The 115,343-nt window shown below is 64.9% G+C and carries 97 protein-coding genes and 1 tRNA gene (1 of these 98 running past the window's edge); 47 read left to right on the plus strand and 51 right to left on the minus strand.

Translation table 11 applies throughout. From position 1 onward, the window contains the following. Positions 1-150: IS3 family transposase (locus tag JYP50_RS08665; RefSeq protein ID WP_206560096.1), on the plus strand; the 150-nt coding region annotated here is incomplete at its 5' end. 33 nt (positions 151-183) lie between these two features. Further along, the gene (locus JYP50_RS08670) at positions 184-861 is read left to right on the plus strand and encodes a hypothetical protein (RefSeq protein WP_206560116.1); all 678 of its coding nucleotides are present in this window, start codon (positions 184-186) and stop codon (positions 859-861) included. A gap of 14 nt (positions 862-875) precedes the next feature. Here the strand turns inward: JYP50_RS08670 and JYP50_RS08675 are convergent, their stop codons facing one another. Then, complete coding sequence (locus tag JYP50_RS08675; RefSeq protein ID WP_206560117.1) at positions 876-2,006, minus strand: helix-turn-helix transcriptional regulator; 1,131 nt, start codon at positions 2,004-2,006, stop codon at positions 876-878. 200 nt (positions 2,007-2,206) lie between these two features. On the opposite strand from JYP50_RS08675, the gene JYP50_RS08680 reads away from it, so the two are divergent. Then, positions 2,207-4,423 carry a TonB-dependent receptor gene (locus JYP50_RS08680; RefSeq protein ID WP_206560118.1) on the plus strand — a complete coding sequence of 739 codons (2,217 nt, stop codon included), beginning with the start codon at positions 2,207-2,209 and terminating at the stop codon, positions 4,421-4,423. A 78-nt stretch (positions 4,424-4,501) separates the two neighbouring features. Further along, on the plus strand, positions 4,502-4,930 hold the full coding sequence (locus JYP50_RS08685) for a hypothetical protein (protein ID WP_206560119.1): 429 nt from the start codon (positions 4,502-4,504) through the stop codon (positions 4,928-4,930). A 347-nt stretch (positions 4,931-5,277) separates the two neighbouring features. Here JYP50_RS08685 and JYP50_RS08690 read toward each other — a convergent pair whose 3' ends face one another. The 6 genes from JYP50_RS08690 to JYP50_RS08715 form a co-directional block, all read right to left on the minus strand. Next, entirely contained in the window at positions 5,278-5,820 is a 543-nt protein-coding gene (locus JYP50_RS08690) for a GNAT family N-acetyltransferase (RefSeq protein WP_206560120.1), read from the minus strand. A 211-nt stretch (positions 5,821-6,031) separates the two neighbouring features. After that, positions 6,032-6,107, minus strand: a tRNA-Ala gene (locus JYP50_RS08695). Between the two features lie 125 nt (positions 6,108-6,232). Then, positions 6,233-7,633, minus strand: coding sequence for an L-serine ammonia-lyase (locus JYP50_RS08700; RefSeq protein WP_206560121.1), 1,401 nt, complete (start codon positions 7,631-7,633; stop codon positions 6,233-6,235). A gap of 107 nt (positions 7,634-7,740) precedes the next feature. Beyond that, positions 7,741-8,493, minus strand: a complete 753-nt coding sequence (locus tag JYP50_RS08705; protein WP_206560122.1) for a glutathione S-transferase N-terminal domain-containing protein — start codon at positions 8,491-8,493, stop codon at positions 7,741-7,743. 3 nt (positions 8,494-8,496) lie between these two features. After that, positions 8,497-9,981: a glutamate--tRNA ligase gene (gene gltX, locus JYP50_RS08710; RefSeq protein WP_206560123.1), complete on the minus strand. Its 1,485-nt coding sequence runs from the start codon at positions 9,979-9,981 to the stop codon at positions 8,497-8,499. Between the two features lie 82 nt (positions 9,982-10,063). Beyond that, complete coding sequence (locus tag JYP50_RS08715; protein ID WP_206560124.1) at positions 10,064-10,684, minus strand: outer membrane beta-barrel protein; 621 nt, start codon at positions 10,682-10,684, stop codon at positions 10,064-10,066. 174 nt (positions 10,685-10,858) lie between these two features. On the opposite strand from JYP50_RS08715, the gene JYP50_RS08720 reads away from it, so the two are divergent. From JYP50_RS08720 to JYP50_RS08730, 3 genes are read left to right on the plus strand one after another with little or no spacing between them, the layout of a single operon-like run. Continuing rightward, on the plus strand, positions 10,859-11,887 hold the full coding sequence (locus JYP50_RS08720; RefSeq protein WP_206560125.1) for a Fe(3+) ABC transporter substrate-binding protein: 1,029 nt from the start codon (positions 10,859-10,861) through the stop codon (positions 11,885-11,887). Then, positions 11,878-13,566: an ABC transporter permease gene (locus tag JYP50_RS08725; RefSeq protein WP_206560126.1), complete on the plus strand. Its 1,689-nt coding sequence runs from the start codon at positions 11,878-11,880 to the stop codon at positions 13,564-13,566. Before JYP50_RS08720 ends, JYP50_RS08725 begins: the two co-directional genes overlap by 10 nt. Beyond that, positions 13,559-14,695 (plus strand): ABC transporter ATP-binding protein, encoded by a 1,137-nt coding sequence (locus JYP50_RS08730; protein ID WP_206560127.1) that lies wholly within the window; start codon positions 13,559-13,561, stop codon positions 14,693-14,695. Before JYP50_RS08725 ends, JYP50_RS08730 begins: the two co-directional genes overlap by 8 nt. Here the strand turns inward: JYP50_RS08730 and JYP50_RS08735 are convergent. Together JYP50_RS08735 and JYP50_RS08740 are read right to left on the minus strand one after the other, a co-directional pair. Beyond that, positions 14,685-15,728, minus strand: coding sequence for a YncE family protein (locus tag JYP50_RS08735; RefSeq protein ID WP_206560128.1), 1,044 nt, complete (start codon positions 15,726-15,728; stop codon positions 14,685-14,687). The two genes, JYP50_RS08730 and JYP50_RS08735, sit on opposite strands and share 11 nt — an antisense overlap. A gap of 49 nt (positions 15,729-15,777) precedes the next feature. Next, positions 15,778-16,095, minus strand: coding sequence for an antibiotic biosynthesis monooxygenase family protein (locus tag JYP50_RS08740; RefSeq protein ID WP_206560129.1), 318 nt, complete (start codon positions 16,093-16,095; stop codon positions 15,778-15,780). Positions 16,096-16,314: 219 nt separating this feature from the next. On the opposite strand from JYP50_RS08740, the gene dusA reads away from it, so the two are divergent. From dusA to JYP50_RS08755, 3 genes are read left to right on the plus strand one after another with little or no spacing between them, the layout of a single operon-like run. Continuing rightward, positions 16,315-17,310, plus strand: coding sequence for a tRNA dihydrouridine(20/20a) synthase DusA (gene dusA / locus JYP50_RS08745; protein ID WP_206560130.1), 996 nt, complete (start codon positions 16,315-16,317; stop codon positions 17,308-17,310). Positions 17,311-17,324: 14 nt separating this feature from the next. Further along, positions 17,325-18,278 carry a transaldolase gene (tal, locus tag JYP50_RS08750; RefSeq protein ID WP_206560131.1) on the plus strand — a complete coding sequence of 318 codons (954 nt, stop codon included), beginning with the start codon at positions 17,325-17,327 and terminating at the stop codon, positions 18,276-18,278. Then, entirely contained in the window at positions 18,275-18,724 is a 450-nt protein-coding gene (locus JYP50_RS08755; RefSeq protein ID WP_206560132.1) for a TerB family tellurite resistance protein, read from the plus strand. Before tal ends, JYP50_RS08755 begins: the two co-directional genes overlap by 4 nt. Positions 18,725-19,092: 368 nt before the next feature. Here the strand turns inward: JYP50_RS08755 and JYP50_RS08760 are convergent, their stop codons facing one another. The 8 genes from JYP50_RS08760 to JYP50_RS08795 all read right to left on the minus strand — a co-directional run bounded on the left by JYP50_RS08760 (position 19,093) and on the right by JYP50_RS08795 (position 29,291). After that, positions 19,093-19,575: an STAS domain-containing protein gene (locus tag JYP50_RS08760; RefSeq protein WP_206560133.1), complete on the minus strand. Its 483-nt coding sequence runs from the start codon at positions 19,573-19,575 to the stop codon at positions 19,093-19,095. A 1-nt stretch (position 19,576) separates the two neighbouring features. After that, positions 19,577-20,761, minus strand: a complete 1,185-nt coding sequence (locus tag JYP50_RS08765) for a PP2C family protein-serine/threonine phosphatase (RefSeq protein ID WP_241262994.1) — start codon at positions 20,759-20,761, stop codon at positions 19,577-19,579. Between the two features lie 150 nt (positions 20,762-20,911). Further along, a complete protein-coding gene (locus JYP50_RS08770) occupies positions 20,912-21,649 on the minus strand; it encodes an MlaA family lipoprotein (protein WP_206560134.1) in 738 nt (245 codons plus the stop codon). A gap of 61 nt (positions 21,650-21,710) precedes the next feature. Further along, on the minus strand, positions 21,711-22,451 hold the full coding sequence (locus JYP50_RS08775; RefSeq protein ID WP_206560135.1) for an HvfC family RiPP maturation protein: 741 nt from the start codon (positions 22,449-22,451) through the stop codon (positions 21,711-21,713). Continuing rightward, a complete protein-coding gene (locus JYP50_RS08780) occupies positions 22,451-23,317 on the minus strand; it encodes an HvfB family MNIO-type RiPP peptide maturase (protein ID WP_206560136.1) in 867 nt (288 codons plus the stop codon). Before JYP50_RS08780 ends, JYP50_RS08775 begins: the two co-directional genes overlap by 1 nt. After that, positions 23,317-23,685, minus strand: coding sequence for an HvfA family oxazolone/thioamide-modified RiPP metallophore (locus tag JYP50_RS08785; RefSeq protein ID WP_206560137.1), 369 nt, complete (start codon positions 23,683-23,685; stop codon positions 23,317-23,319). Before JYP50_RS08785 ends, JYP50_RS08780 begins: the two co-directional genes overlap by 1 nt. A 154-nt stretch (positions 23,686-23,839) precedes the next feature. Further along, positions 23,840-27,595 carry an ATP-dependent RNA helicase HrpA gene (hrpA, locus tag JYP50_RS08790; RefSeq protein ID WP_206560138.1) on the minus strand — a complete coding sequence of 1,252 codons (3,756 nt, stop codon included), beginning with the start codon at positions 27,593-27,595 and terminating at the stop codon, positions 23,840-23,842. Positions 27,596-27,611: 16 nt separating this feature from the next. After that, entirely contained in the window at positions 27,612-29,291 is a 1,680-nt protein-coding gene (locus JYP50_RS08795) for an AMP-binding protein (RefSeq protein ID WP_206560139.1), read from the minus strand. Positions 29,292-29,350: 59 nt separating this feature from the next. Here JYP50_RS08795 and JYP50_RS08800 point away from each other — a divergent pair, with 59 nt between their 5' ends. Then, complete coding sequence (locus JYP50_RS08800; protein WP_206560140.1) at positions 29,351-29,827, plus strand: MaoC family dehydratase; 477 nt, start codon at positions 29,351-29,353, stop codon at positions 29,825-29,827. Here the strand turns inward: JYP50_RS08800 and JYP50_RS08805 are convergent. Beyond that, entirely contained in the window at positions 29,824-30,393 is a 570-nt protein-coding gene (locus JYP50_RS08805; RefSeq protein ID WP_206560141.1) for a hypothetical protein, read from the minus strand. The two genes, JYP50_RS08800 and JYP50_RS08805, sit on opposite strands and share 4 nt — an antisense overlap. Positions 30,394-30,612: 219 nt before the next feature. On the opposite strand from JYP50_RS08805, the gene mnmC reads away from it, so the two are divergent. Genes mnmC through JYP50_RS08820 form a run of 3 tightly spaced genes read left to right on the plus strand, consistent with a single transcriptional unit; the run spans position 30,613 to position 36,351 of the window. Then, entirely contained in the window at positions 30,613-32,595 is a 1,983-nt protein-coding gene (gene mnmC / locus JYP50_RS08810; protein ID WP_206560142.1) for a bifunctional tRNA (5-methylaminomethyl-2-thiouridine)(34)-methyltransferase MnmD/FAD-dependent 5-carboxymethylaminomethyl-2-thiouridine(34) oxidoreductase MnmC, read from the plus strand. Next, a complete protein-coding gene (locus JYP50_RS08815; RefSeq protein ID WP_206560143.1) occupies positions 32,592-33,371 on the plus strand; it encodes a glutaminyl-peptide cyclotransferase in 780 nt (259 codons plus the stop codon). Before mnmC ends, JYP50_RS08815 begins: the two co-directional genes overlap by 4 nt. A gap of 40 nt (positions 33,372-33,411) precedes the next feature. Further along, positions 33,412-36,351 (plus strand): insulinase family protein, encoded by a 2,940-nt coding sequence (locus JYP50_RS08820; RefSeq protein ID WP_206560144.1) that lies wholly within the window; start codon positions 33,412-33,414, stop codon positions 36,349-36,351. A 63-nt stretch (positions 36,352-36,414) separates the two neighbouring features. Here JYP50_RS08820 and JYP50_RS08825 read toward each other — a convergent pair whose 3' ends face one another. Further along, entirely contained in the window at positions 36,415-36,888 is a 474-nt protein-coding gene (locus JYP50_RS08825) for a Spy/CpxP family protein refolding chaperone (RefSeq protein ID WP_206560145.1), read from the minus strand. 188 nt (positions 36,889-37,076) lie between these two features. Here JYP50_RS08825 and JYP50_RS08830 point away from each other — a divergent pair, with 188 nt between their 5' ends. The 4 genes from JYP50_RS08830 to JYP50_RS08845 all read left to right on the plus strand — a co-directional run bounded on the left by JYP50_RS08830 (position 37,077) and on the right by JYP50_RS08845 (position 40,487). Then, positions 37,077-37,775 carry a response regulator gene (locus JYP50_RS08830; RefSeq protein WP_206560420.1) on the plus strand — a complete coding sequence of 233 codons (699 nt, stop codon included), beginning with the start codon at positions 37,077-37,079 and terminating at the stop codon, positions 37,773-37,775. Continuing rightward, on the plus strand, positions 37,775-39,139 hold the full coding sequence (locus tag JYP50_RS08835) for an ATP-binding protein (RefSeq protein WP_206560146.1): 1,365 nt from the start codon (positions 37,775-37,777) through the stop codon (positions 39,137-39,139). Before JYP50_RS08830 ends, JYP50_RS08835 begins: the two co-directional genes overlap by 1 nt. A gap of 47 nt (positions 39,140-39,186) precedes the next feature. After that, the gene (tauD, locus tag JYP50_RS08840; RefSeq protein WP_206560147.1) at positions 39,187-40,011 is read left to right on the plus strand and encodes a taurine dioxygenase; all 825 of its coding nucleotides are present in this window, start codon (positions 39,187-39,189) and stop codon (positions 40,009-40,011) included. 308 nt (positions 40,012-40,319) lie between these two features. Continuing rightward, positions 40,320-40,487: a hypothetical protein gene (locus JYP50_RS08845; protein WP_206560148.1), complete on the plus strand. Its 168-nt coding sequence runs from the start codon at positions 40,320-40,322 to the stop codon at positions 40,485-40,487. Positions 40,488-40,707: 220 nt separating this feature from the next. Here JYP50_RS08845 and JYP50_RS08850 read toward each other — a convergent pair whose 3' ends face one another. After that, a complete protein-coding gene (locus tag JYP50_RS08850) occupies positions 40,708-41,079 on the minus strand; it encodes a hypothetical protein (RefSeq protein WP_206560149.1) in 372 nt (123 codons plus the stop codon). 698 nt (positions 41,080-41,777) lie between these two features. Next, complete coding sequence (locus tag JYP50_RS08855; RefSeq protein WP_206560150.1) at positions 41,778-42,938, minus strand: IS30 family transposase; 1,161 nt, start codon at positions 42,936-42,938, stop codon at positions 41,778-41,780. 238 nt (positions 42,939-43,176) lie between these two features. Here JYP50_RS08855 and JYP50_RS08860 point away from each other — a divergent pair, with 238 nt between their 5' ends. Both JYP50_RS08860 and JYP50_RS08865 read left to right on the plus strand, forming a co-directional pair. Then, positions 43,177-44,706: an HNH endonuclease signature motif containing protein gene (locus tag JYP50_RS08860; protein ID WP_206560151.1), complete on the plus strand. Its 1,530-nt coding sequence runs from the start codon at positions 43,177-43,179 to the stop codon at positions 44,704-44,706. Between the two features lie 346 nt (positions 44,707-45,052). Then, positions 45,053-45,373 (plus strand): YceK/YidQ family lipoprotein, encoded by a 321-nt coding sequence (locus JYP50_RS08865; RefSeq protein ID WP_206560152.1) that lies wholly within the window; start codon positions 45,053-45,055, stop codon positions 45,371-45,373. On the opposite strand, the gene JYP50_RS22250 is transcribed toward JYP50_RS08865, so the two are convergent. The 5 genes from JYP50_RS22250 to JYP50_RS08885 all read right to left on the minus strand — a co-directional run bounded on the left by JYP50_RS22250 (position 45,296) and on the right by JYP50_RS08885 (position 50,615). Continuing rightward, positions 45,296-45,538: a VOC family protein gene (locus tag JYP50_RS22250; RefSeq protein ID WP_431311295.1), complete on the minus strand. Its 243-nt coding sequence runs from the start codon at positions 45,536-45,538 to the stop codon at positions 45,296-45,298. The two genes, JYP50_RS08865 and JYP50_RS22250, sit on opposite strands and share 78 nt — an antisense overlap. Positions 45,539-45,588: 50 nt before the next feature. Continuing rightward, positions 45,589-45,999, minus strand: coding sequence for a VOC family protein (locus tag JYP50_RS08870; RefSeq protein WP_347136750.1), 411 nt, complete (start codon positions 45,997-45,999; stop codon positions 45,589-45,591). 71 nt (positions 46,000-46,070) lie between these two features. After that, positions 46,071-48,425 carry a TonB-dependent receptor gene (locus JYP50_RS08875; protein WP_206560154.1) on the minus strand — a complete coding sequence of 785 codons (2,355 nt, stop codon included), beginning with the start codon at positions 48,423-48,425 and terminating at the stop codon, positions 46,071-46,073. 224 nt (positions 48,426-48,649) lie between these two features. Then, on the minus strand, positions 48,650-49,402 hold the full coding sequence (locus JYP50_RS08880) for an SDR family NAD(P)-dependent oxidoreductase (protein ID WP_206560155.1): 753 nt from the start codon (positions 49,400-49,402) through the stop codon (positions 48,650-48,652). A gap of 112 nt (positions 49,403-49,514) precedes the next feature. Continuing rightward, the gene (locus tag JYP50_RS08885) at positions 49,515-50,615 is read right to left on the minus strand and encodes an AraC family transcriptional regulator (RefSeq protein WP_206560156.1); all 1,101 of its coding nucleotides are present in this window, start codon (positions 50,613-50,615) and stop codon (positions 49,515-49,517) included. 123 nt (positions 50,616-50,738) lie between these two features. On the opposite strand from JYP50_RS08885, the gene JYP50_RS08890 reads away from it, so the two are divergent. The 6 genes from JYP50_RS08890 (at position 50,739) to JYP50_RS08915 (ending at position 56,896) form a co-directional block, all read left to right on the plus strand. Next, positions 50,739-51,497, plus strand: a complete 759-nt coding sequence (locus tag JYP50_RS08890) for an SDR family NAD(P)-dependent oxidoreductase (protein ID WP_206560157.1) — start codon at positions 50,739-50,741, stop codon at positions 51,495-51,497. 141 nt (positions 51,498-51,638) lie between these two features. After that, complete coding sequence (locus JYP50_RS08895; RefSeq protein WP_206560158.1) at positions 51,639-52,745, plus strand: AI-2E family transporter; 1,107 nt, start codon at positions 51,639-51,641, stop codon at positions 52,743-52,745. An 11-nt stretch (positions 52,746-52,756) separates the two neighbouring features. Then, positions 52,757-54,274, plus strand: coding sequence for an efflux transporter outer membrane subunit (locus tag JYP50_RS08900; protein ID WP_206560159.1), 1,518 nt, complete (start codon positions 52,757-52,759; stop codon positions 54,272-54,274). Further along, entirely contained in the window at positions 54,271-55,434 is a 1,164-nt protein-coding gene (locus JYP50_RS08905) for an HlyD family secretion protein (protein WP_206560160.1), read from the plus strand. The genes JYP50_RS08900 and JYP50_RS08905 overlap by 4 nt, the downstream gene beginning before the upstream one ends. Beyond that, positions 55,434-56,480: a DUF2955 domain-containing protein gene (locus tag JYP50_RS08910; RefSeq protein ID WP_206560161.1), complete on the plus strand. Its 1,047-nt coding sequence runs from the start codon at positions 55,434-55,436 to the stop codon at positions 56,478-56,480. Before JYP50_RS08905 ends, JYP50_RS08910 begins: the two co-directional genes overlap by 1 nt. Beyond that, a complete protein-coding gene (locus JYP50_RS08915) occupies positions 56,474-56,896 on the plus strand; it encodes a potassium channel family protein (RefSeq protein WP_206560162.1) in 423 nt (140 codons plus the stop codon). Before JYP50_RS08910 ends, JYP50_RS08915 begins: the two co-directional genes overlap by 7 nt. Before the next feature lie 8 nt (positions 56,897-56,904). Here the strand turns inward: JYP50_RS08915 and JYP50_RS08920 are convergent, their stop codons facing one another. After that, on the minus strand, positions 56,905-57,675 hold the full coding sequence (locus JYP50_RS08920) for an SDR family NAD(P)-dependent oxidoreductase (protein ID WP_206560163.1): 771 nt from the start codon (positions 57,673-57,675) through the stop codon (positions 56,905-56,907). A gap of 248 nt (positions 57,676-57,923) precedes the next feature. Between JYP50_RS08920 and JYP50_RS08925 the strand changes: the two genes are divergently transcribed. Continuing rightward, positions 57,924-58,919, plus strand: a complete 996-nt coding sequence (locus JYP50_RS08925; protein ID WP_206560164.1) for an aromatic ring-hydroxylating oxygenase subunit alpha — start codon at positions 57,924-57,926, stop codon at positions 58,917-58,919. A 234-nt stretch (positions 58,920-59,153) separates the two neighbouring features. Here JYP50_RS08925 and JYP50_RS08930 read toward each other — a convergent pair whose 3' ends face one another. Next, positions 59,154-60,878, minus strand: coding sequence for an SLC13 family permease (locus JYP50_RS08930; protein ID WP_206560165.1), 1,725 nt, complete (start codon positions 60,876-60,878; stop codon positions 59,154-59,156). A 125-nt stretch (positions 60,879-61,003) separates the two neighbouring features. On the opposite strand from JYP50_RS08930, the gene JYP50_RS08935 reads away from it, so the two are divergent. After that, on the plus strand, positions 61,004-61,636 hold the full coding sequence (locus JYP50_RS08935) for a peroxiredoxin family protein (RefSeq protein WP_206560166.1): 633 nt from the start codon (positions 61,004-61,006) through the stop codon (positions 61,634-61,636). Here the strand turns inward: JYP50_RS08935 and JYP50_RS08940 are convergent. Next, positions 61,633-63,549 carry a DUF3604 domain-containing protein gene (locus tag JYP50_RS08940; protein WP_347136751.1) on the minus strand — a complete coding sequence of 639 codons (1,917 nt, stop codon included), beginning with the start codon at positions 63,547-63,549 and terminating at the stop codon, positions 61,633-61,635. The two genes, JYP50_RS08935 and JYP50_RS08940, sit on opposite strands and share 4 nt — an antisense overlap. 236 nt (positions 63,550-63,785) lie before the next feature. Between JYP50_RS08940 and JYP50_RS08945 the strand changes: the two genes are divergently transcribed. Together JYP50_RS08945 and JYP50_RS08950 are read left to right on the plus strand one after the other, a co-directional pair. Then, complete coding sequence (locus JYP50_RS08945) at positions 63,786-65,492, plus strand: FAD-binding protein (RefSeq protein WP_206560168.1); 1,707 nt, start codon at positions 63,786-63,788, stop codon at positions 65,490-65,492. Beyond that, on the plus strand, positions 65,489-66,529 hold the full coding sequence (locus tag JYP50_RS08950) for a Rieske 2Fe-2S domain-containing protein (RefSeq protein WP_206560169.1): 1,041 nt from the start codon (positions 65,489-65,491) through the stop codon (positions 66,527-66,529). The genes JYP50_RS08945 and JYP50_RS08950 overlap by 4 nt, the downstream gene beginning before the upstream one ends. Positions 66,530-66,539: 10 nt before the next feature. Here the strand turns inward: JYP50_RS08950 and JYP50_RS08955 are convergent, their stop codons facing one another. The 4 genes from JYP50_RS08955 to JYP50_RS08970 form a co-directional block, all read right to left on the minus strand. Then, complete coding sequence (locus JYP50_RS08955) at positions 66,540-67,010, minus strand: FKBP-type peptidyl-prolyl cis-trans isomerase (protein ID WP_206560170.1); 471 nt, start codon at positions 67,008-67,010, stop codon at positions 66,540-66,542. Positions 67,011-67,149: 139 nt separating this feature from the next. Further along, positions 67,150-67,356 carry a cold-shock protein gene (locus JYP50_RS08960; protein WP_206560171.1) on the minus strand — a complete coding sequence of 69 codons (207 nt, stop codon included), beginning with the start codon at positions 67,354-67,356 and terminating at the stop codon, positions 67,150-67,152. A gap of 232 nt (positions 67,357-67,588) precedes the next feature. Beyond that, a complete protein-coding gene (locus JYP50_RS08965) occupies positions 67,589-68,053 on the minus strand; it encodes an SRPBCC domain-containing protein (protein WP_206560172.1) in 465 nt (154 codons plus the stop codon). A 237-nt stretch (positions 68,054-68,290) separates the two neighbouring features. Continuing rightward, the gene (locus JYP50_RS08970) at positions 68,291-69,292 is read right to left on the minus strand and encodes a helix-turn-helix transcriptional regulator (RefSeq protein WP_206560173.1); all 1,002 of its coding nucleotides are present in this window, start codon (positions 69,290-69,292) and stop codon (positions 68,291-68,293) included. 141 nt (positions 69,293-69,433) lie between these two features. Here JYP50_RS08970 and JYP50_RS08975 point away from each other — a divergent pair, with 141 nt between their 5' ends. From JYP50_RS08975 to JYP50_RS09000, 6 genes are all read left to right on the plus strand, one after another. Then, entirely contained in the window at positions 69,434-70,930 is a 1,497-nt protein-coding gene (locus JYP50_RS08975) for a flavin-containing monooxygenase (protein ID WP_206560174.1), read from the plus strand. Positions 70,931-71,197: 267 nt separating this feature from the next. Beyond that, on the plus strand, positions 71,198-71,938 hold the full coding sequence (locus JYP50_RS08980; protein ID WP_206560175.1) for a hypothetical protein: 741 nt from the start codon (positions 71,198-71,200) through the stop codon (positions 71,936-71,938). Between the two features lie 181 nt (positions 71,939-72,119). After that, entirely contained in the window at positions 72,120-73,592 is a 1,473-nt protein-coding gene (locus tag JYP50_RS08985; protein WP_206560176.1) for an acyl-CoA carboxylase subunit beta, read from the plus strand. A 71-nt stretch (positions 73,593-73,663) separates the two neighbouring features. Further along, positions 73,664-75,490 carry a DNA helicase RecQ gene (gene recQ, locus JYP50_RS08990; protein ID WP_206560177.1) on the plus strand — a complete coding sequence of 609 codons (1,827 nt, stop codon included), beginning with the start codon at positions 73,664-73,666 and terminating at the stop codon, positions 75,488-75,490. Between the two features lie 256 nt (positions 75,491-75,746). Next, positions 75,747-76,931 (plus strand): hydroxymethylglutaryl-CoA reductase, encoded by a 1,185-nt coding sequence (locus JYP50_RS08995; protein ID WP_206560178.1) that lies wholly within the window; start codon positions 75,747-75,749, stop codon positions 76,929-76,931. 119 nt (positions 76,932-77,050) lie between these two features. Then, a complete protein-coding gene (locus tag JYP50_RS09000; protein WP_206560179.1) occupies positions 77,051-77,473 on the plus strand; it encodes a nuclear transport factor 2 family protein in 423 nt (140 codons plus the stop codon). 54 nt (positions 77,474-77,527) lie between these two features. On the opposite strand, the gene JYP50_RS09005 is transcribed toward JYP50_RS09000, so the two are convergent. Further along, positions 77,528-78,655, minus strand: a complete 1,128-nt coding sequence (locus JYP50_RS09005; protein WP_206560180.1) for a hypothetical protein — start codon at positions 78,653-78,655, stop codon at positions 77,528-77,530. Between the two features lie 170 nt (positions 78,656-78,825). Here JYP50_RS09005 and JYP50_RS09010 point away from each other — a divergent pair, with 170 nt between their 5' ends. Beyond that, positions 78,826-79,770 (plus strand): zinc-dependent alcohol dehydrogenase, encoded by a 945-nt coding sequence (locus tag JYP50_RS09010; protein WP_206560181.1) that lies wholly within the window; start codon positions 78,826-78,828, stop codon positions 79,768-79,770. Between the two features lie 16 nt (positions 79,771-79,786). Here JYP50_RS09010 and JYP50_RS09015 read toward each other — a convergent pair whose 3' ends face one another. The 5 genes from JYP50_RS09015 to nirB form a co-directional block, all read right to left on the minus strand. After that, a complete protein-coding gene (locus JYP50_RS09015; protein WP_206560182.1) occupies positions 79,787-81,292 on the minus strand; it encodes an FAD-binding oxidoreductase in 1,506 nt (501 codons plus the stop codon). 125 nt (positions 81,293-81,417) lie between these two features. Then, positions 81,418-83,319, minus strand: coding sequence for a DmsC/YnfH family molybdoenzyme membrane anchor subunit (locus JYP50_RS09020; RefSeq protein WP_241262995.1), 1,902 nt, complete (start codon positions 83,317-83,319; stop codon positions 81,418-81,420). After that, positions 83,319-85,517 (minus strand): molybdopterin oxidoreductase family protein, encoded by a 2,199-nt coding sequence (locus tag JYP50_RS09025; protein ID WP_206560183.1) that lies wholly within the window; start codon positions 85,515-85,517, stop codon positions 83,319-83,321. The genes JYP50_RS09020 and JYP50_RS09025 overlap by 1 nt, the downstream gene beginning before the upstream one ends. Before the next feature lie 14 nt (positions 85,518-85,531). Beyond that, complete coding sequence (gene nirD, locus JYP50_RS09030; protein WP_206560184.1) at positions 85,532-85,882, minus strand: nitrite reductase small subunit NirD; 351 nt, start codon at positions 85,880-85,882, stop codon at positions 85,532-85,534. Between the two features lie 21 nt (positions 85,883-85,903). Then, positions 85,904-88,444 (minus strand): nitrite reductase large subunit NirB, encoded by a 2,541-nt coding sequence (gene nirB, locus JYP50_RS09035; protein WP_206560185.1) that lies wholly within the window; start codon positions 88,442-88,444, stop codon positions 85,904-85,906. Positions 88,445-88,931: 487 nt separating this feature from the next. On the opposite strand from nirB, the gene JYP50_RS09040 reads away from it, so the two are divergent. Together JYP50_RS09040 and JYP50_RS09045 are read left to right on the plus strand one after the other, a co-directional pair. Next, the gene (locus tag JYP50_RS09040) at positions 88,932-90,398 is read left to right on the plus strand and encodes a NarK family nitrate/nitrite MFS transporter (RefSeq protein ID WP_206560186.1); all 1,467 of its coding nucleotides are present in this window, start codon (positions 88,932-88,934) and stop codon (positions 90,396-90,398) included. Between the two features lie 22 nt (positions 90,399-90,420). Then, positions 90,421-92,178, plus strand: a complete 1,758-nt coding sequence (locus tag JYP50_RS09045; RefSeq protein ID WP_206560187.1) for a bifunctional protein-serine/threonine kinase/phosphatase — start codon at positions 90,421-90,423, stop codon at positions 92,176-92,178. A 142-nt stretch (positions 92,179-92,320) separates the two neighbouring features. Here JYP50_RS09045 and JYP50_RS09050 read toward each other — a convergent pair whose 3' ends face one another. The 10 genes from JYP50_RS09050 to JYP50_RS09095 all read right to left on the minus strand — a co-directional run bounded on the left by JYP50_RS09050 (position 92,321) and on the right by JYP50_RS09095 (position 101,957). After that, entirely contained in the window at positions 92,321-93,505 is a 1,185-nt protein-coding gene (locus JYP50_RS09050; RefSeq protein ID WP_206560188.1) for a CmpA/NrtA family ABC transporter substrate-binding protein, read from the minus strand. Then, positions 93,502-94,125 carry an ANTAR domain-containing protein gene (locus tag JYP50_RS09055; protein WP_206560189.1) on the minus strand — a complete coding sequence of 208 codons (624 nt, stop codon included), beginning with the start codon at positions 94,123-94,125 and terminating at the stop codon, positions 93,502-93,504. Before JYP50_RS09055 ends, JYP50_RS09050 begins: the two co-directional genes overlap by 4 nt. A gap of 10 nt (positions 94,126-94,135) precedes the next feature. Beyond that, entirely contained in the window at positions 94,136-95,350 is a 1,215-nt protein-coding gene (locus JYP50_RS09060) for an alginate export family protein (protein ID WP_206560190.1), read from the minus strand. 346 nt (positions 95,351-95,696) lie between these two features. After that, a complete protein-coding gene (locus tag JYP50_RS09065) occupies positions 95,697-96,143 on the minus strand; it encodes a hypothetical protein (RefSeq protein ID WP_206560191.1) in 447 nt (148 codons plus the stop codon). A gap of 165 nt (positions 96,144-96,308) precedes the next feature. Further along, positions 96,309-96,755 (minus strand): regulatory protein RecX, encoded by a 447-nt coding sequence (locus tag JYP50_RS09070; RefSeq protein WP_206560192.1) that lies wholly within the window; start codon positions 96,753-96,755, stop codon positions 96,309-96,311. 108 nt (positions 96,756-96,863) lie between these two features. Beyond that, positions 96,864-97,913: a recombinase RecA gene (gene recA / locus JYP50_RS09075; RefSeq protein WP_206560193.1), complete on the minus strand. Its 1,050-nt coding sequence runs from the start codon at positions 97,911-97,913 to the stop codon at positions 96,864-96,866. Positions 97,914-98,100: 187 nt separating this feature from the next. Beyond that, a complete protein-coding gene (locus JYP50_RS09080) occupies positions 98,101-99,135 on the minus strand; it encodes a succinylglutamate desuccinylase/aspartoacylase domain-containing protein (RefSeq protein ID WP_347136752.1) in 1,035 nt (344 codons plus the stop codon). After that, the gene (locus tag JYP50_RS09085) at positions 99,132-100,601 is read right to left on the minus strand and encodes a glutamate--cysteine ligase (protein ID WP_206560195.1); all 1,470 of its coding nucleotides are present in this window, start codon (positions 100,599-100,601) and stop codon (positions 99,132-99,134) included. The genes JYP50_RS09080 and JYP50_RS09085 overlap by 4 nt, the downstream gene beginning before the upstream one ends. Positions 100,602-100,704: 103 nt before the next feature. Beyond that, positions 100,705-101,013, minus strand: a complete 309-nt coding sequence (locus JYP50_RS09090) for a chaperone modulator CbpM (protein ID WP_206560196.1) — start codon at positions 101,011-101,013, stop codon at positions 100,705-100,707. Further along, positions 101,010-101,957: a DnaJ C-terminal domain-containing protein gene (locus JYP50_RS09095; RefSeq protein WP_206560197.1), complete on the minus strand. Its 948-nt coding sequence runs from the start codon at positions 101,955-101,957 to the stop codon at positions 101,010-101,012. The genes JYP50_RS09090 and JYP50_RS09095 overlap by 4 nt, the downstream gene beginning before the upstream one ends. 222 nt (positions 101,958-102,179) lie before the next feature. Here JYP50_RS09095 and JYP50_RS09100 point away from each other — a divergent pair, with 222 nt between their 5' ends. Both JYP50_RS09100 and JYP50_RS09105 read left to right on the plus strand, forming a co-directional pair. Then, a complete protein-coding gene (locus JYP50_RS09100) occupies positions 102,180-102,680 on the plus strand; it encodes an aminoacyl-tRNA deacylase (RefSeq protein WP_206560198.1) in 501 nt (166 codons plus the stop codon). A gap of 187 nt (positions 102,681-102,867) precedes the next feature. Beyond that, complete coding sequence (locus JYP50_RS09105) at positions 102,868-104,115, plus strand: MFS transporter (protein ID WP_206560199.1); 1,248 nt, start codon at positions 102,868-102,870, stop codon at positions 104,113-104,115. 55 nt (positions 104,116-104,170) lie between these two features. Here the strand turns inward: JYP50_RS09105 and JYP50_RS09110 are convergent, their stop codons facing one another. Then, the gene (locus JYP50_RS09110) at positions 104,171-104,719 is read right to left on the minus strand and encodes a cytochrome b (RefSeq protein ID WP_206560200.1); all 549 of its coding nucleotides are present in this window, start codon (positions 104,717-104,719) and stop codon (positions 104,171-104,173) included. Between the two features lie 16 nt (positions 104,720-104,735). Then, positions 104,736-105,377 carry a hypothetical protein gene (locus JYP50_RS09115; RefSeq protein WP_206560201.1) on the minus strand — a complete coding sequence of 214 codons (642 nt, stop codon included), beginning with the start codon at positions 105,375-105,377 and terminating at the stop codon, positions 104,736-104,738. Positions 105,378-105,639: 262 nt separating this feature from the next. Here JYP50_RS09115 and JYP50_RS09120 point away from each other — a divergent pair, with 262 nt between their 5' ends. The 6 genes from JYP50_RS09120 to mutS all read left to right on the plus strand — a co-directional run. Further along, on the plus strand, positions 105,640-107,079 hold the full coding sequence (locus JYP50_RS09120) for a Wadjet anti-phage system protein JetA family protein (RefSeq protein WP_206560202.1): 1,440 nt from the start codon (positions 105,640-105,642) through the stop codon (positions 107,077-107,079). Then, on the plus strand, positions 107,057-107,740 hold the full coding sequence (locus tag JYP50_RS09125; protein ID WP_206560203.1) for a DUF4194 domain-containing protein: 684 nt from the start codon (positions 107,057-107,059) through the stop codon (positions 107,738-107,740). Before JYP50_RS09120 ends, JYP50_RS09125 begins: the two co-directional genes overlap by 23 nt. Before the next feature lie 82 nt (positions 107,741-107,822). Continuing rightward, positions 107,823-111,470, plus strand: coding sequence for an ATP-binding protein (locus JYP50_RS09130; RefSeq protein WP_206560204.1), 3,648 nt, complete (start codon positions 107,823-107,825; stop codon positions 111,468-111,470). Next, a complete protein-coding gene (locus JYP50_RS09135) occupies positions 111,471-112,574 on the plus strand; it encodes a Wadjet anti-phage system protein JetD domain-containing protein (RefSeq protein ID WP_206560205.1) in 1,104 nt (367 codons plus the stop codon). It begins immediately after the preceding gene. A gap of 306 nt (positions 112,575-112,880) precedes the next feature. Then, positions 112,881-113,264, plus strand: coding sequence for a nucleoside diphosphate kinase regulator (gene rnk / locus JYP50_RS09140; protein ID WP_206560206.1), 384 nt, complete (start codon positions 112,881-112,883; stop codon positions 113,262-113,264). A gap of 159 nt (positions 113,265-113,423) precedes the next feature. Further along, positions 113,424-115,343, plus strand: the 5' portion of a protein-coding gene (gene mutS / locus JYP50_RS09145) for a DNA mismatch repair protein MutS (RefSeq protein WP_206560422.1). It continues 639 nt past the right edge of the window; only the first 1,920 of its 2,559 coding nucleotides appear in the window; its start codon is at positions 113,424-113,426; its stop codon lies beyond the right edge, outside the window.

Here is a 115,343-nt window from a genome sequence, read left to right on the forward strand (position 1 = left end):
AAGCATTATCAAACCCGCGCCGATGCACAGCAGGACATACTGGACTACATTGCGATGTTCTATAACAGCCAACGGCTGCATTCGTACCTGGGTTACACCAGTCCCAGCCAGTACGAAGCGGCTATGCTAGAAATGAAGAAAGCCGCTTAACTGGGTTGTCACAAATCAGTTGACCACTCCAAAATGGGTCACGGATACCTACTCAATCAATTTCTTAGCCCAGACCACAATAGACGACGCGATCAGTATGGCGGCAATGAGGATAATCGCATGAGACTACCATTATCCGTAGTCACTGAAGTCAAGAAAGCCGTCGGTAATAACGCTGCAGTTATCGCAAAGATCAACCTTGATGATGCTGCCAAACATGGGCTAAGAATTGATGACTACCTTGTAATCGGTCGCCGGCTTGAAGAAGCAGGCATTGATGCCATTGTCACCAGTGGTGGCAGGAGTTCTGGTGATACTTCATTTATGTTTAGAGGTGATAATCCAATACCTGCAATGGCTAGACTCCAGAAAAATCCGATTAGCAAGATCGCATTGAAATTGTTTGGTCACATGCAGTACCGGGCAACTCCTTACCATGAACTTTACTTTATGGACATGGCAAAAAAACTACGCTCGGTAGTGGACTGCCCACTGGTGTATCTAGGTGGTGTAAGTAGCCCAGCCTCAGCAATCGAGGCAATGACAGAAGGATTCGAGTTCGTCGCAATGGGAAGGGCATTGATAAAAGACCCCAGCTTCATGAACAATTTGCTACAGAATAGCGAATACAGAAACGGCTGTACGCATTGCAATCAGTGTGTGGCCTTAGTGTACAGCCCTACGGGAGTACACTGCGTACTTAATCAGTAAACGAAATGGACCGCTTAACTCAGCAACACGACACTCTGATAGATCAGTCGAACCAGGTTGGCTTGTCGTTTTATCCCGGTTTTCTCATAAATATTCTTTGAGTGATTCCGGGCAGTTCTCTCAGAAATAGAAAGTTCTTCAGAAATTTCCACCAACGACTTACCATCCGCCAGCAATAACGCGAGACGAGATTCCGCTTGAGTTAAACCAAACAGATCAGAAACCAGTCGAAGTGATGTGGTACGACCACAATAATTACTAGCGCTTAGATACAAGTTTGACAAATAGATAACTATAGCCGGCGCCACATCTCCATAGAAGTAGGCGTGTTGCGGGATGGTGCGCAGTAACACGGAGACAAGATTCTCGCTATCACGATCAAAGCGGCATAATTTCACTGCGTCTTGACCATTATTGCGCAACGATATTAACTCATCAATTGATTTCTGTAGAACTTGGTTGTCAGACGCTGAACTGGCCTTAAGGCGTTCAGAGCGCAACGAAACAACGCCACTGTCTTCAAGGAGTTGCTTGGCGATATCGTTACAATCAATTACTACCCCTCTATCATTAAGTAAGACTAAGCCAATATTCAACTGTGACGTCATATGCTGGTAAAGCTGGGCCTTGTTTTCGCTCAGTTTTAGCTTGGAGAATATTGCCATGGCCTGTTCCAGGTGAGGCTTTATTCGGCCCAACAAATCACGTACATCCTGATCAAACGGTTTGTTTTTTTCGGTTCTTGCCGCGGATATCCAGCAGCGCATTCCCCCTGGTTCAGCAAAGCTCATACGAAACGCGTGGTAAATTCCCAGTGGCTGAAGAAACTCCGTGTAATATAGAGAATCTCGATAATTGGAAACATCACGGTACTCACCCGGTTGAATATCTGTCGAATTGGTCGGGTCAATATCTATGTAGTGTTCGTTGTACTGGCGATTGAGAACAACCCAATCAAAGCCACAATCTTCTGCATCGGCTCTTACACTGATCTCTATGCGGTCACTACTACTGGGCATGAGCACAAGTGCTACAGCTGTAGCGTCTAAATGTATCCTGAGCAGTTCAGTAAAACTTAGCCAAGGCTTTGGTTCGAGTGGCCCTTGATAAATAGCCGAAACCAACCTCTCAAAGAGATCAGGCATACGCCGCTCCAACTTTTCTATTGTTACTGACAATAGTAACCCGGAGTGGGCCAAATGGCTCATGCGCCGTGAGCCATACGCCAATAGAGTACCCAACCAAGTAAGCCACTACGGTAACACCAGCTCACTGCCAAGAGCGGAGAACGGGTCAAGCCCGAGAAAAGCTGGCGTCACATAAAAACTACGCGTGGAGATTGGATATGCCGCAATGCCATAAATTTTTACCTTCAATATTTCCTCAGGTCATTGCTCTTGGACTCAGCTTGCCAGTTGTAGCAGAAAACAACTTACGACTGGAAGAGGTTGTCGTAACGGCGCAGAAACGCAGTGAATCGACCCAAGACATTCCTATTGCAATATCAGCCTATAACAATCACACGTTAGAACTCAAAGGAGCAAACGATTTCGCGAAACTTGCCACTACACTTCCCGCGTTGAATTTTTCTGTGTACCCGAGCAGCAGTGATGCACTGATAATGTATATGCGTGGACAGGGCGTCAATGATGTTGGGCAGATAACGCGTGAAGGAGCCGTCGGCGTCTACATTGATGGCGTGTACATGGTGCGCCCCCAATCAGTAACTATGGATCTAGCCGATATTGAGCGGGTAGAGGTTCTGCGCGGCCCACAGGGCACGCTCTATGGTCGAAACACCACCGGAGGCGCGGTCAATATCATCACAGAGAAGCCAGCCGGGGAACTGGGATTTAAGCAATCATTGAGTATTGGAAATCGCGATTACTGGCGTAGTCTCAGCGTTGTAGAACTTCCTGAAATGGCGGGAATCGCTACCAAATTTTCGTATGTAAGCAGCGATAAAGACGGCTACGTCGATAATATTGGTGGCTCGCCAGATTACGGTGAGAATCGGCAACAGGGATTTCGATTTTCAGCTCGTGCAGATTTAACCGATCAGTTCAGCATAGATTATGCATTTGAAAACACCGAACTAGAATCGTCCCCCATCTACTATCAGAATGACCTGCTTGCATCGCCGACCTATTCGACTTTCCCCCATACAAAAACACCACGCGCTGCAGACATGGAACTCGGCGACACCGAGACTACGGGACATACGTTAACACTTGATTGGTCGATATCCGAGAAACTTACATTGAAATCCATCTCCCACTACAGTGAACTGGAGTCGGTGTACTCTCAGGACTACATGGATGCTGCCTTCGTATATTCTTACTACACGTCAATGGATGATATTAAAAGTAGGCAGTTTTCCCAGGAAATTCAGTTGGTAGGTAATGCGCTCGATCAGCGCTTGGAATATGTGGCTGGACTGTACTATTTTTCCGACAGCGCGAGCCACGCCCAAACTCTCGGATTACTCGACCTACAAGACAACTTTGACCCCGGCAACAATATCCCATCACCGCTCAATTTACGTTATCACCGTTATGTTACCACTGACAATGAATCCAGTGCTGTCTATGGTCAAGGGGCCTATACGCCACCTGTTCTCGATGATCGGTTAACCTTTATTTTGGGGGTACGTTATACCGAGGATACACGAGCCGGTGTCCGTGATCTGTCAGCTGAAGTGTTGGAATATGGCAGTACTTTTCCGGTCGATGTCGATGTTGAGAAATCAGTCAGTTACGAAAGCTTTGACCCCGCATTGTCCATTCAACATCAGTGGACCGATGACATCACCGGCTACGCTAAAATATCTACAGCTTACAAGTCGGGTGGTCTTGCAGAGTCCTCCGCCGACTTCACCATTGCCTACGACCCAGAAGAAATAACCAGTTATGAGTTGGGGATTAAATCTTACTGGCTAGATCGCCGCCTTCGTCTCAACGCTGCTGTGTTTCTCTCCGATTACCAGAACATGCAACTTGATTTGTCTCCCGACCCAACGCAGATACAAGTGGTTAATACCTATAACGCAGGCTCTGCTGAGATTCGCGGATTTGAGCTGGACGTGCTGATGCAGTTAACCCAGAACTTACAGATCGGCGTCGACTATGCTTTTTTGGACTGGACTATTGAGGAAGTTTTAAATCCCGCCAATGGTTCAGACATCACAAACCAGTTCTCACTACCCTATACCCCACGGCACGCTTACAACATTGCTCTTAATTACACTATTGATACTCCGGCTAATAGTCAGACTGACTTTTATATTGCCTACAGCTGGCAAGATGAAACCTACATGAGTGCCAGCACGACCGCAGACAAAACTGTTAAAGGATTCTGGACCCGTGACGACTATGGAGTGGTCAATGCGAGACTAAGTATTGGGTTCAACGAAGTTTACAACGGTAGTCTTCGCTTAGCTCTGTGGGCTAACAATCTTATCGATACCGAGTATGAAGCCCATCGATTTACTGCTGGTATCGGAAGCGCTGTGGCCTGGAACGAACCTAGAACCTATGGATTGGATATTATTTTTGAGTACTGAGCAATGAGTCAATCTACTTGCCAGCGAGAGGTGGTTGGCATCAAAACATATCAATAGTCCCACGGTCAGGAGCAGGCTATGACAATAGTTCTCATTGTTCACCTATTAGCAGTTGGTGTCTGGATAGGGGTGGTTGGCGCTGAGTGGGTGATCGAACGCGATGGGACTGCCAGTCCAGAAGCGAATCTACGAGCCGCGAGTATGCATGCAGTCACCGACCGGTGGATAGAATTACCAGCCCTGCTTGTCATACTTGCCACAGGCTTACTTATGCTACACGAGCGTCACTTCGAAGGGCTGTTTTTATACAAGCTGATCTTCGCAATGCTGGCGATTCTCTTCAACCTGATCTGCGTGTATGCAGTTTTTAAACGAAAAGAATGTCTTCAAATTGACGATGCCAAGGGCTTGGCGAGAGCCGGTCGCTACATGCTGATCAGTGCTGGAGTTATTCCGTCCTTTATATTGGCAATTGGACTGGGAATTTACATCGCCGGCACGGGGTGAAGAAACCTGTCGGTTGCAGTTCACAAATGGTCAGTAGCTGCTGAAAAGAATCCCTCGATATTCATGAGACCTGCCGGGGTCTTATATGCACTCCGGCCACTGATAAAATATCACATAGAATCAGTGGGCTATCCATAAGTCCGTCGTGAAAAAGCTGCTTTCATCATTGTTCTCATAGAGCCGGCGACGGCAATTACAGGCCTGATCGATTTAGAACTGTACAATTCATCAGCCAAAATCGTGAAGCCTGGCTTGTCGACTTTGTGGCGAAAGCCGTCGATTGGGTAGTGCACGTCTACAACAAGCGCCACCAGCGGTGAAGCAGAGAGGACTCTGCCCACTCATATTTATATCTGTATAGCGTTGGCTTTCCAGGTATCCCGGTCCTGCCCCCAGGCTCTTACCTGATACTTTGCCAGTGAACCGGGCATCCGCATCTCCTCACCGGGCTGCGAGCCGAGTCGCTTGGCCAGTGCCTGGGAGCGGCTATTGGTATCGGCAATCAGATGGTCCACACGCTCCCACCCCAGCACGTCAAAGGCGTAATTGATACTCGCAACCGCAGCTTCCAGGGCGTAGCCCTTGCCCTCCGCCGAGCGCAGCAATCCCCAGCCGACTTCCCGCACTGGCCAGTGCAGGGGCGTCCAGGGCCCGATACGGCCTATCCACTGCCCGGAAGACTTCTCGATGACAGAGAACATGGCGGCGGGCTGCAGCTGCCACGCCCCAATGAGCCCGGCAAAAGCGCGCCATGCGTCGGATTCAGCCTGCACTCCCCCCAGGTGCTCCATGGTCACCGGATCGGCGGAGAATTCGGCGAAGCGCGGGAAATCATCGGCTTGCGGAGGCCGCAACAGGAGCCGCGGTGTTTCGAGTTGTACGTTGGTCATGGGGTACCGGACCCGTGTTGCCACTGGGTCGGGTAGCATAAGGGATAGGAATAAAGGCGCAAGTGACCTGAGTGCCTGGAGCCGCTCCTGACGGCTCGAGGGTTTTAAATTGGTGGAGCTATGCGGCCGGCCTCCCGGCGCTAACCGGGTCTGCGGTTCGCCTGGCGGACTAAAAAAAACCCCCGAGCCTAACGACTCGAGGGTTTTAAATTGGTGGAGCTATGCGGGATCGAACCGCAGACCTCAACACTGCCAGTGTTGCGCTCTCCCAGCTGAGCTATAGCCCCAGTAAACTGGTAACTCGTTGAAAAGGCTTGAAATTAATCGTGCTCTGCTCAACGAAGTGGTGCGCATTTTAGTGAGGGGCGCGGGGCCTGTCAACACCTTTGGGCACCTTTTAACAGGCCCTCGTTCAGCACTCGATAATGCTGACCGGCACCTCCAGCACGTTCACCGCCAGGCCGCCGCGGGCGGTCTCCTTGTACTTGTCCTGCATGTCGCGGCCGGTGTCGCGCATGGTCTTGATCACCTGGTCCAGGGACACATAGTGCTCGCCGCTGCCGCGCAGGGCCATGCGCGCGGCGCTGATGGCCTTGATCGCGGCCATGGCGTTGCGCTCGATGCAGGGCACCTGCACCAGGCCGCCGATGGGGTCGCAGGTCAGGCCGAGGTTGTGCTCCATGGCGATCTCGGCGGCGTTCTCCACCTGGGCCGGAGTGCCGCCCAGGGCGTCGGCCAGGGCGCCGGCGGCCATCGAGCAGGCGGAGCCCACCTCCCCCTGGCAGCCGACCTCGGCGCCGGAGATGGAGGCATTGATCTTGTACAGGATACCGATGGCCGCCGCGGTCAGCAGGAAGCGGCCCACATCCTCCTCGCTGGCGCCCTTGCAGTGGCCCAGGTAGTACTTGAGTACCGCGGGGATGATGCCGGCGGCGCCGTTGGTGGGCGCGGTGACGATGCGCCCGCCGGCAGCGTTCTCCTCGTTGACCGCCAGGGCGTAGAGGGTGACCCAGTCCATGGTGGTGAGGGAATCGTCGCCGAAGGAGCCGGAGCCGCTCTTCAACTGGCGGTGCAGCTGGGCCGCGCGGCGCTTGACCTTCAGCCCCCCGGGCATGATGCCCTCGGTGCTGGCGCCGCGACGGATGCAGTCATCCATCACGTGCCAGATCTTCAGCAGACTCTCGCGAATCTCCGTTTCGCTGCGCCAGGCCTTCTCATTGGCCATCATCAGGGCGCTGATCGACAGGCCGTGCTCCCGGCACTGCTCCAGCAGCTCGGCGGCGGAGGTAAAGGGGTACGGCACCGCGGTGGGGTCCTCCACCAGCACATCGCCCTCGGCGGCGGCCTCGTCCACCACGAAGCCGCCACCCACGGAGTAGAACACCCGCTGGCTCAACACCTCGCCACCACCGTCGTAGGCGCTAAAGCGCATGCCGTTGCTGTGGTAGGGCAGCGACTCGGTGCGGTGCATGATCAGGTCGTTGCGGTAACTGAAATCGATCTCGCGGCTGCCCATTAATTTAAGCCGGCTCTGTTCGCGCACCGCGGCCACGCGCCCGGCGATGGATTCCACCGCCACGGTCTCGGGCGACTCGCCCTCCAGGCCCAGGATCACCGCCTTGGGGGAGCCGTGGCCGGCGCCGGTGGCCCCCAGGGAACCGTAGAGTTCCGCGGTGACCCGCTCACAGCGCGCCAGCAGCCCCTCTTCTTCCAGCGCCTCGGCAAACTGGCGGGCGGCGTTCATCGGGCCCACGGTGTGCGAGCTGGAGGGGCCGATGCCGATTTTGAACAGGTCGAAGGTACTGATTGCCACGTTGCCACCACACAAGACACATCTGCGCCCATTGTAGGTGCTGCCCCACCCCTTGCGCCACCAGGTTGACCGGGGCGCGCACAGGCTGGCGCCAGCCGCCAGCGCGGTCAGGGCTCGCCGTAGTGTTCGCGCAGGTAGGCGATGATATCGGCGGACTCGTACATCCCCTCCCCCCTGTTCGGGTCGCGCAGGTAGGGCACCGCCATGCGCCCGGTGTGTTCCAGCAGGTAGCGACGGTTGGGCAGTTCGCCGCCGCTGAGGTCCAGGCGCTCGCGCACCGCCGGCGGCAGCCACTGGGTCGCACGGGTGCGGCCGCACTGGCGCACGATATAGGGAATTTCCAGGGCGCAGAGCTCCTCGCGCACCAGGCGCGCGAAGGGGCTGCTCTCGAAACTGTACAGTTCCAGCATCTGCGGCGGCACCCGCCCGGGCCGCGCCCGCGCCGGCGCGGCCAGGCGCGGCAGGCTGGCGAGGGAGGAGCTGAAGGTCTGCGCCGGCCCCGGCCACCACTTCAACGGCAGGCGGCGCTTGGCGTAGCGGTCGTAGAGGTAGGCGATGATATCCAGCGACTCGTAGCGGCCGCTGTCGTCATTGGGGTCGAACAGGAAGGGAAACTGCGCCTTGCCCCCCATTGCCACCACCTCGGGCCGGAAACGCTCCCCGCCCTTGGGGCAGGGGTAGATTTCCACGTCGAGGTTGAGTTCGGTCAGGGCCTCGCGCACCAGGCGGCAGTAGGGGCAGTTCTCGATATCGTACAAGCGCAGGCGCTGTGCCGGCGGATGGCTCGCGGGGCGGGTATTGATCCCGCTGCTGCCGCGCAGGCCGGTGCTGAGTACTGAGCCGAACAGGTCCGCTGACATCACTTACCCCAGTTGTTGGTAGGTTTTCTCCAGGCGTTTCATCGCTTTCTTCGACACTCCGCCCAGCACTTCGATGGCGTGGCGCAGGCGCGCCCGGCTCATGTCCGGCCCCAGCAGTTCCATGGAGTCCACCACCGAGAAGGACGCGCTGGAACCGGCGATGGCGACGAACAGCGGCGCCAGGAAATCCTTCACTTTCACGCCCTCGGCGTCCGCCAGGCCCTTGAGCGTGTCCCAGATCGTGTCGCGGTTCCAGTGCCGCAGGGCCTCCAGGCGCCACAGGGCGAATTGCAGGTGGCGCAGGATGTCCTCGCGCTCGCCCTTCACCGCGCTGAAACTGTCTTCCGTAATGGGCAGCGTACCCGATACCAAAAAGGCCGCGAGCGGCGCAAAATCGCTCAACACTTCCATGCGCTTTTGCGCGTGGGGCAGCACCCGTTGCAGATTGTCGGCATTGTAGGCCCAGTCCACCAGGCGCTGGGCCAGCTGCGCGGTATCCAGGTCCTCGCGGATCCACAGGCCGTTCAGCCAGCGCAACTTCTCCACGTCAAAGATCGGGCCGCCCAGGGACACGCGCTGGATATCGAAGTGCTCCAGCATGTCGGCAAGGGAGAACTTCTCGCGCTCGTCGGGCATTGACCAGCCCATGCGACCGAGGTAGTTGAGCAGCGCCTCGGGCAGAAAGCCCATGCGCTGGTAGTACAGGATACTGGTGGGATTCTTGCGCTTGCTCAGCTTGGACTTGTCCGGGTTGCGCAGCAGCGGCAGGTGACACAACTGCGGCATGTCCCAACCGAAGTACTCGTACAGCAGCTTGTGCTTGGGCGCCGAGTTGATCCATTCCTCGCCGCGAATCACGTGGGTAATACCCATCAGGTGATCGTCCACCACGTTGGCCAGGTGGTAGGTGGGCATGCCGTCGGACTTGAGCAGGATCTGCGCGTCGACCATGCCCCAGTCGAGCTCGATGCTGCCGCGCAGCATGTCGTCGATTTCGCAGCGGCCGTCGTCTTCCGGCACCATCATGCGGATCACGTAGGGCTCGCCGGCCGCCTCGCGCCGGGCCACTTCCTCCTCGGGCAACTTGAGGTCGGAGGGTTTCAGCGCGGTGCCGTTGCCCGCGGCGCGGCGCGCCTCGCGCAGCGCGTCCAGCTCCTCGGCGCTGCGATAGCAGATGAAGGCCTTGCCGGCCGCTACCAGTTGCCGCGCGTACTGGCCGTACAACTCCATGCGCTCGCTCTGGCGGTAGGGGCCGTGGTCGCCGCCCACGTCCGGGCCCTCGTCCCAATCGAGACCCAGCCAGCGCAGGGAATCCAGGATGGCCTGCTCCGACTCCGGGGTGCTGCGCGCCTGGTCGGTGTCCTCGATACGCAGCAGAAACTGGCCGCCGTGGGCCCGGGCGAAGCACTGGTTGAACAGGGCGATATAGGCGGTGCCGACGTGGGGGTCACCGGTGGGCGATGGCGCGACGCGGGTGCGAACAGTCATGGTTATCCTGGGCTTGTGTCTTCGGGGTGGCGATTATACGGGCTCACCCGGGCAAATCCCACACGCGGCGCGGGTCCCGGACTCAGAAACGAAACAGCAATCCGGCATTCACCTGGAGCTGGGAATAGGTACTGGATTCAAAAGCCACCGCGCAGCCGCCGGAGCAGATTGCGGCGCCGCGGCCGTCGAAGAAAGTCGCCAGCCAGCGCGCCTCGAAGCGCAGCAGTAATGATTCACCGAGACGGTAATTGGCGCCGCCGGCAATGTGGCCGGAGAAACGGGTGGCGCTGTCGAGGGAGCTGTCCCGCGGATTGAAAAAGCCGGCGCCAACCCCGGCCATGGCGAAGGGTTCCCAGTGCCCGCGGGGGTAGTAGCGGGTGCCGGTGAAATGCACGTGGGTCACCTCCATGCCCGCCTCGCGCAGCCCCGCCACATCGTCGAAACGGGTCTGGCTGTGGGTTACCAGCGCCCCCAGTCGCGCATCGGGGTCCCCGGGCAGGGGGAAGTCGAGCCCCAGGGTATAGGCGGCGTCGCTGTCCAGCTCGATGTTGTCGCCGGGCTGCCCCGGGGTGTCCGGCGCCGGGTCCTCGCCGATTTCCATATCGCGATTGTACTGCCAGCCCAGCAGCAGGCTGAGATCGCTCGCCAATGCCGGTGCCGCCAGCGCCGTGCAGCATACCAGGGCGGCTATGCGCAGCTTCATGTGAACGGTCCCCGAGGCTAAAGGGTCACAGTATAGCGCCCACACGGAACGTGCGCCGACTTCGCACAATTGCCGAGCGCACGATTGCCGAGTGACAAGGGGCCCCGTCTGTGTTCTACTAAATGAGAATAGTTTTCGTTTAGCTGTCATCAACCGACACCCTGCGAGGTACCCATGCACTTCCCTTCAACGGCCCTGCGTCGTCTGGCCGCGGTCCTGGCCTTTGCACTGTTCACCCCCCTTGCCCTGGCCGAGCACGTCAATGTCTATTCCGCCCGCCAGGAAGCGCTGATCAAGCCCATCCTCGAGCGCTTCACCGAGGAAACCGGCATCGAGGTCAACCTGGTCACCGGCGGCGGTGACGCCCTGCTCACCCGCCTGCGCAACGAGGGCCGCAACACACCGGCGGACATGCTGCTGACCGTGGATGCCGGCCGCCTGTACCGCGCCCGCGAGGCCGGCGTGCTGCAGCCGCTGCATTCCGACTTCCTCAAGGAAGTGGTCCCCGCCCACCTGCGCGACAGCGCCGACTACTGGTACGGCCTGTCGGTGCGCGCGCGGGTGATTGCCTACGCCAAGGACCGGGTCACCCCGGACCAGCTCAGCACCTACGAAGCCCTGGCCGATGAAAACTGGCGCGGCCGCCTGTGCGTGCGCTCCTCCAGCAACATCTACAACCAGTCCATGGTCGCCGGCATGCTGGCCACCGAGGGCGAGGCGCAGACCGAACAGTGGCTGAAGGGCCTGGTGGCCAACTTCGCCCGCCCGCCCCAGGGCGGGGACCGCGACCAGATCAAGGCAGTGGCCGCCGGCCAGTGCGACCTGGCCCTGGTCAACAGCTATTACTTCGGCGCCATGCAGGACAGCGGCACCGCCGAGGAGAAGGCCGCCGCGGATAAAGTCGCGCTGTTCTTCCCCAACCAGGCCGGTCGCGGCACCCACGTCAACGTCAGCGGCGCCGGCATTACCACGGCGGCGCGCAACGTGGAGCAGGCCAAGGCCCTGATCGAATTCCTGGCCGGCCCGGAAGCCCAGCACTGGTACGCCGAGCGCAACAACGAGTACCCGGTGCGCGAGGACATCGAGCCCAGCGCGCTGATCCAGTCCTGGGGCGATTTCAAGGCCGATTCAGTTGACGTGACCGAGCTTGGGCGCTTGAATGCGCAGGCAGTCATGGCCATGGATCGGGCGAATTGGAAATAAGCGCCAAACTCACTTCCACAAGCAGTTCCGAACGGCGCGTCAGCCACAGCTGGCGCGCCCTGCTATTGCTGACCGCGGCGATCATCGCGGTACCGGTACTGGTCATTGTCGCCAGCCTGCTGCAGGGCTACAGCCCGGTCTGGGAGCACCTGCTGGATACGGTGCTGCGCGACTACGTGGTCAACTCCCTGCTGCTGATGCTGGGAGTCGGCGTGGGCACCCTGCTGCTGGGGGTCACCGGCGCCTGGCTCACCGCCATGTGCGACTTCCCCGGTCGGCGCGTGTTCAGCTGGGCGCTGCTGCTGCCCATGGCCATTCCCGCCTATATCATCGCCTACACCTACACCGGCATGCTGGACTACTCCGGGCCGGTGCAATCCGCCCTGCGGGCGCAGTTCGGCTGGGGCTACGGCGACTACTATTTCCCCGCCATCCGCTCCCTGGGCGGCGCGGTGTGCATGCTGTCGCTGGTGCTCTATCCCTATGTCTACCTGCTGGTGCGGGTGGCCTTCAGCGAGCAGTCCACCGCGGTGCTGGAGGCCAGCCGCAGCCTCGGCAAGGGGCCCTGGGCCACCCTGTTCCAGGTCGCCCTGCCGATGGCGCGGCCGGCGCTGGTGGCCGGCACCAGCCTGGCGCTGATGGAGGCCCTGGCGGATTACGGCACCGTCGACTACTTCGGCGTCAGCGCCTTTACCACCGGCATCTTCCGCACCTGGTACGGCCTCGGCGAGCTGCAGACCGCGGCCCAGCTGGCGGCCTTCCTGCTGTTGTTCGTATTCGCCCTGTTCCTGCTGGAACAGGCTTCGCGGCGGCGCATGCGCTTCCACCATGTCAGCGCCCGCCGCCAGGCACACCGCTTGCCGCTGACCGGCTGGCGCGGCTGGCTCGCCTTTGCGGTGGCGCTATCGATCCTTAGCGCCGGCTTCCTGCTGCCGGCCCTGCAGCTGGGCAGCTGGGCGGCGGCGCGCCTGGCAGACACCGACATGGCGGCCTTTTTTACCCTGGTGGGCAGCAGCTTTTCGCTGGCGGCCATGGCCTCCGTGGCCTGCCTGTTGATCGCCCTGCTGCTGGGCTACGGCAAGCGCCTGCACCCGGGCCCCCTGGAGCAGCAGGCCGCGCGGGTCTCGTCCATGGGCTACGCGGTGCCCGGCACCGTGATCGCCGTGGGCGTGCTGATTCCCTTCGCCTGGCTGGACAACCGGGTGGACGGTTTCATGCGCGAGTACTTCGATATTTCCACCGGCCTGCTGCTGAGCGGCACCCTGGCGGCGCTGGTGTTCGCCTATGTGGTGCGCTTCCTGTCGGTGTCGCTGCAAACCGTGGACGCCGGCCTGGCGCGAATCCGCCCCAGTCTCGACGAGTCGGCGCGCTCACTCGGCCATGGACCGCTCGGCGTTCTGCGCCGCATCCACCTGCCCATGCTGCGCGGCTCCCTGGCCACCGCCCTGCTGCTGGTGTTCGTGGATGTGCTCAAGGAGCTGCCGACGACCTTGATCCTGCGACCTTTCAATTTCAGCACCCTGGCGGTGCGGGCCCACGAGCTGGCCTCCGACGAACGCCTGGCGGATGCCGCGCTGCCCGCCCTGGCCATTGTGCTGATCGGGCTGCTGCCTGTTATCCTCATGACCCGCACCGCCCGCGCACCCGCCTTTCACGACAACAGGGACGGCAATGACTAGCCAGTTGCTCCTTCAGGACGTGTCCGTCGCCTACGGCGATTTCACCGCCGTCGCCGGTATTTCCCTGAGCCTGGAACAGGGCCAGATCGGCTGCCTGCTGGGCCCCTCGGGCTGCGGCAAGACCACCCTGCTGCGGGCCATCGCCGGCTTCGAGCCGGTGTCCGCCGGCGATATCGTTCTCGGCGGGCAGGTCATCAGCGCCCCCGGCATACTGCTGCCGCCGGAACGGCGCCGGGTGGGCATGGTGTTCCAGGACTTCGCCCTGTTCCCGCACCTGGATGTGCGCCGCAATATCGGCTTCGGCCTGGCGGCCCTGGAGCGCACCGAGCGGCGCGCGCGGGTGGATGACATGCTGGCCCTGGTGGGCCTGGGCGATTACGCCGGGGCCTACCCCCACGAACTGTCCGGCGGCCAGCAGCAGCGGGTGGCCCTGGCGCGGGCGCTGGCCCCGGGGCCGGACATCCTGTTGCTGGACGAGCCCTTCTCCAGCCTCGACACCGAACTGCGCGAACAGCTCGCCGGCGAGGTGCGCGAACTGCTCAAGCGCAACGGCGTCACCGCCATCCTGGTCACCCACGACCAGCACGAGGCCTTCGCCATGGCCGACCAGATCGCCCTGCTCCGGGGCGGGCGCCTGGCCCAGGTGGACACGCCGTACAACCTCTACCACAACCCGGCCACTGAATTTGTCGCCGAGTTTATCGGCCAGGGCAGCATTATCGAGGTATCGGTGAACGAGGCCGGCGAACTGAACGACGGCCTGGGAGCGCTGGACATGGTGCACCGCGACTGGCGGGCGGGGGAGCGGCTACGCCTGCTGGTACGCCCCGACGACATCGAGTACGACGAGTTGAGCCAGCTCCACCTGCCGGTAACCAACCGGGCTTTTCGCGGCGCCAACTACCTTTACGAACTGCGCCTGCCAGACGGCCAGCGCGTGCCCTGCCTCACTCCCAGCCACGTGGACACCGCCCCGGGGCTGAGCCTGCCGGTGCGCTTCAACCTGCAGCACGTGGTGGTATTCAAGTCCGGCGTGGAGACGTCCGGCGTGGAGACGTCCGGCGTGGAGACGTCCGGCGCGGGGACATCCAGCGGCGAGCCGCCCGTCCCGGAAAACCCTACTGCCTGAGCGGCAGGTCCATCCAGGTCCAGGCCATGCCGTCCGGTTCGCGGCCGGCGGTGAAGACCTTGAGCTGCTCCAGCGAGTTGGCGTCGCGGACACTGACCCGGTGAGCGTTGGTGTGGGCGATGAACAATAGTTCGCCGTCCCGGGACAGCAGCAGGCCCACGGGAATGGAGCCGGACACGTCGCCCGCCGACAACAGGGTCTCTCCCACGGACGCAGTGTCGATTGCCAGGGGAACGCGCGGCAGCAGCTTGCGCTCGCGGCTGTCCAGCACCGCCATGGCGTCGGCTTTCGCCAGGGTGACGTAAACCCGGCCGCGCTCGTCGTCCGCCTCGACACGGATGGGGAAACCGCCGACCTCGATGTCGGCCAGCTTTTCCAGGGTGGCGGCGGCAAACACCGACACCGTGCCCGCTTCCCGGTTGCTGACCCACACCTCATTGCCGCCATCGACCAGGGCGATGCCCTCGGTGCCGGCCCCCGCCGCGGCGCTGGCCCGCACCGCGCCCGACTCCAGGTCGACCGCGGTGACCACGCCAGAGCCGATACTCGCAACCCAGGCGCTCTTGCCGTCCCGCGACGCGGCCACCATGTGGGCAACGTCCTGATCGAGATCGATGCGGCCGACAACCTCGCCACCGGGCACGTCCACCAGCAGCAGCGCGCGCAACCCCTCGGCGGTGACCACGGCGGTATCCGGCCGGGGCCAGGCGATACCGTGGGGCCGCGCCCCCTCGGGCAGCTCGATGGTGGCCACCGGGCGCAGGCGCGCCAGATCGAGCAGCGTGAGGGTATTGCCCGGCTTCTCGCGAGTGCCGTAGTTGGTCACCAGGGCACGCAGCCCCTCCGGCGACAACGCGATCTCGTGCGGGCCCTGCCCCACGGGCAGGGTAGCCAACGGCTCGAAACCGGGGCTGCTCAACAAGGTCACCGTGCCCTCGGCCTTGTTCGCGACCAGGAGGGTTCCCGCCCAGCTGGCAGGTATCAATAACATCAACAGCAGCGCCGCAACGACACGGCGGGTTATGCACGACATGGTCTTCGCCCGATTGTTCAGCAAGATCTTCATCATACAACAGCCCACCTCAGACATCGCGCCCCGGCAGCACCTCCCACTCCGGGGCCTCGAATTCGCCGATGACCCTGATATCGACAAAGGGCGCCTGGGCGGCGATGATCGCGCGCACCCGCTCCGGCAGATGGTTTTCCATGGCGTCACGCTCGCCCTTGCTGTTCCAGGTGGCGATGGCGAGCAGCACGTCGGGGTCGCCGATCTTGCGGTGCAGGCGCGTTCCGCGCGCGCCGGGAGCCTGCTGGATCATCCGGCTGGCCCGCACCCAGGCATCGGCGTATTGCTCTGCGCTGTAGCCGGGCTTGATGTGAACCTCGAACAAAAAATGCATGGCAAGTATCCCGGTAGGTCACCGCAAGTGTAGCCGCTATTGGCGATAGCGCCCCGGCGCCCGGCCCCATCATCCGTGGAAAGCCTCGACCGCGAAAAGCCTCGACGAGCAAAATGCCGGGGGAAATGGCACAATAGCGCGATCAACCAGCCGCGCGCCAGCGCGGTACCTGGTTCAGTTACCGGCCCGAAACACCCTTGTCACCCAGAAACAACGCCTATGTCGACCTCGCACCGCTTCTGCATTGCCCCCATGATGGACTGGTCGGACCACCACTGCCGCTTCTTCTGGCGCCTGCTCAGCAAGCAGGCCCGCCTGTACACCGAAATGGTCACAACTGGTGCGCTGATACACGGCGATCGCCAGCGTTTCCTGCACTTCAACCCCGAAGAGCATCCGGTGGCCCTGCAGCTGGGTGGCTCCGACCCCGCGGAACTGGCGCGCTGCGCGCGCTGGGCGCAGCAGTGGCACTACGACGAGGTGAACCTCAACTGCGGCTGCCCCTCGGACCGGGTGCAGTCCGGCATGTTCGGCGCCTGCCTGATGGCCCGCCCGCAACTCGTGGCGGACTGCGTGCGCGCGATGCGCGATGCCTGTGACATCCCGGTCACGGTCAAGCACCGCATCGGTATCGACGACATGGAGTCCTACCAGCAGATGCTGGATTTCGTGGCGCCCGTGGCCGAGGCGGGCTGCGAGGTGTTCATCGTGCACGCGCGCAAGGCCTGGCTGCAGGGCCTGTCGCCCAAGGAAAACCGCGAGGTGCCGCCGCTTAACTACCCCTGGGTGTATCGCCTCAAGCGCGAACTGCCCCGGCTCACGGTGGTGATCAACGGCGGCATACAGACCCTCGAGGAATGCCAGCAACACCTGCGGGAAGTCGACGGGGTGATGCTCGGCCGCGAGGCCTACCAGAACCCCTGGCGCCTGGCGGAGGTGGACACGGCGCTGTTCGGGATGGACAAAGCGGCCACCAGCCGGGATGATGTCATGGAGGAGCTGCTGCCCTACGTGGAGGAGCAGCTGGCTGCCGGCGCCAGGCTGAACCACATCACCCGGCACATCCTGGGCTTGTACCAGGGCGTGCCCGGCGCTCGCAAATTCCGGCGTCATCTCAGTGAAAACGCCTACAAAACCGACGCGACCGTCGAGGTACTGCGCGAGGCCTACCGGCTGGTCCGGGAATCTCCCGATACCGCGACGACCGCCGCATAACAGGACCCGCGCAGATGCCCAACAAACTGGACCAACTCAGGGCCGTGACCGACGTGGTGGCCGACACCGGGGATATCGAGGCGATTCGCCGCTTCCAGCCCCAGGACGCCACCACCAACCCCTCGCTCCTGCTCAAGGCCGCCGCCCTGCCCCACTACCGTGAGCTACTGCGGGGCGCGCGGCAGTGGGCCGCGGCCCGCGGCGGCTCGGGCGACGAGCAGTTGGCGGATTGCTGCGACCGCTTCGCGGTGGACGTGGGCCGCGAAATCCTGGAACTGATCCCCGGGCGGATTTCCACCGAGGTCGACGCGCGGCTGTCCTTTGACGTGGACGGCACCCTGGCCCGGGCCCGCAAGCTGATCGGCATGTACGAAGAGGCCGACATCCACCGTGGCCGCATCCTGGTCAAGGTCGCCGCCACCTGGGAGGGCATCCGCGCCGCCGAGCAGCTGGAGCGCGAGGGCATCAACTGCAACCTGACCCTGCTGTTCGGCTTCAGCCAGGCGGCGGCCTGCGCCGACGCCGGCGTATTCCTGATCTCCCCCTTCGTCGGCCGCATCCTCGACTGGTACAAGGCCAATACCGACCTCACCGTCGAACAGCCCGGGGACGACCCGGGCGTGCAGTCCGTCACCCGCATCTACAACCACTACAAGCAGCACGGCTACCAGACCGTGGTGATGGGCGCCAGCTTCCGCAACACCGGCGAGGTGGAGGCCCTGGCGGGCTGCGACCGACTGACCATCAGCCCCGCCCTGCTGGAGGAACTGGCCGCCGACACCGGCGAGCTGCCGCGCAGCCTGCACCCCGGTCAGGCCGCGACCGACAGCGCGCGCTGGGCCCCTGTGGAGGCGGATTTCCGCCTGTCGCTGAACGACGACGCCATGGCCACCGAGAAACTGGCCGAGGGGATTCGCAACTTCATCGCCGACCAGGTCAAGCTGGAGCAGCTGATCAGCCAGTCATGATTCGCGCCCTGAAAGCCCTGTTTGAGACACCCGAGCAGGACAGCCCGGAGCAACTGGAACACCGCCTGCGCCTGGCGGCGGCAGCCCTGCTGGTGGAAACCGGGCGCGCGGACTTCGGCGTCGACCCACGCGAGCGCCAGACCATGGCGGCGCTGTTGTGCGAGGCACTGAACCTGCCCGAAGCCGAGGTGAATGCGCTGATCGTCGAGGCCGAGGCGCGCGCCGGGGAGGCGACCTCGCTGTACGAGTTCACCCGGTTGATCAACGATCACTACAGCCCGCGGCGAAAAGTACAACTGATCGCGCACATGTGGCAGGTGGCCTACGCGGACGGCAACCTGGACAAGTATGAAGAGGCCCTGATTCGGCAGGTGGCGGAGTTGATCTACGTGCCGCACAGGGATTACATCCAGGCCAAGCTGGCGGCGGGCAAGCCGGCGACATAGCGCGCGACCGGGATGGCCGAATGAATTCGGCCCTACAGTGCAATAGCAGGGTCGATACCATTCAACCAATACATCGCAGGCAGGTCGAATTCATTCAACCAAAACACCACAGGCAAACTGTAGGGTCGAATTCATTCGACCAAAACACCACAGGCAAACTGTAGGGTCGAATTCATTCGACCAAAGACACCACAGGCAAACTGTAGGGTCGAATTCATTCGACCAAAGACACCACAGGCAAACTGTAGGGTCGAATTCATTCGACCAAAGACACCACAGGCAAACTGTAGGGTCGAATTCACTCGACCAAAGACACCACAGGCAAACTGTAGGGTCGAATTCATTCGACCACTACCCCCCGCGCAACCTCAATTGTGCTCCAACACCGCCATCAGGTCGCGAAAGCGATCCTGGTTCTCCTCGCTGAGTCCCATCAATACCCGATGGGCCTCGATCACCTTGTCCTTAACCGCCTGCTCACTACCCTCGACCAGGGGGATTTCGTCAATGCCCGCCAGCGTGCCGCAAACTTCCTCGTGGATTTCAAACAGGCGCTGGAAACCCATGCTGGTCAACAAGCGGATAATTCCGCTGCTGCAGCAGTAGATCGCCGGGCGAAAACCGAAGCGATCGTGTACCTCCAGGGCCAGCTTGGCCAGCAGGCCCAGGGTAGTGCTATCCACACCCTCGGTATCGCACAAGTCCACCCAGACACTGGCAAACTCCGGGTCGGCGAACATGCGCTGCATGTACTCGTCGATGGTGGTGCACAAGGTGAGCCGCACATCCCCTTCCATGCGAATGACGTAGGCGCCGTCCTGGCTGGCGGCCAGTATCCTGCCGTGAGACACATCAACCCCGCTTGGTTATGAACAATGCCGCGATGTCATCCGGGGCCACATCCACCTCGTGCAGGCCCAGTCGCGACACCATTGCCTCCGGGGATTCCGCCTCCCGATCGAAGGCTTCCAGCAGGTAAGCCTCCTTGCCGATCAGGTCATCGCGGGGCAGAATCTCCAGGATTCCATCGGAAAACAGGGCCACGGTAAAGCGCTCGGGCAACGCCACCTCGTGCTCCTGATACTCTGCCTCTTCCATAAGACCCACCGCCGAACCGCCGCCCGGCAGGTAGCGCGCGCCGTCGCCGGACACCAGTACCGGGTGCGGCAGGTGGCCGGCGATGCTGTAGCGCAGGGTATTGCGTTCCATGTCCAGCAGGCCCACCACCATGGTGGCGAACTTGCCCACATCCAGGCGCAGCAACTCCAGGTTGGCCCGGTGCAGCATGGCCACCGGGCTGAGCACCGTGTCGTCGTTCTTGCGCAGGAAGTCCGAGCGCTTGCGCGCGAACAGGTTTTTCAGCAGTACGGTGGCGAACGCCGAGGAGCTGCCGTGCCCGGACACGTCGGCCATAAAAAAGGCCACGTGCCGCGTGCCAACGGTGAAGTAGTCGGTAAAGTCCCCACTGAGGAACAGGGAGGGAATCACCGTGTGGCTGAAACTGTAGTGGTCCAGCACCAGCGGCGTGGCCGGCAGCATGCTCAGCTGGACCTGGCGTCCGGCCTGCTGGTCCTGCTCCAGCACCTTCACCGCGCCGCGCAGTTCGGTGTTGGCGGATTCCAGGCGCCGGCGCGATTCGTCCAGTTCCCGGCGCAACTGCCGCTGGCGCACGCAGCGCTCGATGGATTTGATCAGCGCGTCGGCATCCTCCACCGGGCGCACGAAAAAATCGCTGGCGCCCAGGCGCAGGGCGGTCATGATCTGGCTGGCCTCGGCGCGATCGGACAACATGATCGCCGGTACCTGGATATCCATTTCCCGCAGCGTGCGCCGCGCCTCCCCCCAGGACACGCCGTGGAGATCCAGCTCGCACAGGATGACGTCCAGGTCGGAGTTGCCGGCCAGGGAAAAATGGGAATTGGTGACGTCGGTGACGACTTCCACGCGAAAACCCGCCGACTCAACGATCTCCCGCAGGCCCTGGGCACGATTCGGGTCATCGTCGATTACTAACACGTTACCGTTGGAGGCCATCATGTCAATGCGGGTGAAATATGGGGGAGGACACTACGCCCCTTGGCGTCCACAGGCAACTGAAACCGGCAACCTTTGGGCAGGATTTCACAGTTTCCCGGGGCCGGGCTCCCCGGGGTCAGTTTGGGGGGCGTCGAACCGCGGGACTCCGGGCTAGAACTCCTCTTCCCACAGCCCGTCCTCGCCAAAATCGGAGAAATTGTCTTGCACCTTGCCATCGTTGACCAATACCTCGCGCTGCTGCAGGTAGGCGTCCCGTACAAAGATATAACGATCACCGGAGATCAAATCTTCCGCATCCAGCAGGCGCGCGCGGCTGTCAATGATCTCGAGGCCGTACAGGGAGTTGCGCAAGCGCACATTGTCGATATAGGACTGCGGCGAGGCATAAACGTCGACGACGCTGCCGGTGCCGCTGCGCATCGTGCGCGGCCCGAGCAGGGGCACCATCAGGTAGGGCCCCTCGGGCACCCCCCAGATCGCCAGGGTATGACCAAAATCGGTGTTGTAGGGTGTCAGGCCGGTGCGCGTGGCCACGTCGAAGAAACCCAGGACCCCCAGGGTGGAGTTGACCAGGAAGCGGCCGCTGACCCGGGCGGCGCTGCCCACGCGGCCCTGCAACAGGGCGTTGATCGCGGCGTTGGCATCGTAGAGGTTGGAGAAAAAGTTGCCCACGCCCTGCTCGGCAAAATCCGGCATCACGAAGTGATAGCCCCGCGCCACCGGGCGCAGGAGATAGGTGTCGAGGTCGTTGTTGAACTCGAAAATCGCCCGGTTCACGGACTCCAGCGGGTCCTTGTCGGAACGCGGGGCCGGCGGGTTGTCCTCGGCGCGGAGCGGCGAGGCGACAAGCGCCGTCAGGGCAAACAACAGTGGAATCAAACTACGCATAAGGGGGCTTCCAAAAACCGGGGCAGATGTTACGCCCCACAATAGCCGGGGGCAACTCCCCTCAATAAAATCCGATCACGCCACGCCGCGCGAACTGCGACAATTGTTCGGCGCCAAAGTCGCGGACCGCGGCGGGCTCCGCCTGTAACTCGTCCGCCAGTTGCGCCAGCAGATCCGCCCCGCATCGCCCGTCGTCCTCCCGCACCAGCTCCAGCAGGCGCGCGGTCGCCGCGTTCAGCTCCATGAAACCGACCGCGTCGGTCCGGTCGCGGTAGACCACCAGGAAGGTCGGCCCGGTCGATTCCCGCGGCCGGTTGGCGGCGCCGATCCGGTGTACCGGAAAAGTGTAGCTCAACAGCCAGGCCACCGGGGACAGTCGCGGTCGCCGCTCGAGGGGATCGATATCCGCCGCCGGCGCCGCGGGCGGCTCGTCCCCGGCCACGTCGAGCGCCAGCTCCACCCACTCGTAGTGGGCCAGCTCGGCGACAAAGGGGGCGTCGCAGGGGCGCGGCCGGTGGCGCTCGGCGAGGTACTGGATGAACTCCTGGCTGATTTCCAGGAAGTACGGCGTGCCGCAGCGGTGGTTGTCGATAAAGGACTGCACCAGGCCCTGCCACTCACCGTCGTCGTAGAGGCTGCGCAGCACCGGGAAGCCCGAGCTGATAAAGCCCTCGATATTGTTGTAAACCAGCTCGCGATACACCTTGAGGCGGCGCGCCTCGATACCCGCGGGCGGCGGTGCCGCTTCCGGGTTGCGCAGGTAGCGGGCCATGGTCATTTGCGCCTCGCGCAGGGCCGACATCAGCTCACCCCTCCGGCCGTGCGCGCGGGCCGCCCGCCGCCGGTGGCCAGGGCCTGGCGGCGGACCACCTCGTCGACCTCCAACAGCAGCGTCTCCAGCGGCGGCAGGTTGAAATCCCGTTCCAACAGGGTGGGTACCGGTCCGAGCAGCGCGTAGGCGTGAGCCAACAGCTGCCATACCGGGTCGATGACGTCGGCGCCATGGGTATCCACCTTGAGATCGGGGGCCTCGTCGTAGTGCCCGGCCACATGGAGATAACGCACCTGGTCCAGGGGCAGGCTCTCCATGAAGTCCACCGGATCGTAGCCATGGTTGATGCTGTTGACGTAGATGTTGTTCACATCCAGCAGCAGTTCACAGCCTGATTCGGCCGCCACCGCATTGATGAACTCGCTCTCGCCGAGGTCGCGATGGGCCTGGGCGTAGTAGGAGGCATTCTCCAGCACCAGCGGCTGGCCCAGCGCGTCCTGCACCTGGCGCACGCGGTCGGCCACATAGCGCACCGCTTCCTCGGTGAAGGGAATGGGCAGCAGGTCGTAGAGATGGCCCTCGGCGGCACAGTAGGTCAGGTGCTCGCTGTAGAGGGTCACCTGGAATTCATCCATGAATGCCCGCACCGCGGCCACCAGGTCCATATCCAGCGGGTCCGGCCCGCCAATATCCAGGGACAGGCCGTGAAACGCCAGGGGGTAGCGACGCGCCAGTTCCCTGAGGCCGCGTCCCATGCGCCCGCCGACTCCGATCCAGTTTTCCGGAGCCAGCTCCAGGAAATCGATCTGGGCGGGCTGTTGAGACAGAAGCGGGCCCAACAGGGCCCGCCTCAAACCGAGACCCGCGCCGCGGATCTCAGGCAATGCGGACGGCATCAGGCGCCACCGCACTTCCCTTCGCCGCACTTGCCTTCGGCTTTTTTGTCACCGCACTTACCTTCGGCTTTTTTGTCGCCACACTTGCCTTCGGCTTTCTTGTCGCCGCACTTGCCTTCGCCACATTTGCCTTCGGCTTTCTTGTCGCCGCACTTACCTTCGCCGCATTTGCCTTCGGCTTTCTTGTCACCGCACTTGCCCTCGCCACACTTGCCTTCCTTGTGCTTGTCGTAACTGGCGAGGTCGTAGCCGCCGCTCAGTTGTTGGGCGGAAAAGGGGTTGGACTCCGCGGATACGACCGGGGCAATGGCGCTGGCCAGGAACGCCGCGCCGAGTGCGGCCGTGAGAGGTTTCTTGAGGTGAGCCATGATGTAATCCCTGTAAGTCTATGTATTTTTTAGCAAAGTTTCGAAAGCTCCATACCCTGTGTGAAGCGGCAGCGCTTCCGTAACGATCAGACACAGTATCAGAGTGGAAGTTTCCTGGCGCCGGAACGGGGATTGGTAATATTTAACAAAGCGCCTAATGCGGATTCGCCGCCAGCCACTGGGCAACCTGTTCCCACTGTTCGCGCAGGCGTTTTTCCGACACCGGCATGCGCGTGCCGAGCTGCTGTGCGAACAGGGACACCCGGAATTCCTCGTGCATCCAGCGATAGCGCCGCGCGGGCTCGCTGAGCAGCAGCAGTCCGCCGCGCTGCCGCGATTGGGCGTCCAGGGGCTGCCACAGGTCCGCGAGCAATGCCGTGTGACGGCGATCCTTTTCCAGCTGACCGGCGAGGCGCTCCACCCGTTGCAGCAGGGCTTTCATGTAGCGCGGGTACTGCCCCAGCCATTGCGCGGGGGTATCGCGCAGGAAACCCTCCGCCAGCAGGGCCGCCAGCTGGCGCTCGATATCCTCGCGGGCCTCGCGCCACTGGGCGTCGCCGAGGCGGGCCAGCCGCTCGCGGGCCCGGGCCAGCGGCACCAGGCTGCTCAGTAGCTGCGTCTCCAGCTCGTTGGCGGCCTCCACTACCGGCGCCCCGCCCCGCTGCAGCAGCTGCTGGAAACCAGCCTCGTCGTAGGGCAGCTCACTGTCCAGTTCCAGGGCCTGGGCGAACGCGCCGTCCACCAGGTCTTCCAGCAAGGCCCCGCGCTCGAGCCCGGCGCCGGCCAGGGCCAGATTGCTATCGTTGCCGCGCAGCAACTGCTTGCGCAGGTATTTGACCTGCTGCGCGTTGTGCAGCCGCGCCAGCTTGAGCACGCCACGGCGGTGGGCCAGCCAGGCCTTGCCCGGGTAGTCCAGCAGTTCGACCGCCGCGGACTCACCGCTATCGACCAGCGCGGGATAGGACACGATATCCACCCCCGCCTGGCGCACCCGCCACTCCCGCGGCAGTGCGCCAATGTCCCAGCGGGTCACCTTGTCGCGCACCGGGGAATCGTCGCCCACCGCGCCCACGGTATCGCGTGTATCGCTGCGAAACTGCTGTACCAGCGCCGGCAGGTCCCGCCCCTGCCCCAGCAGCTTGCCCTCGGCGTCCACCACGCGCACATTCATGCGGTAGAAGTCGTCCACGCGGGCGCTGTCGAAATCCGAGGCCTGCAGTTTGACCCCGGCCACGCGCGACAGGCCCGTGGCCAGCGCCTGCAGCAGGTCGCTGTCATCCACCGGCATGTCTGCCAGCACGCGATCCACGTAATCGGGCACCGGCACCAGGTGTTTGCGCTGCTGCTTGGGCAGCCCCTTCACCAGCTGGATGCACTTCTCCCGCAGCAGCCCCGGCACCAGGTAGTCAAAGCGGTGGCGCGGCACGCGGTTGAGCAGGCCCACCGGCACGGTGACCGACACCCCGTCGGCGGCCTTGCCCGGCTCGAACTGGTAGCTCAGTCGCAACTTCAGGTCTTGCCATTCCAGATGGTCGGGAAACTGCTCCCCCAGGTCGGCGCCGGGGTCGCGGGCCAACAGCAGGTCGCGCGGCACGCGCAGCGCGGCATCGGCGCCCGGCTCGGATTTCAGCCAGCTGTTCAGGTGTTTGAGGGTGCAGGCCTCCGGCGGCAGGCGCTCGTCGTAGAAATTGAACAGCACCTCCTCGTCCACCAGGATATCGCGACGCCGGGCCCGGGACTCCAGGTCCTCCAGCTCACGCACCAGGCGCTGTTTGTGCTTGAGGAAGGCCGGCGGCGGTTTCAGCTTGTCGCCAATCAGGCCCTCGCGGATCAACAGCTCGCGGGACTCCACCGGGTTGATCGGGCCGTAGTGCACGGTGCGCTTGTCGGCCAGGGTGAGGCCGTAGAGCGTCACCCGCTCGTAGGCGACCGCGCGGCCGCTGCGCGCCTGCCAGCGGGGCTCGTAGTAGTGCTTCTTCAGCAGGCTCGGGTTGACCTCCAGGGCCCAGGCCGGATCGATGCCGCCCACTTCCCGGGCGTACACGCCCGAGGTCTCGACAATTTCCGCGGCCACCAGCCACTTGGGCCGCTTGCGCGCCTGCGACGAGCCGGGAAAGATCTGCAGCTTGCGGTTGCGTGCCCCCAGGTAATCCCGCCCCTCCAAATACTGGGCGATATTGCCGAGCAGGCCGGCCAGCAGCGCCTTGTGAATACCGGCGTAGTCTTCCTCCGCGGGCAGCTCCCTGGCCGGCTTCAGGCCCTGCTGTCGGCAGGCGATCAGCAACTGGCCGTGAATGTCGCGCCACTCACGCATGCGCATGAAGGACAAAAACTCCCGCAGGCACAGTTTGCGCAGCTGGTTCTGGCTCAGGGCCTGGCGCTGCTCCTCGTAGTAGCGCCACAGCGCCAGCCAGGCGAGGAAATCGGATTTGGGGTGGCGGAAGCGGGCGTGAGCCTGGTCGGCCTGCTGCCGCTTGTCCGCGGGGCGCTCCCGCGGGTCCTGGATCGACAGCGCGCTGACCACCACCAGCACCTCCGCCAGGCAGCCGCCCTCCGCGGCGGCCAGGATCATCCGCGCCAGCCGCGGGTCCACCGGCAGGCGGGTCATCTGCCGCCCCACCGCGGTCAGCTTGCCGGCGGGGCTTACCGCGCCCAGCTCCTCCAGCAACTTGTAGCCGTCGCGCACCATGCGCGCGTCTGGCGGGTCGATGAAGGGAAAGTCGCGCAACTCGCCCAGGCGCAGGTTGAGCATCTGCAGGATCACCGCGGCGAGGTTGGTGCGGTGAATTTCCGGATCGGTGAACTCCGGGCGGCGCTCGAAGTCCTCCTCGCTGTACAGGCGGATGCACACCCCCGCCGCCACCCGCCCGCAGCGGCCCTTGCGCTGGTTGGCGCTGGCCTGGGAGATGGGTTCGATGGGCAGGCGCTGGACCTTGGTGCGGAAACTGTAGCGGCTGATGCGCGCCTCTCCGGGATCGATCACGTAGCGGATACCGGGCACGGTCACCGAGGTCTCGGCCACGTTGGTGGCCAACACCACCCGGGTACCGCGCCGCCGCGACAGATCAAACACCCGCTGCTGCTCGGACTGCCCGAGGCGCGCGTAGAGTGGCAGGATTTCCAACTCGGTGTCACGCCGCAGTGCCTTGGCCAGCTCGCGGATGTCGCGCTCGCCGGGGAGGAAAACCAGCACATCGCCGCGCTCGCCGAAACGGCCGCGCTCAATATCCAGCGCCAGGTTGACGATCTGCGCCTGCAGGCCCTGGTCCCGGTCCTCGGCCGGATCGACGTACACCGTCTCCACCGGGTAGGTGCGGCCGGATACCTCGATAATCGGCGCGTCGTCGAAGTGCCGCGAGAAACTTTCCAGGTCGATGGTGGCCGAGGTGATGACCAGTTTCAGGTCGGGCCGCTGGGGCAGGATATTCTTCAGGTAGCCCAGCAGGAAATCGATGTTGAGGCTGCGCTCGTGGGCCTCGTCGATGATCAGGGTGTCGTACTGGCGCAGCAGGCGGTCGCGCTGGATCTCCGCCAGCAGGATACCGTCGGTCATCAGCTTGATCGCGCTGGCGTCGGAGACCTGGTCGTTGAATCGCACCTGGTAACCGACCGTCTCGCCCAGGGGCGTGCCAATCTCGGACGCGATGCGCTGCGCCACGGTGCGTGCCGCCAGGCGCCGGGGCTGGGTGTGGCCGATACGCTGGCGCCGGCCGCGACCCAGCTCCAGGCAGATCTTGGGCAGCTGGGTGGTCTTTCCCGAGCCGGTTTCCCCGGCCACGATCACCACCTGGTGATCGCGAATGGCCGCCATGATCTCCTCGCGCCGCTCTGCGATCGGCAGCTCGGCGGGAAAGCTGAGGGCGGGAACCCGGCGCTCCGGCGCGCTGTCCTGTTTGGCCGTTTCGTGCATACCGCGCCGCCGGTCCTCAGGGCTTGTCGCGAAGTTCCCTGCGCAGGATCTTGCCGACGTTGGTCTTGGGCAGCTCGCCGCGGAACTCCACCAGTTTGGGCACCTTGTAGGCGGTGAGGCTGCGGCGGCAGAATTCGCGCACTTCCTCGGCGGTGAGCTTGCCCGACTTGCTGACCACGAACATCTTGATCACTTCGCCGGTGGTTTCGTCGGGTATCCCGACCGCGGCGCACTCCAGTACGTCCGGGTGCTTGTACAGCACGTCCTCAAGCTCGTTGGGGTACACATTGAAGCCGGACACCACGATCATGTCCTTCTTGCGATCCACGATCTGCAGGAAGCCGTCCTCGCGGACCTTGGCGATATCCCCGGTGCGGAAGTAGCCCTCGGCGTCGATCACCTTGGCGGTCTCGTCCGGGCGCTGCCAGTAACCCTGCATCACCTGGGGCCCCTTGACGCACAGCTCTCCCGCCGTTTCCACCGGCAGTATATTGCCGTCGTCGTCCTCGATCCGCACCAGGGTGTTCGGCACCGGCACGCCAATGCTGCCGAGCACGATGCGGTTCCCCGGGTTGGTGGACACCACCGGGGAAGTCTCGGTGAGGCCGTAGCCCTCGGCCACCGGGCAGCCTGTCACTTCTTCCCAGCGCTCGGCGGCGGCATGGGTCAGCGCCATGCCCCCGGACAAGGTGACCTTGAGGCTGGAAAAGTCCAGTTTGCGGAAGGTCTCGTTGTTGCACAGGGCGACAAACAGGGTGTTCAACCCGCAGAACATGGTTGGCTTGTAGTCGCGAATGGCGGCGACCACCGAATCGAGATCCCGGGGATTGGGCACCAGGACCATGTGCGAGCCGTTGACCATGGAGTACAGCGCGGTCATAAAGGCGTAGATGTGGTACACCGGCAGCGGCTGCACCACTGTCTGGGGCTCGTCGCCGATCGGGTGGGTGTCGAGCACCTCGTGCACCTGCAGCGCATTGGCCACCAGATTGCCATGGCTCAGCATGGCGCCCTTCGCCACACCGGTGGTGCCGCCGGTGTACTGCAGCATGGCCAGGCTGTCGCGCATCTGCGGCACCGGCTCGAGGCGATGCCTGGAACCACTTTCCAGGGCGTCATTGAGGGTCACGGCACCCGGGATATCAAAGGGCGGCACCATTTTCTTGATGTACTTGGCCACCTTGTTGATCACAAAGCGCTTGAACGGCTTGTGCAGGTCGGCCAGTTCGGTGACCACGGTATATTTCACGCCGGTGCGCGGCAGCACATTGGCGGCGTTCTGGGCCACATTGGCCTGCACCACCAGCGCCTTCACCCCGGCGTCGTTGAACTGGTGCTCGATCTCCCGCTCGCTGTACAGCGGGTTGGTGTTGACCACCACCAGCCCGGCGCGCAGGGCGCCGAGGGTCACCACCGGGTACTGGATCAGGTTGGGCATCTGTACCGCGATGCGATCGCCCGGCTCCAGGTCTGTGCAGTGCTGCAGCCAGGCACCAAAACGCGACGACAACTCATCGAGATCGCCAAAGGTAAGGGTGTGCCCGAGACTGGAGAAGGCGGGGAAGTCGCGGAACTCGGCAAAGGCGTGCTCCGCCATGGCCACCACGTTGTCGAAACGCTCGACATCCACCTCGGTGGCGATACCCAGCTCACCCGCTACCCGCGCCAGCAGCGCCTGTGTTGATTCCTCGGTCATGGAGTGATGTCTCTCCCTTCGCTATGATTGTGCCCCCCCGACTACCCGGATTAACCCGTATGCCAGAGCAAGGCAATTTTACCTTCGATGAACTGCAGGTGGGCCAGACCGCCAGCTACACCCGCACCATTGAGCAACGACACATCCAGCTGTTCGCCGCCGCGACCGGCGACGTCAACCCGGTGCATCTCGACCCCGATTACGCCGCATCCACCCCCTTCGGCGAGCCGATTGCCCACGGCATGCTAACCGGGGGCCTGATATCGGCGGCGCTGGCGCTGGAAATGCCCGGCCCGGGGACCGTTTTCCTGGGCCAGTCACTGCGCTTTCGCGCGCCGGTGAAGCCCGGGGACACTGTCACCATCGAGTTGACGGTGACCGAGAAGCGCAGCCGCCGCCAATGGGTCAGTATCGACTGCCGCGCCGTCAACCAGCACGGCAAGGTCGTGGCCAGCGGCAGCGCGGAGGTCATGGCGCCGGGCGAGAAGCTCAGCGTGGCGTTACCGCCGGAGCCCGCCGCAAGCATCGCGCCCTAGCTGTTTTCGCCGCCAGCTGCCGGGCTGTCCGCGCCGGCCACTTCGGGGCTATCTACCGAGTTCTCCGCGGAACCATCGGCAAGCCCTTCCCCGGGCTCGCCGAACTGGCTGTGGTCCAGGTACATCAGTTTCAGCATCACCGAGGGCTGGCCGGCGCCCGAATCGGCCCCCAGCACCAGCACGCTGGGTTCGCCGTCCTGCCAGGTAACGCCGGTCACGCCGAAAATCATCACGTTGGGGTCGTTTTCAGCGGTGAACACGGTGATATTGCGCTGTTCCCGCAGTGCGTCCGACAGGCGCGCGATCAGCACCGTCAAGCTGGTACGGAAGGTGCCGAAATTGAGTTTGCCGCGGTACTCGCTGTGGTCCAGCGACAGGTCGAAGCGGACCGTGGAACGGTCTTCCATCTGCACGTTGGTCAGGTGCACCGCCCGCCCCTCGGACAATTCCCGATACAGGTTCTTGGCCTGGGTCCGGTTGGTCTCCAGCAGCGCCCTGTGCAGCAGGTTGACGGACATCAGCAGGAACTTCTCCCGCGGGATGGTTTGGGTCTGGTGTTGCGCCATGGCGATCTCGGTGCCTGTTCGGAGCCTAAAAGGCCGCAAGTCTAATACCTGTGCCGGGCAAACGCCAGCGAGCCCTGGGGGCCCATCGGGGAGTACCGGTGTCCCCCCGGGGGCCGCTTTGCTATCATCGCGTCTCGTTCAGCCGGCGGGACCGCCCATTTTGCACCACACTGTTGCCCTTCTGCCCTGATGCGACGCGATAACCTTCCCTGGCGCCCCATGCCCCGCGCCGACCTCACCTGGACACCCCAGGGAACGCCCGGCTCGGCCCGCTTCGGCGATATCTACTACTCCCGCGACGACGGCCTCGCCGAGAGCCGCTTTGTCTTTCTGGAGGGCAATGACCTGCCGCGACGCTGGCGGGACCACCCGCGGGACACCTTCGTGATCGGCGAAACCGGCTTTGGCACCGGCCTCAACTTCCTGCTCGCCTGGCAGGCCTGGAAAGCCGCGCCCCTGCCCCGCCCCCGACTGCACTTCCTCTCCCTGGAGCAATACCCGCTGAGGGCACCGGAACTGCGCCAGGCGCTGGCGCACTGGCCTGAGCTCGCCCCCTTCGCCGCGGCCCTGCAAGACGCCTACCCGCCCCCGGTCCCCGGGGTGCACCGCCTGCAATTCGAGGGCGGCGCGATCACCCTCGACCTGTGGTGGGCGGAGGCCGGCGAGGCGCTGGCGGACCTGCGGCAGCGAGGCCTGCCGCTGGTGGACGCCTGGTTCCTCGACGGCTTCGCTCCGGCGCGCAACGCCGGCATGTGGCAGGAAGCGCTACTGGGTCACCTGGGGAAGCTCAGCCAGCCCGGTGCCACCCTTGCCACGTTCACCGCCGCCGGGGCGGTGCGGCGCGCGTTGCAAGCCTCTGGCTTCGCCATGCGCAAGGGACCGGGATTTGGCCGCAAGCGCGAACGCTTGCTGGGCCGGCTGGAACGGCCCGCGGAGCGCACGCTGCCGGCGGGCACCCCCTGGGACCTGCCGGAGACCCGGTCGCCGGCGCCGCGCAGCGCCCTGGTGATCGGCGCCGGACTGGCGGGCTGCGCCACCGCAGCGGCCTTCGCCCGGCGCGGCATCCCCGTCACCCTGGTGGAGCGCGGCCGGCTGGCCGGCGCCGCCTCCGGCAATGCCCAGGGCATGCTGTACACGCGCCTGTCGCGCCGCCACTCTGCGCTCACCGACTTCGCCCTGCTCAGCTTCGTCCACGCCAGCCGGACGTATGCGGCGATGTTCGCCGGCGGCGAGCTGGAAAGCGGCCGCGACGGCGAACTGTGCGGCAGCTTTCACCAGCACCGGGACCGGGAGGAACTCGATGCCCTGGCGCCCCTGCTGGCGGACACCCCGGAGCTGGCACAGGTATTGGAGGCCGCCGAGGCCAGCGCGCGCCTGGGGGTTGAACAACAGACCGCGGGCTACTGGTTCCCCGGCTCCGGCTGGATGTCCCCGGCGGCGCTGTGCCAGGCCTGGACGCGGCGCGAGGGTGTGACGCTCATCGAGGATTGCGGCGACGCCACCCTGCGGCGCTCCGGCGGCCAGTGGCAGGCCCTGGGCCCCGGCGGCGAGCTGCTGGCGACGGCCGACTGCGCGGTGATCGCCTGCGCCGGGCACAGCGCCGGCTTCGAGGGCCTGGACTGGCTGCCGCTGCAAGCCATTCGCGGCCAAACCACCCAACTGCCCGCCGGCCCGCCCTTCAACAGCCTGCGCACCGTACTCTGCCACGCTGGCTATATCGCCCCCGCGACGGCCGGCGGGCACTGTATCGGCGCCACTTTCAACCTGGGGGACGACTGCGTGGCGGCGCGCGCCGCCGATCATCGCCACAACCTGGACACTCTCGGCCGGGCGGTGCCCGCCTGGGCCGGGGCGCTGGCCGAACTGGATGCCGCGACACTGGAGGGCCGGGTGGCCTTTCGCTGTACCACCCCCGACTACCTGCCGCTGGCCGGCCCGGCGCCCGACCTGGGCGCCCTCACGCAGCGCTTTGCCGGACTGCGGCAGAACGCGCGCCGGGACATCCCGCATTTCGGCGCGTTTGTGCCCGGCTTGTACCTCAACATCGGACACGGTTCCCGCGGCCTGACGTCCACACCGCTGGCCGCGGAGCTGGTGGCCAGCCTGGCCTGCGGGGAACCGCCGCCGCTGGACCGCCACCTGGCCCGGGCCCTGGCGCCGGCCCGTTTCCCGATTCGCGACCTGGGACGCAACCGCCTATGACCGCACGCAACACGCTATTGACCCTGGCGCTGCTCGCCTGGCTGCCCGCCACGGCCAGCGCCCAGACCAGCTACGGCTACCGTGTCCTGGAGAGCAAGCCCCAATCCCGCCAGCACTTTGTGCAGGGCCTGCAGATCGTTGACGGCGACCTCTACCTCAGCACCGGCGGCTACGGCGAATCCCGGCTGCTGCGCTACCGCCTCGAGGACGGCGCGCTGGACACCGCGCGGCAGCTGCACCCACGGCTGTTCGGCGAGGGCCTGGCGGTGGTGGAGGACCGCATCTACCAGCTCACCTGGCGCGCGGGATTGATGATCGTCTGGGACCGCAATAACCTGCAGCCCCTGGAGACCTTGCGCATCGCCACCCAGGGCTGGGGTATCACCTGGAACGGCGAGCAGCTGATCTACTCCGACGGCAGCGAGCGCCTGCATTTCATGGACCGGGCCACCGGACGGGTCACGCGCTCGCTGCGGGTGACCGACGGCGGAGTAGCGGTGCCCCGCCTGAACGAGCTGGAGTGGATCGACGGCAAGGTGTGGGCCAACGTGTGGCAGAGCGACGAGATTGTTATCATCGACCCCGAGAGCGGCAATGTCACCGCCCGTCTTGACCTGACCGGCCTGCTGCCCGACAGTGAACGCACTGCGGGCACCGACGTCCTGAACGGCATTGCCCAAAATCCCGCCGACGGCGCCATCTGGGTCACCGGCAAGCGCTGGCCCCACATGTACCGCATCGAGCTGGTTCCCCGGGACGAGCCCGGCCCGACCTGAAACGCACACGCGCCTGCGCGGCGCACAGACAGAGAGTTCTATGACCACCAATCCCGCCACGCCCGCCGCCACACACCCCGCCTTCGACGCCGTGCGCCGGGTGGAGATCGAATCCCTGAACCTGGCGGTGGAGGAATACCGCCATCGCGCTACCGGGGCGGTGCACTACCACCTGGCCTCCGACAGCAGCGAGAACGTGTTCCTGGTGGCCCTGCGCACCGTACCCATGGATTCCACCGGCGTCGCCCACATCCTCGAACACACCGCCCTGTGCGGCAGCGAGCGCTACCCGGTGCGCGACCCCTTTTTCATGATGCTGCGGCGCTCCCTGAACACCTTCATGAACGCCTTTACCAGCTCCGACTGGACCGCCTACCCCTTCGCCAGCCAGAACCGCAAGGACTTCAGCAACTTGCTGGACGTCTACCTGGACGCGGTCTTCTTCTCCAGCCTGGAAGAACTGGACTTCGCCCAGGAGGGCCACAGGGTGGAATTCCAGCAGGCCGGCGACAGCGACAGCCCGCTGGTGTACAAGGGCGTGGTGTTCAATGAGATGAAGGGCGCGATGAGCTCGGTGAGCAGCACCCTGTGGCAAACCCTGTGCGAGCACCTGTTCCCCACCAGCACCTACCACTACAACAGCGGCGGCGACCCGGAACATATCCCGGACCTGAGCTACGACCAGCTCAAGGCCTTCTACAAGAGCCACTACCACCCCAGCAACGCCATCTTCATGACCTTCGGCGACATCCCCGCCGGCGAACACCAGGCGGTATTCGAGGAGCGCGCCCTGAGCCGCTTCCAGCGCCAGGACCTGCGCATCGAGGTGCCGCCGGAACAGCGCCTGGACGCCCCGCTGCGCGTGCAGCGGCCCTACGCCTTCGACGACAGCGGCGGCACCGAGCACAAGACCCATATTGTCGTCGGCTGGATGCTCGGCGAGAGCACCGACCTGATGCAGATGCTGGAGGCCCAGCTGCTGGCCAGCGTACTGATCGACAACAGCGCCTCGCCGCTGATGCACGCCCTGGAAACCACCGATCTCGGCCAGGCCCCCTCCCCCATGTGTGGGCTTGAGGACTCGCTGCGCGAAATGGTGTTCTGCTGCGGCCTGGAGGGCTCCGAGGCCCAGAGCGCCGACGCCGTCGAGGCCCTGGTGCTGGGCGTGATCGAACGGCTGGCCGACGAGGGCATCGCCCGCGACCGGCTGGAGGCGGTGCTGCACCAGCTGGAGCTGCACCAGCGGGAAGTCAGCGGCGACGGCTTCCCCTACGGCCTGCAGCTCATCCTGCAGGCGCTGGGCTGCGCCACCCACTACGCCGACCCGATCGGCGTATTGGACCTGGACCCGGTGATCGCCCGGCTGCGGGACAATATCGCCGACCCGGACTACATCAAGCGCCTGGCGCGGCAACTGCTGCTCGACAACCCCCACCGGGTCACCCTGGTCATGACCCCCGACACGGCGCTCTCGGCGCGCCGGGCCGAGGCCGAGGCCGAGCGCCTGGCGGCGATCAAGGCCGGCCTGAACGCGGCCGACAAGGCGCGGATTGTGGAGCGCGCCGAACAGCTCGAACAGCGCCAGCTGCAGGTGGACGACCCGAACATCCTGCCCCGGGTGGAGCTGGCGGACGTGCCCGCCAGCCTGCCCGAGATCCCCTGCCAGGAAAGCGAGCAAAACGGCACGCGACTGACCCGCTATACCCAGGGCACCAACGGCCTGGTGTACCAACAGGTGATTGCGTCGCTGCCCGGGCTCGACGAGGAGGAGCAGCAGATCCTGCCGCTGTACACCAATATCCTCACCGAGCTGGGTGTCGGCGGCGAGGACTACCTCGCCACCCAGCATCGCCACGCGGCCACGGTGGGTTCGCTGAACGCCTTCAGCTCGATGCGCGGCAACGTCGACGACGAGCAGAGCTTCGGCGCCTATTTCGTGCTGTCCTCCAAGGCCCTGGCGCGCAATGCCGCGGCCCAGGTCGAACTGATGCAGGACACCCTGGCCCAACCCGGCTTCGCCGAGCACGCCCGCATCCGCGAACTGATCAGCCAGCAGCGCGCCCGCCGCGAGCAGGCGGTCACCGGCAACGGCCACGGCCTGGCGATGGCCGCCGCCTGCGCCGGGATGAGCCCGCTGGCGCGCCTGAATCACCAGCTGTCCGGCATGGCCGGTATCAAGGCCCTGCGCCAGCTGGACGGGGACCTCAAGGACGCGAGCCGGCTGGCGGCGTTCGCCGACCGCCTGGCGCAACTGCACGGGCGCGTCAATGCCATGCCCCGGCAGCTGCTGACCATCGCCGACGAACAGCACGTGGAGACCATCGCCGCCGAAACGCTGACCGCCTGGAGCGGTCAAGACAACGCCGCTGGCGAAGCCGCCTTCGCGCTACCGGCCCTGCGCGAGCGCGTGCAACAGATGTGGGTGACCAATACCCAGGTCAGTTTTTGCGCCCGCGCCTATCCCACGGTGCCGGTGCAACACGCCGACGCGGCGGCGCTGGTGGTGTTGGGCGGCTTCCTGCGCAACGGCTTCCTGCACCGGGCGATCCGCGAAAAAGGCGGCGCCTACGGTGGCGGTGCCACCCAGGACAGCAGCATCGCGGCCTTCCGCTTCTACTCCTACCGCGACCCGCGCCTGGAGGAAACCCTGGCGGACTTCGACACTGCGGTGCGATGGCTGCTGGACACCCGGCACGAGAACCTGGCGCTGGAAGAGGCCATTCTCGGCGTGATCGGCAGCATGGACAAACCCAGCTCCCCCGCCGGCGAGGCCAAGCAGCACTTCCACAACCGCCTGTTCGGCCGCAGCCACGCGCAGCGTGAGCAATTCCGCCAGCAAGTCCTGGATGTGAGCCTGGACGACCTGCGCCGGGTGGCCGAGACCTACCTGAAGCCGGAACTGGCCAGCACCGCGGTGATTACCAGCAGCGCGCGGGCAAGTGCCGGCGAGGCGCTGGGGCTGGAGCGCCTGGAGCTGTAACAGAGCGCATAAAAAAAGGGGTGGCCAGCGCCACCCCAGGCTCACAGGGGTCTCTCGGGGGTCTTACTCTTCCGGGGCGCCGTCGGGGCCACGGCCCCGGTGCCATTTGCCGCGGCGCTCCTCGCGTTGTTGAGCCCAGGCATCCAGCTGCGCCCGTTGCTCCTCATTCAACACCGCCCGCACCTTGTGTTGGGCCTCCGCCATGCGGTAGGTCATGCGGCTGGTAATCTGGCCAATTTCGTCCACCGCGGCCTGCACTTCACCGCTATCGAAAGTGTCGGCGCTGTCGCGCAAGCTGGACTTCAACGCCATCAGGCGCTCGCGGTCCGCCTCGCCCTGCTCACGGCTGTCCCGCAGTATCTGCTGGACCTCGGCCTGTTGCTCGTCGCTCAGGTCCAGGTGCTCGGCCATGCGCTCCATCATCCGCTCCGGCGAGCCGTGCATGCCGCCGTGGGGCCCGGCGAAGCTAGCCCCCGCGCCGAGCAGCGCCAGGCCGAGGCCGGCGGCGGCCAGTGAGTGTTTCAGTACCTTGTTCATATCGCATCTCCTGCTGTCACTTGCTGTGTGGCGCGTGGTAACGCCTGGAATCCAGTGTAGGCAGGGCCCCGGTTAAGCTCTGCCCGCGCCGTGTTAAGAAATGTGAAGAAGGGCCTCGGGAAGTTAAGTGGCGTGACATGCACCGCGCTATTGCCGACAATCCGCCCAACGAATACGCGGAGCGAGCAATGGATGTCGATGTTCTACTGATCGACGACGATACCGAACTGTGCGAACTGCTGGGCGAATTCCTCGCCCTGGAAGGGTTTCGCACCCATGCGGTGCACAACGGCGAACAGGCCCTGGCCCACTGCCGCGAGCACAGCTATGACGTAATCGTACTCGACATCATGCTGCCGGGAATGCTCGGGCTCGACGTGCTGCGCGCGCTGCGCGGTTTTAGCCAGACACCTGTTTTGATGCTCACCGCCCGCGGCGAGGACACCGACCGCATCATCGGCCTGGAGCTGGGCGCCGACGACTACCTGCCCAAGCCCTGCAATCCGCGGGAACTGGCGGCGCGGCTGCGGGCCATCCTGCGCCGCACCAGCGTTACCCGCGAACCGCGCGGTGAACTGGAGGTGGGCCGGCTGCAGCTGAGCAGCGCGCAGCGGCAGGCCAGCTACGACGGCCAGGCCCTGAACCTGACCAGCGCCGAATTCAACGTACTGCAGAGCCTGGCGGCCCGGGCCGGCCAGGTGGTGGACAAGGAGACCCTGTGCCGGGAGGCCCTGGGCAGGCCGCTGTCGGCCTACGATCGCAGCGTCGACGTCCACGTCAGCAAGGTGCGCCGCAAGCTGGCCGATTGTGGCGGCGAGCAATTGATCCTCAATGTGCGCGGCGCCGGCTACCAATACGCCGCCAGCACGGCCGGGACGCTCCGCTAGTGCTGCGCAACAGCCTCTACGTCAAACTGTTTGTCGGCTTCTGGCTGATCACCACCGGCATCCTCGCCAGCTGGATGCTCGCCGCCCGCTACTTTGAGTCCCTGCCCGGAGAATTGGTCGAGGTGGAGCGTCCCGGACCCCCGCCGCGCTTTGTCCTGCGCCTGATTTACCAGTTGCAGAATCTGCCCGCGGAGGAGCTACCGTCACTGCTTGAACGGGAGCGCCGACGCCATCACGTGGACGTATTCCTGCTGAATGCCGCGGGCGAGGACCTGCTCGGCCGCGACGTACCGGAAGTGGCCCGGATGGCCGCGGCGCAGATATCACCGCACCAACGGCGGGTCTTCCTGAAACAGGAGCGAAAGCCCCCGGTGGTGGCCTACGCCATCCTACGCCAGGACGCGGGCCTGATGCGCGCCGTACTCACTACCAACAGGGATCACCGCCACTCGATGCTGCGCACGCTGGGCGATAAACTCTGGCTGCGCATTCTCCTGGCGGTGGTGATCAGCGGGCTGCTCTGCTACCTGCTGTCGCGAATGATGACCCAGCGCCTCAATCGCCTGCGCAACGCCGCGCGGGAACTCGCCGCGGGGCGCCTGGACACGCGCATCGCGGTACGCGGGGACGGCGGCGACGAGGCCGACGAACTGGCGCGCAGTTTCAATACCATGGCGGAACAGCTGCAGCGCCGGGTGAACGCGCAAAAGCGCCTGCTGAGCGATGTTTCCCACGAGCTGCGCTCGCCCCTGGCGCGCATGAAAATCGCCCTGGCGCTGGCCCAGGAGCGCCCTGAACAATCACTGGCCCAGCTGGAGCGCATCGACCGCGAAACCCAGCGCCTGGAAGAGCTTATCGGGCAGCTATTGAGTGCCCAGGCGACCGACCACCCCATGGATGAACACATCGATCTGGTGGCACTGCTGCGCAACCTCTGCGCCGACGCCGACTTCGAGGCCAGGGCCAATGACAAGCAGGTGGGGCTGGAGGCTGCCCCGGAGCAAGCCCTGGTCACCACCAGCGGCGATCTGCTGCGCAAAACCTTCGACAACATCCTGCGCAATGCCGTGCTCTACACGCCCGCCGGCAGCCGCGTGACGGTGCGGGTGAATCGCAGCGGCGCGCACTACCAGGTAGAGGTACAGGACGCCGGGCCCGGTATTCCCGAGGATGAGCTCGCGCATATCTTCGACGCCTTTTACCGGGTGGACACCGCCCGCGCGCGGGATACCGGCGGCTACGGCCTCGGCCTGTCCATCGCCCGCCGGGCGGTGGAGCAGCATGGCGGCAACATCCGCGCCGAGAACACCGACACCGGCCTGCTGGTTACCGTGCTGCTGCCCGCCAGTGACGACATCCCCTGAAGCAGTGCTAGAATCCACCTTCACTCCACACAACGAACCGAACCGACATGCTGGAAGTCCGCCCCATGGCCGGCGCCCTGGGCGCCGAAATACACGGTATCGACCTGTCACGGGACCTGGCCCCGGAACAGGTCAAGACCCTGCGCGAGCTGCTCAATGAGCACGAGGTGATTTTCTTCCGCGAGCAGGACATCAGCCCGGCGCGCCAACACGCCCTGGCCAGCGCGTTCGGCCCCCTGCAAACCCACCCCGCCTACGCCACGGTGGAGGGTTTCCCGGCCATCACCATTTTGGAAAGCACGCCGGAAAAACCCACCAAAATCGAGGCCTGGCACTCGGACATGACGTTTCGCGCCCACCCGCCCATGGCCACCTTCCTCAAATCAGTGATTATCCCCGAGCGCGGCGGCGACACTCTCTGGTCCAGCATGACCGCCGCCTACGAGGGCTTGTCGAACAGCATGCAATCCTTCCTCGAGGGACTGAGCGCGGTGCACGATTTCTCCCACGGCTTCAAGGAGAGCCTGGCCGAGCCCGGCGGCCGCGAACGCCTGGCCGAAGCCGTGGCCGCCAACCCGCCGGTGGTGCACCCCGTGATTCGCACCCACCCGGAGACCGGCCGCAAGGTGATCTTCGTCAACAGCCTGTTCACCACCCGGATCCGGGAACTCACAGCCGCTGAATCCCGCGCCACCCTCGACTTCCTGTTCCAGCACGTACGCACCGACGAGTACACCTGCCGCTTTCAATGGCGCCGTCACAGCATCGCCATCTGGGACAACCGCAGTACCCAGCACAAACCGGTGAATGATTACTTCCCGCAACATCGGCGGATGGAGCGAATTACCGTGGACGGAGACCGGCCCTACTGAACCGGCAGGTTTTTCTAGGGGGCGCGGGTGGTCATGTCACCCGCCCTAGCCGCCCCCGCTTGTTGTACTTCCTGGATATACCGAAACCAGTTCTAAGACAACCGTAGCGTTAACAAGTTCGCAAACTCCGTCTCGTTCCCGGAAATTTCCGCACTTTTCGCCCCCGCACAAAGCCAAAACTGAGAGCTACGTCACTGTCCAGCGGTAGCCACACCGGGGCGGTAGCACCCATACTTTAAATCCAGTTTCAAACAACAGTAGCAATTGCCTTTTTCGCGGGGGGCGCAGACATGGGGTACAACCGGGACGTGAACAACAACACATCTTCCGAAAAGGAACAGCGCATGACCTCGAATCCCTTGAGCGCGGACCAGAAAGCGTCGGCTGGATACGAGGAAATCCCGGAAGATGCGTATAAGCAGAACCACATTTATCGAATGCTGAAAGGCTCCTCGGGCAATGACCGGGCCGCTTGAGGACGCCACAGCAAACCAGCCCCAGCGGCCCGGACTCCGCCGGACCAAACCCGGAACACGTTGATCGATCACAAAGATCCGAAGTGCGATATGAAACCTACTCGTGCTCAATGCCCGCTTCGCAGACCTGATAAAAGAGCCGCATACTTTCCAAAATAGGCTTCACGACGCCAGATGGCCGACTGAGTTGCCAAGAGTTTTTCTGCCGAATATAGGTCTGTCAGCTGGACTCGTCAGTCGTTTTCATATGAATAAAGTACACCGTTGTGCCAACACCGGCCAAAAACAAAACGAACGATGTGATGCCCGCAAACACCGGCGCAGCCACGGCAACGTCGCGGGAGGCCAGAATAGTGACTAACAAGGCGTTATTTTCTGCCAGGTAGATACTTACCGCTGTCACGGCCAAAGAGGCGAGCATATATAACATAGTCACCAGCCACCGCATCAATCCTGTGAGGAGGTTTCTTCCGGCGAATACAGCCACAATCGTGGCAAACGTGATGGTAAGCCAGGTTTGGAACTGAATTACCATGGCTTCCTCGTTGATTCGAATCAGCTCCAGAATTTCTGCGAGGGTAAGTTCTTCCATCAGTCACCTGATAAGCGGTTGGTCTGCATGCCGAACACGCATGGCACCAACAAGTACATTGAGCTTGGTGTTCGTTGTTTTCTGCATGTTACAGCAAGAGTTTATATTACTTCTTATTTGCTGGTGGGCGCCAATGCCCGAGCAAAACATGAGCGTCCACTAACAGTCTCCTGCCTGGCAGAGAAGTCCGCCATGTGGCGGCTTTGGCCTAGTCGTCAGCGTCCTCTTAGGAGACATCGGGGTCCCTTAGCACCAAATGCGCGATTGCCACAAATCCAGCCGTAACTGGCCATGAAAGCATAAGCAATAGTGCAAGATAGGGCACAATTGGAAATGGAGCCGGCATTCCAAATTGCGGTGGGTTGGGTGCAATACTCAAGTCCAACGCGTATGTTCCTGTTGCAATGGCAATATACCCGCATAGGACACAAAGCGAGGCAGACCACCGTAGCAATCGATTTTTGTAAGTAGCCCTGAGAGTCGAAGCGACTAGCCCAACGCTACCGAGCAAGGCAAATAGAAATGTAACAGCATGCAGAATTTTCGATGCATTCATCGGTCCAACTCCGCTGAAAACCATGGTCGCAAGAAATCCAATGACCGGGATGGCCGGTATAACAGAAAGAGCAATCAGAAACCTGCTGCCTATATTCATTGATAGTAACCAAAGAACCAAACCAACTCTTTGTCCTGTGAATTCAACTGGTCGCTGCAACACACGCATTAAATCTAGCAGCTGGTGTTTCATAGTCCAGAGTCTTCCGTGGTCTCTCGTTCAGCTCCCTCGCAATCCAGTCCAGCTTTGCCTGAGAGTAAACCGATAAATCAGTGTACTTGGGCAAGTACTCCCTGAGCAGCCGATTCGTATTTTCATTCGAACCTCTTTGCCAGGGGCTCTTGGGATCACAGATATACACTTTAATGTCGGTTTCCAGAGTAAACCGCTTGTGTCCTGTTATTTCTGTACCCCGGTCCCAAGTGAGGGATCGGTAGAGTTCAGTGGGCAATTTCCTTGACTGCTTGATCAAGGCATCGATGACGGTCGAGGCATCTTTCTTATCGATTTTCGCCAACATGACATAGCGGGAATGCCGTTCAACCAGCGTAGCGACACAGGTCTTGTTTGATCCTTCGATGAGATCGCCCTCCCAGTGGCCTGGTACCGCTCTATCTTCTATTTCCGCTGGTCTTTCTCGGATAGATACGGCACCAGGAATACCACCAAGGCCATCGTCTTTAAGCGTCGATGTGCGAGAACGACGGATATGTCGCTTCGACCGAAGATACTGCTGCAGCTCCTTTTTCAGGGCTCCACGTGCCTGAATGAAGAGGCTGCGATAGATCGTCTCGTGCGACACCTGATTCCAATCGTCCCCTGGATACTCGTGCTTCAACCAGCCAGCGATCTGTTGTGGCGACCACTTGCGCTTAAGTTTCACCTCTACTCGACGACGAAGTCGTCGGTTTAACACCAGTTTACAGGGTTTAGGTCTCAGCGCCCGATCCCAGGTATTCTGATCCGCTCGGGTGGCACGGTAGTTGTCTGGACCGCCGTTCCGCTTGATCTCCCGGCTGATCGTCGAGGGAGCACGCCCCAGGTCTGATGCAATCGTTCGAATCGACAATCCGGCGACGAGGCCTCTGGATATTTCCTCTCGCTCGCCCAGGGACAGGCAGCGATTGGGCTTCTTTCTCACAGGTGGTCGTATGCCGCCAGTGCGAGACAAATAACCGTGAATAGATGATGAGGATCGATCAAAGGATCTGGCAATCGACCAGACTGAATCACCAGCCTTATATCGATCCCAGATATATGACCTCATTTCATCGGTGTAGCGCAGATTGGATTTCCTGACCATATCGCAACCCTCCCGGTTTTTACAAAAGATAACAGGGTGTTGCGTTGATCAGTTGAATTCACAGGCGAAAGCAGCGGTTTAGTCACGCCTTACCGACCGTTCGCTTCTAGCACAAAGCAGCCAACTCGCTCCTACACCAAAAGTACCCACATCCTCCCACATGGCCGAAATTGATGTACAGAATCATACCTTCACCTGCTTATACTGTACATATACCCAGCACAAAGAGGCCGCCCCCATGTCCCTCCCCGCCGCCTTCATTCGCCCTGACCGCCAGGACTACAAAGAATCCCTCGCCAACCAAATCACCTTCCTGGCAGGCCAAATCAACGCCGCCAATCACCGTCTACTCAAACTCGTCGCCGAGTTCGACCACAGCAAGGGCTGGAGCGGCGGCGGAACGGTGCGCTCCTGCGCCCACTGGCTGAACTGGAAGTGCGGCATTGCACTGAGCGCCGCGCGGGAGAAAGTCCGTGTGGCACATTGCCTGGAAAAGCTGCCGCAGATCGATGCGGCCTTCGCACGCGGCGAGGTCAGTTATTCCAAGGTTCGGGCCATGACGCGGGTGGCCACGCCTGAGAACGAAGATTACCTGATGATGATTGCCGAGCACGGCACCGCGAGCCATATGGAGAAGCTCGTGGGCAAGTACCACCGGGTGGAGGAAAACATCAAGCGACGGGAAAACGCGCGGGGCCGCGAGAACGAGAGAGACAACGCTCGCAAGCTGGTGTACTACCAGGACGATGATGGCATGTGGGTGATTCACGCCAAGCTGCCACCGGAGGCTGGAGGACAGGTGGTAAAGGCGATCGAGGCCGTGGTGGCGCCGATTCAGGCGGAGCGGCAACAGAAGATTTTGGAAGAGACTCGCACACGGCAAGTGCAAAACACAGAATTCAGTGAAACAAACGATACCCCGGAAAATTGCGTGGAAGGCGTTTCAGCGGAAACGTTCTCCGAGACTGTTGAGCAGGAAGATAAGGCTCGGGGAAACCGTTTCCAGGAACTGCTCACCCATACCCGCGCCGATGCACTGGTAACCATCACCGAGCATTTCCTCGCTACCAGCCGCGGCGGCGAAGATATTCAAGCGCTGAAAGGTGCGCAGCGCTGCCAAATTATGCTGCATGTCGACGCGGCCACCCTGCGACGGCAAGGTGAACACGGGCACGACAGCCACGCCCACAGCGAAATGGAGCACAACCCCTGGCTAAGTCCCGCCACTGCCCGCCGCCTGGCCTGCGATGCCAGCCTGGTGACGGTGCTGGAGAACGAAAGCGGCGAGGTGCTGAACATCGGCCGCCGCTCCCGAACCGTACCTCCGAATATCCGCCGGGCGCTGGCGATTCGCGATAGAACCTGCCGATTTCCCGGCTGTTGCGAATCCAGGTATGTCGACGCCCACCATATCCGACACTGGGCCGATGGCGGTGAAACCAGCCTGGGCAATCTGGTGACCCTGTGTCGCTATCACCACCGTTTACTGCATCACGATGGTTTCAGCATTCAAGTGCGCGGGCAAAGCGACAATGAAGCCTCCCCTGCCCTACTTTTCACCACTCCGACCGGCAAAACCATCGAGACCAGTTTCTTCCCGCAATTCCCAGACGCTTCCGCGGAAACGTGGGAAGAAGCACTCGGCGAGATCGCGCCGGAGGTGGACCTAAACACCTGCAAACCCTACTGGACCGGCGAGCACCCGGACTACGGCATGGCGGTGGACGGTTTGCTCAGGCGGCGCCCGCCAACTCGACCAGCTGGATGAGAACGCCCAGGTCGGTCAGGCGTGTGTACTCCGCATCGAGATCCCCGACACTGAAGGACGTGCTGGGGATTCCGTCTGCCACCTCCGTGAGCCAACGATGCTCCCTCCTCGAACTGTGATAGCCAGCCGCTCGCCAGGCTAGCCAGGGGTGCGGTATTCAGGGAGTGCAGCTTGGTGACGGGAGAAAGCTTGCCTGGAATGGCTGATCCCCTGCTGCTTGACGACGCGCGTATAGATTTCGAACAGCGACTGGCGATATGAACTTTCGCTTTCTTCAATGTTCTCAGTATGACAGCTGGATTATAATATTGCCGATCACAAACGGCGAAGACCGGGAGAATAAAGGATGATTCGAAGTATAAGCATTGCCCTGCTGCTCACTTTATCTGGCTGCGGCACGCTAAACTCGGCGCCCAAAAGCAATGAGGATATCGGTAGAAAACTCGCAAAAAGTGGCAGCTACTGCTCATCAGTGCCGCGGATATACAGTGGCGTGGCCTACGATGTCTGTCTACTGAACGCGGAAGAACGATACTTAACCAGCAATACCTTTTTGCAGTACGGCATCCTGGCCGATGTGTTGCTGCTGTCACCGATTGCCGACACCGTGTTGCTGCCTGTAACCATTGTACAGCAGGTGAAATATGGGTCGGCAAAGGTCGACTGACAACACCCTTTCCGGGCTGCCCGCCTCAGTCACGCCGACCACGCATCCACAACCTCCGTCTGCCACGGGAACATCCTGCTTAACCTGGAAACCGAGCGTATTGGTGTAAAAACCCAGTGCCCCGGCCTGGTCGTCCACAAACACACTGGAGACAAAGATATTCATGTTCCCTCCTCGAACTGTGACAGCCAGCCGCTCGCCTTTGAAGCGCGAGCTTATGACGCTGGCTCCCACAGTTCGATCGGGTTGCCCTCGGGGTCATGTAGCCTGGCAAAGCGGCCGTTGGGATATTGCTCCTGGTCGGGAACAACCTCGATACCCGCGCTGCGCAACTGCTGGATCATCGCGTCCAGGTCCCGCACCCGGAAGTTAACCATCCAGGCCTGTGCGGCGCGGCCAAAGTACTCGGTATCCCGCGCGAAGGGGGCAAAGACCGTGGGGCCGGCGGCCTGTTGCCACGGGGCCTGGTCGTAGCTGGCGGGTACGGGCAGAACGCCAAGGTGCGCTTCATACCAACGAGACAAAGCGTCAGGATCCTTCGCGCGGAAGAATAGCCCGCCAATGCCAGAAACTTTTTCCATCCCCTGCTCCGCGCTATCGTGGCTTTGCAATGCACTACTGAGCATAGATAGGGCCCACAGAAAGTCAAAAGCCGGGCATTTGCCCGGCTTCTGGAAGTGGGGCACATGCCTCCGGTTTAGAACTCGAAGCCCACCGACACCGCCCAGGTGCGCGGCATGTTGTAAGCGCCGGTGATGAAGGGCCCTACCACATAGCTGTTGGTCAGCACCCGGGTGTCGTCGAGGTTGCGGCCCTCCAGGGCGATGCGCCAGCGCTGGTCCAGCGTGGTGAAGGCCGCCATGGCGTTCCAGATGGCGTGCTCCTCCTGAACCTGCTGTACCGCGTAGGGGTCCGTCAGGTCGACCGGCGAGTTGGTGTAGGACTCGGAGCGATAGGATACATCGGTGCCCAACAGCAAGTGTCCCATGTCGGCCACGGCAAAGTCGTAGCTGATCCGGCCCTGCACCGTCCAGCGCGGGGAGAAACCCACCGCGGTGGTGTCGGCGATGTCCTCGCCACCGGATTCGTAGGATTTCATGCTGGTATCCAGGTAACCGGCGTTCATCGACACCACCAGGCCCTCCACCGGCGGCAGCCAGTTCAGCTCCAGTTCCACGCCGGAGGTTTCCAGGGCGCCCACGTTGCCAACGCGTTCTTCCAGGTCGCCGGTAACCGGGTCCAGGGTGATGGTGGTCAACTGCTTGTCGCTGTAATCATTGAAGAAGGCCTCGGCATTCAGGCGCAGGGAGCCGTCGAGCCAGGTGCTCTTGATGCCCAGGTTGTAGTTGTCCACCACTTCCGGGTCGAAGGCCGTGGTCACCCCGCTGTTGCGCTGGAAACCGCCGGATTTAAAGCCGCTGGAATACCCCGCATAGAACATCAGTTCATCGCCGGCGAACCAGGTGAGTTTGGCGCTGGGCGAGAATTCACTCCAGCTATCGCTGGCATCGGTATTTTCCGCGTAGTTGAGCTCAAGGTATTCGCTGTTGCTGGACGCCCAGTAGGCGAACAGCGGGCTCTGCTCCGCCGCCGCTTCCTGGCCCGGCGCGATGGCGACCACTGCGCCGGGGGGAAAGCCTTTCAAACCGGCCAGAGCGTAGAAGCCCTGGGTGACATCGGCGCGCTGGAACTCATCCTTGGCGTCCTCGGTGTAGCGCCCGCCCAGTGACAGCTGCCAGCTGTCGGCAAAGTCCCAGTCCACGGAGCCGTAGACGGATTTCGACTCCAGCGCCTGGTGGTCGCGGTAGGTGTTCTTGCTGTGTACCTGGACGGCGCGCAGGCGCGGCCCCTGGTAGGTAAAGTTGGCGATATCCTCCTCGGCGTCCAGGTAGTACAAGCCCATCACCGCCTCGACACGATCACCGCTGTAGTTGAACTGCAGTTCCTGGCTGAAGTCGGAGGCTTCGCGCGGACGCATGGAGTAGATAAACACCTGGTCGCTACCGTCGAAATCGAAGGGCTGGGTGTTGTCGATATCGCGCTGCGCGGTGATCGACTTCAGGGTCCAGTTGTCGGACATTTCCCAGTCCACGGTCAGCGCCACGGTCTGTGTCACCACCTCGAACTCGTCGAAGCCATCGCTGTACTCGGTGTTCACGGTGTCGATGTCGAAGGGGAGCGAGGCGTCGTTGGGAGCATCCAGCACGCCCAGGCCCGGGCCCAGGAACTGGTTGGCGCCGCCGGTGACAAAATCGATGCCCGCCAGTATTTCGCTGTTCACCGCCACCCGGTTGGGTACACGCGGGTCGGACTGGTCATCGGAGTAATCGCCCGCCAGCTTTATCCGCAGGTTGTCGGCAGCCTGCCACACCAGGCTGCCGCGATAGGCCTGGACATCGGCTCCCCAGAATTCCTCGCCGTCATGGGCGTTGGTCTGGATGCCATCCCGGGTTTTCACCAGGCCGCCGAAGCTGCCGTACAAGGTGTTGTCGATAATCGGGCCAGACACGTCACCCTTGGCCTGGAACAGGCCGAAGCGGCCGGTCTTCAGCTCGGCGCTGCCGCTGAATACGTCGCTGGGCTCGCGGGAGACGTACTTGATCGCGCCGCCAATGGTGTTGCGCCCATAGAGGTTGCCCTGGGGTCCCTTGAGGATTTCAATGCGCTCGACATCGTAGACTTCCAGCAGGGCGCCGCTGGTGCGGTTGAGGTACACGTCGTCCACGTAGATACCCACGCCCTGGGGAAAGCCCGGGTCGTTGCCGATGCCGCGCATGAATACCGATACCGCGCCGGCAATCAAGCCGCCGGTGTCGGTCAGGGTGATATTGGGCGTCATGCGCTGCAGGTCGAGGATGTTGTCCACCTGGGCGTCGGCGAGCTGCCCCGCGGTAAACGCACTGACCGCCATGGGCACTTCCTGCAGGCTCTCGGAGCGTTTGCGCGCGGTGACCACAACCTCCTCGAGCTGCGCCTGGGCGGCATCGGTCACACCGATAGTGGCAATGATGGCGGCGGCGAGGGTGGCGCGCTTGCGGTGCGTGTACTTCATTATGTCTCCTGTCGTTAGTCTAATGTGATGGAGGCTCGGCCGGATGTTCGCGGCCGGCAGACTGGCGAGCGGGCATTATTCACAGGGGGGATGAGCCGGGACATAACGCCGGCAGGCAGTTTTCTTGACAAATCCCGTCAGCGAACGCGACGGGTGACGTCTATTGTCGAGCGCGACGGCAGGACGCCGTCGCGGTGAGGGGTGGGCCTAGGGGAAAGGGCAAGTCAACCGAGGTAGGCCTGGCCGCCGTCCAGGCCGATACTCTGGCCATTGACGTAGGCCGAGTAATCGCTGCACAACGCGGCCACCTGGCGGCCGATATCGCGCTCGCAATCGCCGATACGGCGCTGGGGGATGGAGGCGATAAAGGCCTCGGCCTCCTCGGGGTTGTTCTCAGTCCACCAGGCCAGGCCCGGCGACATGGCGTGCGGCAGGATGACGTTGGTGCGAATACCCTCGGGGCCCCATTCGCAGGCCGCCGCCCGGGTCAACGAGCGGATGGCTTCCTTGGTCGCGGCGTAGGCGCCGTAGCCGCTCATGTCCCAGCGCTTGCCGGCGGAACTGGCGAGATTGACGATCACGCCATTGCCCTTGAGGTGGGGATAGCACAGCTTCATCAGGCGATGGGTCGCCAGGGGGCCGGACTCCCAGCCGCGGGTAAAGGCCTCGTCGTCGACCTCCAGCAAAGTGCCCAGGGGCACCTCCTGGGCGTTGTTCACCAGGATATTGAGCCCGCCGAAGTGGCCGACGGTGGCGTCGACGGTTGCGGCCAGCGACTCCGCCGATTTCACGTCGCACACCAGTGGCAATGCGTCGCCGCCGCGCTCGCGAATCCGCGCGCAGGTGGCCTCCAGTTTTTCCAGCGTGCGGCCGGTCACCGCGACGCGGGCGCCCTCCGCCGCCAGCGCCAGGGCGATACCCTGCCCTACACCCTGTCCGGCGCCGGTCACCAGTGCGATTCGGTCTTTCAGTAACATGTGCTGTCTCCTGTGCTGTCTTGGGGCTGTGGCAATCGCCGCCAGCCTACGCCAGCGCGCGACAAAAGTGACAGCGGCAGAGCCGCCCGGAGCGGGGTTTCAGGGAACTGGTTTAGCCTGCGCTACCATCCCAGGCCTCGGCCAGGCTGCGCATGCTGTCGCGGTAGGCCTTGGGCGTGCGGCCGGTCCAGGATTTGAAGGAGCGCACGAAGGAGCTGGGCTCGGTGAAACCGAGGTGCTCCGCCACCTCCGCCACCTTGGCCTGTTCGTTGACCAACTTGTCGATCGCCACCTGGCAGCGCACCTCGTCCTTGAGCGCCTGGTAAGTGGTCCCCTCCCGCTGCAACCGGCGGCGCACGCTGGACTCCGACATCATCAACTGGGCGGACACCGCCTCCAGCGAAGGCAGGGGCCCCGGCAGGTCGAGGGTGATCAGCGACTTGATCGCGGAGCTGGTGCTGGCGGGCTGCTGGTCGATGGCGATCAACTGGTACACCGCGTTGGCCAGGAAATCCTTGAGCGAATCCACGGTCTGCACCACACGGCGGGACAGTTGCTCCCGCGGCAGCACCAATCCGGTCTCCGGCGCGTCGAAGGTCACCGGGCAGTGGAACACGGCCTCCAGGCGACGGGTGTAGCTGTCGTGCCGCGAGGGCGCGGCCACGGTCACCCGCTCCGCTTCCAGGGGCTGGCCGGTGAGCCAGCCACAGAGCGCGTGCCACACCAGCAACCCCGAGGCCCGCGACACCGGCTCCTGGTAGTTCTCGCGATCCCATTGCGCCAGCATCAGGGCCTCGGTGTCGGCGTCGAGCTCCACCTCGTAGCACAACCTCACGCTGCCCTCCCCTTCATCCACCAGGTACATGCGGTACTTGAGCAGGGGAAACAACAGGGCGTCAAAACGCTCGGCCAGGCGCAGCGCGTCGCCGAGGCTGCGGGCGCCGATCATACTGTGGCACATGAGGTCGAAGCCCTCGGTGCCGAGCCCCGCCCCCCAGGGCAGCGGCCGGCCCAGGGTTTGCATGGCCCGTGCCGCGGCGCGGTACAGGCGCGAGTACTGATGGGCGGGCAGCGGGTAATCCGGCGGCAGGTTCGACAGGCGCCCCCTCACCAGACCGGCGCTATACAACACTGGCGCGGAGTCCAAACCCAGGTGCTCCAGGTAGTGCACCAGGCGCGTAAACTGATAGGCGTTAACGGTTATATCTTTCATAGTCGCTGACGGATTATGTCCATCGATCTGCACGCTGTCGCGCTTCCCGCGTCCGCGGAACAGCGTACTATGCCACAGCACAACATGCTGTACCCACCAGTCACTGCACGCGAGGACGGAACAATGGGTTTACTCGAGGGAAAAGTAGGGATAGTCACCGGCGCCGGCCAGGGTATCGGCCGCGCCATCGCACAGTCCTATGCCCGCGAAGGCGCGCGGGTAGTGATTGCCGATTTCAACGAGGACGCGGGCGCCGAGACCGCCAGGTTGATCGCCGATGCCGGTGGCGAGGCGCGCTTCGTGTTTGGAGACGTCAGCCGCGAGGACTCGGTGAAAGCCATGGTGGATGCGGCGCTCGAGAATTTCGACCGCCTGGACATCGCCTGCAACAGCGCCGCATTGAGCCACGGGCACGGTCCCATCCATGAGTTCGCGCGCGAGGAGTTCGACCGCACCCTGGAGATGTGCCTGACCAATACCTGGATGTGCATGAAGTATGAAATCCCGGCGATGCTGCAAAGCGGCGGCGGCGCGATCGTCAATATCTCTTCCAATTCGTCGCTGAAGGGCCAGGCGTTCAACACCGCCTACGCCACCGCCAAGGGCGGGGTCAATATCCTCACCAAAAGCGCCGCGGCGGAATACGGGGCCCAGGGCATCCGCATCAACGCCGTTTCCCCCGGCGTGATTCGCACCCCTGGCGTGGAAAAATACTTCGAGCAACAACCGCAAATCGCCGAGGGCCTGAAAAAAGCAGCGGTCCTCAACCGCCTGGGCGAGCCGGAGGAAATCGCCGAGGCGGTGACCTTCCTCAGCTCCGACCGGGCCTCTTTCATTACCGGCCAGATCCTGTCGGTGGATGGCGGCGGCGCGGTGAAATAACGCCCCCCGGGCCGGGCAACCCGGCCCGCACCCTGCCAAATCCTGCCCCTTGGGCTATATTCCCCCTAGCGTAGTCGCCAGACCCCGCCCTACCCTGCATAATGGGTGGCAGGTCGAGAACAACAAAAGGGAATACAGCCCATGGATACGCCTCAGCCCGACCCCTCGTCCCCGCGCCAGGCAACCGAGATCATCGATGTCGCGGTACGCCTAGGACTTATTGCCCTGCTGGCGTGGTTTGCCTTCCAGGTGCTCGCCCCCTTCCTGAGCCTGATGGTCTGGGCCATCGTCCTGGCCATTGCCCTCTATCCCGTGAATGAAAAACTCGCCGGGGCACTCGGCGGCAGCGGTCGCGCCGCCACCGTGCTGGTCCTGCTGCTGGTGCTGCTGGCCGGCGTGCCCACGGTGCTGCTGGGCTTTTCCTTTGTCGATCATATGCTGGCCCTGTACAAGGGCGTTGCCGACGGCAGTACCGCGCTGCCGCCACCGCGACCGGGCGTGGCGGACTGGCCGCTGGTGGGGCACCGGGTATACGCCGCCTGGCAGGCCGCCTCCGACAACCTGCAGGCCTTTGCCGTCCAGCACCAGGCGCAACTGCGGGAATTGTCGCGCGCCGCCGCCGGGGCGCTGGGTAACGCCACCACGACCCTGCTGGCCTTTCTCGGCGCGTTCATTGTCGCCGGCATCATGATGGCCTACGCCCACCCCGGCGCCACCAGCACCCGTAAAATATTCATCCGTATCTGCGGCCCCAAGATCGGCCCGGAGCTGCACGAGCTTTCGGTCGCCACGGTGCGTTCGGTGGCCAGCGGCGTGGTCGGCGTCGCCTTTATCCAGGCGGTGCTGCTGGGTGTGGGCTTCCTGATCGGCGACGTGCCGGCCGCCGGCGTGCTCGCCGCCATCGTCCTGTTGCTCGGTATCGCCCAGGTGCCCGCGGCGCTGGTGGTCATTCCGGTGGTGGCCTGGCTGTGGACGAGCGGTGACGGCTCGCTGCTGTCCAATACCCTGCTGTCCATCTACCTGGTATTGGCCGGTCTCGCCGACAACGTACTCAAACCCCTCCTGCTGGGCCGCGGGCTCGCGGTGCCGATGCCCGTTATCCTACTGGGGGCCATCGGCGGCATGATCGGCAGCGGGGTCATCGGCCTGTTCGTGGGCGCGGTGATTCTCGCGGTGGCCTACCAGATATTCATGGCCTGGGTGGACGGTGCGGCACCGGCGGCCGACCACGACGCCGGGGCCGAGTGATTCGCGCGGTCGTGCCACGGCTTTCGCGTTCACTGATCGCCACCGCGCTACTGGGCGCCGCGGCCTGCGCGCCGCTGGGTCCGGATTTTCGCGAACCCGACACCGAATGGCTGGCCGACTGGCAGCCCGCGCTCTACCGCCGCGACGATGCCGCGCCGGACTTGAGCCAGTGGTGGCTGCGCTTCGAAGACCCGGTCCTCCGGCAGTTGATCGATACCGCGCGGCAGGAAAACCCCGGGCTGCGGATCGCGGGGCTGCGCATTCTTGAGAGCCGCGCCCTGCTGGGCATCGCCACCGGCCTGCGGTATCCACAGGTGCAGCAGATCAATGCCAGCGGCGCCTGGGTATCCCGGCACAACGATGAAGGTCCCGGCGATGGCGACCGCGACTTCCGCACGGGCGACGCCTCCTTCGACGTCGGCTGGGAGCTGGATTTCTGGGGCCGCTTCCGCCGCGGTATCGAGTCCGCCGACGCCGCCTACTTCGCCTCGGTAACCAACTACAACGACGTGCAGGTATTGCTGGCCGCCCAGGTCGCCTCCCTCTACTACGGCTACAAAACCACCCTGCAACGGATCGAGATCGCCCGGCGCAACGTCACGCTGCAAAAACGCAGCTTCGATATCACCCGCCAGCTGTTCGAAAGCGGCCAGGATTCAGAGCTCGACCTGCAGCAGGCCCGAGCCCAGTACCTCGGCACCCAGGCCACGATCCCCGCCCTGGAACTGGCCATGAAACAGCAGCGCAACGCGCTGTGTGTCCTGCTGGGGCGGGCGCCCGGCGACCTGCCGGAACTGGCGCGGGTGGACAGCACGCTGCCCACCCTGGACACCCCCAGCTTGCGGGCACTGCCCGCCGAGCTGCTGCTGCGGCGGCCAGACGTGCGCACCGCCGCCTGGCAGGCCGCCGCCCAATCCGCCCAGATCGGCCTGGCCCAGGCCGACCTCTACCCGGCGATTTCGCTGGTGGGCACCATCGGCTGGTCCGGCAACAGCCTCGACGGCAGCGGCGACGTCGTCACGGTGGCGGGCGGTCCCGCGCTGCGCTGGGACATCTTCAATTACGACCGTATCGAGAACAATGTGAGAGTGCAGGACGCGCGGCTGCAGCAGGCCCTGGAAGCGTTTCGCAACAGCGTCCTCAACGCCACGCGGGACATCGACGACGCCGCCAACCGTATCATTGCCACCGGTACCAGCCAGTCGATACTGGACGAGTCCCTGGCCGCGGCCGAACGCTCCCTGGCGATCGCCACACGACGATACCGGGAGGGTTACTCCGATTTCCAGCGGGTGCTGGACGCCCAGGCCGCGACCTTTGCCCAGTCCGACCGAGCCATCGTCAACCGCGGCGACCACGTCGCCGCCATCATCGGCCTGTACCAGGCCCTGGGCGGCGGCTGGCAGCAGGCCACCATCGATACCGTATTGCCGGCACAGATTCGCGATACGCTCCGCGAGCGCAGCGACTGGGGTGAACTGCTGGACGCCCCGCTGGTACCGCCCCCCGAACCAGGTAGCGAGCCATGACCGACCACACCAACGATAGCAACGACGACGCTCAGGCATCGGAAGCCGGCACACAATCGGCGTCCGAAGCCGACCAGAGCGCCGCGCGGGCCGTCAGTCGCGGCGCCCTGGGCTTGTTCGCCCTGTTGTTGCTGACGCTCGTCTGGTACCTGATGGCGGGGCGCTTTACGCCCTATACCTCCCAGGCTCGCGTACAGGGTTACGTGGTCGGGGTTGCGCCCAAAGTGGCCGGCGTCATCACCGAGGTGTGGGTACAGAACAACGCGCGTGTCGAGGAAGGGCAGCGGCTGTTCGCCATTGATCGCTCCCAGTACGAAATCGCCCTGCAGAAAGCGCGCTCGGACCTCGACAACGCCCGCCAGCAGGTCCAGGCCGGCGACGCGGCGGTGGAGCAGGCCCGGGCCGGACTGCGGGCCGCTCAAGCCGGCGAACTGAAGGCCTGGCAGGACTACACCCGCCTCAAGCGCCTGCGGGAAGACGACCCGGGCACCATCTCCGAACGGCGCCTGGAAATATCCGAGGCCTCCCTGGAGCAGGCGCGGGCCCAGGTTGCCTCCGCGGAAGCGCAAATCCAGCGCGCGATTGAACAGAAGGGCGGCGACACCGAGGACAGCAACACCCTGTTACAGGTTGCCCGCAGCGGCGTGGAAAAGGCGCAGCTGGACCTCGACAATACCACCGTAGTCGCGCAATCAGCGGGGGTCATCACCGACCTGCGGGCGGAAGCGGGTCAATTCGCCGGCACCGGGCACGCGGTGCTGACCCTGATCGCCCTGGAAGACGTGTGGATCAACGCCGAGTTCACCGAGAACAACCTGGGCCATCTAGCCCCGGGAACACCGGTGGAGATCGTGCTGGACGCCCTGCCCGGTCGCGTGCTGCGAGGCCGGGTGCGCAGTGTCGGGGTCGGCGTGAGCGCCGGCGCCGCGCCACCGCCGGGGGGCTTGCCCAGCGTGCAAAACGACCGCGACTGGCTGCGCCAGGCCCAGCGCTTCCCGGTACGCGTGGAATTCCAGGAGTCCATTCCGGCGGATGTCCTGCGCCAGCTGCGGATCGGGGGCCAGGCCTCGGTGATCGCCTACACCGAGGGGCACGGCCTGCTCGCCGCGCTGGGCAAACTGTACATCCGCCTGCTGAGCTACCTGTCCTTCGCGTACTGATGGTTAAGCCGCACCGCCTCCCCCTGGCCGCCCGGCGCGTATTTCGCCTGGCGGCGGTCACGGCCCTGTCGCTGACCCTCGCCTACGGGCTCGGTCTGGACGTCCCCTTCATCGCACCGCTGTTTGCGGTGCTGCTGACCGCGAATCCAGGGCCTCCGCCCGGGGCAAAGCAATTGCTGGTGCTGGTGCTGGTGTTGAACCTCACCCTGGGGATCGGCGTGCTACTGGGCCCACTGCTGCAACTCGCCCCCGCGTCCGCCCTGATCGCCATCGCCCTGGGCCTGTTTTTCAGCAACCGCCTGGGCATCGTCGGCGGCAAATCCGTGCCCGCCACACTGCTCGCCTTCGGCTTTACCGTGATACCGGCGGCCAGCACCGTCAGCCAGGCCCTGGCCGCCACCCTGATTTCGGCGCTGGTGACCGGCGTGGTGGTGGCGGTCCTCTGCCAGTGGCTGCTCTACCCGCTGTTCCCTGAAGACGATGGCCCCCGCCCCCCGCCACCCGCACCGCCGGCGCTCACCGCCGGCAACTGGCTGTCGCTGCGCGCCACCCTGATCGTGCTGCCAGCCTTCCTGTTCACCCTGACCAATCCCTTGACCTACCTGCCCTTGACGGTCAAGAGCATCCTGCTGGGCCGGGAGGCCACCGAGGTACGCCTGCGCGCCGCGACCCGGGAGCTGGTGGGGTCCACCGCCCTCGGTGGGTTCTGCGCCATCGCCGTGTGGCTGTGCCTGAGCCTGGCTGTGGAGTTGTTGTTCTTCGGCGGCTGGATTGGGCTGTGCGCCCTAATGCTGGCCAGCGGCGCCTACGGCGTGCTGCGCAGCACGCTCGCACCGGGCTTCTGGATCAATACCCTGACCACCATGCTGATCCTGCTGGGCGCGGCGGTGCAGGACAGCGTCAACGGCAAGGACGTCTACCAGGCTTTCGCGGTGCGTATGGCCCTGTTCCTGCTGGTTACACTGTACGCGGTCGCGGCCATGGCGCTACTGGAGAGGCTGCGCGCGCGTCGCGCCAATACATTCCGGGGAGTTGAATCATGCTGATCAACCTGTTGCTGGGCCTGGCGACGATGACTGTCTGCCTGCTGTTGCAAGGCGTACTGGTAGTGGCGGCCCTGCGCTTTTTCTCCCACCGCCAGGACATCGCGCATTCGGCCTTCATCGGCGGCATGCGGGTCACCGCGGGCATGATGTGCATCCTGATCGCCGGCAACATCGCCCAGGTGGCCGCCTGGGCGATGCTGTTCTACATGCTCGGGGAATTCGACACGCTATCGACCGCGGTGTACCACTCCGCGGTCAACTTCGCGACCCTGGGCTACGGCGACATCGTCATGTCGCCGGAACACCGGCTGTTGGGCCCCCTGGAAGCGATGAACGGTGTATTGATGATCGGCGTCTCCACCGCGGCCCTGACCCGCGCCTTCCACGAGGTGATCAGGGACCACCACCCCCGGTAGCGACGCGATCAATCCCAGCTGGCGGTACCGGTATTGAGTTCGGCCGTGCGCCCGCCGTCCACCACCAACTCCGCGCCGGTGATGTACGAAGCCTCGTCGCTGGCCAGGAACAAAATCGCGTTGGCACACTCCACCGGATCGCCGATACGCTTGCAGGGAATGGATTTGGCGGTGGCCTCCCGGGCCGCGTCGTCGGGAATCACCGCCGCGGTGGGCGGCGTGAGGAAGGCCCCGGGGATCACGGTATTCACCCGCACCTGGCCGCCCCATTCAATGGCGGCGTTGCGCGACAGCCCCAGCATGGCCGCCTTGGCCGCCGAATAACCGGCGGTGGCCGGCGAGCCCTTGAGGCCGCAAACCGAAGACACATTGACCACCGCGCCGCCCGCCTTGCACAGTTCCGGATAAGCCTCGCGCATCAGGAACATGGCGCCGTCCAGCGACACGATAAAGTTCTGGCGCCAGGCCTTGGTGTCGTGCCCCGCCAGCATCCCGGGCACCATCAACACCGCGTTATTGACCACAATATCCAGCCGCCCGTAGGCAGCGACGGTGGCGGCCACCAGATCCTTCACCGCGGCCTCGTCAGTGATATCCACCGCTTGCGCCATCGCGGTGCCGCCCGCGGCCTCGATATCGTCGACAATCGACTGCAATTGTTCCCGGCGGCGCGCCGCCAGCACCACCTTGGCCCCCTCTTGCGCGAAGCGCCGGGCGGTGGCCTCGCCGATGCCCTGGCTCGCCCCGGTGATGATGGCAACCTTGTCCTGTAATCTCATGCTGCTGCTCCACTGCTGTTTTGCGATTGGGGCAAGCTTAGGCGTCGCCGCGAAGAGCGGTCAATAAAACGCGGCTTGCCAGCGCCGCCATATCGCGTTACCAGGCGCTTTAGCCGCCGCGGGTATAGTTATTTGCGCGAGTAACGAAGCAGACGCTTTTTGCAAGTCGTTCAAATGCGCGCAGCGCTATCCTAGAGTGATCAGCCTCAATACCGACTATCGAGGAAAGCCCTCCCGAGGTGAACACTATGAACGAACGCATCCCCATGCCAATCCCCTTCGGCTGGTTCCAGGTGGCCTACTCGCACGAGTTGGGTGTCGCCGAGTCCAAACCCCTGCGCTACTTCGACACCGACCTGGTGATGTTCCGCACCGAGGCCGGCGAGATAAAAGTCCTGGACGCCTACTGCCCACACATGGGCGCTCACCTGGGCTACGGTATCCGCGACCAGTCCGGCGGCGGTTCCGAGGTCAAGGGCGACTCCATCGTCTGCCCCTTCCACGGCTGGGCCTACAACGGCGCGGGGCAGTGCACCGATGTGCCCTATGCCAACAACCCGCCACCGAAGGTGGCCCGCGGCGAACAGGTGATCAGGCCCTGGCGCGTGCGCGAACTGAACCAGTGTATTTTCGTGTGGTACCACCCCGAGGATATCGAACCAACCTTCGAGCCCGACACGGTACCCGAGGCCGCCGCGGACAACGAGGCCTGGGGGTCGCTGAAAATCTTTGAATGGGATATCGGCACCCACATGCAGGAAATCGGCGAAAACGCCGTCGACCCGGCGCACTTTCTCTACGTGCACGGCACCCAGAATATCCCCACCCCGGAGATCATGCAGTTCGACGGCGTGCGCCGTTCCGGCCGGCTGGTGAGCAACATGAAGACCCCGCGGGGCGAAATCCAGGGCATCATCGACAACGCCAGCGCCGGTCCCGGCCAGGCCACGGTGCGCTTCAGCGGCATCTGCGACACGGTGCTGATGGCCAACCTCACCCCCGTGGACCGGGAGCACAGCAAGGCCTTCTACGCCTTCATCCAGAAAAAAGTTGACGGGGAGGAACCGGTGGGCGGGGTCGCCGACGCCATCGTGGCGGATATTCGCAAGCAGATGGAGGAGGACCGCATCATCTGGGCCCACAAGCGCTACTACGCCAGGCCCATGCTCTGCGACAACGACGGCCCCTTCGCCAAGTTCCGCAAGTGGTACGGGCAATTTTACGCCGAACCCTTCGAGGCCTGAGGCGAGCCAGTAGCGCCCTGATCGCTCCCGATGCGTCGGACCAGGGCCTCCTGCCCTCACGCGATTACGCTACGCCCTGTCGATAAAAAAGCGGGCGCCCCTGGGGCGCCCGCAATGCTGCCGCATTCCCGGCATCCGGTAGAGCTGCCGGGGGTCTGCCTGACCTAATGTAGTGTATGCCCCCTCTAATTGCAAACGATTCTCATTATTTTTCTTATTTAGAAAAAGGAACGCCTAGAATGGGAACACCAGGGGCAACAGGGTCAGCACCACCACCGAGTACGCCAGCGACACCGGGAGGCCGGCGCGCACATAGTCGCGCATCGCATAGCCCCCCAGGTTCTGCACCATGAGGTTGGTGGTGTAGCCATAGGGCGTGAGGAAGCTGGCGCTGGCGCCGTAGGCCACCGCCATCACGAAGGGCATGTGGCTGAACCCGAAGCTCTCCGCCAGGCCAAAGGCAATGGGGAAACTCAGGGCCGCGGCGGCGTTGTTGGTCATCAGCTCGGTGAGCAGCAAGGTGCCAAGGTAGATGCCCACCAAGGCCGCGTGCGGCCCAAGGGCGGCCAATTGTCCGTGCAGGCCGTCCGCCAGCAGGCCCACCAGCCCGGAATTGGTCAGGGCCTGGGACAGGGTCAGGGCGGAGCCGATAATCAGCCAGATCTCGAAGGGAAAACGGCGGCGCAGCTCCGAGCCGCGCACCAGCCCCATCCCCAGCATGCACACCAGCAGGAAAGCCAGGCCCTTGATCAGCGGCACCAGCTCCAGGGAGGCCAGGCCGATCACCACCAGCAGGGTGAGGCTCACGAACCAGTTCTGCAACGGCGTGGAACTGGCGCCATTGACCGAGTCGTCGATGACCACGAAGTTCTTGCCCAGGTTGTTGCGGTCGTGGAAGTCGGGACCGGTGGCCAGCATCAGGTTGTCGCCGGCGTGGATCGTAATGTTGCCGAGCTTGCCCGACAGGCGCTTGCCGCCGCGGCGCATGCCCACGACCGCGGCGTCGAATAGCGAGCGGAAACCGCTGTCCTTGATGGTCTTGCCCTCGATGCTGGCATTGGGCATGACGATCACTTCCATCATGTTTTCCCGCAACAGCCCCTCCTCCACCGCGAACAGGTGCAGGCCTTCGAAAGCTTCCAGGGCGCTGAGTTGCTTGATGTCCCCGGAAAAGATCAGCTTGTCGCCAGCCTCGATATACTCGCTCGGCGCCACCGGCGACATCAGGTGCTCGTCGCGCACGATCTCCACCAGGAACAGGGCGTCCAGGTCGCGCAGCCGGTTCTCGGCGATGGTGCGGCCGATCAGCGGGGACCCCGGGGCGACCTCGGCTTCGATCAGGTATTCGTTGACGTCGAGCTGCTCGGCGCTGTCGCTCGGCAACAGGCGAACGATGACCAGCAGCAGGGCGATGCCGACCAGCGCGGCGCTGCCACCCACCACAAAAAAGTCGAAAAACGACAGGCCCTGTCCGGTGGCGTCCTCCAGGAAACTACTGACAATCAGGTTGGTACTGGTGCCGATCAGGGTCATGGTGCCGCCGAGTATCGCCGCGTAGGACAACGGTATCAGCAGCTTGGAGGCCGGGTGGTGGCGATTGTTGCGCACTGTCTGCGCCAGGGTGGCGACCACGGCGGTGTTGTTGACGAAGGCGGAAAACAGGGCTGTCACGCCGCCCAGTCGCAACAGGCTGGAAGCGAGTCCGGGAGTGATCAACTTGCCGGACAGACGATTGAGCCAGGACAGTTTTTCCAGGCCCACCGACACCAGCAGTAACAAAACAAGGGTAATCAGGCCGGTGTTGGCGGCTTTCTGGAGTACCTCGCTGGTATCGACCAGGCCAAGAAAGTAGGCCGCCAGCATGGTGCCGACGAACACTCGCGACGCGGGCCAGTCGGTGAAAATCAGGCCACCCAGCAAAATCAGGAACAGCCCGGATATCAACAACTGATCGATCATGCCTTATTCTCGTACCCGCCAGTTCCAAAAGCGCAAAGCATACGCGGAACCGGTCCATGGCGACAACCGCCGGGCGGCCGCGTTACACTGCCAAAATCGCATAAGCTAATAACCACGGGGCAACCATGCAGCGCGTTCTCATAGTCCTTGCCGTTCTCCTGTTGCTGGCCACGGGCCTGGTCTACGTGTACCAGGACGACGTGAAGGAAAAAGCCTACGCCAAGCTCACCGAAAACATGTTCGTGGCCGGCGACGACGATGACTTTGATCCGGGGCCGGCCCTGGGTTCGGACTTTCCCGGCGTGCGGGCGCGCTACCAGGGGCAACAGATACAGTTACTCGCGCCCTTCGCCGGCACCAACGGCACCGTGTTCATCGCCAGCCGCTCCCTGGACTGGTGCCCCTACTGTATGAAGCAGATGGTGCAACTGCAGCAGCACAAGCCCGGCTTCGACGCCGCCGGCATCGGCATGGTGGCCATCACCTACGACACCCCGGAACAGCTGCGGGCCTTTGCCGAGCGCCACGGCATCACCATTCCCCTGCTGTCGGATATCGACGCCATGACCTTCAAGACCCTGGGCATCCTCAACCAGCAGTACCAGAGCGGCGACGCCCAGTACGGTATTCCCCACCCGGGGATGATCGTGATCGACCCCGAGGGCAAGGTGGTCGGCAAGCTGTTCCTGGAGGCCTACAGCAGCCGCGTGGATTCCGCTGCCGCCCTGGCCTACGCCAGGCAGGCCCTGGCGCTCTAGGACTCGCCTGCCGGCGGCGTATACCAGATGGGCGATGTCCAGGCGCGCTCCTGGATGGTGGGCAGGTGTTCGGCGGAACAGCAGTTGGCGTAGTCATCGGGCACGCTGTCGGGCTCGTCGCAGTCCACACCCGCCGCCAGGCACAGGCGCTGGCTCCAGCGACAGCTGGGGTTTTCCACCACCCGGGAGTAATAGTAGGCCGGCTGGCTTGCATCGAAGTCGTCGTCGCGCCAGACACCGCACAGCTGCGCGTGGCCCTCGCCACGGGGCTCGCAGGTATCCAGGTCGACGCTTGCGCCATTGTCGGCCGATCCCGCCACATCCAGCACCTGCTGGTGGCTCTCACCCTCGCGGTCCACCCAGGCCTTGACGATCTGGATGCGCTGCAAGGGCATGCCCGGGCTATCCGCGGTGCCGGCGTCTTGCTGCGCCACCACCAGGAAGGACGGCCCGGTATCCTCTGCGGGCGGTACCGACAGCTCGCCGCCCATCGGCACGCCGCCGGCGTAGGCCCGCTCGACGCGATCCGCCTGCTGGCACAGGTCACCGGGGTAGTCCCAGCCGGCGAAGAAGCGGGTGACGATGCGCGGCCCGCTGGTACCGTAGGCCTCGCGGCGGCGCATCGCCCGGAACAAGGCGTCGCGGCTGTTCTCCTCCGCCCACAGCACCGCCAGGCCGCCCGGGTTGTACTCCAGCTTGTCCGGGAGCCCTGGAGGAATTTCCCTGGCGGCGGGCACTCCGGCACCGCCGTGGCCGAGGAAGCGGTCCTCTTCGGCCGCCCCCGGCGCGCCCAGGTGGGTGTCGGTGCTGGCGACAAAGCCCTGCTGGTAGGGATTGACGCCCAGCTCGCGCTGCAACTGCAGGCCATCGGCCAGCACCCGCCGCAGGAAACCGGTATCGGGCCGCGGCGGGTTGTCGAAGCCTGAAATGTTGTCCACCGGCTGCTGTTCGAAAGCGCACAGCTCGTCCTGGGTCACGCCGGCCTGGTAGTAGCACTCCGACGCGCCCTTGTGCTGCATGATTTCCGCCAGCGGCTCGAACTGCCGGCGCAGTCGCGCGTATTCCACGCTCATTGGCGCGCCGTCGTCCTCGCGGCCGCTGTACATGTAACCGGCGCTCAAGTTGGCGTTGTGCGGAATCACCAGCGAATCGCAAGCGCCCTGCGCCGAGTTGCACTGGCTGTCCAGCGACCCCCACAACTGAACCGCGGCGGGGCCGTCGATGAAGCTGATCGGCAACGCGGGCACCTCGGCATTGCGGAACACCACATTGCGGTGCAAATTGCCACCGGAATCGGGCTCGCCGCCGGTCCACTCGTAACCGACAAAGGTGGTGAATTCACAGTCGGCGCTGCGATCGTAGTAGTCCTCGGCGGCGGCCTGCATTTCCCCCCACGGCCCGCGGGCTGCGGCCAGGCACAGGGCGTCGTCCTCGCCGCACAGGCCGAGGTGGGAGGCCTCTATCGCCGACATATAGTTGAACAGGTAAAACGCCGCCCGGGGCCAGTGGCGGTAAACCAGGCACTGCCAGGCGTTGTGCCCCTCGAGCTCGGGGTTGTTGCACATGGCCACCTCGCCGATGAGTTCGGCGTGATCGGACACCATGGCGAAGTCCAGGGGCCGGCGCAGCTGCAGCGCGCGCATGCCCTCTCCCGCCTCGGTCCAGGGCTGGATCGGCAGCTCGGCGCCACGGGCGAACTGATAGGCCTGTTCCGGCGTGGTGCGCGTGCCCTGGGTGCTGGCGTCCAGGGAATAGCGCGTGTGCACGTGCAGGTCGCCGAAAAACGGCTGTTTCAACGGCCGGTGGTCGGTGCAGGGCTGGCGCTGCTCGGTGTAGGCTTCGGTAGCGGCGGCGACCGGTGCGGTGAACAGCAAAGGGAGTATCGCGAGGAATGCGCTTGTTGCCGTCTTCACGCGGCCGGCTCCTTGTTGATCAAACTGAACACGGATCACCCCTTATTCATGTTGTTCGGCGGACATTAGGCGCGAAGTCCCGACAGGTCAACGCGGGAGGCCGCATTATTGAACTGCCCGTCAAATTGTTGGGCGCAGTGCGCACAAGCCGTATTCAGTCGCGCCGCGGCGTGTTTCCATTTTCAGCGACACACGCATAAAAAAGGACACGCCATGCCGGCACTGGAGCAGCACCAATGAGCGCCGACCGCGAAATCGACTGGCTGGTGGCCGGCGCCGGTGCCGGCGGCATGACCGGCGCGGTGGTCGCCCACCAGCTCGGCGGCACGGCGCTGGTGGTGGAGAAGGAGCCAGTGTATGGCGGCACCACCGCAAAGTCCGGCGGCGTCGCCTGGATTCCGGGCAACCACCGGCTGCCGGAACTCGGTATCGACGACAGCCCGGAGGAAGGCTACCGCTACCTCAAGGGCCTGATCGGTGACAGCGTACCCGACGCGCGCCTGCGCGCCTACGCGGAGGGCGCGCCGTCGATGCTGCGCTTCATGATGGCCCACAGCCACGTGCACTACACCCCCCTGCCCGCCTACATGGATTACTACGAGGAGGTGCCCGGCTACAAATCCGGCGGGCGCTCCATGGACCCGGCGCCGCTGCACATCCGCCACCTGGGGCGGGCGGCGGCGAGCATGAGCCGCGACCACTACACCGGCTTGCTGCTGCCCTTCAATGTCTCGGTGGTGGAGGGCCGGCGACTGCAGGAGATGGACCTGGGCGCCTACCTGCTCGGCGCCAAACTGGCGGCGCGCTACTACGCCGACCTGCCGGCGCGGCTGGCGCGTCGCGGCGACGACCGCCTGACCCTGGGTCCGGCGCTGGTGGCCCGCCTGCGGCGCTCGCTGCTGGACCGGGACATTCCCCTGTGGCTCGACGCGCCGGTGACCGAACTGCTCACCGAGGGCGGCCGGGTGTGCGGCGCGCGGGTGACGCACAAGGGAGAGAGCGTCACCGTAACAGCCCGCCGCGGCGTGCTGCTGTGCACCGGCGGCTTTGCCCGCAACGCCGCCTTGCGCCAGCGCTACCAGCCGCAGCCCTCCAGCGATCGCTGGACCGCCGCCGCCCCGGGTTCCACCGGCGACGGGATTCGCCTGGGTGAGCAGGTAAACGCGTCGCTGGGTTTCATGGGCAGCGCCTGGTGGTCGCCCACCTATATCCTGCCGGACGGGCGCAGCCTGGCGCTGATCTCCGGCAAATCCAACCCCGGCTCGATCATGGTCAATCGCCAGGGCCGGCGCTTCGCCAACGAAGCCCAGCCCTACGAGGACCTGGTAAAGGCGCAGTACGCCAGCGAGGCCCGCGGCGAGGGCGCCATCCCCTGCTACCTGGTGTTCGACAGCCTGTTTCGCCAGCGCTATACCGCCGGACATATCAAACCGGCGAAAATCACCCCCGACGACAAGCTGCCCGCCGACTATTTCACATCGGGGCTGCTTGCCCGGGCGGATACCCTGGGACAGTTGGCGGACAAGTTGGGCATCGACGCGGCCACGCTCGAGCGCACCGTACAGCGCTTTAACGAGCACGCCCGGCTCGGCGAGGACCCGGATTTCGGCCGCGGGCGCAGCCTGCACGATCGCTACTACGCCGACCCCAGGGTTGAGCCCAACCCCTCCCTGGCGCCGCTGGACCGCGGGCCCTTTTACGCCCTGCGCTGCGAACCCGGCGATCTGGACACCAAGGGCGGCCTGCTCTGCGACGAGCACGCGCGAGTGCTGGATGGCGACCGGCGTCCCATTGCTGGCCTGTATGCCGCGGGCAATGCCAGCGCCGCGGTAATGGGCGATACCTACCCCGGCGCCGGCTCCACCATCGGATCGGCGATGACCTTTGCCTATATCGCGGCCCGTCACGCCTTCAAGGAAACGGGCCAGGGAGGAACGCCATGAGCGAGTACAAGTACGCCTTCCTGGAACCGGGCCACTACGCCCGCGGCTGGCATATCGTGCTGTTCTCCAGTGAACTGGCCCCCGGGGAGGTGAAGGCCCTGCACTACTTCGACCGCGAGTTCGTCGCCTGGCGCAGCGAGTCGGGGGCGGTGTCGGTACTCGATGCCTACTGTCCCCACCTGGGCGCCCACCTGGCCAGTGACGGCGGCCGCGTCAACGGCGAACGCATCGCCTGCCCCTTCCACGGCTGGTCCTTCGACCGCGCCGGACACTGCGTGGAAATCCCCTACGCCAGGAAAATCCCCGAACGCGCCCGGCACGCGCTCAAAGGCTGGCCGGTAATGGAGCGCAACGGTTTCATCGCCCTGTGGTACAGCGAGGACGCCAGCGAGCCGCAAGACTACATTCCGGCGATCGAGGACTGGGGGCCGGCGGGCTGGGGCGACTGGCAGTTCCAGCGCTCGCGCATTCGCGCGCAACCCTGCGATGTGATCGAAAACATTGTCGACATCGCCCACTTCCCCCATGTGCACGGGGGCAATGTGCGCGCCTTCGAAAACCGTTTCGGAGACGTTACGGTGACCCAGGTATCCAAGGTGCAGCGCGATCCCGAGTCCGGCATGATCACCCCGCCGGGGCTGGACTTCAACCTGGTGGAAGCGCGCAACCAGGGCGCGGGCATGGAGGCGGACGCCTGGGGTGACGCCACCTACCACGGCCCCTCGATCATGTACTACTACACCGAGTCACGCAGTCCGGAAATCAGTTTTAAAAGCTGGTGGGTGAATTACCACACGCCGGTCAATGACCAGGAACTGGACCTGTGCTCGGCGGTCATCATGAGCAGCCTGGACGACACGGCGCTGCCGGAGGAGTTTACGCGGCTCTACCCTTCGGTAGCCCACGCGGCCTTTGGCCAGGATGTCGCCATCTGGCAGGACAAGGTGTACCGGGCCGACCCCATCCTCTGCGATGGCGATGGCCCGATCACCAAGTTGCGCCGCTGGTACGAGCGCTTTTACCTGCCGATCGGGTGAATAACCGCGATCAGTGCGGGTGGCCGTGGTCGACTTCTTCGTCGGTGGCCGGGCGCACGTCCACAACCTGCACGTCGAAGTGCAGCTCAACACCAGCCAGCGGGTGGTTGGCGTCGATGGTGACCTTGTCGCCATCGACCGCGGTGACCACGACGCGCTGCGCGCCACCGTCCTGGCCCTGCGCCTGGAAGGCCATACCGGGTTCGATGCTATCGACGCCCTGGAAGACCTCGCGGTCCACCTCCTGGATCAGTTGCGGCACCACTTCGCCGTAGGCATCCTCCGGCGGAACGGCCACGGTCAGCTCTGCGCCGGTGGATTTGCCCACCAGAGCGTTTTCCAGGCCGGGGATCAGGTTGCCCGCGCCGTGCAGGTACTTCAGAGGCTCGGCGCCAGCGGAATTCTCGATTTCGTTGCCCTCGGCATCGGAGAGCTTGTAGTGAAGGCTGACAACGGCGTTGTCGCCAATTAGCAGGGACATGATGTGCTCCTGTTTGGGACGGCCACGCCCGATGAGACGCGCCGGATGAATGATGCCCCGATAGGCCAGTGCAATGCGACTGACTGGAAACACCGCCGGGGGGGACTACCCCGGCGGGTTCAGAGGTGGCGTGAGCCGATCAGAGGACGACGATGTTCTCTGCTTGCGGGCCTTTTTGGCCCTGAGTCACGGTGAACTCAACTTTCTGGCCTTCGACCAGGGTTTTGAAACCGGAACCGCTGATGGCGCTGAAGTGGGCGAACACATCGGGGCCGGAATCCTGTTCGATAAAGCCGAAGCCCTTGGTTTCGTTGAACCACTTGACCGTGCCAGTGCTGGTAGACATATCTTACTTCCTGAATTTTCAACAGATTGGAAACACTCCCGGGGGAGCGATTTGGCTTGAGTTAGAGCGTTTACTTATGGTTTACAGGACGAGGTACTAACAGCGAGACTTCGGACAAGCAGGCATAAATAGCAGAAATAACTTGCAAGCCCCGCCAGTATAGGGCAGCAATCGGTGCCGTCAATCGATTTTCAGTGGAATTTTACCGATCGCCGCCGCGGAGGCACCCCGACTAGCCCGTCCTCCGCTCCCGATAAAGCGACTCGCAGTGCGTCTTGAGGTCGCGGGCGCAGCGGTTAAAGCCCTCTTCCACCGGGACCGCCAGGGTCGCCATCATCTCCTCCGCCCCGGGCCCGTCGAACTCGTCCACCGAGACATAGCTGCAGCGGTGCTCGCCCAGGGGAGTGATGGTCTGGGTGCGCACGGCGTGGATGGGGTCCCCCGGCCGGTTTTCCATACGCCAGGCCACCACCCGTTCCGGCTCGATCCGGCAAATGTACTCGACCTGCTCCTGCAACCCGAAACCCAGGTCCACCTGCATGCGGATGGGGGCATCCAGGGCCAGTTCGGCCTCGGCCACCGGGCAGAAACCGTTCCACTGGCCGTAACCGGCGAAATCCACCAGCACCTCCCACACCAGCGAGGCCGGCGCCTCGATGTCCACCGTGTCCGAACTCACCGTCTTGCCGCGTATCATGGCCTGTCTCCCTTGCCGATTTTGGCCAAGTCTGGCCCCGGGCGGCGCGGCGGTAAAGCGGGCGCGACCGCCGCCGCGGCGCCACACCCGGCTGGTTGAACTATCCGCACCGAAAACCCCGGCAACGCCCCTCCCCCTGTCGCCGCCAGGCGCGAAAAGCCATACTCCGGCCCCTTGTAAATCAAGGGATCAATGCCATGAAAACATGCTTTGCCCGCGCGGCCAGCGCCCTCGCCCTCACACTCTCCCTGGCCGCCCCCGCGCTCGGGGCGAGCAGCCATGCCACTGGTGAAAAGCGCGGCGAAAAGAGCCCGGGTCGCTGAAACCGAGCCGCGCCGCCACCTGGGTCACCGACAGGTCGCCCCGCGCCAGCAAGCGCGCAGCCATTTCCGACAGGCACTGCTCCCGCAGCTGCCGATAGCCACTGCCCTCGTCCCGCAGGCGCCCGCGCAGGGTGGACAGGGGAATCTCCAGGATGTCCGCCAGCCGGGCCTGGGTCGGCGGGCCCTCGCCCCGCTCCAGCGCCGCCACCATCAGCGCGCATACCTGCGCGCCCAGGTCGCTCACGCGCAGGCCGAACACCGCGCAGGGAAACAGCTCGAAAAACGTGTCGAACTCGGCGCGCCCGCGCACGCAGGGCCAGTCCAGCACCGCCGGATCAAACTCCAGGGAATAGCGCTCGCCGCCGGCCAGCACCGGTGCCCGGAACAGCTTCAGGAAAGGCAACACGTCGTCGCGCTGAATGGGCCCGATGCAGACCCGGGACAGGGGCAGCTCGCGCCCCGCCAGCCACTGCAACAACTGGCGGAAGGCAAACAGGCCGGTAATGTCCACCAGGCTGCTGGCGGTGGTGGTTTCCAGGCGCAGGGAGTCCAGCTGCAGGGAGACCGCGTCGCCGGCGCGGGTTAGGGTCAGGACCCCGGCGCGCGGGTACAGCACCGCGCTGTAGCGCGCGCACAGGTCGATCGCGCCGCGTACATCCGCGGCGCTCATGGCGCAGCGGCACATCATCTCCACCGCGTCCCGGGCCATCGGCTCGCGGCCCGATTCGCCGGCCACCTGCCGCTCCAGTAACTGCACCACTTCCAGGTACCAGCGGGTGAACTCGCCAAGATTGCGCGGGTTGCGCAACGGCACGGACACCCGGTAGCGGGCCAGCTCCCGCTCCAGCAGGGCCACCAGGGGTGAAAACGAGGACTGTACGGACGCGAGTTCCCGCGCTCCCGAATGCTCCGGCATCGGCCCTTCCGCAAAACTTTCGAACCCGCAGCTTATCATGCAGCCTGACATTTTTGTCATGGTTTTATGTCACTTAAGTTATGCTTTGACGGCGCGACCCAGGCTAAGCTGGAGCCATTGCAAACACGGAGCACAAGCGACATGGCACAGCAAGATTTGCGCGTGGTGGTTCTCGGCGCCGGCATGGCCGGCATCCTGGCCGGCATCAAACTCCTGGAGCGGGGCTACCGGGACATTACCCTGTACGAGAAAGCCGACCGCGTGGGCGGCACCTGGCGGGAAAACACCTACCCGGGACTGACCTGCGATGTCCCCTCCCACCACTACACCTACTCCTTCGAGCGCAACCCGGACTGGACCCGGCACCTGCCGCCGGGGGCGGAAATCCAGTCCTACTTCGAGCGCACCACGGAAAAATACGGCCTCTACGACGTCATCCGCTTCAACGAGGAGGCCACCAGCGCGCGCTTTGAAAACGGGCGCTGGCACCTGGGCTTGCGCAGCGGCCGCCAGGACGTGGCCGACGTGCTGATCGCCGCCACCGGCGTGCTGCACAAGCCCCGCTTTCCGGACATCAAGGGCGCCGACACTTTCACCGGGCACCTGTTTCATTCCGCCCGCTGGGACCACAGTGTCGACCTCGACGGCAAGCGTATCGGGGTTATCGGCAACGGCTCCACCGGCGTGCAGATCATCTCCGCCCTGGCCGGGCGCGCGGCAAAAATCGAGCATTACCAGCGCACTGCGCAGTGGATCATGCCGGTGGAGAACGGCTATTTCAGCGACGAGGAACGGGCGGCCTTCCGCGACCCGGCGGTACTGGAACAGGCGATGCAGACCGAGACCTACATGGCCGGCGTGGAGCGCTACACCGAGGCGGTGACCGACATGGAATCCGAGGGCGCCCGGGAGATGGCCGCCATCTGCCTGGCCAACCTGGAAAACAACGTGCAAGACCCGGCCCTGCGTGAAAAGCTGCGCCCCGATCACGCCCCCCTGTGCAAGCGCCTGATTTTCTCCCCGGACTATTACCAGGCCATCCAGCACCCGAACGCGGCGCTGGTCACCGAGGGTATCGAGTGCATCGAGCCATCCGGCATTCGCACCCGCGACGGCGAACTGCACGAGCTGGACATCATCGTGTTCGCCACTGGATTCCACCCGGACTGTTTCATGCGACCCATGACCATCACCGGCCGCAACGGCGCCGACCTGGAAGACCTGTGGCATGAGAAGCCCCTCGCCTACCTGGCGATCAGCATGCCCGACTTCCCCAACCTGTTCATGCTCAACGGTCCCTCGGGCCCGGTGGGGAATTTCTCCCTGATCGACATCGCCGAGAACCAGTGGGGCTACATCGAGCAACTGATGGACCGCATTCGCAGCGGCGAGTGCCAGGAGATCGCCCCTACCAGGGACGCCCTGGCGGCCTACGAGGCCAGTCGGGTGGAGGCCGCCAAGCAGACCGTGTGGTTCCGCGGCGGCTGTAACAGCTGGTACCTCGACAAGCAGGGCGTGCCCGCGAGCTGGCCCTGGAACTACTCGCGCTTTGTGGACATGATGACAACGCCGGACTGGCGGGCTTTTGGACTGGCGACACCGTTTGCGCCAAAGGAAGGTGCCGCGGTCGCGAACTGATTCCGCGGCCCGGCAAGGCGCATAAACGGCGTTGGGGGCGGGTTGGAGACGGGTTGGAGACAAATAGTATCGGCGCGTATACTTGCCGACGACTCCTGACTTCGCCCGAATATGCCAATAAACGCGGACCTACCGGACCAGTATGCGCGTGAGCTTGAGGCCCTTGCGGCCTCAAGCCAATGCACCCCCGACCCGCGGGATTACCTCACCGCGTATCGGCGGCTCCCGGTAGAGGGGTACGCGCGGTTCGCGGCGGAGCTGCTGCAAATGGAAACCCGCGCGAAGCAGCGCGACCCGCGCCTGGCCCGCGCCCTCAACCGCTATCTACTGGCCTCCCGCCTCGCCGCCCACGATCCCGACGACGCGCCGCTACACCTGCCGACCGAGATTCGCGAACGCTATCACGACGAGCGCGATCGGATTCTGCAGTGCCTGGAGAACGCCCCACAGGACTACTTCAGCCTGCGCTGTGACACATTCTCCAAGGACCTGGCGGTACTCGACTTCCGCCTGATTCCCCTGGGAGCGGAGTACGCGGCGCCCGGCGCGGGGATTTCCAGGCGCCTGCTGTTCGCCGGCGGCCTTGCCCAGGGTTTGCGGTTTACCCGCAACGCCCTGCTCCGCTACCGCTCCCTGTCGGGCTACCTCGAGCTGCACGCCCATCCCGGCCGGTTACAGGAATTCAACGAGCAGGGCTGGCGCGATACGCTGGCCCGCCTGGCGTCCCTGGTCCGGGCCAACCCCGATGTGCGCGGGGTTGTCAGCAGCAGCTGGTTTCTCGATCCAGGCCTTGCCCAAATCAGCCCCCGGCTCGCCTACCTCCGCCGGCAATCACTCGATACCGGCGCCGATCTGTACTATTCAACGCTGGACAGCAACGGCACGTCGGGAGCACTGGAGACATCCGCCACGCGCCGACGATCGTTTGCACAGGGCGACTACACGCCCCGCATTTACACCCGGATCTGGTCCCGCCAGCGACTTTTGGACAACAGTCACAAGGCCTGAGCCGGCCCGCGACCACGCCTCAGGGTGTTGCGCCAGTACAGTTCCAGACTTTTCTTGATCGACGCCCCATCCCGCAATGCTTCAGACAATATAGTGAACCCCCGGCAAGTAATCGCCGTTGCCGGCGAATTGCACTTCTCGTACTGTGATCAAGCATAGATAGCCGAAGGAACTTTGCCCAATGTCGCACAATCTGGATACCTGGAAAGCGCTACTTGCGGAGCTCGAGGAACACCACCGCCAGGCGCAAGCCATGGGCGGCAAGGACAGAATCGCCCGCCAGCATGCCCGCGGCCGCTTGACCGCCCGCGAGCGCATCCAGCGTTTCTGCGACCCCGGCAGCTTTCGCGAATACGGCGCCCTCGCCGGCGGCTGCCACCCCAATGGCGAGGCGGCGGTACCGGCGGACGCGCTGGTGGGTGGCACCGGCCGGGTGGCCGGTTCCAGCATTGTGGTGCTCGCCGAGGATTTCACCGTCAAGGGCGGCTCCATTGGCCACCCCAACGCGGCCAAGCGGGCCCGCCTGGTGCGCCTGGCGCTGGAGCGGCAACTGCCCCTGGTATTGATGCTGGACGGCGCCGGCGAGCGCGCCAGCAACCAGTCGGAGCGCTACCCCCACGCCCCGGGCGACCTGCAACTGGTGGCCGACCTCAAGGGCCAGGTACCCGTGGTCACCCTGGTGCTGGGCACCTCCGCCGGCCACGGGGCCCTGACCGGCATGTTCGCCGACCTGATCATCATGTCCGCCGACGCCACCCTGTTCAGCGCGGGTCCACCGCTGGTGGCGGCCTCGCTGGGGCGGGAAGTCACGCCCCAGGAACTGGGCAGCGCGCGCATGCACACCCAGGTCAGCGGCGTGGCCCACAACCTCGGCGACAGCGAGGAGGAATGCCTGGCCATGGCTCGGACCTTCCTCGGCTACCTGCCGCGCCGTGCCGGCGAACCGCTGCCCGAGCGGCGCGACGACGCCAGCGCCGCGCCCCGGGAGCTGGACGACCTGCTGGAACGCATTCCCCCCGCGCCCCAGCAGGGCTACAACATGCTGCCGGTACTGGAGGACCTGGTGGACGCCGATTCCCTGTTCGAGCTGCAACCCGGCTACGGACGCAATATCATCACCGCCCTGGCGCGTATCGGTGGCACCCCCTGCCTGGTGCTGGCCAACCAGCCGGCGGTACAGGCCGGAGCCATCACCCCCGAGGCGGCGCAGAAGGCCACCCACTTCCTCGAGGTCGCCGCCGCCTTCGGCCTGCCCCTGGTCAGCCTGGTGGACAACCCCGGGGTGATGCCCGGCCCGGCTTCCGAGCAGGCCGGCGTGCTGGCCGCGGCCGGGCGCATGTTCCGCGCCCAGCGCGCCTGCCGCCAGCGCAAGGTGGTGGTCACCCTGCGCAAGGCATTCGGCTTCGGCAGTTCGGTGATGGGCATGAACCCCTTCGATCACCAGTTGGTGAGCCTGGCCCTGCCCTGCGTCAGCCTCGGGGGCGTGCCGGCACTCGGCGGCGCCGCCGCGACCGGCGCCAGCGACACCGAGGCGGCGCAGATGAAGGCACTTCAGGCCGGTGCCTGGATTCCGGCGGACGCCATGGCCTTCGACCGGGTTATCGATCCGCGCCAGCTGCGCAACGAGATCATCGCCGCCCTGCACACTGGCTGAGTACCGCCGCGGGCGAAATTGACGCCACGCGCGGGCGGTCGGCGGCGGCGCGCTGCGGTATACTGCGCGCCATGACCACAGCAATCAGCCCCGCCCGCCACACCCTGCAATCCGTCTTCGGCTACGAGGCCTTCCGCCCCCACCAGGAAGCCATCGTCGAGTCGGTGATCGACGGCGGCGACGCCCTGGTGCTGATGCCCACGGGGGGCGGCAAGTCCCTGTGCTACCAGGTCCCGGCCCTGGTGCGCGCCGGCTGCGGCATCGTGATCTCGCCGCTGATCGCGCTGATGCAGGACCAGGTGGACAGCCTGCGGGAATTGGGGGTCCGCGCCAGTTACCTCAATTCCAGCCTGGCCCCCGAGGAGGCCCGGGCGGTGGAGACGGCGCTGCTGGCCGGCGAGCTGGACATGCTGTACGTGGCCCCCGAACGGTTGATCCAGGAGCGCACCCAGGCCCTGCTGGAGCGGTCCCGGATCGCGCTGTTTGCCATTGACGAGGCCCACTGCGTGTCCCAGTGGGGGCACGACTTTCGCGCCGACTACCTGCAACTGAGCCTGCTGCACGAACGCTTCCCCGAGGTACCCCGGGTGGCGCTCACCGCCACCGCCGACGCGCGCACCCGGCAGGAGATCGTGCAGCGCCTGGACCTGGGCGCGGCGCGGCAGTTCATCGCCGGTTTCGACCGCCCCAACATCTGCTACCGCATCGCGCTGAAACAGAACCCGCGCCAGCAGCTGCTGCGCTTTTTGCGGGAGGAACACCCGCGGGACGCCGGCATCGTCTACTGCCTGTCGCGCAAAAAAACCGAGGAGGTCGCGGCCTGGCTGTGCGAACAGGGCTTCAACGCCCTGCCCTACCACGCCGGTCTCGACCCCCGCCTGCGCGCCACCCACCAGTCCCGCTTCCTGCGGGAGGACGGGCTGATCATGGTGGCCACCATCGCCTTCGGCATGGGTATCGACAAACCCGACGTGCGCTTCGTGGCCCACCTGGACCTGCCCAAGACGGTGGAGGCCTACTACCAGGAAACCGGGCGCGCCGGCCGCGACGGCCAGAGCGCCAACGCCTGGCTGGTGTACGGCTTGCAGGACGTGATCAAACTGCGGCAGATGATGGAGTCCTCCGAGGGCAGCGAGGAACACAAGCGCGCCGAACAGCAGCGGCTCAACGCCATGCTCGGCCTGTGCGAGATCACCAGTTGCCGTCGCCAGGCCTTGCTGCGCTACTTCGGCGATTCGCTGGAGACGCCCTGCGGCAACTGTGACAGCTGCCTGCAACCGGTTGAGACCTGGGACGGCACCGAGGCCGCGCGCAAGGCCCTGTCCGCCGCCTACCGCACCGGCCAGCGCTTCGGGGTGAATCACCTGGTGGATGTCCTGCGCGGCGCCGACACCGAGCGGGTGCGCCAGCTCGACCACCACACCCTGCCCACCTACGGCATCGGCCGGGAATTGGACAACAACCAGTGGCGCTCGGTGTTCCGCCAGCTGGTGGCCCGGGGCTACCTGAGCGTGGACATGGAGTTTGGCGCCCTGCGCCTGCAGGCCCAGTGCCGGCCCCTGCTGCGCGGGGAAGAGACCCTCGACCTGCGCAAGGACCAGCCGCAACAGGCGGCGAAGCAGCGCACCCGGCAACCGCTGCCGGAGGATATCGACGTCGGCCTGTGGGAGGCCCTGCGGGACCGGCGCCGGGAGCTGGCGGAGGAACAGGGCATTCCGCCCTATATCATCTTCCACGACCGCACCCTGCAGGAAATGTGCGCCGCCCTGCCCCAGACCCTGGAGGATTTCGTCCACATCAGCGGCGTGGGGGAGCGCAAGCTCGACAAATACGGCGCCGAGTTCCTCAACGTGATCCGCGGGCACCTGGCGGCGGCGAGCGCCTCGCCGTCGAATTGACCCCCGGCCAAAAAAACCGACGGAATGAATGACCCGAAAAGAGGGGCCCGCTGTGCCCGAATAAAGAGGGGCAGGCCCTCCGCCCTACAGGAGAGCATCCCCGCGCCCTGTAGGGTCGAGTTCATTCGACCAACCCAAAAGCGGCGGAATAAATTCCGCCCTACACGGTAGGCACCGCTCCCCTGCCGCCCCGCGTTGACCCGCGCCGCGGGGGCGCGTACCTTTTCCCGGGGATATAACAACCAGGAGAAAACCCGTGAGCAAGCGCATCCCCCGTTCCCCCGACAACGACTACAGCCCCGGGATCATCGCCGAACGGCAGCAGTTTATCGAGGACAACACCCCCGCCCGCCTTGAGCATACCCGGCGCTACTCCTTCGCGCCCGGCGACATGGCCGGCAATATCGAGAACCTGTTCGGCGTGGCCCAGGTACCGATCGGTCTCGCCGGCCCGCTGCGGGTGAACGGCGAGCACGCCCAGGGAGAGTTCTACGTACCGATGGCCACCGTGGAGGGCACCATGCTGGCCAGCTACAACCGCGGCATGAAAGTGATCCGCGAAAGCGGCGGTGTGCTGACCACCGTGTGCGGCGAAGCCATGCAACGGGCCCCGGTATTCGTGTTCAAAAATGGCCGCGACGCCCGCGACTTCGACCAGTGGCTGGCGCAAAATGTCGAGCGTATCCGGGCGGTGGCCGAAGCCACCACCTCGGTGGGCAAGCTCAGGGAGATCGAGCACTACATCGCCCACAACATGGTGTTCACCCGCTTCGACTACAGCACCGGCGACGCCGCCGGGCAGAACATGACGAGCAAGGCCACCTTCGCCGCCTGCGAGTGGATTCGTGGCGAGCAGCCGCTGGTGTCGCACTACTTGCTGTCGGGCAACTTCGACACCGAGAAAAAGACCTCCTCGGTCAATATGCTCAAGGGTCGGGGCCGCCGGGTCACCGCCGAGGTCACCGTTCCGCGCCAGGTGCTGATCGACAACCTGCGCATCACCCCGGAACAGATGCACTACGGCCAGGGCATCAGCACCCTCAGCGCTTTTCTCAGCCAGTCCTCCAACAACGCCGCCCACCCGGCCAACGGCCTGGCGGCGCTCTACCTGGCCACCGGCCAGGACATTGCCAACATCGGTGAATCCAACCAGTGCACCACCTACAACAAGGTGACCCGCGATGGCGACTACCACTTCTCCATTACCCTGCCGGCGCTGATCGTGGCGACCTATGGCGGCGGCACCAACCTGCCCACCCAGCGGGAGTGCCTGGAGATCATGGATTGCTTCGGTCCGGGCAAGGCGCTGAAACTGGCGGAAATCGCCGCCGCCCTCACCGTCGCCGGTGAACTGTCCCTCGGCGCCGCCAGCCGGGTCGACAAGGAGAGCCGCCGCAACGAGTGGGTGGACGCCCACGAGCGCCTGGGCCGCAATCGCTAGGCAATAAAACGACACTTGTTCGCCCGCGGCTCAGAATCCTGAACCCGCGGGCATGGCGCGGCGCCCCCTCGGGGCTATCATGCTCACAGGCACAAAGAAACGGGCGGGAGTGGCGCGACATGGACAAGGCGGAACAGAACAAGGCCCTGGTGAGCCGGTTTTTCGACAACCTCAACACCGGCGACGTGGACGCGGTGGTATCGGCCTACGCCGACGATGGTACAGTGGAGACCATGGGGAACACGCTGATATCCGGCGAATATGAGCGCGCGCAGTTACCCGACGCCATCGGCCGTATCTTTAACGTGTTTCCCGACGGGCTGAGTTTCACCGTGCGCGACATGGTCGCCGAGGGCGAAAAGGTCGCGGTGGAAGCGGTGTGTGCGGGTGAGCACGTCTCCGGGCAAAGCTACGAAAACCAGTACCACTTCCTGTTCGAATTCCGCGACGGCAAATTGCGTAAACTGCGCGAGTACATGGACACCGAACAGATCACCGACGTGCTGTGCTCCGGCCAGCGCCCGCCCTTCGGGGCCGACTGACGGCCAGTTGGCAAGCCCGCGACCAGACCCGCGGGCCCATTCGCTAGCCGCGGCCTATTTCGCGCCGTCGAACCAGTCGGCAAAGCCGTAACTCGCGGAGGGGCCGATGTGCATCTGCTCCAGCACGCCGTGCCCCACCTTGCCATTACAGGTGGCTCGCACCACCTGCTGCACGTGAATATTCTCCAGCGCCAGCGGGTCCAGCTCGCTGTCGACCCAGCTCTCGCCACCGATCGCCAACTCGTCGTGCCACTTGCCGTGCCCCCAGTCCGGGTGCTGATAGCCCAGCCCCTTCATGCGGTGCACCAGCACCGGCTCGACGGTGATTTCCAGGCTATCGCCGGAGCGATCGCGCATGGTGATGACGCCGCCCCGGGCGCGCCGGGTACCGGGATTCCACTCCAGGCGGTGCCCCACCGCGCCCTGCCACACGCGCGCGGCGGGGTCGGTGGTGCCGGGTATCTCGTCCGCCGCCGCATAGCGCGGCAGGATGCACTGGTCATTGTGCCACTGGTGGCCGCTGTCGTCCTCGAACCAGCCCGCCAGCGAGCACTCGTCCTCCCAGTGAATGGGCAGCCAGCAGAAGTGGACGCTCTGGAAACTGTCGATGGGGGCGCCGCCGGGGTAGCTCTCGCCCACCGGGCGCAGGCCCCAGGAGCGGTCCTTGAGACCGAAGGTACTCGCCCCTTCGACGCGCAACTCCCTGCCGTCATAGCGTATCCAGCCCTCCCAGGTACCGAACTGGTCCAGGCGGGTGGCGTCCATGACCAGATGCCGTTCGTTGCGCAGGGTCTGGCGCCCCTCTTCGATACAGGCGGTGCGCGGCGTGTACAGCAGGTCGCAGGCGATGCCGGTGTCGTTGTCGGCAATCGTCACCCGGTGCCGCCCCATCGGTTCGAGAATGTCCAGGCGAAAGGGCCCGACGCGGGTATCGGTCGGCTCGGAGGGCGCTCGGCGGGAGCCGTGAAAGGCGTACTGGCGGCCGTCGACCGCCAGGCTCAGGCTGCAATCCATGATGCCCAGGTTGGGGTAGCGGCACAGGCCGATGCCGAAGTAGAAGCCCCCGTCCCGATCGTGGGCGTTGTACCAATAGCGGTCGTAGGTACAGCGGTCACTGGTGGCGGTCAGGGCGATCGGTTCCGCCGTCTGGTGAATGGGGTAGTCGTCAAAACGGCTTAGCATGGCGCGGCCTCCTGGTTTGTGTCGTTATTCCCGCAGCTTGGGTCAGCCGTTTGAGGGGCACAAGCGCCACGCCACAGCGGCTGTACGAACGTATAGTAAACCATACCGGCGGTGTCGCAATGCCCCCGCCGGCCGCCTACACTGACCGCAACAGACGGAGGTGAAAGCTCTTGCGCGCAATACAAATCATCGATGGGCAGCCACAGCTGGTGCACCAGCGGCTCGGCGAGGCGGATGCCGACAGCGTACGCATCAAGGTCGCGGCCTCCTCCATCTGCGGCTCCGACCTGCACCTGATTGCGCGGGGCTGGGCGGAGGGCCGGGTGCTTGGGCACGAATTCGCCGGCCACACCCCGGACGGCACCGCGGTGGCGGTGGAACCCCTGTACGGCTGCGGCGACTGTACCTACTGCCGCGACGGCTACCTGGCGCACTGTGAACAGGGCGCGACCCTGTTGGGGGTGTCCGCGGCCGGCGGGATGGCCGAATACGTGCAGGCTCCCGCCTCGACCCTGGTACCCTTGCCCAGCGGCCTGGCGGTGACAGACGCCTGCCTGGTGGAGCCCCTGGCGGTCGCGGTCCACGGGATTCACCGCGCCCGCGTGCAAAACACCGACCGCGTACTGGTGGTCGGCGCCGGCGCCATCGGGCTGGCGGCGGCCGCCGTGCTGCAAGGGCGCGGGCTGCGCTTCGACATGGCGGCGCGACACCCGCGGCAACAGGAATCGGCGCAGTTCTTCGGCGCTCGCCTGGAAGCGGGCGACGGCTACGATGTCGTGCTCGACGCGGTGGGCAGCGAAGATTCCCTGGCCCAGGCCATGCGCAGCGTACGGCCCCAGGGTCGGATCGGCGTGCTCGGCAGCTTCTGGCAGCCGGTGAGCCTGGACATCAGCTGCTGTATGAAGGAGGTGGAACTGCTGCCGTCGATGACCTACAAATGCCGGCCGCCGCAGCGAAGTTTCGACGAGGCGGCCACCTTGCTGGCCGGCAATCCCGCCTTCGCCGGGCACCTGATTACCCACCGTTTTCCGCTGGAGGGCGCCGCCGAGGCCTTCGCAACGGCCGCCGACCGCGCCAGCGGCGCGATCAAGGTGAGCTTCTCCCCCCAGGGCTGAGGCCGCCGCTCCCGGCCTAAACCGTCGGCTCGATGTTGGCGTTGAGGCGAAACAGGTTGCGCGGATCGTAGCGGTTCTTGAGCGCCACCAACCGCTGGAAATTGTCCTCGAAATTGGCCTGTAACTGCGCCGCGCGCTCGTTGTCCTCGGCCACGTTGGTGTAAAAGCCCCGGGTGTGCGGCTCCAGTTGTTTCCAATAAGCCCGGATATAGTCCCGGTGCGCCGGGCCGTCCGCCTCCGGCGGCCAGGCCAGGATCACCATCATATCGTGGCTGACATAGCGCTGGGAGAAGGCCGTATCGCCCGGCGCGACGCGACCGATGGCGCCGCCGGCATGCTGGAAGTAGCACTGGGTCAAACGCCCGGGGTCGGGCTCGAGGCCCTGCAGGATGCTGTCGATCAGTGCCGGGGTAATGCCTTCACAGAAACCGTCCTTGACATAGGACACCATGGCCCGCGGGTCGGAGAAATCGCCGGAGCGCTGCAGCGCGACATAATCCACCGCCCCGACGCTGTCTTTGAGCGGCTTGCCTAGAGCGCGAAACGGCTGCATCAGGCGCTCGAAATCCGCGGGCGGGCCGGAGTAACAAACATCCAGCACCGCGAACCCGGGCCCGTCCCCGGGGGGATGGCCCACACCGCAGTCCAAATAGAACGCGTCGGGCAGGCGCATCGAGTGTTCCGCGTAGGCCTCCAATACGTCGCGGGCGCGGTCGATCGGATACACCCACTTACCGCCGATCACCTCCCGCTGCATGGGGTGCAGGTCAAAGGTAAAGTTGCTGACCACCCCGAAGTTGCCGCCACCGCCGCGCACGCCCCAGTAGAGGTCGCTGTTCTGGTCGCCATCGGCGTGATGGAAGCTGCCGTCGGCGGTCACCACATCCACGGCGCGAATGTTGTCCAGCGCCAGGCCGAAGCGGCGCGCCACGCGGCCGAAACCGCCGCCGGTGGCCAATCCGCCCACCCCGGTATGGGATACCGTGCCGGCGGTGGTCACCAGGCCCCGGGCCAGGGTCTCGTGGTCGATGGCGCCCAACAGGCTGCCGCCGGTGACATAGGCGAGCCGGCGCTGGGTGTCCAGCTGCACGTTGCGGTAACTGGACAGGTCGATCAACAGGCCGCCGTCACAGGTGGACTTGCCGGAAAAGCTGTGGCCGCCGCACTTCACCGCGACCACCAGGTCGTTGGCGCCGGCGAACTGCACCGCCGACTGGATATCCGCCGGGCCGGTCGGCTGCACGATCAGCGCCGGGTGCTTGTCGATCACCGGATTGAGCACCAGCCGCGCAGTATCGTAGGCGGGCTTGCCGGGCAGCAGCAGGCGCCCTCGCAGGCTGTCCGCCAGTTCCTGTACGCTCGCCCGGGGCAGGACCTGTTCGCGGCCCTGGAGACTCAGCGCCTGCAGGTCGGCATCCACCTGCTGCAGTCCGGCATAGACCCCCGCCATCACCCCGCGCGGGAGCAGCGCTCCCGCCAGCAGGGCGGCGACCCCGGCGTGACAAAATTCGCGTCGTTGCATGGTTTGCCCCCTCCCCCCCGCGCCGCGCGAATCGCGGACGGCTCCCGAGTAGTCAATACCGCAAGACTAGTCCAGCCGGGCCAAGTTGCCCACATGCGAACAAACAACCATGGCGAGACGGCAGCTCAGTGGGCGTCGGGCACGACCCCCACCTGGGGCATCGTCGCCAGGCCAATATCCCGGGCGTGTTGCTCAAAGCCCTTGTTCTTCCAGAAAAAGGCGCCGGGCATGGTGGTGGGCACCACCAGCACATAGAACAGCGCGCGGCCGACCGCGGCGACGCTCACCGCGCACAGGGCCAGCAACAGCCACAGGCCTAAACCCGCGGCGCTGGCGACATACAGTGGCGCGCACAACAGTCCAACCGCCGCCAGGGCCAACAGGGCATTGCGGGCGAGATAGGTCTTGCCGAAAGTGGTGCGCTGCACGTAGTGGGACACCGCCCCCTCATTCTCGGCCGTGCTCATATCGCGGGCGTGGAGATAGAGCCCCAGGCCTTCCAGCGCCAGGCCAAACCCCATCAACAAACCGCACCAGCCCAGCAACTCCGCCGGCGCCAGGCCGGCAAGAACCAGGGCCACGCCGCCCACCGCTGCCAGACCAAGGGCGCCGAGATAGAAGCAGCAACCGAGGAAGGAAAATGCGGTCTGGTGGTGATTCCAGAAAGGTCGTGCCTTGATGCGGTAGCAGCGATACATATAGTACAGCCCCAGCGCCGCGCTGATCAGCGCCAGCGCGCCAGTGACACGCGCCGCCGAGGCGAACAGCCCGGCAAAGGCCGCCAGCCCGGGCAGGTAGTCGAGCACCCAGACTTGCTGTGCCAGGCTCGCCAACAGGTGCAAGCTGGCAAAGGCCATAAAGCCGGCGACACCCGCGCCCTCCCGGGCCACGGGCGAATGGCGGATATTGTTGAAGCCCCGGTAAAAGCGCAGGGGTTTGCCCAGGTGTACGGTCGACATAAACAAGCCAAAGGCCACCATGCCCAGGCACAGCAGCACCGCCCCGGGATAGACCGGCGAATTCACCACCGTGGACACGACCCCGCTGCCCGCCAGCGCGCCCAGGTACAGCATGGCGAACAGGCCAATCGCCGCCTGGGCGGCCAGGGTAAACAGCACCAGCGGGTTTTCCCGGCTGGACAGCCGCGCCAGGTTCCACAGGCGCGCGGTGCCGGCCTTTTTGTCCACCGCCGGCCGGTAGTGACCGGCACTGTCGTCGCGGCGGTATTTCACCGGCGCCGAGTCGGTGCGTGTCAATTCCCGCGGCATGCTGCGGGTCTGCTGAAAACGGATGTTGGGCTGGGTGATGGCCGGGTCCGGGAAGCCGGGGATGCGGGTGTCGATCTGCTCCCGGCGTTCGGGTGTGTTCTCCACCACGCCGAAGTTCAGGGCATTACCCAGGCAGGCCGACACGCAGGCCGGTTTCAGGCCGACCTCGAGCCGGTCCACGCACATATTGCACTTCTCCACCTGGCCCGCCACCGGGTCCAGCTGTGGTGCGTTGTAGGGGCAAACCCAGGTGCAGTAACCACAGCCGAAGCAGATATCCGGGTCCTGGATCACCGCGCCGTACTCGGGGTGCTTGGTGTAGGCCCGCGTGGGGCAGCCCTTGAGGCATACCGGGTCGTCGCAGTGGTTGCAGGCCATGGAGATATTCATGCGCACGAAGTTGGGATAGGTTCCCCCCTCGACGTAACCCACGCTGCGAAAGCTCAGGTGCGGCGGCAGGTCGTTTTTCTCGCTGCAGGCGGACTCACAGGCGTGGCAGCCGATGCAGTTATCCGCGGTGAAATGGAAGGCGTGCTGTTTGTTGCGATTGGGGTTGAAGCCCTTCTCGCTCACGCCATTGATATTGAGCGAGCTCGCCTCTTCCACCAGGTCGATCAGGGCGATACGGTTGCCGTAGCGGTTGAGTTCCTCGCTGCTATTGTCCTTGAGCAGGGCGTAGTCCGGCTCGTTGTGGCGCAGCGGAAACAGCGACTGGGAGGGGCGCGCATTGTCGATCGGCTCGAACAGTTGCACCGTCATCAGTAGGCCCTCATCTCGCGGTTGAGTCGCGCCGCCTCGGCCTGGTCGACCCGTTCGATGCGCACCGCCGCCTGCTTGAAGGCCGGCTGGCGCGAATGTGGGTCCAGCAGGCCCAGGGACACACGGTTCACACAGTCGTGGAAGTGAAAGGGCACGAAGATCATATTGCGCGGCACGCGCTGGGTCAGCTGGGCCAGTACGATGGCGTCGCCGCGGCGGGATACCAGCCGCACGTACTGCATATTCTCCACACCCAGCTCGCGGGCCGCGTCGGGGTTCATTTCCATGTAGGCGGTGGGGCTGAACTTGTTGCAGTTACCCACCTTGCCGGTGCGGGTGCGGGTGTGGAAGTGCTCCACCACCCGGCCGCTGTTGAGCCAGAAGGGAAAGTCGCTGTCAGGCTTTTCGTTATTGTCGGCCCAGGGCAGCGCCAACAGTTTGGCCTTGCCGTCGGCAAACTGGAACACGCCATCGGCGTAGAGGCGCGGCGTACCGGTTTCATCGCCGTCGCGCATCGGCCACTGGATGCCACGCTGCGCCAGGATTTTGTCATGGCTCATGCCGGAGATATCCAGCATGCGCGGCTGGCCGTTGGCCCCGGTGCCCACCGACAGGGCCTTCATCTCCTCGAAGACCTCGGACGCGCTTTCGGGAAAACGCATGCGCCGGCCCTGCTCCCAGCGTTTGGCCAGCTGGTTGAAGATCCACAGGTCGGGCCTTGAATTGCCCAGCGGCGCGCTGACCGGCGTCACCCGGTTGACCCGGCGTTCGGTGTTGGTGAAACAGCCGTCCTTCTCGGCCCACACGCTGGCGGGGAAATAGACGTGGGCGTACTGGGTCGCCTCCACGTCCGCGTAGGCATCCTGCACCACGCAGAACTCCAACTTTTCCAGGGTCTTGCGGATACGCCCGGTGTTGGGCATGGAGGTCATGGGGTTGGTGGCCACCAGCCACAGCGCCTTGATCTGGCCGGACTCGATGGCCGGGAAAATATCGGTCATAAAGCGGCCGCGTTGCTCGGGAAAAAACGCCGGGTCCACGCCCCAGAAGCTACCGACCTGCTCCCGGTGCGCGGGGTTCTCCAGCGCCCGGTAACCGGGCAGGCCGGAACAGGACGACCACTCGCGGGTGCCCATGGCGTTGCACTGGCCGGTAATCGACAGGGAGGTACCCCCGGGCTTGCCGATATTGCCGGTGATCAAATTGAGGTTGTTGATCGCGCAGACCCCGTCGGAGCCGTGGGTGCTCTGGTTGATGCCCATCGTCCAGATACTCATCGCCGCGCCGGCACCGGCGTAGAGCCGGGCCACGTGACGGATGGTGTCCTCGTCGATGCCGGTGATTGTCGCCGCCATGCCCGGGTCGTACTCCGCCACCAGGGCCGCGAAATCCTCGCGGCCATTGGTGTGCGCGGCGATATAGTCCTCGTCCGCCAGGCCTTCCTCGAGGATCACATGGCACAGGCTGTTCAGCAGTACCAGGTCAGTGCCCGGGGTGATGGGCAGGTGGATGTCGGCGAACTGGGCGAACATGGTGACCCGCGGGTCGACCACGATGATCGGGAAGCGGCGCTGCTCCAGGGCCTCTTTCAGGCGCCAGTAGATGACCGGGTGCTGCTCCGGCAGGTTGGAGCCAAAGGCCAACAGGCAATCGGTGTGGGAAAAGTCGTCGTAGCAACCGGGAGGGCCGTCGCTGCCGAAGGAGCGCTTGTAACCGGACACCGCCGAGGCCATGCACAGGGTGGTGTTGCCGTCGTAGTTGTTGGTGCCGATCACCCCGCGCACCAGCTTGCCCAGCGTATAGAACTCCTCGGTGAGAATCTGGCCGGTGGACACCACGGCCACCGCGTCGCGGCCGTACTTGTCCTGGATACGCTGGAATTGTGCGGCGGTGCGGTCGAGGGCCGTGTTCCAGTCCACACTCTGCCAGGGATCATAGCTGTGCGCGCGCAGCAGGGGCTCGGTGCCTCGGCCACTGGCATTGAGGATGCCCGCCTCGGTAATGCCCTTGATGCACAGTTTGCCCCGGTTGACCGGCGCGTCCGCCACCCCGCGGGTGGTCACCGCCTTGCCATCGGCATCCAGCCCCACTTCCATGGCGCAACCGGTGGAACAGTAACCACAGGTGGCGTACTTCCACTGCACCACACCCTTGTCGCGCAGGATGATGGGGTTTTTCTTGCGTCGTCCAAACAACATCGAGGCGCTACTCCTCAGTTACCGGCCTGTACTTGCACCTGGTCGCCATCCATGCGTACCGGGTACACCGGCAGGCAGACCCGCGCGTCCTCCAGGCACTGCCCCGTGAGCAGGTTGTAGTGTTCCTTGTACAGCGGCGAGGCCACCACCAGTTGCCCCTGCAGATCGCCCACAATGCCGCGCGACATCACATTGGCCCGGCCGACCGGGTCGCGGTTGCCCAGGGCAAAAACCTGTTGTTCTGTTTCCGGCAGGTAGAAGATCGCCACCTGCTCCCCCGCCACTAGCGCACACACTCCGGAGTTCGCCACCAGGTCCGCGCGCAGGCAAACGCCCTGCCACACCAGTTTTTCCACCACATTCATATCCAGTTTCCCTTCCACCGATTACTTCGCGCCCGCCGCACTTGCTACTCTCGCTACCAGGCGAATCTTCTCCTCCGGCCGTGCCGGGCGGTTCTGGCCGCGCTCCTGCACGAACACCACCTCCGGGTCGCCGCCATCGGCATTGACGAACTGGCGGAAGCGCTTGAGTTTCTCCGGGTCGTTGATGGTGGTGTTCCACTCGCACTGGTAGGTGCCGACAACGGACGCCATCTGCTGCTCCAATTCGCTGCAGATACCCAGGCTGTCCTCGATCACCACCTCCCGCAGGTAGTCGAGACCGCCCTCGAGGTTGTCCATCCACACCGAGGTGCGCTGCAGGCGATCGGCGGTGCGGATGTAGAACATCAGGAAGCGGTCGATGTAACGAATGAGCGTTTCATCGTCGAGGTCGGTGGCAAACAGGTCGGCGTGGCGCGGCTTCATGCCGCCGTTGCCGCAGACGTAGAGGTTCCAGCCGTTCTCGGTGGCGATCACGCCGAAGTCCTTGGACTGGGCCTCGGCGCACTCGCGGGTACAGCCGGACACCGCGGACTTGATCTTGTGGGGCGCGCGCAATCCCTTGTAACGGTTCTCGATGTATATGGCCATGCCCACGCTGTCCTGCACGCCGTAGCGGCACCAGGTGCTGCCCACGCAGGACTTCACCGTGCGCAGCGCCTTGCCGTAGGCGTGGCCGGTCTCGAAACCGGCGGCCACCAGCTCGCGCCAGATGTCCGGGAGCTCGTGTTGGCGGGCGCCGAACAGGTCGATGCGCTGGCCGCCGGTGATCTTGGTATACAGGCCGTATTTCTTCGCCACCTCACCCAGCACGATCAGCTTGTCGGGCGTGATCTCGCCGCCGGCGATGCGGGGCACCACCGAGTAGGTGCCGTCCTTTTGCATGTTGGCGAGGAAGGTGTCGTTGGTATCCTGCAGGCCCACGTGGGGCATTTCCAGCACGTGTTCGTTCCACAGCGAGGCCATGATCGAGGCCACCGCCGGTTTGCAGATATCGCAGCCCCGGCCTCTACCGTGTTTGGCCAGCATGTCGTCGAAAGTCTTCAACTCGCCGACCCGGGCCAGGTGATAGAGCTCCTGGCGGGTGTGGGGAAAGTGCTCGCAAATACTCTTATCCACGGTGACACCGCGAGCGCTGAGCTCGTCTTCCACCAGATTCTTGAGCATCGCCGCACAGCCGCCGCAACCGGTGCTCGCCCTGGTCTCGGCCTTGACCTCCCCCAAGCTGCAGCATCCACTGTCCAGGGCTTCGACGATGCCGCCCTTGGTGACGTTGTGGCAGGAGCACACCGTGGCGCTCATCGGCAGGGCCGCGGCCCCCAGCAGCGGCTTGTCGCCCGCCGCCGGCACGATCAGGCTCTCCGGTTCCGCCGGCAATTCGATGCCGTTGAGAAAGTACTGCAGCAACGTGTCGTAGTCTTCGCAGTCCCCGACCAGCACGGCGCCCAGCAGGGTCTTGCCGTCGCCGCTGGTCACGATGCGTTTGTAGACCTCCGCGCGCTCGTCGCTGAACACGTAGGAAATACTGCCTTCGATGCGAGCGTGGGCATCGCCGATGGAGCCCACATCCACCCCCAGCAGCTTCAACTTGGTGCTCATATCGGCACCCTGGAACTGCGCCGGTTCACCCGCCAGCTGGTTCGCGACCACCTCCGCCATACGGTAACCGGGGGCCACCAGGCCGTAGATGCGGCCGCCGAACAGCGCGCATTCGCCGATGGCGAAAATGTCGGAGTCCGAAGTCTTGCATTTATAGTCGATGACGATACCGCCGCGCTCGCCCACCGCCAGCTCGCTCTCCCGGGCCAACTGGTCGCGGGGCCGGATGCCGGCGGAGAACACAATCATATCGGTGTCCAGGACGGCCTCGTCGGCAAAGTTCATCGCCAGGGCGGCGCCGCTACCGTCGACGATCTCGCGGGTGTTCTTGCTGGTATGCACACGCACGCCCAGGGCCTCGATCTTGCGCCGCAGCATCCTGGAACCGCCCTCGTCCAGTTGCACCCCCATCAGGCCGGGGGCGAACTCCACCACATGGGTCTCCAAATCGAGGTTGCGCAGGGCATTGGCGCACTCCAGGCCCAGCAGTCCCCCGCCCACCACCACGCCGGTGCGACTATCTTTGGCCGCGGCCTTGATGCGGCCCAGGTCGTCGATGGTGCGGTACACCAGGCAGCGTTCGTGGTCGGCGCCGGACACCGGGGGCACGAAGGGATAGGAACCGGTGGCCATCACCAGCTTGTGATAATCAAAACGGCGACCGGAGGCGGTAACCACGGTCTTCGCCGCGCGCTCGATTCTGGTCACCGGGTCGCCGAACACCGCCTGCACGCCCCACTCCCGGTAGGTGTCCCGGGTGGCCAAGGCCAGCTCGGCCGGCTCGCGCCCACAGAACACCTCCGACAAGTGCACGCGATCGTAGGCCGGCCGCGGTTCCTCGCCGATCACGGTGATGTGATCGCCGGTACCGAGGCCGACCAGGGTCTCGACGAAATGGTGGCCGACCATGCCATTGCCGATTACGACGATCTTGCGGTCGTTCATAGCATTCTCTCTCCGATTGTCATTCGCGCCCGTGACGCGGTGGCGGTATGGGCGAAACACAGCGACGCCCTCCGCAGCCGGCCGTGAGGCAGGCGTGCAGGAGCGTCGTTGCTCGTGGAGGGAGACAGCGGTGTGGGGTGTTGCACCGAGAATTGATACAAGCTACGTGCCAGAACTGGCTTTTTCTTTAGTTATCAGCGGCTAAAGATTCCCAACGGCGGACCCGGCAGATCTGGAAAGCCACATGGGAGTGCAAGAACGCCGGCCCCTGACCCGATTTGGTGCAGCGATAGCAAGCGCGCGGCCCAACGCGAGGGCGCCGCGGCCCTGCCCTCCGGCCCCTGAGCCAGGCCGAATGCGGCCTTGAGGCCATTCCACCCACGCCTGGCATGCACTTTGCTAAACCTCTCCAGCACAGCTGCAGCTTGCGAGCGTAACGGCGCGCTCAGACCTCACCTGAATTTCACATTCCAAGAGAACTGAATCCATGAGTAGCCCGGTCAATGTACTGGACCTGTCGCGTCCTGCTGTTCGCACCCTGCACCTCGCATGGGTCGCTTTCTTTATTACCTTTGTCGTGTGGTTCAGCCACGCGCCATTGATGGCGCACATTCGCAGCGCCTTCGACCTCAGCAACCAGCAGCTCAAGGCGCTGCTGATCCTCAACGTCGCCCTGACCATTCCGGCGCGGATCGTGGTCGGCATGCTGGTGGACCGCTTCGGCCCGCGCCTGGTATTCAGCCTGCTGCTGGTGTGCAGCTCGTTCTTCTGTTGGGGCTTCGCCTTCGCCACGAGCTACGAGATGCTCGCCCTGTTCCGTTTTCTCGGCGGTTTTGTTGGCGCGGGCTTCGTGATCGGCATCCGCCTGATCGGCGAGTGGTTCCCGGCCCGCCAGGTGGGCATGGCCCAGGGCATCTACGGCGGATGGGGTAATTTCGGCTCGGCGGCGGCCGCCATGAGCCTGCCCACCCTGGCCCTGGCCTACGGCGGCGACGACGGTTGGCGCTATGCCATCGCCAGTACCGGCGTGGTGTCGCTGTGTTACGGCGTATTCTTCTACTTGCAGGCACGCAATACACCCAAGGGCTCCACCTACTTCAAACCCAAGCGCCACGGCGGCCTGGAGGTGAGCACCTGGAAAGACTTCTACCTGTACATCGCCATGACCCTGCCCCTGTATATTGCCCTGGCGGTCATGAGCTGGCGCCTCTCCCCCGCCAACCTGTCGCTGCTCGGCCAGACGGCCACCTACGCCATGTACACCGTGCTGGCGGTGCTCTTCGTGTTCCAGGTCAGCCAGATCTGGCGTGTGAACCGCGACCACCTGCGCGCGGGGGTTCCCGATTACGACCGCTACGCCTTCAGGCAGGTGGCGGCCCTGGACTGGGCCTACTTCGTCACCTTCGGCTCGGAGCTGGCGGTGGTTTCCATGTTGCCCCTGTTTTTCATGGAAACCTTCGCGCTCGACGCGGTCACCGCGGGACTGCTGGCCTCGGGCTTCGCCTTTATGAACCTGGTGGCGCGACCGAGCGGCGGCTACTTCTCCGACCGTTTCGGGCGTAAAAAGTCCCTGTCGGTACTGATCGCCGGCCTGGCGGTGGGCTACCTGGTGATGTCCCTGGTCGACAGCGGCTGGTGGATACCGGCCGCCGTGGCGGCCACCATGGCCTGCTCCTTTTTCGTGCAGGCCGGCGAGGGCGCGGTGTTCGCCATGGTGCCCCTGGTCAAGCGACGGATGACCGGGCAGATCGCCGGCATGGTCGGCGCCTACGGCAACGTGGGCGCGGTGACCTACCTGACGGCGCTCACCTTCGTCGATGCCTCCAGTTTTTTCCTGATCATTGCCGGCAGCGCCGCACTGTGCTTTTTTGTGGTGCAGTTCATCAGTGAACCCCGGGGACAAATGCAGGAAACCCTGCCCGATGGCACGGTGCAACTGATCGACCTCACCTGACACGGGGTGCAAACAGGCCACCATGACCCGCGCGCGCACGCTACCGGCAGCCAGCCACCTCGAGGCCCGACTGGGCCTTGAGATGGGACAGTACAGCTGTGCCGGCCGCAAGGCGATCAACGAGGACGCCATCGGCATCCGCGCCCCGGACGGCCCGCTGCTCACCACCAAGGGGGTCGCGGCGGTGATCGCCGACGGGGTCAGCAGTGCCGAGGCCGGGCGCGAGGCGAGCCAGAGCTGCGTTACCGGTTTCCTGTCCGATTATTTTTCCACCCCCGAAACCTGGACCGTGCGCCACTCGGTGCAGCAGATCCTCACCGCGCTCAATCGCTGGCTGTACCGCAGTGGCCAGGGCCTGCCGGACGCCCGCCGCGGATTCATCACCACCATGAGCGCACTGGTGCTCAAGAGCCAGCAAGCCCACCTGTTTCACATCGGCGACAGCCGCATCTACCTGCTGCGCGACGGCCGCCTCGAGCAACTGACCCGGGACCACACGGTGCCGGTCGGCGACGGGCACCGCTACCTGGCACGGGCCCTCGGTCTCGATATCCACCTGGAAGCGGACTACCGCAACCTGGCGCTGGAGCGCGGAGATCTGTTCCTGCTCACTACCGACGGCGTGCACGATGTGCTCGGCGCGGCGCAACTGGCAGAGCTGCTGGTCAATGCCGGGGACGATCTCGCCGCCACCTGTCGCACTTTGTGCGACACCGCCCTGCGCGCCGGCAGCGATGACAACCTGAGCTGCCAGTTGCTGCGGGTCAGCAGCCTGCCAACGCCGGAGATCGACGATGTGGTGGGAAGGCTGACCCAATTGCGCTTTCCCCCGCCTTTGGCGGCAGGCAATGTACTGGACGGCTTTCGCATCGAACGCGAACTCCATGCCAGTCCGCGCAGCCAGGTCTACCTGGTGCGCGACGTGCAAAGCGGCGAACGTTTTTGCATGAAAACCCCTTCCGACAACTTTAGCGACGACCCCGCCTACATCGAGCGCTTTGTTTTGGAAAGCTGGATCGGCTCGCGCATCAACAGCCCCTACGTGGCCAGGGTGGTCGACCCGGGCCGTCCCCGCACTTGCCTCTACTACCTGAGCGAGTACGTCGACGGCATGACGCTCGCGCAGTGGATGCGCGAGCACCCCAGGCCGGCGGTGGAGGAGGCGCTCTACCTGGTGTGCCAGATCGCACGCGGCCTCCGCGCCCTGCACCGCAGGGAGACACTGCACCAGGATCTCAAGCCGGACAATATATTGATCGATGCCAGTGGGCAGGTAAAAATCATTGATTTCGGCAGCTGCAGCGTGGCCAGCATCGCCGAGATCGCCACCCCCCTGGTGCGCGACAGCGCGCTGGGCACCGCCAGCTACGCGGCCCCCGAATACACCGTGGGACGAAAGCCGGACCCGCGCGCCGACCTGTTCTCGCTAGCGGTCATCACCTACGAGTTGTTGACCGGCACCGCGCCATTCGAGGGCAAGCTGGAACGCTGTCGCAGTCAGCGCGACTTTCTGGCGACGCGCTACACACCCAGTTATCGCATCAATCCCCGGGTGCCCCACTGGATGGACGGCGCCCTGCGCAAAGCCCTGCGTTTTCATCCGGAACGGCGCCACGGCGACGTGTCGGAGTTCGCCCACGAATTGCAACATCCCAATCCGGCCTACCTGGAATACCACCAGCGACCGTTGATGGATCGCAAACCCCTACTCGCCTGGCAATTGATAGCCGCCGCGCTGGCCGTGGCGGAGCTGGTGACCCTGGCGCTGCTGGTGGGCTAAAGCGCACAATGGCACTTACTTAAGTGAAAAACTGGGCATTTTGCCCTCTGTAGGGTCGAATTCATTCGACCAAATGAGGCGTTCACGGCATCAATGGCCGAATAAATTCGGCCCTACAACGCTAAAGTCAGTGCCATTCGGGCTAGAGCCGGTAGTCGGCGCCCAGCTCAATACCCGGCTCGAATTGCCAAACACCGCGATGGGTGTTGCTGGGGCGGTAGTCCCGTTCCGGGCACGGCAGGTTCAGGTAGCGCGCGCACTCACGATAGAGGTCGGTGCGCAAGGTGCGCTGAATCAGCGACTTGATGCGCTCCTCCCCCATGTGCTTGCCCAGCAGCTCGCTGGTCTGTTGCACCAGCCATTCACCGTCGCTGCGCCAGGGAAAGCCCGCCTGGTAGCGACCGAACACGTGGAAGTCGGGCAACGACAGCGGCGCCTGGCCGCGGGCGAAAACCAGCTCCCCCGCCAGCGAGGGCCGCAACAGCTCCTCCGGCATATCGAGGTAGTGCGGATCGGCGAGGATCGATGCGGCCCGCAGCCGGTTATCCGGCAAGGACAGCCAGGCGCAGGCTTCCATTAGCGCCAGGCGCAGACGCAGGTGCGCCGCCGGATATCGCTGGTGCCACTGTTGGGTCACGCCCAGCACCTTTTCCACGGCGTTGTTCCAGATAGCGTAGCCGGTGGCCTGCACCTGCCCGATGCCGCGCTGTACCGCCACCGTGTTCCAGGGCTCGCCCACGCAGTAGCCATCGATAATGCCCCGGGCCAGGCTGTCCACCATCTGCTCCGGCGGCAGCACAATGACATGCACATCGCGGTCCGGATCCACACCGCCGGCGCGCAGCCACTGCCGCAGCTGGAAAATATGACAGGAGAAGGTGTGCGCGGCGGCGAAGGTCAGGGTCGTTCCACTACCGGCGGATTCGCGTATATGGCGCCCAAGGGCGGCAGCGGTACTGAGCGCACCTTCCCTCGGGTCGCCGTCCCGCGCGGCCAATACCTCCGCCAACCGTTGGCTGACGGTGATGGCATTGCCGTTCAGGCTCAGGGCGAGGCCGGTGATCACATCGGCGCGCATGCCGCCGGCGCCCAGGGACGTGGCAAAAGGCAGCGGCGCCAGCATTTGTGCGGCATCCAACTGGCCCACCACCAGTTTGTCGCGCAGATTGGCCCAGGACACTTCCCGCTCCAGTCTCACCGAAAGGCCGTAGCGCTCGTACAGGCCCAGCTCCCGGGCGACCGCCAGCGGCGCGCTGTCAGTCAGGCGCAGGTAGCCCAGGCTCAGGTCGCGCTTTTCCGCAACCGGCTGGCGTGCGACGTCGATCATGGTTTGCTCCCTTTCGCCGTGGGTTTGTCGAGGATCTCGATAATGCCTCGGGCGGTCTCCGCCAGCGTGCGATTTTGGTCCATCGACAGTTTGCGGATGGTGCGAAACGCCTCGTCCTCGGTCACCCCGTGGGCCGCGCAGAGCAGCCCCTTGGCTTTCTCCACCACCTTGCGCTGGGCCAGTTGCGCGCGGGTCCGGTCGAGTTCCCGCTTGAGTTCGTCAAAGGCGGCGAACTGGGCCATGGCGACGTCAATTACCGCGCGAACCCGCTCCGGGTTGATGTCCTCGGCCTGGTAGGCGGTCACGCCGGCGCGAATCGCATCGCCGATAAAGCGCGAGTCGCCGCTGCCGGAGAACATCACCACCGGCCTGGGATTGTGGGCGGAGGCAATCGACAGGCTCTCCAGCACATCGCGGTCGGGGGAGTCCAGGGCGATCACCACCACGTCCGGTTCCAGCTGCGCCATCTGGTACAACAGGCCAGAGGCAGTGGCGATCACCGACACGACTTCGAGCCCGGGCTGCGAGAGACTGCGCTCCACCGCGGCCGCGCGCTCCGGGTTGTCGTCGACGAGAATCAGGCGCAAGGGCGCGGATGCCTGGGGGTCGATACTGCTCACCTGACGGGGGTCAATAACTGAAAGTCACGGTCAGCCACGCCTTTTGTGTATCGGCGTAGCGATCCCTGTTGTCGCTGGCAAAATTTGCATATTTGAGCTGCAAACTCAAGCGTGGATGCAGCGGCCAGGTGGCCGCCAGGTTCAGTTCGGAGCCGAAGTCGGCTCCGCCCACCGCGGCCTGGAAATCGTGCCAGGTCGCGGCAACCTTTAGCGACCCGATCGCGCCCGCCAGGCCAGCGTAGAGATCCTCGACTCCATCGCCGGGGGTGGCCAGGAACATGTCCGCCCAGCCCTGGAATTTGTGCAGGGTCGCCAGGGGGGTCTTGAAGCCCACGCCGTCGCCGGCATCCAGCACTTCGTAGCCGAGGGTCGCTGTCACCGGCCCCAACGGTGCCGCGCCCTCGAGCAGGTAGTAGTCCGCCCCGTAGTCCAACTGGCTGTCGCCCCCGTCGGTCTGTCGTGCATAGCTCAATCGCGCCGCTACCGGGCCGATTTTGCCCGCGTACTCCAGGCCCCAGGTATCGGAGCCGTTGTTCTCCGCCTGATTCGCCGTGAAGGCCGCTTGCGGCGCGACATCCAGCAGGTAGGCAAAGCCGCTCAGCGCGTGGCCGTCCGCCAGTGGCACCTGTATGCGTAACAGGTGGTTTTCCCCGTGCCAGTTGGCTGGCTGCGCGGTATCGTCCGGGCCAAAGATCCGGTTCACGTTGTACACATAGGCGTAGTCGGCCTCCGCGACCCCCCCCTCCCAGCGGGCGCGAAAACCGTCAAAGGTCTGCTCGTTCTGCCGCCAGGCCACGCCACCCACAAAGCGCTGGTTGCCGTGCAGGATGCGCTGGCGCCCGTAGGTCCCCACCAGCGCGTCGCCGCTGTAGCTCAACCAGGCCTGGTTGATTTCTGTCCCCTCGGGGTCGGCCACCACCGGGTACCCGGTCTCGCCATTGCCGGTATCGTTAAAACGCGCGGCGCCGATGCCGGTGACGTTATCGACTTCGGCCATGAAGGCAAAGCCCCGGTAACTGGCGGAGGAAAACGTGACCCGGGTGCGCAGCGTCGAGGCATCGGCACTTCGGTCGAGGGCATCGGTATCGACGTGTTCGTAGCGATAGCGCAGGTCGAGGCCCATATTGCCCGCCGCGACCATCCCCGGCATTGAATCGGCAACAGCCAACTCCTCCGCCCCGACCGCGGACACACCCAGCCCCGCCACGCCCCATATTACCCGCATGCCGACGTGCAGTATTGTTGGTGACCCTGTCATCATCGTTCCCCCTACAATGTTCGCTAGCGCAGTGCCAGTGCGCGGCAGCGGCAAATCCCAGGCCACAAAAAAGCCCGCACAGCCTCCCGAGATGAACCGGAATCCTGTGCAGGCTTCGTTGCCGATATGGATATTGGACCTGGCGTTACTAGGAGCTACAAAGCAAGTTTCGGGCCAGAATTAGAAAGAACACATAAACATTGGGCGCCTGGAGGTTTTGCGACCGGGCGCGCCGGCCCATTGCCGTGCGCCCGCATCACCGTGGTGCAATGACTGCACCCAAAGAGGGACAGCGCCACTGCCACGCGGCACATCAGCGCAGGATATTGCGCCGGTTCATGATCCCCGCGTAAACAAACAGCGCCAGGGCAATCACGAAGATGACCGCGCTAAACCACAGGGCGGTATCCCCCATGACCTGCAGGCCATCGGACAGCAGCAAGTTGCGGACCGAGGTCGCGATCATCGCCAACAGGGAGATAAAAAACGCCAGGGCCGCTGGCCGCCGCCGCATCAACAGCAGGATTGAGCCCAACACCGCGCCCCACACTGCGATGCCCCAGCACACGATCACCCAGACCGGAAAACCGTAGAAATACGCGAGTTGTTCCGGTGTAAAGTTACTCATGTACTGCTCGTGCTGCATCTGGGTGAGAGTAAAGTCGGCCGCACCCACGGCGTTCCACAGCAGTGACAGCACACCCACGACCCACAGGTGCCACGGCGTGCGCCGGGCGCGACGATCGGCCAATATCGACATGGTATTTCCTCGGTTTGTATTTGCGCGCTTGTATTTGCGCGCTTGCGGATGCCGCGCGGGTATCGGTGCGCGGCGTTGGCGCTATCTTAACAAATTCCCCACGGCGCGTGATGCCGGGCTGGCCAATGGCTCCGGGGGTCCCATCGTATGGGCGGGCCACCAGGGTTATTCCATCAAGTGCGAGAACTGCTCCGAACTGAATCCGCGATACTGCATAAAACGCAGGCGACGGCTCTTGTCCTTGAGGTCTTGCGGTTCTGCATCGCCGAATTTCTTGTGGTAGACCTCCGCGGCCACGGCCTGCCAGTCGACGTCCAGGCTCGCCAGCGCGCGCGACACCTCGGCCTCATCAAGGCCCTTCTGCCGCATTTCCTGGCGCAGGCGCAGAGGCCCGTAGCCGCGCTGGATGCGCTGCCGGGCGAAACTCTGGGCATAGCGCTCGTCGCTTTGCAGGTTCTCGTCGGCGAGCTGCACCAGCGCCGCCGCAATGAGCTCGCTGTCGCCAAAACGCCGCGCCAATTTGCGCTCCAGCTCGGCATGGGAATGCTCCCGCCGCGCCAGCAGATCCATTGCCGCGCGCCGGATCATTTGCGGGTCATCGCTTGCCGTCATGGTCGATACAGATTGGAAAAAAAGGCGCCGGGAGCGAGAGTGGGGTCAGTGGACCCGGCGCCTGAGAGGAAATAGTGGAGCCCCACGCGCTCTCGCTGCTCTGCGGGGCTACTCTTTCTCGGCGGCCGCCTCGACACCCTGCTCCTTGTCCTGTTCGCCCTTCGACGGCGGCGCAGTCATCATCTGGCCGCGGATCTGGGTCTCGATCTCGTTGGCCACCGCCGGGTTGTCCTCGAGGAACTTGGCGGCATTGGCCTTGCCCTGGCCGATTTTGTCGCCCTTGTAGGAATACCAGGCACCGGCCTTGTCCACCAGGTTGAGCTTGACGCCCCAGTCGATGACCTCGCCCATGTGGTAGATGCCCTTGCCGTACATGATCTGGAACTCGGCCTGCTTGAAGGGCGGGGATACCTTGTTCTTCACCACCTTGACCCGGGTCTCGTTGCCCACGACCTCGTCGCCCTCCTTCACCGCGCCGATGCGGCGGATGTCCAGGCGCACCGAGGAGTAGAACTTGAGGGCGTTACCGCCGGTGGTGGTCTCGGGATTGCCGAACATCACGCCGATCTTCATGCGGATCTGGTTGATGAAGATCACCAGGCAGTTGGTCTGCTTGATGGTGGCGGTGAGCTTGCGCATGGCCTGACTCAGCAGGCGCGCCTGCAGGCCCACGTGGGAATCGCCCATCTCGCCCTCGATTTCGGCCTTGGGCGTCAGCGCCGCCACGGAATCCACCACCAGCACGTCCACGGCGCCGGAACGCACCAGCATCTCGGCCACTTCCAGGGCCTGCTCGCCGGTGTCGGGCTGGGACAGGATGAGGTCGTCCACCGCGACACCGAGCTTCTCGGCGTAGATCGGGTCCAGGGCGTGCTCGGCGTCGATAAAGGCCGCGGTACCGCCGGCCTTTTGCGCCTCGGCGATCACCTGCAGGGTGAGGGTGGTCTTGCCGGAGGACTCCGGCCCGTAGATTTCGCAGATACGCCCCTTGGGCAGGCCGCCGATACCGAGGGCGATATCCAGGCCCAGGGAACCGGTGGAGATGGCGGGAATGGCGGCGCGCTCGTTGTCGCCCATGCGCATGACCGTGCCCTTGCCAAACTGGCGCTCGATCTGCGACAGCGCGGCGTCCAGTGCTTTCTGCTTATTGGGGTCCATATATCGTCTCCGGCTTGATCCAGTATTCTGTACAGCAAACTACTGTATATATACTCAGTTGTCGGAGAGAGAATTGCAAGCCCGGAAAGCCAACAATTTTGGCCAGATGTGCCCACTCGCCCACGATATGTCTGAAAATTCGACAGGTTGCAGGCAGGTGGCCGGGGGCGACCCCCGCAGAAGCCGTTCAATCGCCCGGCGGGGCCTGATCCGCGGCCACCGCGTAAAACAGGCAGTCGCTCTGCGCGATATCCGGGTTGTTGGTGACCATGAACAGCTTCAGCGCGCGCGCCGGATAGAGACGGCCCCCGTCGACACGCACCAACTGGCTCACCGCGCAGCGCCCGCCGGCGTCCTGCGCGCAAAACAGGCGGCGCGGGTCGCCGCGGGCCCAGCCCAGCGCCTGTTCCGGCCGCACCACGCCGAAATTGTGCCGCTCGACATCGGGCAGCAGGGTGACGTCGGCATCCGGGGCGGCGTGGTCGGCGTAGGTCAGGGCGATACCGGCGTTGAGTTCCAGCCGGATGGGATCGAGAAACAACTCCAGGGCGTGCTCGTTGCCCTCCTCCGCCAGCACCCGCTCCGCCAACAGGTAGCGCGCCAGGCCCTCGGCCGCCAGCCGGTGGGCATCCTCGTCGAGGCGCCCGCCGACCTCCACCGTTACCGTGGGGTAGTTGTGCTCGGAGATTTCCATCAGCGCGCCGAGACCCAGGTGGGACACCACCAAACGTTCGGTGAACAGCGCCACCAGGGCGTCGTGGTGGCGATCCCGGTGGGTGCACACACCGAAGGCGGGCCCGGAGCCGGAGGTGTTGTGCATATCGATCACCGCTTCCGGATGGTGCAGGCGGAGCACCTCCAGGATTTCCTCCGCCAGCCGGCCCTGCTCGTCGTGGAAGGGCGGGCGGAAACACCGGTTGAGATCCCGGGCGCCGGGCAGCATGCGGTGGCTGAACAGGGGGGGCTGCAGGGCCGCGGTCACCGAGGCCACGATGCACAGCGTGTTCACCGCCGGCTGGCGGCCGGATTTCAGCCACAAAAACAGGGCCCGGGCCCCCGAGGGTTCGTTGCCGTGCAACAGGGTGACGAAGGCGCGGGTGCGCCCGCTGTCGGCGCCGTCGAGGAAAATGCAACTGGGGCCGTCCAGGTAGCGCAGGAAGGCCTCCACGTCGCCACCGATTTCGGTGGCCAGGGGATTGCGCAGGAAGCGGAAGCGCCTCACAGCGGCCACTCCGCCACTGGCCGGTTGCCGACGCTGTTGTCGACAAAGTCCTGCAACATGGCGTACAGCGCCGCGTCGGCGGGCAGTGACTCGCGCCAATGGGCCAGGCGCCGCACCTGCCAGGTGGCGCCAGTCTGGCCGCGGGCCAGGCGCCGGGCTATCACCCCCAGGTATTTTTCCGCCTCGGCGCTGTCGATACCAATGGCCTCCAGGCCGCGGTAGGCCAGCGGCAGCAGCCTGCCGATGACCGCGTCGGCGCGCTGTTCCCGGTAGCCGCTCTGTTCCGGGTCCGGCCACACCAGCCGCGCGGCCAGCCCGTGCTGGGCCGCGCGGTAAAAATTGTACTCCGCCATGTGGAAGGGCAGCGCGGACAGCAGCGTGTCGATCTGCGGGCGGATGCCCTCGGCCAGCCCCACCAGGAAAGCGGCGTTGGCCACCATGTCCACCGGCGTGGGCCCGGCGGGCAGGGCCCGCATTTCCACCCTCAGGTGCCCGCCGTCCGCCGGGTCGTAGACCGGGCGGTTCCAGGACCACACCGTGCTCTGGTGCAGGCGCAGCTCGCGCAGCGGCGGCACCTCGGGCACCGGGTCCAGGGGCGCGCCGCACACCGGCAGCAGTGGCGGGTACAGGCGCACCGCCTCAGCAAACAGCTCCAGGGGGCCGCGCCGCACCCAGCCGTGCCCGAAGTTGACCCGGGCCGGCTCGTTCCAGCTATAGGGGTCGCGGACGCGGGTGTCGATCGACTGCTTGAACAGCGGCACCCGGGTCTCCTGCCACAGGCAGTGCCCGAACAGGATCGGCGAATTGCCGCCGATGGCCAGCGCCAGGGGCGTGGCCAGCTGGATGGCGTTGAAGGTATCGCCGAAATCCCCGGGGCGCACCCGGTAGTGCACCTGGAACGAGGTATTGGCGCCCTCGAGGGTAATGTCCGCCATTTCCAGTTTGAGCGGCTCGGGGCCGTCGATGTCCACGCGAAATTCTCGGCCGCGGCGGCGGATCAGCTGCGCCACCAGGGCGTGAAAGCGCTTGCGTTCGGTAATGCAGTGGGGGCCCAGGTCCTCGTCGCGCAGGGTCGGCAGGATGCCGGTGAGCACGATCTGGCCGCCCCGCGCCGCCGCCAGCTGGCGCAGGCCGCGCAGCTTGTCCAGGATTTCCGCCTCGGTGCGCGCGAAGGGGCGCTGGTCGAGGCCGTATGGCGAGAGATTGTATTCCAGGTTGTAGCGGTTCAGCTCCAGGGTCAGCTGCGGGTCGTCGGCGTCGGCCATCAACTCCTGGTTGGCGTACAGCGGCCGGCCGCCGGTGTCCACCAGGTACATCTCCAGCTCGGAACCCAGCGACCCGGGGCCGTCGCCGAACCCGGGGCGCGCGAGGCAGCGCTCGAGCTGCCCCAGGTTGTCGTCCAGGCAGTGGCGGAAAGCGGCATAATCGCCATCCTCGAATTCCGTCCTGTCGATGTCGCCGCCCATGTTTGCGTCCGCCCGGCCTCCGCGTCGGTTTTCGCATTCCCAGCATAGCAGTATAGACAGGCCTGCGGATTGGGCGCCGACGGCCGCCATGCCGGCTGGACCGCTACTCCTCCAGCATGAAGCGGCGCAACTGCCGGCGCAGCTCGCTGTTTTCGCGGCGCAGGCGCTCGCGCTGGCGCAGCAGGTCGATCAGCATGGCGGTGGCCACCCAATCCAGGTCCAGGTCCCGGCGCAGGCGCAGGGCCTTCTGCATCCAGCCGGCGGTGGCGGTGTCGAATTCCCAGTCGCGACTGCCGTGCCCCGCCAGCGGCCGGCCGATGCCGTGTTCGACAATGGTCACCACCTGCTGCTCGGTGATGCCCTCCCGTTCGCAGAACTCGCGCACGGTGATGCGCAGGATGCTGGTGCTCATGCCGATGCCCTCCACTGCGCCCGCGGATCAAAGGCCGCCTCCCCGGCCAGCTGCTGCCACAGCTCGCGGGTCCTGTCGTTGTCTTTGTCCGGCATCACCACCTTGAGCACCGCGTACAGGTCGCCGCGCCCCTGCCGGCCGACCAGGCCCTTGCCCTTCACCCGCATCTTGCGCCCCGACTGGCTGCCGGGCTTGATGGTGAGGGTGATCTTGCCGTCGAGGGTCGGCACCGTGACCTTGGCGCCCAGCGCCGCCTCCCAGGGGGCGACGGGGACCGTCACCAGCAGGTCGTGCCCCTGCACGTCGAACAGGGGGTGGGGCACCAGGCGGATGTGCAGATAGAGATCGCCGTCCGGCGCGCCACCGCGACCCGGCACCCCCTGGCCCCGAAGGCGGATGCGTTCGCCCTCGCCGACCCCGGCGGGAATCGTCACCTTCAGTGATTTGCGCTGGCTCGTGCGGCGGCCGCCCTCCACCACCGGCAATTCGTATTCCACCGGCTTGCGGGTATCGGCGAGGGTCTCCTCCAAAAACACCGGCATCTCGATTTCGACATCCTGCCCGCGGGCGCCGGCGCCGAAGCCGGCACCGCCCCTCTCGGCCTCGAAACCGCCACCGAAAATGGAGTTGAAAAAGTCGGAAAAATCCCCGGAAAAGTGGTGCTCCGCCGCGCCACCGGCGCGGGATTGCCAGCCGGGGGGCGGCTCGAAACCGCCCGCCCGGCGCCCGCCGTAGCGGCGCAATTCATCGAACTCCGCGCGCCGGGTATCGTCGCCCAGCACTTCCCAGGCCTCCGCCACTTCCTTGAATTTATCCTCCGACTCCTTGCCCGGATTGAGGTCCGGGTGGTACTTGCGCGCCAGCTTGCGGTAGGCCGCCTTGATGTCGGCCTTTTCCGCGTCCGGCTCGACGCCGAGGATCTGGTAGTAGTCCTTGAAATCCATACGCCCGTCCAGATTGAGATGGCGCCCGCAATGGCGCCCTTAAATCCACCCATAATGTATGGGTATGTTGCGGCGAGATACAAGCCTTGTACGGACGGTAATAGTGCCGCCGGTATCAACCCGATGCGCTCTTAGACCGTATGTGCATTAGCCCGAACGGCGGCCCGGAGCGGGCTATACTGCGGATACCGGCCGCGCCGCGATGTGCCTGGAGGCAGTATCATGAGTCTCTCTCCCGCTATCGAACACTACCTGAACACGCAGCACGTGCCTTTCGAGCTGCTGGAGCACTCCCGTTCCAGTACGTCGCTGCAATCCGCCCACCTCGCCCATGTCACGCCCGCGCAACTGGCCAAGGCCGTGGTGGTCAGGCGCCGGGACCAGCTGCTGATGTGTGTCCTGCCCGCCTCCCACCAGCTCATGCTCGAGTGGCTGAACAACGACTACGGCGGGCACTACCAGCTGGTCAGCGAACAGGAGCTGGCCGAGCTGTTCCCCGACTGCGACACCGGCGCCATCCCGCCCCTCGGCCAGGCCTACGGCATGAAGGTGGTGTGGGACAACAGCCTGCGCCACACCGAGCACGTCTACCTGGAAGCAGGGGACCACCGCCACCTGGTGCACCTGCACAAGGACGACTTCATGTACCTGATGGCGACCCAGGACCGCGCCACCATCAGTTGCGCGGCGGACACCGTGGAGTACTACCGCCACGTGCACTGACAGGGGTCCGAAGAGGCGCCCGCCAGGGGTTTTCAAACCCGCCGCGAGGCCGGCAAGCCGCGCGGTTTTTCGACAGCCCGCCAAGCCGGGCCCACGGCCGGCGCCACAAGCAGGCTGACCCGGCACCGCATTGCCAGGCGGGCGACGAGCCGCTAGAGTGGCGGCCCGTCCGCAAGCACCATCACCCATGCGCGCCACGCCACCGGCACCAACACAACCCGCCCGCGCCTCCCCTTTCGCGGAGCCCCTGTTCCGCCGCTACTTTGTCGCCTCCTGCCTGTCCACCCTCGGCACCTGGATCACCCGCTTCCTGTTGGGCTGGAGCGCCTGGGAGTTGACCCACGCCGCCCTGTGGGTGGGCATCACCAGCGCGTTGATGTTGCTGCCGACCTTCGTCCTGTCGCCGGTGTTTGGGGTGGTATCCGACCGGGTCAGCCCGCGCAACGGCATGCTGGCGACCCTGTCGGGACAGTGCGCCCTCGCCGCGCTGGCGGCCCTGGCGATGTACGGCGGGGTATTCGAGCTGTCGTGGCTGCTGGGCCTCGCGGTCGCCGTGGGCGCGATCAGCGCCGCCCACCACCCGCTGCGCCTGGCTTTGATTCCCCGGCTGGTGGGGCGCGCGGCGCTGCCCGCCGCCATCGGCGTCTCCGCCATCGTGTTCAACCTGTCGCGCATCCTGGGACCGGCGGCGGCGGGCTGGCTGTTGGCCCACACCGATGCCGCCGCGGCCTTTGCCGTGGCCGCCGCGCTGTTTGCCGGCGCCGGCCTCGCTCTGTTGCTGATGCGGGGCATCGCCGCGGTCGATCACGCCGGTGACGGCGCCCTGCTCGCCCAGCTGCGCGCCGGACTGCGTTTCGCCAGGGAGCACCCCACCATCCGCCTGCTGTTGCTGCTTACCCTGGTCAATGGCTTGCTGGGGCGCGCGATCATCGAGCTGTTGCCGGCGGTGTCCGGCAAGTTGCTGGACGGTGGCGCCACCACCCTCGCCGTGCTCACCGGCGCCGCCGGCGCCGGCTCCATTCTCGGCGGGCTGCTGCTGACCCGCCTGCGCAGCGATGAACACGCGCTGGTCACCATGGTTGTCGGCAGCCTGTTTTGCGCCGCGGTGGTGCTGTTGCCGGTACACTGGGCCGCGGGCCAGTGGAGCCTGGCCGGCGTGGTGCTGCTACTGAGCCTGGCCACCACCACCGCGGGCACCGGCAGCCAGGCCCTGGCGCAGCTGGCGGTGCCCGACGAATTTCGCGGCCGCGTGCTCAGCCTGTGGACGGTGGTCACCATGGGCGCCCCCGCCGTGGGCGGTTTCGCCATGGGCGCCCTGGCGGACATGCTGGGTTTTGTCCCGGTGCTGGTGGGCGCCGCCCTGCTGGCGCTGCTGGCCATCGCGCTGCTGTGGCAGCCGGCGCGATTGCTGGAACACCCGGGGACGGAAGGCTAGGCCCACATCCGGCGCCCCCGCCCGCCGCGACGGGGATCATCCGCAGGCCCGGGTGTCAGCGCCGCGCCGGCAGCATCCGCCGCAGCGTATCGTCGCCCTGCAGGTAATGGTGTGCCAGCGCCGCCAGCGCATGGAATGCAATCAGGCCGTAGCCCACCTTGCCCAGCAGTTCGTGCACCTCTTCCAGCTGCTCGGCAAGTCCCTCGTCCGGCGCCAACAGGGACGGCAGCCCCAAGCCCCACAGCGCCACCTCGTGATCCTCGGCGCTACGCACCGCCCAGCCCAGTACCGGCATCGCCAGCAACAACGCATACAGGCTGGCGTGCACCGCGCCGGCCGAGAACCGCTGCCAGGCGGGAGTAGTCGCCAGTGCCGGCGGCGCCGGCCTCGCCCACCGGTAACCGAGGCGCAGCGCGGTAACCAGCAAAATGCTCAGCCCGATATTAAAGTGCAGCCACTTCATGAAATCCCGCTCACTGGTACCGCGCTCGAACAACTCCCGCAGCTCGATGCTGCCATAGGCCCCGATGACCAGTAGCAGGGTGAGCCAGTGCAGCGCCATCAAGCCGGTGCCGTAGCGGACAGGTGCTTCGTGGTGGGACATGGTGTCACCTTTTTTGTCATTGATGGTTAATGCGCGCCAGCAAGCTGCGAATCTCAGCCTGGCGGCCGCGATCGGCGATCTCGCGCCCGGGGCGCTGCGCCGCGTGTCGGGCCCGCTCCAGGTAGTGGCGGGCTTCCGGCTCGCGCTGCTCTGCGTATAGAAAATCCGCCATAAAATAGTTGTTGTCAATATCACTCGGGGCGACCTGCAGCGCTTCGGTAAGGTAGCGTTCCGCCTTGTCGTCGCTGCCAAAGCCCAGGGGCCAACCCGGCACCTTGGCATAGAGCGTGCCCAGGCTGCACAGGGCCGCGCCATTCACCGCGCCGCGTTCGATGGACACCGCCCGCTCGAGCAGCCGACGCGCCTCTTTAGCCGCCCCCAGGGCCCCAAGGCCGCCTTTCACGCCGGCATAGCTGGAATAGGAGATGCCGCACCAGGTCAGCAGCGCCGCGCCGGCGTCCCGGGCCCGCGCCACTCCATCGCAATCCTCGGTCAATGCCTTCAGCGCAGCGCGCTGTGCGTCGCCGCGCAGCTCGAAATTCGCGTGTTCCCAGCGCGCTCGAACGCTCTCCGCCGCCACCCGCGCGCCGTCCTGCGCCGCCGCGCCCGACGCGATCACGCAGAGCCCCAGCAACAAGCCCATAATACGATTTTGCATAACCGATACCTCCGCCCTATCCAGACACCCGGGCAGCCTAGCGTTGAAGTATTATCGAACACTTAAGGCGCGCGATTGCCGGGCCGAAGGTCACCCGCAAGCAGCCGCGCCCCGGGGGCTCCCGGCAGTCCCTGGCGCGCGACGCCTATTCTGCAACCCGGGAGTCTGCTAATGTGGCATCTTTCCATCGGTCTCGCCTAGAATTGCCGCCTGGAACCAATCCTCGAGCGGCGCACAGAGACACCTGGCCAATACCTCCCGAATGTTCTTTACCGACGAGCGCACACAGTTTTTTCGCCCCCTTACCGGCAAGTACCGCGAGCAGGTCGCGGAGTGCCTGCGCCTGCTGCACGAGCGCTTGTACAGCTCCCACGCCGACTACGGTGAGTCCCTGCGCCGGGAGCAGGTGCTGGACGTGTTCACCGAGGCCCTGGAGCGCGCGCCACTACTGGAGGGCGAGGACGAAGGCCGGTTTAGCGGCAACCGCGAACAGGCGGGCTGGATTCTCAACCAGCTGGTGGAGCACGGCTGGCTCAAGCGCGACAAGGACGAGGCCTCCTTCCAGTCCACCTACCCCTTCAGCCGCACCGGACGGCTGTTCACCCAGACCCTGGCCGAGGTGGACGGGCGCAGCGTGCGCACCCGCCATCGCAATACCCGCAATACCCTCAATGCGCTGGCGGCTTTCCTGGAGCGCGGCGAGGCCTACGACCTGCTCGACGCCCACGAGCACTCCGAACGCATCATCGCCGACTTCACCGACATCATCGGCGAGCTGGAGGAGCGCAAGCGGGAGCTGGTGCGGGAGGTGGAGGCCCAGCAACTGGTGCAGCAGGCCTCGGACCAGTTCTTCGACTTTATGGAAAAGCGCTTCCAGCCGGACGTGGCGATTCGCCTGTCCGCCGACAGCGTGGAAAAACACCGCGAGCGCATCCACGCCACCATCGGCAAGATCCGCCGCAAGCAAAAGGCCTGGAAGGCGAACGCCGAGCGCGAACTGCGGCGCCTGGCGCCGGACCTGGTGGTCAACGAGGACAGCTCGGTGTTGTGGCAGCTGCTGGACAGTATCGAGCTGCGCATGCGCAACGCGTCCCAGATCATGCTGCCCGCCCTGCGCCGCACCCTGCAGGGTTTTACCCGCCGCGCCGACATCATCATCCGCCAGCTCAGCTACCTGCACAGCCAGCGGCACAACGATATCGCGGGACTGTGCCGGGAACTCTCGGAACTGGACGACGAGACCTTCGCCCGCCGCCTGGCGGCGGCCGGCGAGGCGCTGGCCGGCCTGCGCGTGACCCTGGTGGACCCGGGCCAGAACCGCCTGCGCGAACGCCGCCCGCGGCGCGCGGTGCACAGCCGGATCGCGGAACTGGACGTCCCCGACGAGGCCACCCGGCGCGAACTGCTGACCCAGCAGCTGCTGGAAAAAGCCTTCAATATCAACAGCGGCGCCCTGCGCGACTATTTGCGCGGCGCGCTGGGCGCGAGCCGGCGCATCGACAACCGCGACCTGCCCATCAACAGTGCCGCCGACCTGCTGGCCCTGAGCCACGTGATCGAGCTGGGCAGCGCCGACCACGCCGAGGCCGGATTCCGCCTGCGCCTGGAGCCCACCGAGGCGATCACCGGTGAACACTACTTTGCCCGCAGGGACGGTTACCTGCTGGAACTGGACTACGATGACGATACAAGCAAGCCTTGAAACCGCCCTGGAGGCGCGCGGGGTGAACCCCGCGCAGTTCTCCGAATTGATGATCCGCCTGCTGGACAACGGCGTGCTGTGCCGCGACGAGAGCAAGCGCGAGGCGGAACTCTACGACCGCTATCTGCAGGTGGCCGACCTGGTGGAGGACTACCTCGGCGTGCTGCGGGTGCGCCTGCTGCACGAAGCGCGCTTCCACTCCCTGCGCCTGTTTCCCCCCGGCGCCGAGGTACCGGGCTTGGCCGATCCCGAGGACGCCTTCAACAGCGGCCTGCGGGAGCGCCTGAATCAGCAGGAAGTGGCGCTGATCCTGGTGCTGCGGGCCGAGTATGACAAGGCCCTGCGTGAGGGACAGATCGACGAACACGGCCAGGTGGTACTGCCGCTGGAGGCGGTGAGCCTGGCCTGCAAGAACCTGCTCGGCCGGCCCCTGCCGGAGGGCCTGGTGGAGCGCCGCGCGCTATTCCGCCGCCTGCGCCAGCTGCGCCTGATCCGCACCGCCGGCGACGACGCCCTCGAGGACGCCGAGTCCTGGCTCACGATCCGCCCCGACATCACCAGCCTGGTCACCGACACTGTACTGGCGGAGCTACTCGCCGGCGACGCCCCCGCCGCCGAAACACCCAGCGCCGAGGCGGACCCCGAGGAGGAAACCCCGTGACCCCACCCCCAAACAAAAAGGGGACGGATACCTATTTCCGCCCCGCCGAAATAGATATCCGTCCCCTATTGTGGGGGGGCGTATGTACCTGAAGCGCTCGATTACCGTTAACTGGGGTAACTTGCCGCCGCAGGAGCTGGACTATGGGCCGGTGAACCTGTTTTCCGGCGGCAACGGGTCCGGCAAGACCACCGCCGCCGACGCCCTGCAGACCCTGATGACCGCGGCCCACGACAACCTGTTCACCTATAACCCGGGGCAGGACGAGACCACCCAGCGCGGCCGCGGCGGCAAGCAGGTGCGCACCCTGGCCTCCTATGTCCTGGGCTGCGACGACGGCGCCTTCGCCCGCCCCTTCGACTGCGACGGTTATATCGCCGGCGTGTTCCACCCGACCAAGGGCGAAACCGCCGAGCCCTTCACCGCGGTGATTGGTGTGCGCGCCCGTCTGGACCGGGCCGGCGCCACGCCCCAGGCGCGGCAGGACGAGCTGCTGTTGATGATCCTGCCCGGCGAGATGCTGCACAAATCCCATTTCGTGCGCAGCTACCCGGACGGCGACCACGTTACCCCGGTCACCGAACTGCCCAACCTGCTGCGCCAGGAGTTCGGCAAGAAAGCCGTTGAGGTCTACGAACGCAAGGGCGCCTACCTGGCCCGGCTGTACGGCGCCCTGCGCGGCAAGCGCGATGCCGTGTCCCTGCGCGAGGGCACCAACGCCGCGCGCACCTTCGCCCGCTTCATGGCCTACAAACCGGTGCAATCCATCGACCAGTTCGTGGCCGGGGAAGTGCTGGAGGCGCGGGAACTGGGCGACACCATTCGCCGCATCCGCGACCTGCTGCGCACGGTGCACGGCATGGAACAGGAGGCGCGCCAGCTGCGCGACAGCGTCGCCCTCCTCGCGCAGTCGCGGGAGCAGGCCGAACATTACCTGGAGCACTGGCTACAGCGCACCGCGGCCGCCTACGGCGCCGCCGCGCAACAGCAGCAGCGCAACCAGAAGCAGTATGTAGCGGAAAAAGAGCAACAACTGGCACTGCGCCAGGAACAGGAAGGCCTGGAGGCGGAGCGGGAGGAAACCCACAAGCGCCTGCAGCAGGTGCACCGCGACCTGGTATCGCTGGAGGCTCGCATCCAGGGTGTGCCCGCCCTGCGCACCAAGCAGGAACTGGAAGCGCGACGGGACACACTCACCGCCGAGCTGCACCGGGGCGCCCGCCCCCTGCTGGAACAGGACCAGCAGCGCGGCGCCAACCTGGCGGCGCTGCACAACATCCGCAACCTGCTGAACCGGCACAGCCTGGAGCTGTTACTGCCCGAGCTGGCCAGCCGCGGCTGGCGCAACACGGCCAAGGAGCTACTGGCCCGCGGCGAGCGGGAACTGCCCGACCTGAACCAGCTGCTGGCCCGGGACTGGATCGACCTCAGCCCCCTGGAAGCGGGCCTGGACCACAGCCGCGCGGAGCAACCCCTGCACAACCAGCTCGCGGCCATCCTCCACGGCCCCGGGGACGGCGAGGCGGGTACCGACGCCCTGTCGCTGTCCCAGCGGCTGGACCGTCTTGTCGCCGAGCGCGAGCGGGAACTGCGCGGCATCGAACAGGAACAGCAGCGCATCGAGCACCAGATCGGCACCCTGCAATCCAGCCAGGTGAACTACCCCCGCGACGTCAACGAGGCCCTGGCGGCGATCCGCGCCCAGTGCCCCCAGGCCGACCCGCGGGTGCTGTGCGACCACGTGGAAGTCATCGACCCCCAGTGGCAGATGGCCATCGAGGGCTACCTCGGCGGCGCCCGCTTCGGCATCCTGGTGGAAGCGGAACACGAGGCCGAGGCGATCCGCATCGTGCGCCGCCTGGCCGGTAGCCGCCGCAACCGCGCGCGGGTGATCCAGGGCGAACAGGCGCGGCGGGACGCGGAGCGCCAGTCCCTGGCGGAGGATTCCATCTTCCACGTGCTGCGCTTCTCCCACGGTGTGGCCGAGCACTACCTCCGCGCCTCCTACGGCAGCGTGGTGCGGGTACCGGACGCCGAGACCCTGCGCCTGACCCGTCGCGGCATCACCGCCGACGGCCTCGCCTCCGGCAACTACGCCATGTTCCGCTGCGATGTCGACGACAGCGAACTGGTGTTCGGCGAGGCCGCCCGCGAGCGCAACCTGCGCGCCCAGCAGCAGGCGCTGCTGGACGTCCGGGAGCAGTACCAGAAAGGCAGCGAGGCCTACCTGGCGGCGCAACAGCTGCAGCAGCAGGTGAACCGCTTCCGCCCCCTGCAATGGGTGGAAACCGTCGGCACCCTGCTGGACAGCCAGCGCCAGCTGGGCGAGGTGGAGAAGGAACTGGACAACCTCGACCTCAGCGCCCACCGGGACCTGGAGCAAGAGCGGGAACAGGCCCAACAGCGCTACGGCGACCTGGAGACGGAGCAAAAGGCGCAGATCGAACGCCACGGCCAGCTCACCGAAAAACTCAGCAGTTGCGACAAACGCCTGCGCGACTTCGCCGATCGCAGCGAGGCCCTGGAGCAAGCCCGCGACGACGCCGAGGCCGCCCTGTTCGCCAGCGAGCGCCACTGGCCCGGCCTCGACGTGCAACCGCGCATCGACAGCATGGACCAGCGCCTGGCCGCCAGCCACGAGGACATCGGCTTCGCCGCCGAGGAGCGGCGGCTCGACGAGCGGCTGATGCAACTGGCGGTGGCCCTGCAGCAGGCGATCAGCCAGTACAACCAGCAGGCCCAGCCCGCCGACCACGTGCTCGCCGACAGTCCCGAGGAGCTGCACAGCGCGCCCTTCTTCGGCCATGTACGCGGCCTGCAGCAGCAGCTGGACAACCTGCACAACCGCCTGCGCAACAACGTGCTGCTGGCCAAGCAGGAACAGCTCGTCGAGCTGCGCGACACCTTCAACACCACCTTCGTCAGCGACCTCTGCCACGAAATTCACCAGGCCATCCGCGAGGGCGAGCGCACCCTGAAAAACCTCAACAAGGAGCTGGAGCACCACCGCTTCGGCGCCGACCGCGAGCGCTTCGCCTTCGACTGGAACTGGCTGCCCCAGTACAAGGAATACTGGGACTTCTTCCGCGAGATCATAGACATCCCCAACCTGGGAGACGGCAGCAGCCTGTTCGACGCCAGCCTGTCGAACAAGGCCGCCGGGGTGCGCGACCGCCTGCTGGCCCTGCTGCTGGACGGCGACGAACAGCAGGCCCTGCGCGAGCTGGAGCGGATCAGCGACTACCGCCGCTACCGCCGCTACGACATCCTCAAGCACCCGGAAAACAAGGCCCCGATCCGCCTCAGCCAATACGGCACCGGCTCCGGCGGCCAGCTGGAAACCCCGGCCTACATCATCCGCGCCGCCGCGATCACCAGCGCCTTCCGTTTCGGCGAGGGCGACAGCCACCTGCGCATGGTGATCGTCGACGAGGCCTTCATGCACATGGACGAGACCCGCTCGCGGGAAGTGATCGGCTACCTCACCCAGACCCTGGGGCTGCAGCTGACCTTTATCATGCCCACCAGCAAGGCCGGCCCCTTCCTCGATTTGGTGAGCAACCAGTTCGTGTTCAGCAAGGTGCCCAGCCCCACGCCCGTCGGCGAACTCAACACCCGCGTGCTGCTGGATCGCCAGCAGCTCAATGTGGAGCGGGTGGCGGAGCTGTGGGCCCAGCACCGGCGGGTGATCCGCCAGCAGGGGGCGCTGGACTTTATGGACGAGCTCTAGATGGCCGCGCCCCTGTGGCTGCGCGAGGAGGCCTGGCTGCGGGAGCTGCTGGGCTGGTTCCTCGACAAGCTGGAGGGGCCGCGGGCGCGGGCCATTACCCGGCGCGCAAAACCGTCCACGGTACCGGCGCTGTTTCAATTTCACGAGGACACGCAGTACCGCTGGGAGCTGATCGAGAAACTCGCCACCGAGCATTCGGTGTTTAGCATTGTGTACGACCGGAATATCGCCGCTTTTGATCAGCCCTACGAAAACGCCCAACTGCGTCTGAATCCGGACGCCGAGGACCTGCTGCGCGACTGGCTCGACCGGCCGCGCATCGATCCAGCCCAGCAGGCCTGGGAACGGGCGGTCGCGCCCCACCGCCAACGCTTTGCCGACAACGGCGCCTCACTGTTGGCGGCGCGGCCCGTCGCCGCAGGCTACGAGGCCGACGCGCTGGCCGCCGCATTCGCCGCCATTGGCGACCATCTCGAAGGCGAACTTACCTTAAGGGAAATCGCCGCCCGCTGCTTCCGCGGCGACTCCAAGTTTCTCGACCAGCGCCAGGAGCTGCTGCTCAAACTCCACGGCGAGCGCGCCGCGGCCATCCTGCCCCGCCCCCTGCTGCTCACCGCCTGGGCGCCGCCGGACTTCACGCAGCTATTGGTCGTGGAAAACCAGGACAGCTTTTTGCGCCTCGCGGCACACCCACCGCCGGGCTTCGCCCTGCTCTACAGCGGCGGTTTTCGCGCCAGCGCGGGACGTCTGGGCAGCGAGCATACCCGCTTCGCCTTCCTGCCAGGGAGCGACAGTGCGGCCTTTCGGGAACAGTGGTTGAGCGAACAACTGCCAGTGTCCTTCTGGGGCGATTTGGACTTCGCCGGCCTCGGCATCCTCAAGGCCCTGCGCCAGAGCCTGCCCGGATTGCGGGCCTGGGAGCCCGGCTACCGGCCGATGCTGGCACTGCTGGAACAGGGCGGCGGACACAGGCCCGAGCAGGCCGGCAAGAGCGGGCAAACCGATCCCGCGGAGACCGGTTGCGTCTTTTGCGACCGGACACTGCTACCCGCGCTCAGGCGGCACGGGCGATTCGTCGACCAGGAGGCGGTAGCCCCCGACTGAAGCCACTCGCCAATCTCGCCAGTACAGCTAATCTTGAATTGCCGGGGCCGGAGGATTGGCGCTAGCACGATTTGGTGGTAGCCTGCCGCTATATGAACATCTATCCAGGCCATTCCTTTACAACCGCAGCCCGTCCCGGGCCCGCTGCCGCGTGCACGCGAGTTGTCAGCGCCTGTCCTTCTTTAGGCGGTCGAGCCACCCCCGAGGCTTGATCGCCTCACCCTACCCCGGGTAACACTTTCCAGACACAACCCTGCCTGCCGGCGGCTTCGGGCCGCGGCGGCGTTATTAATTCAGGTATAGAAAATGACGACCAACACACAAGACAGAGTAATCCACCTCAAACAATCGGACATGGACCGGCTGACGACCCTGATCGACCGCCATGACACCCCCGCCGCCGAGGCGCTGGACGAAGAATTGACCCGGGCGCAGATCTGGCCCGACGACGACTTTCCCGGCGACAGCATCGCCATGGGCAGCCGGGTGCGCTTCGAGGACCTCGATACCGGAAAGCAGACCGAAGTCACCCTGGTCTACCCCCACGAGGCCGATGTGGGCGCCATGAAAATCTCGGTGCTGTCGCCGGTGGGCAGCGCCCTGATCGGCCTGCGCATTGGCGACAGTATCGACTGGCCGATGAACGCTGGCCGGGTCCGTCGACTGAAGGTGGACGCGCTGCTGGGGTAGCGGCGCAACCACCGCCTCGAGGCGGCGCGATGGGGGCCCGGGTCGCCCCCCCTGTTTTCCCGGTACGCACTTCCTTTATCATAGCGCCTCACAACGCACCCCGACCCACTTCGATACAAAGAGCATTTCTTTTTGAATCAGACCGTTACCCACACCCCCATGATGCAGCAATACCTGCGCATCAAGGCCGAGCACCCCAACGACCTCGTGTTCTACCGCATGGGGGACTTCTACGAGCTGTTCCACGACGACGCCAAAAAAGCCGCGGAAATCCTCGACATCACCCTGACCGCGCGGGGCAAGTCCGGCGGCGAGCCGATTCCCATGGCCGGGGTGCCCTACCACGCCGCCGAGAACTACCTCGGGCGGCTGGTGCGGGCCGGGGTGTCGGTGGCGATCTGCGAGCAGATCGGCGACCCGGCGACGAGCAAGGGGCCGGTGGAACGCAAGGTGGTGCGGGTGGTGACCCCCGGCACGCTCTCGGACGAGGCGCTGTTGGAGGACCGGGTGGACAACCTGCTGCTGGCGGTGAACAGCCAGGGGGAACACTTCGGCATCGCCTACCTGGACCTGGCCAGCGGCCGCTTCCGCGCCCTTGAAGTAGAGGGCGAGGAGGCGCTGGCGGGGGAGCTGCAGCGCCTCAACCCGGCGGAGACCCTGTACCGGGAGGGTATCTACCTGCCGGTGGTCATAAGCCGCCGCGGGGCCCGCAGCCAGCCGGAGTGGGAATTCGACCTGGAGAGCGCGCGCCGCGGCCTCAACGCCCAGTTCCAGAGCCACGACCTCCAGGGTTTCGGCTGCGACGACCTGGAACTGGCCCTGGGGGCCGCCGGCTGCCTGCTGCAGTACGTCAAGGACACCCAGCGCAGCAGCCTGCCGCATATCCGCTCGATCAGCCACGAAAACCGCGCCGAGAGCGTAATCCTGGACGCCGCCACCCGGCGCAACCTGGAGATCGACCGCAACCTCGCCGGCGGCGACAGCAACACCCTGCTGTCGGTGCTCGACCGGGGCGTCACCGCCATGGGCAGCCGCCTGCTGCGGCGCTGGCTGCACCGGCCGCTCACCGATATCGCGGTGCTGCGCGAGCGCCAGGCGGCGATCCGCGCGCTGTGCGACAACTACCGGTACGAAACGGTGCGCGACACCCTCAAGCCCATCGGCGACATGGAGCGCATCCTGTCCCGGGTGGCCCTGCGCTCGGCCCGTCCCCGGGACCTGTCGCGGCTGTGCGCCTCGCTCGCCGCCCTGCCCCGCCTGCGCGGCGAGCTGGCCGCGACGCCAGCGCCGCTGCTGGCGCGGCTGTCGCAACAGGTCGGCGACCACCCCGAGCTGGTGGACCTGCTGCAGCGCGCGATCATCGACAACCCGCCGGTGGTCATCCGCGACGGCGGGGTGATCGCCGAGGGCTACGACAGCGAGCTGGACGAGTTGCGCCAGATCAGCGAGCACGCCGGCGACTACCTGCTGGAAATCGAGCAGCGCGAGCGCGAGGCCACCGGCATCTCCACCCTCAAGGTGGGCTACAACCGGGTCCACGGCTACTACATCGAGATCAGCCGCGCCCAGTCCGAGCAGGCGCCGGCGGCCTACGTGCGGCGCCAGACCCTGAAGAACGCCGAGCGCTTCATCACCCCCGAACTCAAGGCTTTCGAGGACAAGGCCCTGTCCAGCAAGAGCCGGGCACTGGCCCGGGAGAAGGCGCTGTACGATGCCCTGCTGGAACGCCTGAACGAAGACCTGGGCGCGCTGCAGGACTGCGCCGCGGCGGTATCGGAAATCGATGTACTGGCCAACCTGGCCGAGCGCGCCGACAGCCTGCGCCTGTGCCAGCCGGAGTTCTGCGAGGAACAGGTATTCGAGATCAACGAAGGGCGCCACCTGGTGGTGGAGCAGGTGCTGGACGAGCCCTTTATCGCCAACGACACCCTGTTGAACAGCCAGCGACGCATGCTGCTGATCACCGGCCCCAACATGGGCGGTAAGTCGACCTATATGCGCCAGAACGCGGTGATCGCCCTGCTGGCCCATATCGGCAGTTTCGTGCCGGCGTCCCGGGCACGCCTGGCGCCGATCGAC

This window comes from Parahaliea mediterranea (assembly GCF_017255185.1).
GTDB lineage: Bacteria > Pseudomonadota > Gammaproteobacteria > Pseudomonadales > Halieaceae > JAFKCZ01.

Coding starts and splice junctions, on each gene's coding strand:
- JYP50_RS08670 (WP_206560116.1), top strand. CDS start 184: ATGGGTCACGGATACCTACTCAATCAATTTCTTAGCCCAGACCACAAT.
- JYP50_RS08675 (WP_206560117.1), bottom strand. CDS start 2,006: ATGCCTGATCTCTTTGAGAGGTTGGTTTCGGCTATTTATCAAGGGCCA.
- JYP50_RS08680 (WP_206560118.1), top strand. CDS start 2,207: ATGCCGCAATGCCATAAATTTTTACCTTCAATATTTCCTCAGGTCATT.
- JYP50_RS08685 (WP_206560119.1), top strand. CDS start 4,502: ATGACAATAGTTCTCATTGTTCACCTATTAGCAGTTGGTGTCTGGATA.
- JYP50_RS08690 (WP_206560120.1), bottom strand. CDS start 5,820: ATGACCAACGTACAACTCGAAACACCGCGGCTCCTGTTGCGGCCTCCG.
- JYP50_RS08705 (WP_206560122.1), bottom strand. CDS start 8,493: ATGTCAGCGGACCTGTTCGGCTCAGTACTCAGCACCGGCCTGCGCGGC.
- gltX (WP_206560123.1), bottom strand. CDS start 9,981: ATGACTGTTCGCACCCGCGTCGCGCCATCGCCCACCGGTGACCCCCAC.
- JYP50_RS08715 (WP_206560124.1), bottom strand. CDS start 10,684: ATGAAGCTGCGCATAGCCGCCCTGGTATGCTGCACGGCGCTGGCGGCA.
- JYP50_RS08720 (WP_206560125.1), top strand. CDS start 10,859: ATGCACTTCCCTTCAACGGCCCTGCGTCGTCTGGCCGCGGTCCTGGCC.
- JYP50_RS08730 (WP_206560127.1), top strand. CDS start 13,559: ATGACTAGCCAGTTGCTCCTTCAGGACGTGTCCGTCGCCTACGGCGAT.
- JYP50_RS08735 (WP_206560128.1), bottom strand. CDS start 15,728: ATGTCGTGCATAACCCGCCGTGTCGTTGCGGCGCTGCTGTTGATGTTA.
- JYP50_RS08740 (WP_206560129.1), bottom strand. CDS start 16,095: ATGCATTTTTTGTTCGAGGTTCACATCAAGCCCGGCTACAGCGCAGAG.
- dusA (WP_206560130.1), top strand. CDS start 16,315: ATGTCGACCTCGCACCGCTTCTGCATTGCCCCCATGATGGACTGGTCG.
- tal (WP_206560131.1), top strand. CDS start 17,325: ATGCCCAACAAACTGGACCAACTCAGGGCCGTGACCGACGTGGTGGCC.
- JYP50_RS08755 (WP_206560132.1), top strand. CDS start 18,275: ATGATTCGCGCCCTGAAAGCCCTGTTTGAGACACCCGAGCAGGACAGC.
- JYP50_RS08765 (WP_241262994.1), bottom strand. CDS start 20,761: ATGATGGCCTCCAACGGTAACGTGTTAGTAATCGACGATGACCCGAAT.
- JYP50_RS08770 (WP_206560134.1), bottom strand. CDS start 21,649: ATGCGTAGTTTGATTCCACTGTTGTTTGCCCTGACGGCGCTTGTCGCC.
- JYP50_RS08775 (WP_206560135.1), bottom strand. CDS start 22,451: ATGTCGGCCCTGCGCGAGGCGCAAATGACCATGGCCCGCTACCTGCGC.
- JYP50_RS08780 (WP_206560136.1), bottom strand. CDS start 23,317: ATGCCGTCCGCATTGCCTGAGATCCGCGGCGCGGGTCTCGGTTTGAGG.
- JYP50_RS08785 (WP_206560137.1), bottom strand. CDS start 23,685: ATGGCTCACCTCAAGAAACCTCTCACGGCCGCACTCGGCGCGGCGTTC.
- hrpA (WP_206560138.1), bottom strand. CDS start 27,595: ATGCACGAAACGGCCAAACAGGACAGCGCGCCGGAGCGCCGGGTTCCC.
- JYP50_RS08795 (WP_206560139.1), bottom strand. CDS start 29,291: ATGACCGAGGAATCAACACAGGCGCTGCTGGCGCGGGTAGCGGGTGAG.
- JYP50_RS08800 (WP_206560140.1), top strand. CDS start 29,351: ATGCCAGAGCAAGGCAATTTTACCTTCGATGAACTGCAGGTGGGCCAG.
- JYP50_RS08805 (WP_206560141.1), bottom strand. CDS start 30,393: ATGGCGCAACACCAGACCCAAACCATCCCGCGGGAGAAGTTCCTGCTG.
- mnmC (WP_206560142.1), top strand. CDS start 30,613: ATGCCCCGCGCCGACCTCACCTGGACACCCCAGGGAACGCCCGGCTCG.
- JYP50_RS08815 (WP_206560143.1), top strand. CDS start 32,592: ATGACCGCACGCAACACGCTATTGACCCTGGCGCTGCTCGCCTGGCTG.
- JYP50_RS08820 (WP_206560144.1), top strand. CDS start 33,412: ATGACCACCAATCCCGCCACGCCCGCCGCCACACACCCCGCCTTCGAC.
- JYP50_RS08825 (WP_206560145.1), bottom strand. CDS start 36,888: ATGAACAAGGTACTGAAACACTCACTGGCCGCCGCCGGCCTCGGCCTG.
- JYP50_RS08830 (WP_206560420.1), top strand. CDS start 37,077: ATGGATGTCGATGTTCTACTGATCGACGACGATACCGAACTGTGCGAA.
- tauD (WP_206560147.1), top strand. CDS start 39,187: ATGCTGGAAGTCCGCCCCATGGCCGGCGCCCTGGGCGCCGAAATACAC.
- JYP50_RS08850 (WP_206560149.1), bottom strand. CDS start 41,079: ATGGAAGAACTTACCCTCGCAGAAATTCTGGAGCTGATTCGAATCAAC.
- JYP50_RS08855 (WP_206560150.1), bottom strand. CDS start 42,938: ATGGTCAGGAAATCCAATCTGCGCTACACCGATGAAATGAGGTCATAT.
- JYP50_RS08860 (WP_206560151.1), top strand. CDS start 43,177: ATGTCCCTCCCCGCCGCCTTCATTCGCCCTGACCGCCAGGACTACAAA.
- JYP50_RS08865 (WP_206560152.1), top strand. CDS start 45,053: ATGATTCGAAGTATAAGCATTGCCCTGCTGCTCACTTTATCTGGCTGC.
- JYP50_RS22250 (WP_431311295.1), bottom strand. CDS start 45,538: ATGAATATCTTTGTCTCCAGTGTGTTTGTGGACGACCAGGCCGGGGCA.
- JYP50_RS08870 (WP_347136750.1), bottom strand. CDS start 45,999: ATGCTCAGTAGTGCATTGCAAAGCCACGATAGCGCGGAGCAGGGGATG.
- JYP50_RS08875 (WP_206560154.1), bottom strand. CDS start 48,425: ATGAAGTACACGCACCGCAAGCGCGCCACCCTCGCCGCCGCCATCATT.
- JYP50_RS08880 (WP_206560155.1), bottom strand. CDS start 49,402: ATGTTACTGAAAGACCGAATCGCACTGGTGACCGGCGCCGGACAGGGT.
- JYP50_RS08885 (WP_206560156.1), bottom strand. CDS start 50,615: ATGAAAGATATAACCGTTAACGCCTATCAGTTTACGCGCCTGGTGCAC.
- JYP50_RS08890 (WP_206560157.1), top strand. CDS start 50,739: ATGGGTTTACTCGAGGGAAAAGTAGGGATAGTCACCGGCGCCGGCCAG.
- JYP50_RS08895 (WP_206560158.1), top strand. CDS start 51,639: ATGGATACGCCTCAGCCCGACCCCTCGTCCCCGCGCCAGGCAACCGAG.
- JYP50_RS08905 (WP_206560160.1), top strand. CDS start 54,271: ATGACCGACCACACCAACGATAGCAACGACGACGCTCAGGCATCGGAA.
- JYP50_RS08910 (WP_206560161.1), top strand. CDS start 55,434: ATGGTTAAGCCGCACCGCCTCCCCCTGGCCGCCCGGCGCGTATTTCGC.
- JYP50_RS08915 (WP_206560162.1), top strand. CDS start 56,474: ATGCTGATCAACCTGTTGCTGGGCCTGGCGACGATGACTGTCTGCCTG.
- JYP50_RS08920 (WP_206560163.1), bottom strand. CDS start 57,675: ATGAGATTACAGGACAAGGTTGCCATCATCACCGGGGCGAGCCAGGGC.
- JYP50_RS08925 (WP_206560164.1), top strand. CDS start 57,924: ATGAACGAACGCATCCCCATGCCAATCCCCTTCGGCTGGTTCCAGGTG.
- JYP50_RS08930 (WP_206560165.1), bottom strand. CDS start 60,878: ATGATCGATCAGTTGTTGATATCCGGGCTGTTCCTGATTTTGCTGGGT.
- JYP50_RS08935 (WP_206560166.1), top strand. CDS start 61,004: ATGCAGCGCGTTCTCATAGTCCTTGCCGTTCTCCTGTTGCTGGCCACG.
- JYP50_RS08945 (WP_206560168.1), top strand. CDS start 63,786: ATGAGCGCCGACCGCGAAATCGACTGGCTGGTGGCCGGCGCCGGTGCC.
- JYP50_RS08950 (WP_206560169.1), top strand. CDS start 65,489: ATGAGCGAGTACAAGTACGCCTTCCTGGAACCGGGCCACTACGCCCGC.
- JYP50_RS08955 (WP_206560170.1), bottom strand. CDS start 67,010: ATGTCCCTGCTAATTGGCGACAACGCCGTTGTCAGCCTTCACTACAAG.
- JYP50_RS08960 (WP_206560171.1), bottom strand. CDS start 67,356: ATGTCTACCAGCACTGGCACGGTCAAGTGGTTCAACGAAACCAAGGGC.
- JYP50_RS08965 (WP_206560172.1), bottom strand. CDS start 68,053: ATGATACGCGGCAAGACGGTGAGTTCGGACACGGTGGACATCGAGGCG.
- JYP50_RS08970 (WP_206560173.1), bottom strand. CDS start 69,292: ATGCCGGAGCATTCGGGAGCGCGGGAACTCGCGTCCGTACAGTCCTCG.
- JYP50_RS08975 (WP_206560174.1), top strand. CDS start 69,434: ATGGCACAGCAAGATTTGCGCGTGGTGGTTCTCGGCGCCGGCATGGCC.
- JYP50_RS08980 (WP_206560175.1), top strand. CDS start 71,198: ATGGAAACCCGCGCGAAGCAGCGCGACCCGCGCCTGGCCCGCGCCCTC.
- JYP50_RS08985 (WP_206560176.1), top strand. CDS start 72,120: ATGTCGCACAATCTGGATACCTGGAAAGCGCTACTTGCGGAGCTCGAG.
- recQ (WP_206560177.1), top strand. CDS start 73,664: ATGACCACAGCAATCAGCCCCGCCCGCCACACCCTGCAATCCGTCTTC.
- JYP50_RS09000 (WP_206560179.1), top strand. CDS start 77,051: ATGGACAAGGCGGAACAGAACAAGGCCCTGGTGAGCCGGTTTTTCGAC.
- JYP50_RS09005 (WP_206560180.1), bottom strand. CDS start 78,655: ATGCTAAGCCGTTTTGACGACTACCCCATTCACCAGACGGCGGAACCG.
- JYP50_RS09015 (WP_206560182.1), bottom strand. CDS start 81,292: ATGCAACGACGCGAATTTTGTCACGCCGGGGTCGCCGCCCTGCTGGCG.
- JYP50_RS09020 (WP_241262995.1), bottom strand. CDS start 83,319: ATGACGGTGCAACTGTTCGAGCCGATCGACAATGCGCGCCCCTCCCAG.
- JYP50_RS09025 (WP_206560183.1), bottom strand. CDS start 85,517: ATGTTGTTTGGACGACGCAAGAAAAACCCCATCATCCTGCGCGACAAG.
- nirD (WP_206560184.1), bottom strand. CDS start 85,882: ATGAATGTGGTGGAAAAACTGGTGTGGCAGGGCGTTTGCCTGCGCGCG.
- nirB (WP_206560185.1), bottom strand. CDS start 88,444: ATGAACGACCGCAAGATCGTCGTAATCGGCAATGGCATGGTCGGCCAC.
- JYP50_RS09040 (WP_206560186.1), top strand. CDS start 88,932: ATGAGTAGCCCGGTCAATGTACTGGACCTGTCGCGTCCTGCTGTTCGC.
- JYP50_RS09045 (WP_206560187.1), top strand. CDS start 90,421: ATGACCCGCGCGCGCACGCTACCGGCAGCCAGCCACCTCGAGGCCCGA.
- JYP50_RS09050 (WP_206560188.1), bottom strand. CDS start 93,505: ATGATCGACGTCGCACGCCAGCCGGTTGCGGAAAAGCGCGACCTGAGC.
- JYP50_RS09060 (WP_206560190.1), bottom strand. CDS start 95,350: ATGCGGGTAATATGGGGCGTGGCGGGGCTGGGTGTGTCCGCGGTCGGG.
- JYP50_RS09065 (WP_206560191.1), bottom strand. CDS start 96,143: ATGTCGATATTGGCCGATCGTCGCGCCCGGCGCACGCCGTGGCACCTG.
- JYP50_RS09070 (WP_206560192.1), bottom strand. CDS start 96,755: ATGACGGCAAGCGATGACCCGCAAATGATCCGGCGCGCGGCAATGGAT.
- recA (WP_206560193.1), bottom strand. CDS start 97,913: ATGGACCCCAATAAGCAGAAAGCACTGGACGCCGCGCTGTCGCAGATC.
- JYP50_RS09085 (WP_206560195.1), bottom strand. CDS start 100,601: ATGGGCGGCGACATCGACAGGACGGAATTCGAGGATGGCGATTATGCC.
- JYP50_RS09090 (WP_206560196.1), bottom strand. CDS start 101,013: ATGAGCACCAGCATCCTGCGCATCACCGTGCGCGAGTTCTGCGAACGG.
- JYP50_RS09095 (WP_206560197.1), bottom strand. CDS start 101,957: ATGGATTTCAAGGACTACTACCAGATCCTCGGCGTCGAGCCGGACGCG.
- JYP50_RS09100 (WP_206560198.1), top strand. CDS start 102,180: ATGAGTCTCTCTCCCGCTATCGAACACTACCTGAACACGCAGCACGTG.
- JYP50_RS09105 (WP_206560199.1), top strand. CDS start 102,868: ATGCGCGCCACGCCACCGGCACCAACACAACCCGCCCGCGCCTCCCCT.
- JYP50_RS09110 (WP_206560200.1), bottom strand. CDS start 104,719: ATGTCCCACCACGAAGCACCTGTCCGCTACGGCACCGGCTTGATGGCG.
- JYP50_RS09115 (WP_206560201.1), bottom strand. CDS start 105,377: ATGCAAAATCGTATTATGGGCTTGTTGCTGGGGCTCTGCGTGATCGCG.
- JYP50_RS09120 (WP_206560202.1), top strand. CDS start 105,640: ATGTTCTTTACCGACGAGCGCACACAGTTTTTTCGCCCCCTTACCGGC.
- JYP50_RS09125 (WP_206560203.1), top strand. CDS start 107,057: ATGACGATACAAGCAAGCCTTGAAACCGCCCTGGAGGCGCGCGGGGTG.
- JYP50_RS09130 (WP_206560204.1), top strand. CDS start 107,823: ATGTACCTGAAGCGCTCGATTACCGTTAACTGGGGTAACTTGCCGCCG.
- JYP50_RS09135 (WP_206560205.1), top strand. CDS start 111,471: ATGGCCGCGCCCCTGTGGCTGCGCGAGGAGGCCTGGCTGCGGGAGCTG.
- rnk (WP_206560206.1), top strand. CDS start 112,881: ATGACGACCAACACACAAGACAGAGTAATCCACCTCAAACAATCGGAC.